The sequence below is a fragment of the Actinomadura vinacea genome, from assembly GCF_039532545.1.
Taxonomy (GTDB): domain Bacteria; phylum Actinomycetota; class Actinomycetes; order Streptosporangiales; family Streptosporangiaceae; genus Spirillospora; species Spirillospora vinacea.
Genome location: NZ_BAAARW010000011.1, coordinates 229,490 through 343,285, shown reverse-complemented (window position 1 = coordinate 343,285; position 113,796 = coordinate 229,490). Strand labels below are relative to the sequence as shown.

Here is a 113,796-nt window from a genome sequence, read left to right as displayed (position 1 = left end):
GGTGATGGGCACGTTGATGCCCGCGTTCCGTGCCTGCCGCTGGATGTCCTCCATATAGGCGGCGTCGGTGTTGGCGGCGTATTCATTCTCCGCGTTGTAGGCGATGACGGAGCCGCCTCGGGTTAGCTGATGCCGGGCGATGATGGGGTTGATGTGACCGAGCCACTCCCGGTACGCCTTCGTGTAGCCGGGGTCGCTGGAACGGGCCCGCCCCGGCACGTTCTTCAGCCAGGCGGGAAAGCCGCCTCCGGTCGTCTCTGCGTTGATGTACGGCCCCGGACGGGCCACCACGTAGAGTCCGAGCTCTTCGGTGAGGCGCAGCAGGCGGTCCACGTCCCGGACACCTTTGAAGTCGTACACGCCTGGCCTGGGCGAGTGGTAGCCCCAGCTGAAGTAGAGCGAGACGCCGTTGAAGCCGGCCGCCTTGATCTTCTCTAGGACGTCGCGCCACAGCTCTGGGCTGGGTAGCCGGAAGTAGTGGAGCTCCCCCGACCAGAGCAGTACGCGGCGTCCGTCCACGGTGAGCGAGTACTTGTCGTAGGTGATTCGGCTCGCCGCTTCAGCGGAGGCCGCCGGTGGAACCGACATCATGGTAAGGGCGAGCAGGAACGCGATGAGGATCCTCTTCATCCTGTGCCGCCCCTACCGGGTGAAGGAGAAGGAGCTCAGCCGCACGTCGCCGCCGAACACCAGGTAGACGTCCTGGCGGCCGGTCGCGCCGCTGACGGCCGCGGTGAGGTCCCGGTAGGCGTACCTGTCGCCGGTGGACGGCACGTTCACCGTGCCCGCGAGCCGCCCCGCCGGCCCGCCGAGCCGCACCTGGACGGTGGTGCCGCCCGCGCTCTCCTTCGCCGCACGCACCTTGACGCCGCGCAGGCCGGAGCGCAGATCGGCGCCCGCGAACCTGATCCATCCGCCCGCCCCGGCGGCCACCGCGTCACCGCTCGCCTTGGTCTCGTCGACCAGTTCGGCGCCCCGGTGGTCGTCGAAGTCGGCGGCGCGGGTCGGCCTGGCGAGGTCGCGCGCCGGCACCGTCTCGCCCCGCACGCTCAGCGAGCCCCGCTGCCTGATGTCGGACGACGAGGCGCCGACCATGACGTCGTGCTCGGAGTTCTCGACCGTCCACTTGTTGCGGGTCACGTCCCAGTGGGCGAGGTCGGAGACGCGGAAGTCGAGCGTGACGGCGGCGGTGCGTCCCGGGGCCACGCGCACCTTCTCGAACGCGCGGAGCTGCTTCACCGGCTGCTTCACCCTGGAGGTCTTCTGGTGCGTGTAGAGCTGCACCACCTCATCGGCCGCGACCTTGCCCGTGTTGGTGACGGGCACGGTCACCGTCACCGTGCCGCCCTTGTTCTGGACGCGCGGCTTGCCGTACTGGAACGTGCTGTAGGAGAGCCCGTGCCCGAACGGGTAGAGCGGCGCGCCCTTGAAGTACAGGTACGTCCGGTCGGACTTGATGATGTCGTAGTCGAGGATGTCGGGCAGGTCCTTGTCCGACCGGTACCACGTCTGCGGCAGGCGCCCGGACGGGCTCGCGTCGCCGAACAGCACCGACGCCAGCGCGTTCCCCGTCTCGGCGCCCGCGTGGCTGGACCACAGGATCGCCGGGACGTTCGCCTGCTCCCAGTTCAGCGTGGTCGGGTAGCTGTTCTCGACGACCACGACCGTGTTCGGGTTGGCCTTCCTCACCGCCTTGACCAGCTCGGACTGCCCCTCGGCCAGCGCCGTCGCCGTCCGGTCGTGGTTCTCGCGGCCGTTGATGAACGGCATGCTGCCGACCACGACGACCGCCGCGTCGGCGCCCGTCGCCGCCTTCACGGCCTCGTCCACGCCGCTGCGGACGACCTCGCGGGTGAAGGTGGTGGCCTCCTCCTTCGTGCCCAGCAGGAGGGTGCCGTCGGCGGCGGTCCTGGCGTAGATCTTGTCGGGCTCGGCCCAGCTCTCGGACTTCTCGTACCCGGCGTACCGGAGGAGGTAGCCGTCGCCGCTGGGCTCCAGCTTGAACATCTGCTGGACGAACCAGCCCGCCGGCTGCGCCTGGTCGTTGGCGAACATGTCGGTCCAGCTCCCGTCGGGCTTGACGTAGCGGCCGACGGTCTTGCCGTTGGCGGCGTTGCGCAGCGTCATGACGCCCTGGCCCCAATCGAACACGTCGAACTGGGCGGTCGCGTCCGCGGTGGGCGATGACAGCTTGAGGAGGTCGCCGTCGGCGTCGGCGCCGCCGGTGACGTACTTGCCGGTCCCGGGGTCCTTGAGCGCGATCCGGTCCACGCCCTCGGTGCCCGCGACCGTGCCGTGCGTGCCGAGCCGCCGCTTGATCCCGTCCAGCGGCGTGACGCGGTACGGCAGCGCGCCGGAGTACCAGTCGGTGTAGAGGGTGTCGGAGAGCGGACCGACGACCGCGACCTTGCCGGTCTTGGCGGCGTCCAGCGGAAGGGCCTCCGCCTTGCCCGGCAGCGCCTGGTTCTTCAGCAGGACCATCTGCTCGGTGGCGGCCTGCCGGGCCAGCCGCCGGTGCTCGGGGCCGTCCACCACGTCCTTGGTGATCTTCCCGTACGGGCCGCCGCCCGGGTCGAACTCGCCCAGCCGCACCCGCAGGTCCAGGATGTGCCGGACGGCGGTGTCCACGTCCCGTTCGGCCAGCAGGCCCTTGCCCAGTGCCTCCTTCACGGCGGCGATCGTGATCTCGGACTTGGTGTCGTCGGTGGTGAAGCTGTCCACGCCCGCCTTGAGGGTGGCGGCGTCGGCCTCGGCCAGCGTGCCGTAGTACTTCTGCGAGCCGACCAGGTTGTTGGGACCGCCGGCGTCGGTGACGTTGAAGAGCGTCCTGTCCGTCCAGGAGCGCACGACGTCGCGGGCGTCGGCGTGGGCGGTGGCGGGACGGCCGTTGACCAGGTTGTACGCGGTCATGATCCCGGTCGCCGCGTCCGCCGAGACCGGCAGCTTGAACGGGACCTCGTCGTACTCCTTCTTCACCCGCGGCCGCAGGCTGGAGGAGGTCTGGTCGCGCCGGATCTCGTTGTTGTTGGCCAGGTAGTGCTTCAGGACGGGCGCGGCCTTGAGGCGGCGCGGGTCGTCGCCCTGGATGCCCCTGCCGTACGCGGTGGCGAGCAGGCCGCTGAGCAGGGCGTCCTCGGAGTAGCCCTCCTCGTTGCGGCCCCAGCGCGGATCGCGCAGCAGGTTGACCACGGGCGCCCAGAGTTGCAGGCCCCAGACGTCGGAGTTCTCCTTGTTGTAGCCGCGCGCCTCGGTGCCGACGGCCGAGCCGACCTTCTTCATCAGGTCGGGGTTCCAGGTGGCGCCCAGGCCGACCGACTGCGGGAACACGGTCGCGGTGGCGGTACGGACCGCGCCCGGGTTCGGGGTGGAGTTGACGTCGGTCGACCAGGCCAGCCCGTGCAGGGCCTCGGTGCCGGTCTTGAACCGCTTGATGCCCAGACGGGGGATCGCGGGCTGGTACTGGTGCAGCAGCGAGATCTTCTCGTCCAGGGTGAGCCGCTTGAGCAGGTCGTCGACGCGGGCGCCGACCGGCAGGCGCGGGTTCTGGAACGGGTGGGTCTCGCGGGCGGCGGCCGGCGCGGCGGTCAGCGAGGCGGCCAGGGCGGCCGCGGCGAGCGCGGGGATGAGCGGCCGGCGCGCGAACCGGCGGTACCGGGCCCCGGGGTGATCTGTGCGGGGACGTCGACGTTCGTCAGGCAGCACGACTTCTCCTCCATAAACCCAGCCCCCGATGACGGCGATGATCGAAGCGCTTCGATTCACGGCGCTCCGGTTCCCCTCCTTTCCTCTCCTTTCCTCTCCTGCGGCTCAGCGGTCGCTGGCGCGCGCGGTGAGCCGGGGCGGCAGCAGGGTCGCGGCGGGCACCCGCTCCCCGCCGAGCTTGGCCATCAGCAGCTCCACCGACCGGCGGCCCACCTCGTCGGCCGGGACGGCGACCGAGGTCAGCGGCGGATCGGCGTGCTCGGCCAGGTCCTCCGGGCAGATCGCCACCACCGACAGCTCGTCCGGGACCCGCCGTCCCGCCGCGCCGAACGCCCGCACCACCGGCTCCATGACCGGCTCGTTGTGCACCACGACCCCGGTGAGGCCCGGCCGCTCCGCCAGCAGCCGGCCCACCAGCGCGCGGGCCGCCTCGGCGGTGGCCTCGCACGGGTACACCTCGCCGGTCAGCCCGTGCCGCCGCACCGCCGCGCGGAACCCCTCGGCGACCCGCTGGGCGTAGCCGGTCTGCCGGGCGTACACCTCCGGTGGCGAGCCGATCAGCGCGATCGAGCGGTGCCCGAGCCCGGCCAGCCGCTCCGCGCACGCCTCGCCCGCCGCCCGGAAGTCCAGGTCGATGCAGGTCAGATCGTCCGCGTCGGCCGGGAACCCGATCAGCACGCTGGGCCGGTCCAGCTCGCGCAGCATCGGCAGCCGCGGATCGCGCATCTGGACGTCCATCACGATCAACGCGTCCACCAGCGCGCTGTCGGCCACCCGGCGCAGCCCCTCCACGCCCTCCTCCTGGGTGAGCAGCAGCACGTCGTGATCGTGCCGGCGGGCCGCGGTCACCGCGGCCACCGCGATCTGCATCACCACCGGGACGTGGATGCCGCTGCGCAGCGGGATCACCAGCGCCAGCACGTTCGACCGGCTGCTGGCCAGCGCGCGGGCGCCCGCGTGCGGCCGGTAGCCCAGCTCGGCGATGCTGGCCAGCACCCGCTCCCGGGTCCCGGCCGAGATCGAGCGCTTGCCGCTCAGCACGTAGGAGACCGTGCTCGGCGAGACCCCGGCGTGCCGCGCCACATCAGTGATCTTGACCACCCGGCGTCTCCACTTCTTCCTTCTCGAGTCCGCGCGAGGCGGGACGGACCAGGTGCGGGCGTACGGGCCGTGCCAGGACCCGCTCGGCGCCCGCCGGCGCCGCGGCCGCCTTGGCGCGGACACCGTACACCGGCAGCAGCAGGCCGCCCGCCAAAGCGCCACCGCACCGCCCCGCCTGGTCACGCCGGGCCGCCCCGGGAGATCGCCTCCTTGTACCAGTGGGCGCTGTCCTTCCAGCGGCGTTCCCCGGTGGCGTAATCGACGTGGATCAGCCCGAAGCGGCGGTCGTAGCCGTACGCCCACTCGAAGTTGTCGAGCAGCGACCAGGCGAAGTAGCCGCGCACGTCCACGCCGGTCTCGACCGCGCGCCGCATCGCCGCCAGGTGGTCGCGCAGGTAGGCGATGCGGTCGCCGTCCCGGATCCGGCCGTCGGGGCCGACCGCGTCGGCGTACGCGGCGCCGTTCTCGGTGACCATCAGCGGCAGCGCGGGATGGTCGCGGCGCAGCCCCAGCAGCATCTCCTCCAGGCCGGCCGCGTCCACCGGCCAGCCCATCGCGGTGTGCGGGCCGGGCTGCTCGGCGAACTCGACGTCCTCGCAGCCGACGAACGGCGTCGCGGCGCCCCGCTTGTGCCCGTCGGCGCCGGCCCGGGGCGAGACGCCGTCCCAGGTGTGGACGAGCGTCGGCGCGTAGTAGTTGACCCCGAGGACGTCCAGCGGCGCGGCGATGGTCTTCTCGTCGCCGTCCTGGACGAACCCCCAGTCGGTGAGCGCCGCCGTGTCCTCCAGCAGGTCGGGCGGGTAACCGCGGCCGGTCAGCGGATCGAGGAAGATCCGGTTGGCGACGGCGTCGACGCGCCGCACGGCCTCGGGCTCGCCGCGCAGGTGGTGCGGGTTCAGCGTGATCGAGTGGCGGGCGGACGGATCCGCCGCCGCCCGCAGTTCCCGGGAGGCGAGCCCGTGCGCGAGATTGAGGTGGTGCGCGGCGGTGAGCCCGGCGACCGGGTCGGCGCGGCCGGGGGCGTGCACCCCGCTGGCGTAGCCGAGGAACGCCGAGCACCACGGCTCGTTGAGCGTCGTCCAGGTGTGGACGCGATCGCCCAGCGCGCGGGCCATCCGCGCGGCGTACTCGGCGAATCTGTGTGCGGTGGCGCGCTCGGGCCAGCCGCCCGCCTCCTCCAGTTCCTGCGGGAGGTCCCAGTGGTAGAGGGTCGCGACGGGCGCGATCCCGTTCTCCAGGAGCGCGTCGACGAGCCGCGAGTAGAAGTCGACGCCCTTCCGGTTGAGCGCGCCGCCCGGCATCACGCGCGGCCACGAGATGGAGAACCGGTAGGCCGAGATGCCCAGCTCGGCCATGGCGGCCACGTCCTCGCGCCAGCGGTGGTAGTGGTCGGTGGCCACGTCGCCGGTGTCGCCGTTCAGCGTCTTGCCGGGGGTGCGGCTGAAGGCGTCCCAGATCGAGGGGGCGCGGCGGTCCTCGTTCGCGGCGCCCTCGATCTGGTACGCGGCGGTGGCGGCCCCCCACAGGAAGCCCTCGGGCAGGCTCATCGGGAGCCTCCTTCCATGTTCACGACGACCTCGCGGCCGGTCGCGCGGATCAGCGTGCCCTGACCGTGCTCGGCAAGCGTGCCGCCCGCGACGGTGACGGCCGCCGGATCGACGTTCACCAGGAGCAGGTTCCACCGGCCGGTGCCCGCCGCGGTGATCACGGCGCCGTCCCGGGAGGTGGTGAACGACGCCGTCCCGATCCCGGTGGTGACGGTGCCGCGGTCCCGCGGCTCGTACACGCGCAGCGTCACGCCGTCCGCGTGGTCGTAGTCGGGACGGTCCTGGACCGCGCCCTCGGGGATCACCGCGCCGGGCCGCACGAGCAGCGGCAGGCTGTCGAAGGCGTGCCGTTCGCGCACCCACCGGCCGCCGTGCACCCGCTCGCCGGTGAGATAGTGCGTCCACACGCCGTCGGGGACGTAGTAGGCCACCTCGTCGCCCGCGGTGAAGACCGGCGCCACGAGCAGGTCGTCGCCCAGCATGTACTGGCGCTCCAGGTGGGTGCACGCGGGGTCGTCCGGGAAGTTCAGCACCATCGCCCGCATGATGGGCAGGCCCTCCTCGTACGCCTGCCGCGCGGCCCTCGCCAGGTACGGCATCAACCGCATTTTCAGGCGGGTGAAGTGCCGCAGGACGTGCACCGACTCCTCGTCGAACAGCCACGGCACCCGGTACGAATGGCTCCCGTGCAGGCGGCTGTGCGACGACAGCAGCCCGAACGCGATCCAGCGCTTGAACAGGCCCGGGTCGGGCGTCCCCTCGAAACCGCCGATGTCATGGCTCCAGTAGCCGAAGCCCGACATGCCCAGGGACAGGCCCCCGCGCAGGCTCTCCCCCATGGCCTCGAACGTCGACTCGCTGTCCCCGCCCCAGTGCACCGGGAACCGCTGCCCGCCCACCGTGGCGGAGCGGGCGAACACGACCGCCTCGCCCTCGCCGCGCCGCTTGCGCAGCAGCTCGAAGACCGTCTGGTTGTAGAGGTAGGCGTAGTAGTTGTGCGCCCGCTCGGGGTCGGAGCCGTCGAAGTAGACGACGTCGGTCGGGATGCGCTCGCCGAAATCGGTCTTGAAGCAGTCGACGCCCAGTTCCATGAGCGCTTCCAGTTTCGCCGCGTACCATTCGCGCGCCTCGGGGTCGGTGAAGTCGACCACCGCGAGGCCCGGCTGCCACAGGTCCCACTGCCAGACGTCGCCGTTCGGGCGCTTGAGCAGGTAGCCGCGCGCCTTCGCCTCGGCGAACAGCGGCGAGCGCTGCGCGATGTACGGGTTGATCCAGACCGAGATCCGCAGGCCGCGCTCCTTGAGGCGGCGCAGCATCCCCGGCGGGTCGGGGAAGACGCGCGGATCCCATTCGAAATCGCACCACTGGAATTCGCGCATCCAGAAGCAGTCGAAATGGAAGACGCTCAGCGGCAGGTCCCGCTCGGCCATTCCGTCGACGAACGAGGAGACGGTCTCCTCGTCGTAGGAGGTGGTGAACGAGGTCGACAGCCACAGCCCGAACGACCAGTCCGGGACGCGGGCGGGCCGTCCCGTCAGCGCCGTGTACTTGCGCAGGATCTCCTTGGGCGTCGGGCCGTAGATGAGGAAGTACCGCATCGACTGGCCCTCGACGCTGAACTGCGCCCGCGCCACCGCCTCCGAGGCCACCTCGAACGACACCCGTCCCGGATGGTCGACGAAGACGCCGTAGCCCGCGTTGGTGAGGAAGAACGGCACGTTCTTGTACGCCTGCTCGCTGGCGGTGCCGCCGTCGGCGTTCCAGACGTCCACCGACTGGCCGTTCTTCACCAGCGGGCCGAACCGCTCGCCGAGCCCGTACACGAAATGGTCCGCGCCGAGGTCGAGCTGCTCGCGGACGTAGTGCCGGCCGCCGTCGGTGTCGATGATCGCGGTCGCCTTGGGCCTGGTGCCGGTCAGCCGGCGGCCCCCGGCCAGGAAGTCCACCGCCCACGCGTCGCCGCGCCCGAACCGCACGGTGAGCGCGCCCGAGGTGAGCGCGGCCGCGTCCTCGGCCACGTGCGCCGCCGCGTCCGCGGGCGGATCGGTGGCCAGCGCGAACGCCGGGCCGCGCGGCTCCTCCCCGGCGAAGTGGGTGATCGTCACGCCGATGACGTCCGGCATCGGCGCCGTGCACTCGAACGTGACCAGCGGCCCTTTCAGCAGGTCGCCCCGGTGCCGGACGCGCTGGACGGGCGCGTGCACGACCAGCGAGGCGCCCCCCGGGGCGGTGGACGCCGTGCAGTCGAGGACCTCGACCGGGTGCACGGCGCGCACGCCGTCCCGCATCATCCAGTAGCCGTCACTGAACTTCATTACTTGATCGCTCCTGCCGTGAGGCCGCGGGACAGCGTGCGCTGGAAGACCAGGAAGAAGAGCACGGTGGGCAGCAGGCCGAGCAGCGAGGCGGCGCTGGACATGGTCGCGTCCATCAGCCGCTGCCCCTGCAGCACGCCCAGCGCCACCGACACCGTCTGGTTGTCGTTGCTGACCAGGAAGACCAGCGGGATCAGGAACTCGTTCCAGGTCCACACGAAGAAGAAGACCAGCAGCACCGCCATGGTCGGCCGGATCACCGGCACCACCACCCGCCACAGCACCTGCCACCGGCTCGCGCCGTCGATCCGCGCCGCCTCCAGCAGCGGGCGCGGGAACGCCGCCAGCACCGACGACAGCAGGTAGGTGCCGAACGCGGTCTGGATCACCGTGAACACGATGATCACCGCGAGCCGGGTGTCGTACAGGCCGACCTGCTTGGACAGGAAGTACAGCGGGTAGACCAGCGCCTCCTGCGGCAGCGTGTTGGCCAGCAGCAGGAGCACCAGGATCCAGACCCGGCCCTTGATCCGCCCGATGCCCAGCGCGTAGGCGTTCAGCACCGACAGCAGCACCGCCAGGACCGCCACCGAGCCGCTGATGAACACGCTGTTCAGCAGCACCCCGCCGAAGCCGGTCCGCTCCCAGAACCCGGTGATCCCGTCGAGGTTCAGCCCTTCGGGCAGCGCCAGCGGGCCGTTGGCGGTGTACTCCTGCGGCGTCTTCAGCGCGTTCAGCACCACCACGCCGAACGGGATCAGCATGACCCCGGCGAGCCCGAGCAGCGCCACCAGCACCAGGTACGCGGACGGGCCGCGGCGGCGCCGGCGCGGCCGGCCCGCCGGCGCCCGCTCGGACCGCGCCCTGGTGCCCGATCCGGGGAGGGTCGTGGTCATCGCTCCCCCTCCGGCTCCTGGCCCGCCCGTCCCTGCAGGCGCAGGAACACCACGGTCAGCGCCACGATGATCAGTGTGAGCACGGTGGTGATCGCCGAGCCGTAGCCGACCTCGGTCTTGTCGAAGAAGTTCTGGTACGAGTAGTAGGAAGGCACGTTGGTCGCGCCGCCCGGGCCCCCCTTGGTGAGCACATAGATCGGGGCGAACACCTTGAGCGACGCGATCGTCGTCCACAGCAGCACCACGAAGATCTCCGGACGGATCTGCGGCACGGTGACGTGCCGGAACCGCCGCCACCAGTTCGCCCCGTCGATCTCCGCCGCCTCGTACAGGGACGGCTCCACCCGCTGCAGGCCGGACATGAACACCACCAGCGGGAACCCGAGCTGCACCCACACCATGACGGCCATCACGGCCCACAGCGCGGTGCCCGGCTCGCCCAGCCAGTCGCGGGCGAGCGAGTCCAGGCCGGCCGCGCGCAGCACCTCGTTCACCGCACCGGTGTCGGGGTTGAGCAGCCAGCTCCACACCACGCCGGCGATCACGATCGGCAGCACCTGCGGCAGGTAGACGCACGCCCGCAGGAAGCCGGCGGCGCGCGGGCCGAAATGGCGGTCGATCAGGTCGGTGAGCAGTGCCGCCAGCACCAGGCCCATCGCGGTCGGCGCGATCGCCATCGCCACGACGACCAGGGCGTTGTGCCGGAACGACGCCCAGAACTCCCCGTCCCCGGCCAACTCCCTGTAGTTGGCCAGGCCGACCCAGTCGCCGCCGGGCCAGAACCCGGCGATCGAGTCGACGCCCTCCCACTCGGTGAAGCTGGTGTAGAGGTTCATCACGAACGGCACGCCGATGACGGCGGTGAACAGGATCAGGCCGGGGATCAGGTAGGGCAGGTACGCCAGGCGTTCCCGCCGCGACCTCTTGTGAGCCGCAGAGGTCACTTGGGCAGGCCGTCGTCGTACGCCTTCTGGACCTCGCCGAGCGCCTGGGCGGGTGTGGCCTGGCCGTTCATGAGCTTCTGCACCTCGGCCACCCACTTGTCGTAGAACGCGGCCACAGGCCAGTCCGGGTAGTAGGCCAGGCCATTGTTCTGGGCGAGGGTGTTGAAGTTCTCGATGAGCTTCTTGGCCTTGGGCTCGGTGATGGCCGCGGCGTCGGCCGCCACCGGGATGCCGCCCGCGTTGCCCAGCGCGTTCTGGATGTGCTTCTTCATCGTGATGTCGATGAAGTCGTAGGCGAGCTTCTTGTTCTTCGAGCCCTTGGGGACGACCCACAGGTTGCCGCCCGAGCCGGGCGTCAGCTTCGCGCCGGGCCACACGAAGGTGTCCCAGTCGAACTTGACCTCCTTGGCGACGCGCCCGAACCACCAGCTGCCCGAGAACATCATCGGGAACTTGCCGCCCATGAAGGCCACGCCCGCGTCCTCGGCCTTGAGTCCGACGGAGTTCTTGGCGACGTAGCCCTTCTTCACCCAGTCGGTGAACGTGGCCGCGCCGTAGGTCCAGGCGGGGTCGGTCAGGTTGGCCTTGGACGTGTAGCGCTGGAAGGCGTCCACCCAGGTGCGGTCGGCCTTGTCCAGGGCGAGCTGGTAGACGAACTGGTGCGCCATGTACTCGGCGCCCGCGTTCGTCAACGGGGTGACGCCCTTCTTCACGAAGGCGTCCATCGCCTCGACCAGTTCGGCGTAGGTGGCCGGCACCTTGACGCGGTGCCGCTCGAACAGGTCCTTGTTGTAGTAGACCTGCATGTACTCGGCGTAGTTGGGGACCCCGAACCATTTGCCGCCGCCCATGGTGCCCTTGGCGTCGTACTTGGAGGTGACCTGGACGCTGGGGTTGATCAGCTTGTCCCAGCCGCGCTTGGCCACCTCGTCGCTCATGTCCGTCAGGAGGCCCTGCCGGGACAGCATGCCGGCGGTCGCGTTGCCCTTGTTGTACTCCATGACGTCGGGGGCGTCCTTGGAGTTGAGCACCATCGGGGCGGTCTTCTGGATCTGCTCGAAGCCCTTCTCCTCGAACTTCACCTTGACGCCGGGATGGGTGCTCTCGAACTCCTTGATCGCCTGGCTCCAGGCGACGCCCATGGCGCTGTTGGGGGCCTCGTAGTGCCACAGGCGCAGCTCGTCGGGATTCGACTCGCCGCCTCCTCCGCACGCGGCCAGCACCAGGGAGCCCGTGGCGAGCGCGGCCAGCAGTGCCGCGCCCCGGCGTGCCTTGATCATGGGTTTCCTCCGGGGGGTGGTCTCGAGGGCCCGGTAATCGAATCGTTTCGATTTGAAGATCGTGCGGGGATCGTAAGCCGCCCGCGAACTACGACACAATAGGTCGAACCATGCCAAATTCCCCGCAAGTCGCTGACCTGCGACATTGCATGGGAGCGCTCCCATATCCGGCCTCAGGGAGCGGACGGCGGACCAGCCGCCGCCCGCTCGCCGCGGTCCGTCAGCGGGTGCCGTAGAGGTGTTCCAGAGCGAGCTGGTCGAGGCGTTCGAACGCCATGCCGCGTTTGGCCAACGCCTCGATGTCGGGCGTGAAGTCGCGCACGGCCTGCCAGCCCTCGCCCTCGGCCAGCGTCGGGACGGCCAGCTCGTCCACCCGCGCCGCGCGCAGGGCCTCCCCCACCTCGGGATCGGCGCGGAACGCCCGCACCCGCTCCCGCAGGATCAGCCAATTGCGCATGCAGCCGCGCGCCGACTCCCACACGCCCTCGTCGTCCTCGGTGCGCGGCGGCTTGAAGTCGAAGTGGATCGGGCCGTCGTAGTCGCTGTTCTCGATCAGGTCGACCACCCAGAACGCGCCGCGCGCGTTGCCGGCCCCGAACCGCAGGTCCTGGTCGTAGCGCGGCCCGTTCTGGCCGTTCAGGTCGATGTGGAACAGCTTGCCGTGCCACAGCGCCTGCGCCAGGCCGTGCGCGTAGTTGAGCCCGGCCATCTCCTCGTGCCCGACCTCGGGGTTGAGGCCGACCAGGTCGGGACGCTCCAGCGCGTCGATGAACGCCAGCGCGTGCCCCACGGTCGGCAGCAGGATGTCGCCGCGCGGCTCGTTCGGCTTGGGCTCGATCGCGAACCGCAGGTCGTAGCCCTTCTCCACGACGTAGCCGGCCAGGACGTCGAACGCCTCCTTGTAGCGATCCAGAGCGACCCGCACGTCCTTCGCCGCACCCGACTCGGCGCCCTCCCGGCCGCCCCAGCACACATAGGTGCGGGCGCCCAGCTCGGCGGCCAGGTCCAGGTTGTCCATCACCTTGCGCAGCGCGAACCGGCGCACGTCGCGGTCGTTGGCGGTGAACGCCCCGTCCTTGAAGACCGGGTGCGAGAAGAGATTGGTGGTCGCGGTCGTCACCACCAGCCCGGTCTCGTCCAGGGCCTTGCGGAAGGCGCCGATCCGCTCGTCCCGCTCGGACGGGGTGGCGTCGAAGTCGAACACGTCGTTGTCGTGGAAGTTCACGCCGTACGCGCCCAGCTCGGCCAGCTTGCGCACGGCGCGGTCGGCGGCCATCGGCGGGCGGGTCCCGGGGCCGAACACGTCCACGCCCTGCCAGCCCACCGTCCAGATGCCGAACGAGAACCGGTCCTGCGGCCGCGGGGCGAAACGGCCGTCGCGCGAGTCGTCGCTCACATCGTCCCTCAAAGGTCCTGTCCTCCAATGGTGTCGCGCAGCCGGCCGGCGTCCCGTAGCTGGGCGTACCGGCCGCGGATCTCCGCCACCGCCGTCGCGTCCGCCGCGGCGGCGGTGTGCTCGGTTGCGGGCGGCGCCGGCCACCGCGGCGGCTCCGGCGTCCCCGCCAGCGCCCAGGCCGCCTGGCGGGCGGCGCCGAGCGCCACGTACTCGGCGTGCTCGGGCACGGTCACGGGCGTACCCAGGATCGCGGGGGCCAGTGCCCGCACCGCGGCCGACCGGGCGCCGCCGCCGATCAGGAGGACGCGGCGCGGCCGGGCGCCCTGCGCGACCAGGTGGTCGGCGGCGTCGGCCAGCGAGCACAGCAGCGCCTCGACGGCGGCCCGGGCCAGGTTCTCCCGGGTGGCGTTGGAGGTGGTCAGCCCGGCCAGCGTCGCGGTGGCGTCCGGCCGGTCGGGCGTCCGCTCCCCGTCGAAGTAGGGCAGCAGGGTCAGGCCCCCGGCGCCCGGCTCGGCGGCCAGCGCCAAGCCCGCCAGGCCGTCCAGGTCGGCACCGGTCAGCGCGGCGGCCGAGGTCAGCACCCGCGCCGCGTTCAGCGTGCACACCAGCGGCAGGAACCGCCCGGTCGCGTCGGCGAACCCGGCGACCAGCCCCGAGGCGTCGGCGGCGGGGCGCGGCGCGACCGCGTAGACGGTGCCGGACGTGCCGATCGACACCACCATGTCGCCCTCCGCCAGGCCCAGGCCGAGCGCGGCGCCCATGTTGTCGCCGGTGCCCGGCGCCAGCCGTCCGCCCCAGGGCGTCTCCCCCACCGTCTCGGCGGGCTCCGCCACGCGCGGCAGCACCGGCTCGTGCCCGAGCGCGGCCCGGACGAACTCGGGCAGGTAGCGGCCCTCGCCCGGCGACCAGTAACCGGTGCCGGAGGCGTCGCCGCGGTCGGTGACCGGTTCCGGCGCGCCCAGCCGCAGGGTCAGCCAGTCGTGCGGCAGCATGACCGCGGCGGTGCGGCGGGCGTTGTCCGGCTCGTGCTCGGCCATCCAGCGCAGCTTGCTGACGGTGAACGAGGCGAGCGGGACGCTCCCGGCCCGCCCGGCCCAGGTCTCGGCGCCGCCCAGCTCCGCGACCAGGGCGCTGGCCTGCGGGGCCGAGCGGGTGTCGTTCCACAGCAGGGCGGGACGGACCACCGCGCCGTCCTCGTCCAGCGCGACCATCCCGTGCTGCTGCGCGGCCACGGCCACGGCGTCGGCCCGTTCAAGCAGGTCACGGGTCTGTTCGAGCGCCTGCCACCAGTGCCGGGGATGGCATTCGGTCCCGTCGGGATGCGGTGCGGCGGCCGAGCCGACCACCGTCCCGTCCTCGGCCCGGCACAGCACGACCTTGACCGACTGCGTCGAGGAATCGATCCCGGCGACCAGCACTGCCCCTCCTCAGGCTCGGCGACGGCGGGTCGTCGAAACGTTTCGAAGGTTTCTCGACCTTGTGCAGCCTAAACCGCTGTGAGCCGTCGCACAATGGACCCCGGGCCGCGTGGATCAGGCGGGGTCAGGGGGCGTAGTTCATGACGTGGTCGTGCAGCATCCGCGGGGCCTCGGGGTCCCGGCGGCGGAACGCCTCGATCAGCAGGGCGTGCTCGGCCGACTTGGAGTAGATCTCGGTCTTGTGCAGGCGCAGCGACAGCGTCGTCCACAGCTCGATGCCCAGCGACTCCCACACCGACATCAGCAGCCGGTTGCCGGCGGTCTCCACCACCTCGCGGTGGAACTCGATGCTCAGCCGCATCTGCGCGTGCAGGTCGCCGGTCTCGGCGGCGGCGGTCAGCAGGGCGTTGTGCCGCTCCAGGGCGTCCACCCGCTCGGCCAGGCGGGGCAGCGCCAGCTCGGCCGCGGTGCGCTCCAGGCCAGCCCGGACGGGGAAGATCTCGCCCAGGTCCTGTTCGGTGAAGGCCCGCACCCGGGCCCCGCGGTTGGGCAGGCTCTCCACCAGCCGCAGTGCCTCCAGCTGGCGCAGCGCCTCGCGGACGGGTCCCTGGCTGACGCCCAGCTCGGTGGCGATGCGGCGCTCGACGATGCGCTCCCCCGGCTCCCAGCGGCCCGAGCTGATCCCCTCGACGATGAACTCCCGGATCTGGTCGGCCAGACCGGTGCGCAGCAGCTGAGCGGAGACGTTCACGCGCCCAATGGTAGAGGTCAGGGGCGGAGCACCAGATGGCCGCCCGGTTCCGATAACGTCCGGATCAGTGCATACTGACCCGTGGAGAGATATGATCGATCATTGATCAATGATGATCGGGTGGAGTCCCGCGGTACCCCCGCGGCGCGCTCCCGAGTCCCTGAGGAGAACGCCGATGGCTGAGACCACCAAAGCGCGGCGCGCGGAGACCCGGCCCCGGAACAAGGCCGGCACCGCCCCTGGCGCCGCGGCCCGCACCCAGAACGGGACGGGGCCCGCGGCCCCCGCCGCCGAGCGGGACGAGCTGGTCGCCTACTACCGGCAGATGCTGCTGATCCGCCGGTTCGAGGAACGCGCCGCCCGCGCCTATACCGAGGCCAAGATCGGCGGCTACTGCCACCTCAACCTCGGCGAGGAGGCCACGGTCGTCGGGCTGATGGCCGCGCTGCGCCCGACCGACTACCTGTTCACCAACTACCGTGAGCACGGCTACGCCCTCGCCAAGGGCATCTCCTCCGACCGCGTCATGGCCGAGCTGTACGGGCGCTCCACCGGGGTGTCCAAGGGCTGGGGCGGGTCCATGCACCTGTTCGACGCCGAGGCCCGGCTGCTGGGCGGGTACGGCATCGTCGGCGGGCAGCTCCCGCTGGCCACCGGCGCCGCGCTCGCGGTGTCCTACAAGGGCGGCGACGAGGTCGTCATGTGCCATATGGGCGACGGTACCGCCGCCATCGGCGCCTTCCACGAGTCGCTCAACATCGCCGCGCTCTGGAACCTGCCCGCCGTCTTCGTCGTGATCAACAACGGCCTGGGCATGGGCACCACCGTCGAGGCGTCCGCCGCCGAGCCCGAGCTGTACCGGCGCGGCGCCGCGTACCGGATGGAGAGCGCCCGGGTGGACGGCTCCGACGTGCTCGCCGTCCGCGACGCCGCCCGGCTGGCCGTCGAGCGCGCCCGCGCCGAGAGCAGGCCCTACCTGCTGGAGGCCGTCAGCCCCCGGCTGCGCGGGCACTCCGTGGTCGACCCGGCCCGCTACCGCACCAAGGAGGAGCGGCAGGCGCTGCTGGAGCAGGACCCGGTCGCCGCGCTCGCCGCGCGCCTGGAGGAGGACGGCGTGCTGCCCGCCGCCGACCGCGACGCCGTCGAGGCCGAGGTCAGGGCCGAGGTCGAGGCCGCCGCCGCGTTCGCCGACCAGAGCCCGGCGCCCGAGGTGTCCACCCTGTTCGACTACACCTACGCCACCCCCGTCGCGGGCGAGCTGCGCCGCCTGCCCGCCGACCCGGTGTTCCGTTCCTGAGGAGTCCTGAACCCATGGCACTTGTCACCTACCGCCAGGCCCTCCGGGACACGCTGCGCGCCGAGATGCTGCGCGACGAGAACGTCTTCCTGATGGGCGAGGAGATCGGGCTCTTCGAGGGCTCGTACAAGATCACCGAGGGGCTGCTCAAGGAGTTCGGCCCGCGCCGCGTCCGCGACACCCCGATCGCCGAGGAGGGGTTCGTCGGCGCGGCCATCGGCGCCGCCATGCTGGGGCTGCGCCCGGTGGTCGAGATCATGACGATCAACTTCTCGCTGCTCGCGCTGGACCAGATCGTCAACCACGCCGCCAAGATCTACGGGATGTTCGGCGGCCAGTGCAGCGTCCCGATGGTCATCCGCACCCCGGGCGGCGGCGGCCAGCAGCTGGGCGCCACGCACTCGCAGAACGTCGAGCTGTTCTACTCGTTCATCCCGGGCCTGAAGGTCGTCGCGCCGAGCACCCCCGCCGAGGCGTCGGCCATGCTCAAGGCCGCGATCCGCGACGACGACCCGGTGCTGTTCCTGGAGAACCTCGCCCTCTACAACGCCAAGGGCGAGCTCCCGGCCGACGACGTCGCCGGCGTCGAGCCCGCCGAGATCGGGCGCGCCGCCGTCACCCGGCCCGGCACCGACATCACGATCATCGGCTACTCGCGGATGGCGCGGGTCGCCGCCGAGGTCGCCGAGACGCTCGCCGGGGAGGGGGTCTCCGCCGAGGTCGTCGACCTGCGCAGCCTGCGCCCGCTCGACCGGCAGACCATCGTGGAGTCGGTGCGCCGCACCGGCTGCGCCGTCGTCGCCGAGGACGACTGGCTGACCTACGGCATCGGCGCCGAGATCGCCGCGACCATCCAGGAGGGCGCCTTCGACTGGCTGGACGCCCCCGTCCGCCGGGTGGCGATGGCCGAGGTGCCCCTCCCGTACGCCAAGCCGCTGGAGCTGGCCGCGCTGCCCTCCGCCGACTCCCTCCTCACCGCCGTCCGCGACACGCTCCGCGCGACCGGCCGCGCACCTCTGGAGACCACCGCCTCATGACCGAGATCCTCATGCCCCGCCTCTCCGACACCATGGAGGAGGGCGTCATCAGCTCCTGGCAGAAGCAGCCGGGGGACGCGATCAGCACCGGCGATGTGATCGTCGACATCGAGACCGACAAGGCCGTCATGGAGTACGAGGCCTACGAGGACGGCGTGCTCGGCGAGATCCTGGTCAAGGAGGGCGAGTCGGCCAAGATCGGCGCGCCCATCGCGGTCATCGTCCCGGCCGGCACCAAGGTCGAGGCCCAGACCAGGACCGAGGCCCCGGAGCCCGCCGCCGAGGAAGCGGCCCCGGTGCCGGCCGCCGCCGCGCCCGCTCCGGCCGCGCCCGCTCCGGCCGCGCCCGCGCCGACCGCGCCCGCCGCGCCGCGCGGATCGCGTCCGCCGTCGTCGCCGCTGGCACGCAGGCTGGCCCGCGACCACGGGATCGACCTGGCCAAGCTGAACGGCAGCGGCCCCGGCGGCCGGATCGTCCGAGCGGACATCGAGGCCGCCATACGCGCCGACGCCCCCGCGGCCGCCCCCGCAGCCGCCCCCGCGGCCGCCCCGGCAGCCGCGCCGGCGCCCGCGCGCGCCGTGCAGGTCGCGGACGAGGACGTCGAGCGCGTCCCGCTCAACCGCTTCCGCAAGGTCGCGGCCCGCCGCCTCACCGAGAGCAAACGGGACGCGCCGCACTTCTACCTCACCCGCGAGGTCGACGCCGAGGCGCTGCTGGCGTTCCGGGCCACGCTCAACACCGCGCTCGCGCCCGCCAAGGTCAGCGTGAACGACCTGATCGTGAAGGCGTGCGCCACGGCGCTGCTCGAGCACCCCGCCGTGAACGTCTCCTATTCCGAGGACGAGCTGCTCGTCCACAAGAGGGTGAACGTCGGCGTCGCCGTGGCGGTCGACGACGGCCTGCTCGTCCCGGTGGTCAAGGACGCCGACCGCAAGAGCGTCTCGCGGATCGGCGCCGAGACCCGCGAACTGGCCGGGAAGGCGCGCGAGGGCAAGCTGTCCATGCAGGAGATGAGCGGCGGCACGTTCAGCGTCAGCAACCTCGGCATGTACGGCATCGCGAGCTTCGCCGCCGTGATCAACCCGCCGGAGGCGGCGATCCTGGCGGTCGGCGCGGTACGCGACGAGCCGGTCGTCCGCGACGGGCAGGTCGTCCCGGGCAAGCGCCTGTCGGTGACGCTGTCGGTCGACCACCGCGCCTGCGACGGCGCCACCGGCGCGGCCTTCCTGGCCCGCCTCGCCGAGCTGCTGGAGAACCCTCTCATCATCGTCGCCTGAGAGCGGCGCCGACCCTGGTCAGGGCTGCCGTCCGGCCCGCCGCTGGTGGCGGCGGGCCGGGGGACGGGGGTCAGCCGGGGGTTGTCGTGCGGGCCTCCTGGGGGGTCAGCGGGCGGAGGATGGTGGTGTACGAGTAGGTGCGGTCCGGGCGTACCTGGTACTCGGGACGGACGGGGTTGGGGGTGTCGCCCACGCCGGTCACGGCATGGTTCACGTGCAGGGTGTTCCAGCCCTTGTTGCGTTGCCGGGCGAAGGGGTAGAGGGCGCGGTCCAGGTCGTCGTACTGGGTGGCGCTCACTTCCAGGTCTCCGCCTACCAGGAGGCCTGCGCGGCCGTCGGTGAGCATGGCCCAGCGGACGTCGTCGTGGTTGCCGTAGTCCTGTGGGCGGTAGTAGGAGACGTACTGGTCGTCCAGGGAGGAGGACCAGACGCCCATGCGGGTGCCGTCCTTGCGGTCGTTGTAGTTCTCCACCGGGCCTCGGCCGTACCAGGCGAGGGTCTTGAAGCGGTCCGGCATCTTGACGGTGTAGCCCACGCGGGCCAGGTAGGGCAGGGAGCGTGCGCTGCCCTGGGGCACCACCTGGTGGCTGAGCTCGACCTGGCCGGACCCGTCGATGGCGTAGGTCGTGGTCTGGTCGAAGGAGGCGTTGCCGGTGCCGGTGACCTTGCTGGGGATTTGCACGGTGACCTTGGACGGATCCCCCGTGACGGTGATCTGGCCCGGGGTGGTGGTGAGACGGTCCAGGCCGGCCTTGCGCCAGTCCTCGCCTTCGGCGCGGCCCCAGGTGTAGGTCTCGTTGCTGATGGGCGGGCGCCACACGTCGAGCTCCGGGCCGGTACGGATCAGTTCGGTGCCCTTGTAGCGCATCGAGGTGATGGTGCCCTTGGCGAAGACGTACCGGAAATCGCGTCCGGTGACGATGACGTCGTCGCCGTTCCGGGCCGTCTTCACGGTTCCGGTGGGCGTCTTCTTCACGCCGGGGACGGTGGAGCCGCCTGCGGGGAACTGGCCGAAGCCGACCACGTGCCCGGACGGGGCGTACCAGGTCTTCTCCTTGAGGACGACGTCCACGCTCAGCCAGCGCTCGTTCTCGGACGGGGCGGACGGGATCGTCACCTGGGTGGAGCCGCCCGGCGGCAAGGAGAGCGGCTGGGTGCCCGAACGGACGGTGCGGCGGCCTTCGGTGTAGCGCCAGCGCAGTTCCAGGTCGGAGGTGCCGCTGAAGGAGCGCTCACTGGTGACCGCCACCTGCCCGCCCGCGCGGGTGACGCGGATGGGTGAGTGGACCCAGGCGAGTTGCGCAAGTTCGGGCTGGAGGTAGCGGTCGGTGCCGACCAGGCCGTCCACTCCGGAAAGGCTCTGGCCGTTGGAGAGGAACGTGCCCTTCTTTTGGAAGTCGTCGAAGTCGAGGGCGAGGACGGCGTCCTTGGCCGGGTCGGCTCCCGTGGCCATCTCGGAAGGTGACAGGGCACGCCCGTAGATGCGGACGTCGTCGATGGTTCCCTTGGCCATGCGGCCTTTGTAGTTGTCCTGCATGGTCCCGGAGTTGCGGCCGATGTTGACGTCCCCGGACGACCAGTCGATGTTCCCCGTGTACGGGACCCGGGCGGCTTCACGCCCGTCGACGTAGAGGCGCAGTGCGGCGCCGTCATAGGCGCCTGTGACCCGGTGCCAGGTGTCGTACCAGTTGGACGGTACGGGCGCGCGAACGGTGCGCCATGTACCGCCGCTGTAGATGTAGAACTCCAGGGTCGTTTCGTTCGACATCTTGAGGCCGTACTGGTGGTCGCCCTTCGTCATGATGGTGAAGTCGCCCGTCCAGGGGCGGGCGGGTTTCACCCATGCGTCGAGCGTGACGGCATTCCCGGTGAGGTCGAGTTTGCGGTCGCGGTAGACCTCGACGAAATCGTCCAGGCCGGAGAAGTAGAGGGCTTTGCCTTTGTGGCCGTCGACCGTCTTGGGCATGCCCTGGAGCCAGGCCATGATGTTGTTGCCCGAGGCGTCGGGTGTGGTGATGAGGGGGTGCCGGATGTTGCCCTCGGCCCAGTCCCATATGAAGCCGCCCTGTACCTGGGGGTGGCGCCGGACGACTTCCCAGAATTCGCGGAAGTTGCCCAGGCTGTTGCCCATGGCGTGGGCGTACTCGCCCATGATGATGGGTTTCCGGGTGGACGCCGCCTGCTGTTCGAGCCTGGCCGGGGTCGGGTAGCGCGGGCCCCACACGTCCGCGAAGGGGGCGTCACCGTCGGGGCTGTTGCCCTGGTGGTAGAGGGGGCGGGTCGGGTCGGTCGCCCGCGCCCATTCGGCCATCTTGGTGTGGGCTGCGCCCAGTCCCGCTTCGTTTCCGGTGTCCCAGAGGAAGACGCTGGGGTGGTTCTTGTCGCGGGCGACCATCGCCTGGAAGCGTTCGAGGAAGGCCTTCTGCCATTCGGGACGGTCCGCGAGGCAGTCCTGCGGGTCTCCCGCGGGTTTCGTGCAGTCCTCGTAGTTGTGGGTCTCGATGTCGACCTCGTCATCGATCCACAGCCCCCGTCTGTCGGCGAGTTCGTACAGGTAGGGGTCGGACGGGTAGTGCGCGGTGCGGATCGCGTTGATGTTCAGCCGCTTCATCAGCGCGACATCGGATTCCTGCCGCTGCCGCGTCTGGTGCCGTCCGGTGTCGGCGTCGGTCTCGGGACGGTTCACGCCCTTGATGAGGATGCGCTTGCCGTTCACCAGGACCTGTCTGTCCCTGATCTCGATCTCGCGGAAGCCGACCGTCTCGCTGGTGGTGTGGGTGACCTTTCCGGACGGGTCGGACAGCTCCATTCGGAGCGTGTAGAGGTCGGGCGTCTCGTCGGTCCATTTCGCGGGGTTGGAAATGGGTGCGCTGAGGCGGAGCGTCGCGGTGCCGCCGGTGACGGACGTCTTTCCGGAGAAGGTCTTCACCGGACGGTTCCGGGCGTCCAGAAGGGTCGCCTTCACCGTGTGGTCGCCCTGGGTGCCCTGCTTGCTCGCGAGGGTGAGGGTGGCGTTGAGGGTCGCGTCCCGGTAGGCGGGGTCGAGGTCGGTGGTGATCGCGGCGTCGCGCACGTACGTCTTGGGCGTGGAGTAGGCCCAGACGGAGCGGAAGATGCCGCTGTACCGCCACTGGTCGACGTCCTCCAGGTAGGAGCCCGCGCTCCACCGGTGCACCTGGACCGCGACCGTGTTGCGGCCGGGACGCGCATGGTCGCTGATGTCGAACTCGGCGGGCGTGTAGCCGCCCTGGTCGTAGCCCGCGTACTCGCCGTTCACCCACACGAAGTAGGCGCTGGTGACGCCTTCGAAGCGGAGGAACGTGCGCCTGCCGTCCCAGTCCTCGGGGATGTCGAAGGTCTTGACGTAGGCGCCGGTCGGGTTGATGTCGCGCGGCGTCCTGGGCGGGTCGTCCGGCCACACCTCGGTGGGGATGTTGCGGAACACCGGGTGGTCGAGCCGGTCGCTCTGCCAGGTGTGCGGCACCTTCACCTCGGACCAGCCGGAGGTGTCGTAGTCCTTGCCGTAGAAGCCGGCGGGGACCTCGCCGGGGCGTTCGGCCATCTTGAGCCGCCACTCGCCGTCCAGGGTGCGGGTCCAGCGGCGGGCGTCGGCGGGCCGCAGGACGGAGTGGGCGGGTTCCTGGCCCTCGGCGATCATCTGCGGATCGTCCAGGTAGGTGTAGGCGTCCGGTGGCGGGGCGAGGCGGGGGGCGGCCGTGGCGGCGCCCTGGAAGAGGGTCAGGACGAGCGCGGCGATCGCCAGGACGGCGATCGCCGGGCGGCCCCGGAAGCCTGGCGGGAGCGGGGAGCGCGGGAGCGGAAAGCGTGCGGGCATGGGACGCGGCGCCTCCTCACGGGCCGCCCCCTGACAAGGCCCGAAACAGCGGTGAACGGACGAGGTTAACCTCTATCCCTGGGACGCTAGGCGGCGCCTGGGACCCCGTCAACGCTCCTCGCCCGTCTTGATCAAAACCTGCCGAACCCCGCCCCCGCCCGGTACTCGGTCCGCTAGTCGATGCGGAAGAGGCCCTCGTCGATCCGGTCCAGGGCGAGCCGCACCGCGCCGAGCCCGACGGCCTCGTCGCCGAGCGTGGACGCCTCGATGCGGACCGGGGTGAGGCACAGCGGCCGCACCCGCCGCCGCAGCTCGTGGATGAGCCGGTCGCCGGCCCGGGTCATCGCGCCGCCGACGACGATCATCTCGGGGTCGATGGCCAGGGCCATCGCCGCGACGCCCCGGCTCATCCGGGCGGCGAGCCGCTCCAGCAGGGCGACCGCCTCGGGGTCGTCGAGCTGCGCGGCGGCGAGCACCCCCTCGACCTCGGCCTCCCCGGGCCCGAAGCGGCCGATGGGCGCGCCGGTGAGGGCGGCCATGGTGTCGCGCAGGCCCAGTTCGGGCAGCATCCCCACCTCGCCCGCCGCACCGGACCTGCCGCGGTGCAGCCGGCCGCCGATGATGGCGCCGACGCCGGTGTGCAGCCCGGCCAGCACGCAGACCACGTCGTCGGCGTCCTGGGCGATGCCGCGCCAGCGCTCGGCCATGGCGGCGAGGTTGGCGTCGTTCTCCACGTACACCGGGCAGGGGAAGGAGCGGCTCAGCTCGCGGCCGAGGTGAAGGCCCTGCCAGTCGGGGACGACGGTGCAGAACACCACCGAGCCGTCGGGGGCGACCACGCCGGGGGTGCCGGCGGCCACCGCCCACAGCGAGGCGCGCTCGATCCCGGACTCGGTGAGGCAGGTCTTGACGGCGGCACGGACGGCGCCGAGCCGTTCGGCGGCGTCCCAGCCGACGTCGAGGTCGGCGCGGTGCGAGCCGATGACCTCGCCGTTGAGGTCGGCGAGGAAGAGCTGGACCCGGTGCGCGTCGATGTCGAGCCCGAGGGCGTGGCCGGCGTCGGCGCGGAAGCGGTAGCGGCGGGCGGGCCGGCCCAGGCCGGTACCCGAGCGCGGGGCCACCTCGGTCACCAGGCCGCGGTCGGCCAGCTCGGCGACCACGCCCTCGGTCGTCGGGCGGGACAGCCCGACCTGCCGGGCCAGTTCGCTGAGGGTGGGCTCGCCGCCGGCGCGCAGCGCGCGCAGGGTGGCGGCGGAGTTGAGCCGGCGGAGCACCGAGGGATCGCCCCCGTGCAGGGAGCTCCCTGCCTTGCCGGAAGGCGCGGGGGGTCGGCCCCCCTCGAAAGGTTCGGACACGTCACCTCTTGTTTGAAATCGGCCCTTGACAGGGACGGGCGGACCGACGACATTATTGCCAAACTACTTATGAAATGTCCCTTCGTAAAGGGACGTCGCAGCTCAGAGGGCAGGTGACGGGTTGGACGCGGTCGACACCACGGGGCCCGCGGTCGCGGTCGTGGGGGCGGGACTGCGCGGCGCCACCTACGCGCGGCGCGTGCGGGCCGCCGGCCGCGGCCGGGTGGTCGCGGTGGCCGAGCCGGATCCGGTGCGGCGCGAGCGGTTCGCCGCCGAGCACCGGATCCCGCCCGAACGGGTCTTCGCGGGCTGGCGCGAGCTGGTCGCCGCCGGCGAGTCCGGCGGCCGGCCGGCCGACGGTGTGATCATCGCGACCCAGGACGCCGAGCACGCCGAACCGGCGGTGCGGCTGGCCGGGCAGGGCTACCACATCCTGCTGGAGAAGCCGATGGCCACCACGGAGGCCGACGCGGAACGAGTGGTCGCCGCCGCCGAGCGCGCGGGGACCATGCTCGCCGTCTGTCACGTGCTCCGTTATACGCCCTACACCCGCGCGATCCGGCGGCTGATCGAGGACGGCCGGATCGGGACGCCGATCAGCGTCCAGCATCTGGAACCGGTCGGCTGGTGGCACCACGCCCACTCCTACGTGCGCGGCAACTGGCGCCGGGAGGACGAGTCCGGCCCGATGCTGATGACCAAGTCGGTGCACGACATCGACTGGATCATCCACGTGATGGGCGAGCGGCCGTCCCGCGTCGGCTCGTTCGGGCGGCTGTCGCACCTGCGCCCCGCCAACCGCCCGGCCGAGGCCGCCGACCGCTGCCTGGACTGCCCCGTCGAGCAGAGCTGCGCCTACTCGGCCAAGCGGCTCTACCTGTCCTGCCTCGGCGACGCCGGGCTGGAGACCTGGCCGCTGGGCGCGATCACCCACGACCTGACCGAGGAGGGGGTGCTGAAGGCGCTGCGCGAGGGCCCGTACGGGCGCTGCGTGTACGCCTGCGACAACGACGTGGTCGACCACCAGGTGGTGAACATGGAGTTCCCGTCCGGGGCGACCGGGACCTTCACCGTGACCGCGTTCTCCCCGTACGCCCAGCGGCAGACCCGGATCTTCGGCTCGGCCGGCTGCATCGAGGGCGACGGCGTGCGGATCTCGCTGCGCGACTTCGTCACCGGCGGGCTGGAGACCTTCGACACCGGGCCGGGCGGCGAGCACGAGGCCTCCGACGGCCGGCACGACGCGGCCGACGAGGCGCTGGCCGACGCGTTCGTCGAGGCGCTGGCCACCGGCGACCCCGCCCCGCTCAGCTCCAGCGGCCGGCAGAGCCTGGACTCCCACCGGGTGGTGTGGGCGGCCGAGCGGGCGCGGCACACCGGCACGGTCGTCCACATCCCCGCCGGGCAGGGCGAACCCGCCGGCTCCCCCCACTCCCCCGCGAAAGGTACCGGGAACCGATGACCAGGAAACTCATCGCCGGAGGCGCGGCCGGCTGGTCAACGAGCAGTCGTTGACGTCCTTCCCTGTCTGAAGGCGGGGAAGTCCACGGGTCGCCCCGTGGGTTTCCTGCTTCACTGCCGACCGCCCCGTCCGAGAGGACTCCCGTTGAGGTCTTACACCGGCTCCACAGGCCGACACCGCCCGTCCGGCGGCCAGAAGGTTCTTGGCGGCGTTCACGTCCCGGTCATGGGACGCACCGCACCCGCACGTCCAGATGCGAAGGTTCAGCGGCATCGTGTCCCGCACGGTGCCGCACTCAGAGCACAGTTTGGAGGAGGGAAACCAGCGGTCGACCGCAATCACCTCACGGCCGTACCAGGCTGCCTTGTACTCCAGCAGGCCCCGGAAGTCGCTCCAAGCCGCGTCGGAGATGGCGCGGGCGAGACTGCGGTTCTTGACCATGTTACGGACGGCCAGGTCCTCGATCACGATCGTTTGGTTCTCACGAACGAGCCGAGTGGTCAGCTTGTGCAGGTGATCACGCCTGCGGTCGGTGATCCGGGCATGGATCCTGGCGACCCTCCGTCTGGCTTTGGCGCGGTTGGTCCCCTCGCCTCTGGCCTTGCGGGACAGTTCCCGCTGGAGCTTGGCGAGCCGCTCCCGGTCGCGCCGCTCGTGCCGGGGGTTGGCGATCTTCTCCCCGGTGGACAAAGTCAGCAGGTGCTCCAGCCCCGCATCCACGCCGACCGCGTTCTGGTTCGCCGCCAGCGGCAGGACAGCGGGATCTGCCACCAGAAGGGATACGAACCAGCGCCCAGCCGCGTCCTGGGACACCGTCACCGTGGACGGCTGCGCGTCCTCGGGCAGAGGGCGGGACCACACGATGTCCAAGGGCTCGGCCATCTTCGCCAGCGTCAGCCTCCCCTCCCGGAACCGGAACGCACTGGTCGTGTACTCCGCGGACCTGCGGGACTTCTTCCGGCTCTTGAAGCGCGGGTATCTGGCCCTCTTGGCGAAGAAGTGGGTAAAGGCCATCTGCAGGTGCCGCAAGGCCTGCTGGAGGGGAACCGAGGACACCTCGTTGAGGTAGGCCAGGTCCTCGGTCTTCTTCCATGCCGTCAGCATTACCGAGGTGGCGTTGTAGTTCACCCGCTCCTGACGCAGCGTCCACGCCTCGGTGCGGGCGGCCAGCGCCAGGTTATAGACCTTCCGCACGCACCCGAACGTCCGGGCAAGCTCTGCGGCCTGCTCGGGCGTCGGGTAGAAGCGGTACTTGAACGCCCGCTTCACATGCACGGTCGACATGCCCACAAGCTAGCAACATCAGCTTGCAAAACTCGGGTGTTCGGGTGTTCGGATGGTGGACGCCGCTTCGCGTTGGCGACCAAACGGTTGTCTCTGCTCTGATCCGCAGGGAACCTGATCCGTCCCAGCCTGAAGTGAAGATTGGGCTCTCCTCGAAGATTCCAAATGAAGACCGCCAACGTCATCGTCGCCCAGTTCACCGGACAGCACGGATACGACCAGCCGTTCGGCACCCAGATGGCGGCCGGGGTCGTCGTCACCGTTCCGCTGGTGCTGGTGGTGCTGGCCTTCCAGCGCCGCATCGTCGCCGGCCTCACCTCCGGCGGTCTCAAGTGATCCCACCGCTGCTCATCGCGGGTTGATCCGCAGGACGGGTCCCGTCCACCCACTGTGCCCAAGATTCCTCCAGTCACCCCCGAGCGGGGTCCTATCCCTCTGGAGTACACGCATGAGATCCCCCCTGCCCGCCCCGAGACGCCGGTCGTTCCTGGCCATGACCGGTGTCAGCGCCGCCGCGTTCGCGGTCGGCACCGGTCACGCCGCCGCCGAGGAGAACGCCGGCGGCAAGGTACCGGCCGACCCGTTCGCGCTGGGCGTCGCGTCCGGTGACCCGCTGCCCGACGGCGTCGTGCTGTGGACGCGCCTGGCGCCCGTCCCGCTGGCTCCGGACGGGCACGGCGGCATGCCGCTGCGGCCCTACACCGTCCAGTACGAGGTCGCCGAGGACGAGAAGTTCACCCGCGTGGTGAAGCGAGGGCAGGCCACGGCGACGCCCGAACTGGCGCACTCCGTCCACGCGGAGGTGCACGGGCTGCGTCCCGGCCGGGAGTACTTCTACCGTTTCCGTGCCGGTTCTGAGCTGAGCCCTGTGGGACGCACGAAAACGGCGCCCGACCCTAAGGCGATGCCGTCCGGGCTGCGATTCGCCAGCGCGTCCTGTGCCGCCTGGTACCACGGGCACTTCACGGCATACGAGCACATGGCCAAAGAGGACCTCGACCTGGTCTTCTTCCTGGGCGACTACATCTACGAGTACGGCATCACCCAGACCAACATGTGGCGCGAGGGCGTTCCCCTGCCCGGCCCAGAGCACGCCGTCGAGATCCAGACCCTCGAGCAGCACCGCTTGCGGTACGCCCTGTTCAAGGCCGACCACAACCTGCAGGCCGCGCACGCCAACGCGCCCTGGATCTTCACCACCGACGACCACGAGGTGCAGAACAACTACGCCGACGAGTGGTCGGAGACGGGCATCCCGCCCGCCGACTTCATGCGCCGCCGGGCCGTGGCGTACCGCGCCTTCTACGAGAACCTGCCGCTGCGCAGCGTGATGCGTCCCGAAGGCCCCGACCTGGCCCTCTACCGGCGCTACCGGTGGGGACGCCTCGCGCAGATCGACATGCTCGACAACCGGCAGTACCGCGACGTCTACCCGGCGGGCGCCGTCATCGACAACTCCCCCGAACGGCACGACCCGCGCCGCACCATCCTCGGCGCCCGCCAGGAGAAGTGGCTGTACGACGGCCTCGGCAAGTCCGACGCCACCTGGAACCTGCTCGGCACCGGCGTCGTCATGGCCCAGATCGACCGCGACACGGGCGCGGGCGAGCTCTACAGCAACGACATGTGGGACGGCTTCCCGGCCAACCGCGACCGGCTCTGGTCCGCCTTCGCCCGGCACAAGATCGCCAACCCGGTGGTGCTGTCCGGCGACATCCACCGCCATGTCGCCGCCGACCTGAAGGCCGACTGGAAGGACCCCGGCTCCCGGACGATCGGCACCGAGCTGGTCACCGGTTCGATCGGCTCCGACGGCGACGGCGGCGAGACCGACTCGCTGGCCCCGATCTGGCTGGGCAACCCGCACGTCAAGCTCTACAACGCCCGCCGCGGCTATGTGAGCTGCACGCTCACCCCGGACCGGCTCACCTCCGAGTACAAGACCGTCGCCTACGTCCGCCAGCCCGGCGCCCCGGTCAGCACCGCGGCGCGCTTCGTGACCGAGGCCGGCCGGCCCGGCCTGAACCGAGAGGTGTGACCCGATGACCACCCTCAGCCGCCGATCCGCCCTCGGCCTCACCGCCGGGCGCGGTCCGCGTCCAGTGGAGCGCCTGCGCGCCGCCAGCGAGATCGGCCGGATCCGTCTCACCTGGAAGGGCGAGGCATACGAACCCCTGGTCGACCACTACGCCGTCTACGGCTCGAAGTCGCCCGGCTTCGCCATCGGCCCGGACACCCTCATCGGCAAGACCGTCTACGGGTTCTTCGTACACGACCGTATGGGCGGACGCCGCCAGGACTGGCACTACCGCGTCGTCGTCGTGGACGCCGCCGGTAACCGCAGCCGCCCGTCCGCGGAGATCTCCGCCCACAGCGCCGAGTCGGTGACCGTCTCCGGCAAGGCTCTGGCCACTGTAGGGAACTTCGACCACAAGACCCTGGAGCTCGCACTGGCCCCCGCGGGCTACGCCCAGTACCGGACGCGGTTTCCCAACGGGCCCGACTACACCTACGGGAAGAGCAGCCCGGGGGCGGACTGGGCCTACATCCAGCCCGGACCGTCCGACTCCTGGGCGGGGAGCAAGGCGAGCCGGGCCACGTTCCGCTTCCCCTTGGAGAGCGTCCCGACCGGCGAGACGTGGCTGGCCATCTGGCTCGTGGACACCCACGCCTCCCTCGCCGGCACGATCAAGCTCGCGCTCAACGGCACCCCGGTGCGCGAGGTCAAGCTGGAGAACGGCGGCACGAGGGGCTCGCTGGAAGGCGACGCAACGCTTCCCGGTACACCGCTCAAGCCGTCCTATGTCGAACTGCCCCTCCCCGCGGCCGCCCTCAAGGCAGGGGAGAACGTCCTGACCATCGACAAGCAGATCGGCTCCTGGCACGTCTACGACGCCCTGGGCGTCTTCACGCGCTGAGCACATGAAAGGGGTGGCCGAGAGACCCGGCCACCCCTTTCATGTGAGTACGTCGTGAGACGCCGTCAGTACGTCCAGCTATGGCGAAGGTCGGCCTGCCACCCGTTGTTCGGGAAGTAGTTGTGGATGATGAAGGCCGGTCCCATCCCCTTGGCGAAGATGTTGTCGCGGTCGTGCCGCAACTCCAGCGGCCCGCCCACCGTGCCGCCGTTGCCGGGGTTGTTGTCCTTCCAGACCTCGTACTGCTTGATGCAGGTCTGGTTCTGGAAGTAGCGGTTGGCGCACGTGGGCGCGGACGGCGGGAACCACACCTGCTTGTGGTAGAAGTCCACCGGCGTGCCGTTCGGGACCTGGATCTGGCCCCACGCCTCCATGCAGTACGCCTGCGGCTGGATGTTCCACTTCACGTAGTGCTGCTTGCCGCCGGCCGAGGGGATCGGCTTCATGTTCTGGCAGTTCACGTCACCGATCTGCTCTTTGGTGACGCGCTGCTTGAGCATGCCCTCGTTGTTGCCGTAACCGTCCAGCAGCACCCACTGGCCGTCCGGGCTGCGCTCGAACTCCTCCCAGTTGGCGGGCGGCCACTTGTCGGGATCGCCCCACTTGATGCGGGACACGTTCTGGCTCTGCGGCTCCCAGGCCCACTGGTTGCGCCAGGAGTCCGCCCAGAACTGCCCGGCGCTGCGCTCGAACATGCGCGAGTAGTCGCCGTAGGTTCCCAGCAGGGCCCGAGTCCCGGGCGCCACGCGCGCGGACTTGAAACCGGTCGCGTTGCGCACGCCGGGCCGCGGCTTGGCCGTGGCGCCCGCCGCCTTCGCGGTGCGCGCCTCGTCCCCCGTCTGGGACGACACCGCCACGGCGGTGCCCGTCAGAGTGGTCGCGACGACGGCCGCCAGGGCCGCCTTCGTCCAAAGTTCCATGCTCCCCCTCTCAAGATCGAGGAGGCACGCTATGAGGAGCGATCACGGAATGTCAACGAAAATGACGATGGGTACGTCAACAGACGATCAACGCTCGGCGGACCAGTCGACCAGCGGCGGACGGACGGCCGCGCGGACCTCCGCCCCTTCGCCGTCGAGCATCAGCTTCGCCCGCCGGAACATGCTCGCCGAGGGGGCGTCCCCCGGATGGAGGTCCAGCAGCTCGCCGGGACGGCCGCGCCGCTGGACCCCCACATGGATACCGTCATGACCGGGGAAATCGTCGCCCGGCCCGCACGTACGGCCGGGCAGCTCAGTGGCCTCGATTCGGACCCTCATCCGTCCATCGTGCCCCAAAGCCGGATTCCCAGGGTGTGTCTCGAAGTGGCCCAGGCACGCGCGAGTGCGCTGGCTGCCCGGTGGGGCGATGCCGGAGGCGAGCCTCACCGGGCAGATCGCGAAGCGATGTCGCGCTCGCACCAAGCACGGTCAGGGCGCGAGCCGCCAGGCGAGCGCCCTGGGCCGGGATTGCAAAGAAACACGGCCTACCGGCGGTAGGTCAGGCCGTAGCCGAACGGGAACAGCGGCGCCTTGCCGTCACCGCGGTTGATCGGCTGCTGGTCGACGCTCTTCATCCAGGTCACCGGAAGCTTGCCGGTCGGCCGGGTGACGCCGAAAAGCACGTCGGCCACGCCCCGCCCCTCGGTGCCGGGCAGCCACGACGCCAGCAGCGCGTTCCACTTCGGCAGCTGCGCGGAGACGTCCAGCGGCCGGCCCGAGACCAGCACCACGATCACCGGCACGCCCGAGGCGCGCAGCCGCTCGATCGTCTGCAGATCGGCCTCGTCCAGCCCCATCGCGCCCGGCCGGTCGCCCATGAACTCGGCGTACGGCGTCTCACCGACCACCGCGACCGCCGCCTTGTACGAGCCGTCGATCCCGGTGCCGTCCTTGCTGTAGGTGACCGTGCTGGACGGGCCCGCGGTCTGCTTGATCCCCTGCAGGATGGTCGTGCCCGGCGTGATCGGCCCGGACGAGCCCTGCCAGGTGATCGTCCAGCCGCCGGTCTGGTTGCCGATGTCGTCGGCGTTCTTGCCGGCCACGAAGATCTTGTTGTCGCGGCGGTCCAGCGGGAGCACGTTCCGGTCGTTCTTCAGCAGCACCTGGGAGCGGGCCACCGCCTGCCGGGCCAGCGCGCGGTGCTCGGCACTGCCGACGGTCTTCAGGTAGCGGCGGTCGGTCAGCGGCCGCTCGAACAGCCCCAGCTCCACCTTCTTGGTGAGGATCCGCCGGTTGGCGTCGTCGATCCGCGACATCGGCACCCGGCCGGCCTCGACCTCGGCCTTGAGCGTCTCGATGAACCGCTTCCAGTCGGCGGGCACCATCACCATGTCGATGCCCGCGTTGATCGCGGTCCGGACCTCGGCCGGGGTGAAGCCGGGCTGCCCGTCGATCTGGTCGATCCCGTTGTAGTCGGAGATCACGAAGCCGGAGAAGCCCAGCTCCCGCTTCAGCACATCGTTGATCAGGTACCGGTGGCCGTGCGTCTTGACGCCGTTCCACGAGCTGTAGGTGATCATCACCGAGCCGACGCCGCGTCGCACCGCGGCCCGGAACGGCGGCAGGTGGATCTTGCGCAGCTCGGCCTCGGACAGCTGGGTGTCGCCCTGGTCGGTGCCGTTGGTCGTGCCGCCGTCCCCGACGTAGTGCTTGGCCGTGGCCAGGATCGACGTCGGCCCGCCGAGCCGCCGCCCCTGCAGCCCGGTCACGATCGTGGACATCTGGGCGGGCAGCTCGGGCACCTCGCCGAACGACTCGTACGTGCGGCCCCACCGGTCGTTGCGGGCCACGCACAGGCAGGGTGCGAAGTCCCAGTCGACGCCGGTGCCGGCGACCTCCTCGGCGGTCGCGGCGCCGATCCGGCGGACCAGCTCGGGGTCGCGGGTCGCGCCGAGCCCGATGTTGTGCGGGAAGATCGTCGCGCCGACCACGTTGTTGTGGCCGTGCACGGCGTCCACGCCGTAGATCAGCGGGACGCGCTGCGGGGTCGCCAGCGCGGCCCGCTGGAACCCGTCGTACATGTCCGCCCACGACTCGGGGGTGTTCGGCGTGGGCACCGAGCCGCCGCCCGACAGCAGCGAACCCAGCCGGTACCGGGTGATGTCGTCGAGGGTGACGTTCTGCCGCTCCGGCTGCGTCATCTGGCCGATCTTCTCGTCCAGGCTCATCCGCGCGAGCAGGCGTTCGACCCGCTCCTTCACCGGGCGCCCGGCATCGAGGTGGGCGGCGCGGGTGTCCGCCGCGGCGCCGCCCGCCGCGGCGGACACCGCGAGGGCGGTCAACAGGCCGAGTACGAGGGACCGGGGTGGGCTGCGGTGCATCGTCGCCTCCGCTCAGGGCATGGGGGTCGGCGGATTTGTGTTCCGCCCCAACAAAAAGCAACGTAAGTCGTTCACGGCGCCGCGACAATACCCGTGAGCGTCTTGCGTCCCGAGGTTGGAGCGAACCGCCCGTGTCCCCCGCGTACCGGTGCGTAACGCCGTCCACGTGGGACGCCGTGCGTCCGCCCCGGTCCCGGGCACGCGAAAGGCCCCGGCCGGATCGGGCCGGGGCCTCGCCTCACCGCGCGCCGCTACCGGCGCTCGTGGCGGCCGGCGGGACGCGTCTCGCGTCCCGCGTCGAAGTCGCTTTCGCGGCCCGTCTCGTGCCTGCCGGGCGTCCTGCCCTCGGCGCCGTCGTGGTCGATGTCGATGCGCTCCTTGCGGATCTCGTCCCGCACGGTCTGCTCGCCCGCGACGCGCTCGGCGTGCACCCGGATCCGCTCCACCGGGACGGTCTCCTTGGTGACCACCGGGCGCTCCTCGTGCAGGATGAGCACCCGCTCCTCCTGGTCGCCGATCTGGAACCGGCCGCGGCCCTCGCCCTCGGCGATCGGCTCCCGCTCGATCCGCAACTCCTCGCGGTAGACCGGGACGGTCCGCTCGACCTGCTCGATCTCGATCCGCTTGCGCAGCCTGACCCGCTCGGCCTCGTGCCGCTCGGTGCCGACCCGCAGCCGCTCCTCCGACAGGGTCAGCTCGATCATGCCGTCGTCGGCGGCGCCCCGCATCGTGCCGCGCTCGCCGGCCACCCGGCCGTGCGCGCCGTGCATCTGCTCGGTCTTCGAGCGCTGCTGCTCGGGCCGCGGCAGCCCGGCCCTCGTGTCGGCCTTGGCGTCGGCCTTGGAGTCGGCCTTGGCGTCGGCCTTGGAGTCGGCCTTGGCGTCGGCCTTGGAGTCGGCCTTGGAGTCGGCCTTGGAGTCGGCCTTGGAGTCGGCTCGGGCCGTCGACTCGCCCGCGACCCGCCGCGCGGGCTCGGCGGGCATGCGGCCGCCTGACTCCTGGTCGGGGTCGGGCGCCTCCTGCCGCTTCTGGGCGGTCTGTGCCTGGGTGCGTCCCTCGCGAGCGGTCCCCACCTGGTCGGGTACGGCCGCGCGCAGCCCGTAGTAGCGGTAGAGATCGGCGACCTGCTCGCGGGACAGATGCTGGTCGGCGTCGATGGCGGGAGCGTGCTTGACCTTGTCCTTCTCGTAGGGAACCTGGAGCGCGTCCCCGGTGCGGCGGGCGTCGGCCAGCGGGACGAAGCTCTCCCGCGTGCCGAACCACCCGGTGTGCACTCTGACCCATTCCGGTTCGCCGGAGACGTCGTTCAGATAGATCTGCTTGACCGTCCCGACCTTGTGCCCCGAGCTGTCGGTCACGTCGCAGTCCATCAGGTCCTTGATACTCGTCTGCGTCTGCACGCGAAAACACCCCCACTGACGATCCTGTGGACGGGCGGACCCCGTCCGCGCGCGGCCGGCGGAGGTGGAACCGCGGCGACGCCCCCCGCCGAGCGGGGCTTCCCCCGTACCCGTTACCCCGATTCCGGAGTTGTCTGACTACTACCTGTGTCTCCGCTTACGACCAGGGTAAACACGGCGATCAGACGAGGAGTTTTGTAACTTTTGAGGGAATTGTCCGCATTGCGACCTGGGCGTCTCCGGCAGGACTCGAACCTGCGGCCTTCGGGTCCGCAACCCGACGCGCTCTCCACTGCGCCACGGAGACATGCTTTTCTCTTACGTAGCGGGTGTGGGAATCGAACCCACCTGAAGCGGTTTATGAGGCCGCCGAACGCACCAGCGTTCCTACCCGCCCGGGCGGAGGGTGCGAGATTCGAACTCGCCCAGAGTCGCCCCTGACGACGGCTTAGCAAGCCGCTGCCTTACCTGCTCGGCCAACCCTCCGGGAAAAGAAGAACCGCCCTCACGGAATCGGGTTCCGAGGGCGGCCGGTCGCGGCGAACGCGCTGGTCACATACGTCGCAGAGGGCTCCTGGAACCGAGGGGGCGCTGACTGCGCCCGCCGCGCATTCGGCTGCGTCGCATGGTCCCGCTCCTCTCTCGGCTCGCTTGGTACGCCTTCCACACTGCCAAACCCGATCCGTCCCCGCAAACCCTTTTCACAGCGAAGACCGCCCGGCGCGGGCGGCCTTCGCGGTGTCACTCGCTGAAATCGCGCCGCGGGAGACCTTCTCCCATGCCGCGAACTCCGCGCGCCCCTTTCCGAGGCTCGCCGCGACGCCGTCGGCGGCGTCGACCCGCTCGTGCGCAGCTTCGCCGCGCCTGACCTGGGCGAGAGCTAGCGCCCGGGTTCCGGGGTATCGAGCGCCACTCTGAGAGCGCGCAGCGCATGGTAGACGCGGGTCTTCACCACATCGACCGGGATGCCCAGCGACACGGCGGCCTCGTTGACCGACCGGTCGCGGAAGACCGTCTCGTTGAGGATCTCCCGGTGCGCCGAGGGCAGCGCCCGGAAGGCCCGGACGACGCTCACCGGGCGCACTCGTTCGCCCGGCATCCCGGGGAGGTACGAATCGGTGTTCTTTCCGGATCGCAGTGCCACGTCCATGAATTTCGCACCCCGATGCCGCCGAGGACACCCACTTATGCCGTGCTTAAGGAAGCGTTGAGGCCCCGGTGCTCCGGCACGGTTCGGAGCCTCCGCCGAATCCGCTTCGTCCGGCGCCCGCCGAGCGCCCCGACAGGGCCGTCTACGCCGGAATGAAGCTCGTCGAGGACGTCAAGGCTCGAACGTCCATGACTCGATAGGATGTGGCGATGGCGACAGGCGGCGCCGCCGACGCGGCGGCGGATCGGCGGCTTCCGGCGGTGGCCCGGGGTGACGGGCTCGCCGCGATCATGCGGTCCGCCCGCGAGATCTTCGCCGAGCGCGGCTACCATGCCGCGTCGATCCGGGACATCGCCAAGGGCGCCGGATTGAGCCTGTCGGCCCTGTACTACTACTACGCCGGCAAGCAGGAGCTCCTGCACGCGCTGCTGGAGGACGCGCTCGCGGACTGCTTCCGCAGCTGCGAGCAGGCGCTGGACGCCGCCGGGGACGATCCGGTCGCGCGGCTGGGGGCTTTCGTGCAGGCCACGGTGGAGTACCGGGTACGGCGCCCGGTGGACAGCCTGCTCGGCCTGCGCGAGATACGCAATCTGGAGCCCGAGCGGCTGGAGCAGTTCGTCGAGCGGCGCGACGCACTGCCCCGGCTGCTGGGGGAGATCATCGGCGACGGCGTGGCGCGCGGCGTCTTCGGCACGCCCTACCCCGACGAGGCGCAGCGGGCGATCCTGGCGATGTGCAACGCCGTCGCCCAGTGGTACCAGCCGTCCGGCGACCTGACCGTCACCGACCTGGTGGACCGGTACGTGTACCTGTCGCTCACGCTGGTGCAGCACCTCCCGCCCGCCCGCAAGGCCCCGTCCCACGCCTGAAGCCGGTGGCGGCACAGAGCGCGGCGCGGGCTGTTTCCCGCGGTCGACAGGGGAACGATGACGGAAGGTGGCAGGCACTCGAAAGGCGTCCACGATGAGCGGTGCACGTGGGGAGGGCCCGCGGCCCGAATTGAGGACCGACCGGCCCCATTCGGCCCGCATCTGGAACTACTGGGTCGGCGGAACCGACAACTATCCCGCCGACCGGGAGGCGGGCGACGCGGTGGCCGGGCTGGTGCCGGGGATCGTGGAGGCGGCACGGGCGGCGCGGGGCTTCCTGGTGCGGGCCGTCACCTACTTCGTGACCGAGGCCGGGATCCGGCAGTTCCTGGACATCGGCACGGGGCTGCCCACCGAGAACAACACCCACGAGGTGGCGCAGCGGCTGGCGCCCGAGTCCCGCATCGTCTACGTCGACAATGATCCGCTGGTGCTGGTGCACGCGCGGTCGCTGCTCACCGGCACGCCCGAGGGGGCCACCGACTTCGTCGACGCCGACGTGCGGCGTCCGGACGCGATCCTGCAGGCCGCCGCCGGGACGCTGCGCCTCGACGAGCCGGTGGCGCTGATGCTGCTGGGGATCCTGAACCACATCCTGGACGACGACCAGGCCCGCATGGTGGTGCGGAGCCTGATGGACGCGCTGCCGCCCGGAAGCCACCTGGCGATCAGCCACCCGACCGCGGACGTGCACGGCGAGGCGATGCACGAGTCGATGCGGCAGGTCATGGAGCGCGGCGGCACGCCCATCGTGGCGCGGTCGCGGCGCCGGTTGGAGGAGCTCTTCGAGGGGCTGGAGCTGCTGGAGCCCGGCGTGGTGGCGTGCTCGCGCTGGCGTCCCGAGGGCGGCGGGGAGCCCCCGGAGGTGGCGGAGTTCTGCGGCGTCGCGCGCAAGCCCTAGGTCAGGACGCCGCCTTCCTCGTGCAGCAGCAGGAGGGTGTAGGCGGCCAGGCTCGAATCGTCGGTGATGAGGCCCTCGCGGATGCGGTGCTTGAACTCCTCGCGCGTCACGAAGCACTGCCGCATGTCCTGTTCCTCCGGTTCCCGCGCGGTCTCGCCGGGTTCCAGGTCGGTGGCCAGGAAGACGTGGAAGCCCTGGCTGCTGATGCCGTGGGCGCCGTGCAGGTAGCCGAGCCTGGTCAGGGTGCCCGCGCGGAAGCCGGTCTCCTCGGCCAGTTCGTGCCGGGCGAGGTCTTCGGGCGTGCCGGACCGGCGGTCCGGGTAAGATCCCTGCGGGAAGTTCCACGTGCGGCGCCCGATCGGATAGCGGTATTCCTCAACCATGTGGAAACCGCCGTTCTCCGCCGGGATGACCACGGTGAAGTCGCTCTTGTCGATGACGCCGTAGATCCCGCGCGAGCCGTCGAGCCGCTCGATCTCGTCCTCGCGCACCGCCATCCAGCGGTTTTCGTACACCACCCGGGAGGACACCGTCCGGATCGCCGGTTCCATCGTCGACACCCACTCCTCGCTCGCGGTCTCCGTCGGATCCAATACGATCATGCGGTGCGCGCGGATCGCGCGGCCGGCGGGACACGCGCAGCGGATTGATGATTAAATCCACCGGTATGTGGCCCTCGTCACAAAGATCACTTCCGTGGCTGCGGTGGTATCAGCCGGGGGTTCCCGCAGATCTGTCCGTTCCGGACGTCTCCGTGCCGCGGCTGCTCGACGACGCCGCCGGGCGCCATCCGCGCCGGCCCGCGCTGCACTACTACGGCCGGACGATCGACTACCGGTCGCTCCGCGAGGCCGCCGACCGGTTCGCCGCGGGTCTGCACCGGCTGGGCGTGCAGCCGGGCGACCGCGTGGCGCTGATCCTGCCGAACTGCCCGCAGCAGGTGATCGCCTTTTTCGGGGTGCTGCGGCGCGGGGCGATCGCCGTCCCGCTCAACCCCCTGTTCACCGAGGAGGAGCTGCGCCACCAGCTCGCCGACTGCGGCGCCCGCGTCGCCGTCGTCCTGGACCGCGGCTACCCGACGGTGCGGGCGGCGCGCGACGGGCTGCCGCTGGAGCACGTCATCGTCACCTCGCTGGTCGAGCAGCTGCCGTGGACGAGGCGGCTGGCGCTGCGGCTGCCGCTGGTCCAGGCGCGGCGGTGGCGCGCCCTGCTGACCGCCGTGGTCCCGGACGAGCCGGGCGTGGTGCGGTTCGCCGAGCTGCAGCGGGCCCCGCACCAGCGGCTGCGGCAGCACCGCCAGCACCGGCTCGACCCGTCCCGGCAGCTGGCCGCGATCTGCTACACCGGCGGCACCGAGGGACGGCCCAAGGGCGCGATGCTGACCCATCGCAACCTGATCGCCAACGCCGCGCAGCAGCACGCCTGGGACACCGGGGTGCGGGACGGGGCCGAGGTGACGCTCGGGGTGCTGCCGCTGTTCCACTCCTTCGGCCTGACCAGCGCCATGATCGCGCCGGTGATGAAGGCCGGCGCCGTGGTGCTGCTCCCCCGCTTCGACCGCGACCAGCTGGTCAAGGCGATCCGCCGGCACCGGCCCACGATGTTCCCGGGCGTGCCGACGCTGTACGACCAGGTGCTCGACAGTCCGCGGCTGCGCCCGTCCGACCTGCGCGACCTGCGCGTGTTCATCTCCGGCGCGACCGACCTGGGCGAGCGCACCCTGGCCCGGATCGAGGCGCTGGGCGGGCACCGGCTGATCCAGTGCTACGGGCTGACCGAGGCCGCGCCCGCCGTCACCGCCAACCCGATCGGGCCGTCCGCCCGCAACCTCACGGTCGGGGTGCCGCTGCCCGGCACCGACGTGCTGATCGTCGACCAGGAGCAGCCGACCCGGGTGCTGCCGCCCGGGGAGCCGGGGGAACTGGTCGTCCGCGGCCCGCAGGTGTTCGCGGGGTACTGGAACGCTCCGCTGGCCACCGCCCAGGTGCTGTCCAAGGGCTGGCTGCGCACCGGTGACATCGCCGTCATGGACGAGGACGGCTTCGTCAGCGTGCTGGAGCGGCACAGCGACATGATCAAGATGAACGGGTTCAGCGTGTACCCCACGGAGGTGGAGGAGGTGCTGCGCCGGCACCCCGCCGTGCACGAGTGCGCGGTGACCGGCGAGCCGGACGAGCGGTGCGGCGAGCGCGTCATCGCGCATGTGGTGGAGCACCCCGCCTACCCGTTCTCGGCCGACGAGCTGCGCCGCCACTGCGAGCGGTACCTCGCGCACTACAAGGTGCCCGCCGAGTTCCGGCCGCGTCCCGACCTCCCCCGCAACCTTCTCGGCAAGGTGCTCCGCCGTCGCCTCCGGGAGGACCCGGCCGCCCCCGCCACGGCCGCACCGGCCCCGCGCGCCCGCAGCGGCCTCTGACCGGGGGACGGTGTCGACGGCGCGTGAGACGCGGCGCGGGGGCCTCGCGTTGACGCGCTGACCGCTAGCGGTTGAGCCGCTGGCCACGTTTGGACCGATCCGTCCTAATACGACGGAAATGCTTCATCGTTCCGATCAAAGCAGCAGATCGTCTGGCTGCCGTCGGGGCACAGAAGGGTTTCGTCGTGGTCCTTGGCATTTCCTGGATATCGGGCCGCCGCGCCTTCGTCGCCGCCCTTCTCGTCCTCGCGCTCGCCGGAACGCTCGTGGCCGCCGTCGGCCTGCCGAGCACGGCCCGTGCGGCCCGTGCGGCGGCGCTGCCGGCCAACTTCCAGGAGAAGACGGTCCTCTCCGGGCTGACCATGCCGACGAACGTGGAGTTCTCCCCCGACGGCCGGGTGTTCGTCGCGGAGAAGAGCGGGATCATCAAGGTCTTCGACTCGCTCACCGACACCACCGCGACCGTGTTCGCCGACCTGCGGCCGCAGACGTTCAACGGCTGGGACCGCGGCCTGCTCGGCCTGGCCCTGCACCCGGACTTCCCCGCCGATCCGCGGGTGTACGTGATGTACACCTACAACGGCGAGCTCGGCGGCACGTACCCGCGCTGGCCCTCGTCCGACGGCAGCAACGAGCAGTGCCCCGACCCGCCCGGCCCCAACAACGAGGGCTGCGTCGTCGCCGGGCGGATCTCGGTTCTGACGCAGGCCGTGCAAGCGCGCGGGGCCCTGGCGGCCAAGCGGGCCGCGCCCACCGAGCAGATCCTGCTGGAGGACTACTGCCAGCAGTTCTCCAGCCACTCGGTCGGCACGATCGCGTTCGGCTCCGACCGCATGCTGTACGCGGGCGGCGGCGACGGCGCCAGCTTCCAGTACGCCGACTACGGCCAGAAGAACAACCCGTGCGGCGACCCGCCCCGGTCCGCCGGCACACCGCTCACCGCGCCGACCGGCGAGGGCGGGGCGCTGCGCGCGCAGGACCGGCGCACCCCGTCCGACCCGACCACGCTGGACGGCACGATCGTCCGGCTGGACCCCGACACCGGCCGGGCCGCCCCGGGCAACCCGACCACCTCCGGCGACGAGAACGCCAAGCGGATCGTGGCCTACGGGCTGCGCAACCCGTACCGGTTCACGATGCGTCCCGGGACGAACGAGGCATGGGTCGGCGACGTCGGCTACACCACCTGGGAGGAGATCAACCGGGTGTGGTCGCCGACGACCGAGGTGCGCAACTTCGGCTGGCCCTGCTACGAGGGGTACGGCCGCACGCCCGGCTACGACGCCGCCAACCTGAACATCTGCGAGAACCTGTACGCGGCGGGCGACTCGGCGACCGTCTACGCCCGCTACATCTACAAGCACAGCGACAAGATCGTGCCCGGGGAGAGCTGCGGCACCGGGAGCTCGTCCATCAGCGGGCTGTCCTTCTACGCCGGCAGCACCTACCCCGCCCAGTACCGGAACGCGCTGTTCTTCACCGACTACGCGCGCAAGTGCGTGTGGGCGATGAAGCCGGGCACCGACGGGCTGCCCGACAAGACCAAGATCGAGACGTTCGCGACCGGGTCCGGCGCCATGGTCGAGCTGCAGCAGGGCCCCGGCGGCGACCTCTTCGCCGTCGACATCGCCGGCGGGCGCGTCGTCCGCTACGTCTACAACGGCGCCAACAACCCGCCGGTGGCGGCGATCAGGTCGGACGTGACCAGCGGTTCGCTGCCGCTGACCGTCGCGTTCGACGGCAGCACCTCCAGCGACGCCGACGGCAACGTGCCGCTGGCCTACGCCTGGGACCTGGACGGCGACGGCGCCTACGACGACTCGACCGACGCCAGGCCCAGCCACACCTACACGGCCAAGGGCAAGTACACCGTCGGGCTCAAGGTGACCGACACCCGCGGCGCGACCGACACCGCGACCACCGCCATCACGGCCGGGTCCACCCCGCCGGTGGCCTCGATCACCACCCCGGGCTCGGATCTGACCTGGAAGGTCGGCGACGACATCCCCTTCAGCGGCGAGGCGGCCGACGCCGAGGACGGCGACCTGGCCGGCGCCGCGCTGAAGTGGGAGATCATCATGCACCACTGCCCGAGCACCTGCCACGTCCACACGATCACCGGGCAGGACGGGGAGAGCGGCGAGTTCACCGCGCCCGACCACGAGTATCCGTCCTGGCTGGAACTGCGGCTGACCGCGACGGACTCCGACGGCCTGACCGACACCCGCAGCGTCGAGCTGCATCCCAAGACCAGCGCTCTCACGCTGGCCAGCGACCCGCCCGGGGCGCCGCTGACGCTGCTGGAGAGGACGGAGGCGGCACCGTTCACCGGCACGGTGATCAACGGCTCCACGGTGTCGGTCTCGGCCCCGGAGACCCAGCTGACCGGGAACAAGGTGTACGAGTTCACCGGCTGGTCCGACGGCGGAGACGCCACCCACAACATCACCGCGACCGGTGATGACGTCACGCTCACCGCCCGCTACAAGCCGAAGACCAACCTGGCGCTGAACCGGCCGGTGAAGACGTCCAGCGTGGAGAAGGCCGGGTTCGAGGGACCGAAGGCGGTCGACGGGATCCCGGCCAACCCGCCGCCGGGGACCCGCTGGTCCAGCGCCAAGTCCGACCCGCAGTGGATCGAGGTCGATCTCGGCTCCGTGCGCGACGTCGGCTACGTGCTGCTGCGCTGGGAGACCGCGTACGGCACGCAGTACCGGATCGAGACCTCGACCGGGGGCGGGGTCTGGACGACCGCGCACACCCGCACGAACGGGGACGGGCAGCTCGACGAGATCCCGTTCACGCGGCGCCAGGCGCGCTATGTGCGCATGTACGGCCTCAAACGCGCGACCACTTACGGCTATTCGCTGTGGGAGATGGAGGTCTACGACCGCTGACGCGATGGTGTTCACTGTACGGATGCCTCCTGTCGCTGATCGGCCGTCCCCTGCCGACCCGCCGGACCTGTTCGACCGGCTCGCGGAGATCGGGGCGGCCGAGGCGGGACCGGGGCATGCGCCCCAGGTGCTGTACGAGCGGCACGGCGTCCTGGTGGTGCGGGTCGGGGACGTGGTCGTCAAGGCGCACCAGGCCAACCGCGACGGCGGGCCCTTGCTGGAGCGGCGGATGCGCGTGGCCGACACACTGCCCGGACTGCTCCTGCCCTCGCTGGGCCCGCCACGGGACGTCGACGGACGGGTGGTGACCCTGTGGCCCTACGGTGAGCCGGTCACCCCCGACCCGGACGCGCTGCCCTGGGAGGACGGCGCCCGGCTCCTCGCCCGGCTCCACTCGACCCCGCCGCCCGAGGACGTCCCCGGCTGGGGGCGGCCCGAGCGAGTGGCGCGCCAGGTGGCCAAGCTGGACGGGGACACGGCCGCCGAACGGGAGATCCGCCGGGCGTTCGGCACGCTCCCCGCCTGGCTCCGCGGCGGGGCCAACGGCCGTCCGCGACCGCCGCACGGCGACCGGCGGGCCCTCCTGCACGGGGACTGGCACATGGGCCAGATGGTGCGCGTCCAGGGCACATGGCGGTTGATCGACGTGGAGGACCTGGGGGCCGGGGACCCGGCCTGGGATCTCGCCCGTCCCGCGGCGCTGTACTCGGCGGGGGTGCTCGCACACTCCGACTGGTCCCGTTTCCTGGGCGCCTACCGCGCCTTCCAGGGCCCCGCCGTGCCGGCGGAGGGCGACCCCTGGGAGGTCCTCGACATTCCCGCGCGAACTCTAGTGGTCCAAATCGCCGCCACGTGCGTCCAATCCGCGCGGAAGGACGATCGACCGCTCGACGGGACCGAACAGGCGCTCGTCGACACCTGCACGAGAATCTCCAGCGTGGGGTCCCCGGCATGACCTGGCGTCTAAGCTGCCCTACATTTAGCCTCTACCTGGGGATCCATACCGGAAGGACGACAAGCGATGCACTGTCCTAAGTGCCGTGGCGTCATGCGCACCTACACCCGCAACGGCGTCCACATCGAGCAATGCGACAACTGCCGGGGCATTTTCCTCGACTACGGCGAGCTGGAGGCGCTGAGCAGGATGGAGTCCCAGTACCGGGCCGCTCCCCCGGCCGCTCCTGCCGCGCCCGCTTGGGGCGCCCCGGCGGCTCCCGCACAGGTGCATCACCACCACCACGGGGGAGCGCACCACCACCGCCCCTACGGCGGCGGCGTTTTCCACATGCTCTTCTCCACCTGATCTCAGGCGGGGGAGCCACCATTTGAGGGAGGAGCCCGCGGGATCGCACGATCCCGCGGGCGTTCCGCGCCACCGCCCAGGCCCCGTCCAGGCGGCCGGCCGCTCAGAGGCGGGGGTCGACGGGCTCGGACTCCAGGGCCAGCACCGCGAAGACCGCCTGGTGGACGCGCCACAGCGGCTCCCCGCCCGCCAGCCGGGTCAGCGCCTCCTGCCCCAGCGCGTGCTCGCGCATCGCCAGGGAGCGCTTGCGGCCCAGTGAACGGCGCCGCAGCCGCTCCAGGTTCGCGGGCTCGGTGTAGTCGGGGCCGTAGATGATCCGCAGATACTCCCGGCCCCGGCACTTGACGCCCGGCTGCACCTTGCGCTCCTCGGGGACGGGCCCCAGCGGCTTGACGACCATGCCCTCGGCGCCGTCGGCCGTCCGCTTCTCCCACCACTTGGTGACCTCGGCGACCGACCGCTCCGACGCCAGGTCCACCTCGAACCACTCGGTGGCCTGCAGCAGCCCCGACCCGTCCGCCGCGGCGAGCCGCTCCGCCACCGCCATGTGCCAGTCGTGGCCGCGCCGCATCGCCCAGGGCGTTCCCTCACCGGCCAGGACCTGGAACGGGGCGAGCCTGATGCCGTCCAGGCCGTCGATCGTCCAGCAGTAGCGCGCGTAGGCGTCCCGGAACAGGCCGGCGTTGGCGGCGCGGCGGTCGACGCGGTCGCGCAGGGCGCCGACGTCCAGGCCGCGCGCGGCCGCCGCCGCGAGCGCGTCCGAGGCCATCGGCAGCGCCGCCCCCGCCGCCGCGCCGGTCGCCGCGTACTGGGTACGGATCAGGTCCATCGCCTTGGCCGACCACGGCAGCAGCTCGCAGTCCAGGGCCAGCCACCCGGTCTCCAGCTCGTCCCAGAGCCCGGCGGCGCCGATCGCGGCGCGCAGGCGGTCGAGGACCCCGCGGGTGAGGGCCGGGTCGCGGAAGAACGACCGCCCGGTACGGGTGTAGACCGCGCCGGTCGTGCCGTCGTCCACGCCGAAGCGCTCGGCGGCGACGCCCTCGTCGCGGCAGACCACGACGACGGCGCGCGAGCCCATGTGCTTCTCCTCGCACGCCACCCGCTCCACGCCCGCGTCGCGGTAGGCGGCCAGCGCCTCGGCCGGATGCTCCAGCACCCCCGGCACCTTCGACGTGTCGGTGTCATTCTGGGGGGACGACCCCCCAGACCCCCCGGCAACGGCTGCGCCGCCGGTCCTCGCTTCGCTGCGGCCGCCGGCGGGCGCCATCGTCGGCGGCAGGTACAGCAGCCACCGCGGGTCGACCGCGAACCGGCTCATCACCTCCAGCGCGGCCACCGCGTTCTCGTGCCGGACGGCGACCCGCCCGAGCAGCCCGGTCTGCACGCCCTCCGTTTCCAGCACGTCCTCGATCTTCAGGACGTCGCTCTCCCGGTGCCCCCCGGCGGGCGCCGCGGCGGGCACCTCGAGCGGACGGGTCGGCTCGTACCAGACCTGCCGGGCGGCGACGGAGACCAGCTCGCGCTCCGGATAGCGCAGCGCGGTCAGCCTGCCGCCGAACACCGCACCCGTGTCGAGGCAGATCGTGTTGTTGATCCACTCGGGCACGGGAATGGGCGTGTGCCCGTACACGACCATCGCCCGGCCGCGGTAGTCGCGGGCCCACGGGTAGCGCACCGGCAGGCCGTACTCGTCGGTCTCCCCGGTCGTGTCGCCGTAGAGCGCGAACGAGCGGACGCGCCCCGAGGCGCGCCCCTGGTAGTCCTCCTTCAGCCCGGCGTGCGCGACCACCAGCCGACCGTCGTCGAGGACGTAGTGGCTGATCAGGCCGTCCATGAAGGCCAGCGCGCCGGCGCGGAAGTCGTCCGGCTCGGCCGCCAGCTGCTCCAGCGACTCCGCCAGCCCGTGCGCCACCCGCACCTTCCTGCCGCGCAGCGCCTTGACCAGCTTGGCCTCGTGGTTGCCGGACACGCACAGCGCCTGCCCGGCCGCCACCATGCCCATGACCAGCCGCAGCACGCCCGGGCTGTCGGGGCCGCGGTCGACCAGGTCGCCGACGAAGACCGCGGTGCGGCCGCCCGGGTGGTTCGCCCCGGCGGCGCGGCCCAGCGCGTCCCGCTCGATCTCGTACCCGAGGTCGCCGAGCAGCTCCTCCAGCTCGGCGCGGCAGCCGTGCACGTCGCCGATGACGTCGAACGGGCCGGTCAGCTCCCGCTTGTCGTTCCACGCCTTCTCGTGGACGATCGTCGCGGCGTCGATCGCCTCGGTGCCCTCCAGGACGTAGGACCGCTTGAACTCGCGGCTCTGCAGCGCCCGCAGGCCCCGCCGCAGCTCGCGACGCTGCCGGGGGACCACATGGTCGGGCAGGTGGGACCGCTCCGGCCGGGCCGCGTTGCGGTCGGCGGCGACCCGCTCGGGCACGTCCAGCACGATCGCGACCGACAGCACGTCGTGGTCCTTGGCGATCCGCAGCAGCGACTCGCGCGCCTTCGGCTGCACGTTGGTCGCGTCCACGACCGTCAGCAGGCCGCGCCGCAGCCGCTTGCGGACGATGTAGTGCAGCAGGTCGAACGCGTCCCCGGTGGCCGACTGGTCGTTCTCGTCGTCGGACACCACGCCGCGGCAGTAGTCCGAGGACACCACCTGGGTCGGCTTGAAGTGCCTGCGGGCGAAGTGCGACTTGCCCGAGCCGGACACGCCCACCAGGACGACCAGCCCCATCTCAGGCACCCTGATCGTCGTCGCGTTCCCCTGGCTCATGCCGCCTCCCTCGTGAAAACGCCCATCTGGGTGGGGGCGCCCACCTCGGCGTCGTCGTCTCCCACGCCCGCATACCTGACCTGGTAGCCGAACGCGGCGGCGACCCGTCCGGCCCACTCCTCGAACTCGGCCCGCGTCCACTCGAAACGGTGGTCGGGGTGGCGCATCGCGCCGGGTGCCAGGCCCTCGTAGCGGACGTTGTACTCGCGGTTCGGCGTGGTCACGACCACCACCCGCGGCCTGGCGTCGCCGAACACCACCCGCTCCACGGCACCGAGCCGGGGCGGGTCGACGTGCTCGATCACCTCCATCAGCACGGCCGCGTCGTAGCCGCGGAACCGCTCGTCGGTGTAGGTGAGCGCGCCCTGCAGGATCTCCACCCGGGCCTCCCGGTCGGCGTCGTGCGCGTCGGGCAGCTTGCGGCGGTGCGCGATCTGGATCGCCCGGTACGACACGTCCACTCCGGTGATCTTGGTGAACCTCGGTTCCTGCCGGAGCCGGGTGACCAGCTTGCCGGTGCCGCAGCCCAGGTCGATGACGCGGCCGGCGTGCTCGGCGTGCAGCGTCTCCAGCACCGCCCGGATCCGCCGCTCGGCCAGCGGCATCGGCGGCGGGGCCGCCCCGCCCTCCGCGTCCGGCTCGGGCGCGCCGGGCTCGGCGGCGGACGGATCGACGGGAGCCGGCTCCTCTTCCAGCGGATCGCGGTCGAGCTCGTCCTCGGGCGCGCCGTCGGCGTCGGCCAGCCGGCCCAGCGCGGCGCGCACCAGGACGCGCCGGTTGGCCAGGTAGCGGCGGGTGATCGCGGCCCGGTCCGGATGCCCGGCCAGCCAGCCCTCGCCCGCCCGGATCAGCTTGTCGACCTCGTCGGAGGCGACCCAGTAGTGCTTGGCGTCGTCCAGGACGGGCAGCAGCACGTACAGCTGGTTGAGCGCGTCGGCCAGCCGGACCTCGCCGGTGAGCCGGAGCGTGACGTACCGGGAGTCGCCCCACTCGGGGAAGCCGGGGTCCAGCGGCACCGGGGCGGCGTCCACCTCCCAGCCCAGCGGCGCGAAGAACCGCTCGGCCTGCTTCGGCCCGCCCCGGCACGGCAGCGCGGGCAGCGCGATCTCCAGCGGGATCGGGCGCGCGGCCAGTTCGGGACGGAGGTCGCAGCGGCCGCGCATCGCGGTGCGGAACGTCCCGGCCATCGCCGAGGCGAGCAGGGACGACGCCGCGTAGGGGCGGTCGTTGACGTACTGGCCGAGGGAGAAGTCCGGTGTCCCCTTCCCGCGGGTGCGCACCAGCGCGACCGGGTCGACCTCCAGGAGCAGCGCCGCCGTGCAGCGGTCCTCCCCCGCCTCCGGATAGAACACGTGCGCGGTGCCGAAGGACTGCCCGAACTCCTGGACCCGGTCGGGATGCTTGTGCAGCAGGAAACCGAGGTCGGACGCCGGGGAGGCCGTGGTGGTGATCGTCAAAAGCACGTTCTCAGTCTGACCGAAACTCGGGAGCCACTTCGAACCATTTCTGCCAGAATGCTCGGCGTTATGAGCAGACATCCGCGGCGAGCGATCGCACAGGAGACCGTGGCCATCCTCGACCGCGGGGAGTACCGGGCCCCGTCGGGCCGGACCGTCCAGATCGCCGATGACCTCGAACGATCGGTGTCCGGCAGCGTCCTGTACACCCCAGGGCGGCTGGACTTGCTCCTCGCCGGCACGGGTTCGGGTTCCGCGGCGGAGCCGGGCGTCGAGACCCGGTTCGAGGTCACCGAGGAGACGACGCTGGCGGCTGCGCTGCGGCTGCGCGCTTCCGGTGAAGTGCCGTTCGCGCTCAATTTCGCGTCCGCCAAGAATCCGGGCGGCGGCTTTCTCAATGGCGCGCACGCGCAGGAGGAGGGCCTGGCGCGTTCGTCCGGCCTGTACGCCTCGCTGCGCGCCAAGCGCGAGTACTACGACTTCCACCGGCAGCAGGGCGATCTGCTCTACAGCGACCACATGATCTACTCGCCCGCCGTCCCCGTCTTCCGCGATGACGCCGGACGGCTGCTGGAGGAGCCGTACCCGGTCGCCTTCCTCACCTCGCCCGCGCCCAACCGCGGGGCCGTCCGGGACCCCGAGAAGGCCGCTCGGATCCCGGCGGTGCTGCGCGAACGGGCCCGCAAGGTGCTGGCGGTGGCCGCCGAGCACGGCCACTCGCGGCTGGTTCTGGGCGCATGGGGCTGCGGCGTCTTCCAGAACGACCCGCACGAGGTCGCCATCGTCTTCGCCGAGGCGCTCCGTCCCGGCGGGGAGTGGGCCGGGGCGTTCGAGCAGGTCGTGTTCGCGGTGTGGGACACCGCCAAGGGCGCGCCCAGGCACACCGCGTTCCAGGAGGTCTTCGCCGGCCTCACCGGCTGAGGACCTGATCAGCCCGCCGGCGGGCGGCCTTCGGCGTACGAGGCGATGCCGCGGACCATGATGTCCAGGCCGAACTCGAAGCGGTCATCGTCATCGCCCCCGGTCAACTCCCCGGCCATCGCGACGATGTTGGGGAAGCGTTCGGCCGGCAGCGCCTCGAAGTAGGCCCGGACCTGCGGGACGAAGGCCGCGTAGAACTCGTGCGGGTCCTGGCCTTCGGGGCTCTTGCCCGCGAGGACCGTGCCCTCGATGCAGTCGGCGTCGATCATCTGCGCGAACCGGTCCACCGCCAGCCCGGCGATCTTCGGCGGTACCCCGCCCGCCCGCATCAGGGCCAGCTCGCACTCGGCGATCCGCAGCACGTTGGGGCTGGTGGGGATCTTGCCGAGGGACGCCCGCGCGATGTCGCCGTGCCGCCGGTACATGGCGCGGATCTCGCGCGCGACCTCCTTGAGCTGCTCCTGCCAGCGGGCGGGATCGGGCTCGGGCAGCGCGACCTCTGCGGCGATCCGGTCGAGCACGTCCTCCAGCAGCTCGTCCTTGTTGGCGACATGGGCGTACAGGGACGCCGGCCCGGTGCCGAGCTCCTGCGCGATCCGCCGCATGGTGATCGCGTCCATGCCCTCGGCGTCCAGCACGCCGATGGCGGTGTCGACGATGAGCTCCCTGCTCAGGGGACGACGGGAGGCGTCCCTCCGGCGGCCCGCGCGCTGCTTGCGCCAGGGCGGGGCCGGGATCTCCGGGCCGTCCGCGACCACGCGGTCACCTTCCTCTCTCGGCGATGGGCGAGGAGCCTCGGCGAACATCGTACTTGACACGAACACTGTTCTTATTTAAAACAGTGTTCGTAATAAACGAACGCTGTTCTTCAACGCTGGACTGGAGCCCCCATGAACGACCGCACCGACCCCCTCCGGCACGCCCCGGCGTCCTACCGATGGCGCTGGATCGCGCTTCTGGTGATCCTGGCGGGCGAGATCATGGACATGCTGGACACCCTGATCACCAACATCGCCGCCCCCTCCATCCGCGCCGACATCGGCGGGTCGGCCGGCACCCTGCAGTGGCTCGCCGCCGGCTACACCCTGGCCATGGCGGTCGGCCTGATCACCGGCGGCCGGCTCGGCGACCTGTACGGCCGGAACCGGATGTTCCTGGTCGGCGCCGGCGGTTTCACGGCCGCCTCACTGCTCTGCGGCCTCGCGACCGGCCCCGGGATGCTCGTCGGCGCCCGCGTCCTGCAAGGCCTGTTCGGCGCGCTGATGCTGCCGCAGGGCATCGGCATGATCAAGCAGATGTTCCCGCCCAAGGAGATGGGCGCCGCCTTCGGCCTGTTCGGCCCGGTCATGGGCCTGTCCTCGGTCGGCGGCCCGGTACTGGCCGGCTGGCTGATCGACGCCGACCTGTTCGGCACCGGCTGGCGGATGATCTTTCTGATCAACGTGCCGGTGGGCATCGCCGCGCTGCTGGCCGGGCTGCGGTTCCTGCCCGCGGGACGGGCCGAGCGCGCCCAGCGGCTCGACCTCACCGGCGCCGCGCTCGCCTCCGCCGGCGCCGCGCTGCTGGTGTACCCGCTCGTCCAGGGCCGCGAGCTGGACTGGCCCGCCTGGACGTTCGCGATGATGGCCGCCGCCGTCGCCGTCTTCGCCCTCTTCGCCTGGTACGAGACCCGCGTCCGGCGCGCGGGCCGCGACCCGCTCGTCGTGCCCGGCCTCTTCCGCAAGCGCGCCTTCACCGGCGGGCTGATCAGCGGCCTGGTCTTCTTCTGCGCGCTGGCGGGCTTCGGCCTGGTCTTCGCCCTCTACACGCAGCTGGGCCTGGGCTACTCGCCGCTCAAAGCCGGGCTGGCGCAGATCCCCTGGTCGGTGGGCATCGTCCTTGGATTCGGGCTGGCCCAGGCGCTGAGCCGGCTCGGCCGCACCGTGCTCCACATCGGCACGCTGGTCATGGCCGCCGGCATCGCCGCGGTCGCGTTCACCCTGGAGGCCGCCGGGATCGGCGTTAGCCCCTGGCAGCTCACGCCGGCGCTGGTCGTCACCGGGCTCGGCATGGGAATGCTCATGGCGCCGTTCTTCGACATCGTGCTGAGCGGCGTGGAACCGGAGGAGACCGGTTCGGCGGGTGGCACGCTCACCGCCGTCCAGCAGCTCGGCGGCGCGCTCGGCGCCGCGGTGCTCGGCACGATCTTCTTCGGCGTGCTCGGCACCGAAGGCGGCCCCGGCACCTCGGCGGCCGACTTCGCCACCGCCATGCGGATCACGCTGTGGGTCGAGGTGGGGCTGCTCGTCCTGACCTTCGCCCTGGCCTTCCTGCTCCCCCGGCAGGCCCGCCCGCAGGAACCGGCGGACGAAGCGGCCCCGGCCGCCCCCGCCAAGGCGTGACCCGCGACGCGGATACGGGCCGTGCTCCTCGTGGACGAGGGGCACGGCCCGCGCCCGTGCCTACAGCTTGGACAGCACCTCCGCCGACAGCAGCTCCAGATGGTCCAGATCGTGCGGGTCCAGGACCTGGAGGTAGACGTGCTCGGCGCCCAACTCGGCAAAGGCGCCGAGCTTCTCGACGATCTCAGCGGGCGTGCCCGCCAGCCCGTTCTCCTTCAGCTCCGGCACCTCGCGGCCGATCGCCTCGGCCCGCCGCGCCACCTCGGCGTCGTCCCGCCCGCAGCAGACCACCTGCGCGGCCGAGTACACCATCGGCTTGGTCCGTCCCGCCTCCTGGCAGGCCGCACGCACCCGGTCGAAGGCCGCCCCGGTCTTATTCGGCTGGTGGAACGGCACGTTGTACTCGTCGGCGTGCGCCACGGCCAGCCGCGGAGTGCGCTTGGTGCCCAACCCGCCGATCACCACCGGCGGCCCGCCGTCCTGCGCCGGCTTGGGCAGCGCCGGGGAGTCGGCGACCCGGTAGTAGCTGCCCTCGAAGTCGAAGGTGGCCCCGGGCGGCGTCCGCCACAGCCCGGTGATGATCTCCAGCTGCTCCTCCAGCCGCTCGAACCGCTCCCTCAGCGCGGGGAAGGGGATCCCGTAGGCGGTGTGCTCGGTGTCGAACCAGCCGGTGCCGATGCCGAAGTCGACCCGGCCGCCGCTCATCTGGTCCACCTGCGCGACCGCGACGGCCAGCGGGCCGGGCAGCCGGAACGTGGCGGCCGTGACCAGCGTGCCCAGCCGGATCCGGCTCGTCTCGCGGGCCAGCGCGCCCAGCGTGACCCAGGAGTCGGTCGGGCCCGGCTCTCCGGACACCTCGCCCATCTTGAGGTAGTGGTCCGAGCGGAAGAAGGCGTCGAACCCGAGGTCCTCGGTGGCCTTGGCGACCGCGAGCAATGTCTCGTACGTGGCCCCCTGCTGGGGCTCGGTGAAGATCCTAAGACGCATGATCCCATCCTCGTACGAGAGGCGGGTCCCGCGCGCCTCCAGAGGCCGGAAACCTAAGGCCGCCGGACGGTCCGCGCCGCGGCGTCCGCGGCCACCGTCGTCCGGGCCCGCGCCTGGTTGTTCGCCGGATTCAGCTCGTAAGTCGAGGTGGTCACGCTCGCCGACGGCTCCAGGACGGTTCCGGGGCGGACGCCGTTCGGCGGCCGGAGCCTGATCAGCAGCGTCCGCTCCTCCTGCGCGTCCAGCGTGCCGAGCGCGCAGGCCAGGACCGATTCGGTGCGCGTGCACGAGGTGATGCCGCCGACGTGCTCCGCGCGGGACCTGCCCTCCGGGAGGACCGACCTGACCAGCACGTCCCGGGCCTTGGCCGGGCCGTCGTTGCGCACCGTCACGACGTACAGGATCTCCCGCCTCGGGCGGGCCTGCGCCGGGCCGATGATCCGCACCGACAGGTCGGCGGTCCGCTCCCCCCGCCCAGGCATGCGCTTGCCCCAGGTCACCGACGAGCTGCTGCGGACCGGCTCGCCCTGCTCGTCCGCCGGCCTCCGGCCGGGGGAGCTCTCGAACTGGCAGATCATGCTGGCCCCGCTGAACTCGCAGCCGTGCGCGGCCGTGCCCTCGGCCGCCGCGCCCGCCGTGCCGAGCAGCGGAACCGCCGCGAGTACGGCGATCGCCCCCGCCTTCGCCCTGTGTTTCATGTGGCCCCCCGTTGACATGGCCGGATGATGACCGGATTGGATGACGAGGAACGTTGTAGCCGGTGCGCGCGGGAAGACCTAGCGTGCGGGCGGCGTGTCCCGGCGGCCCGCACCGTCAACCTTTGGTCAAGCCCGCCGCTACCCGGCCGCGAGCAGGACGATGGCGGCCGCGACCGCCGCCAGCCCGGCGGCCTGCGCCCGGCAGAGCCGCTCCCGCAGCACGGTGACGCCGAGCAGGACCGGTACCGCCGGATACAGCGAGGACAGGACGACCGCCACCGCGACCAGTTGCAGCCGTGCGGCCAGCATGTAGCAGACCAGCGCGAGCGCGGCCAGGCCCCCGGTCAGCGCCGCCCACGGCACCAGCCGGACGGGCAGCGGCTCGGGCGGCCGCTCGTTCGAAACCCTCAGCAGGGGCAGGATCGCGAGCGCCGCCGTGCACCGCCCCGCGACGACCGGCCACAGCCCGGACTCCGCCCCGGCCTGGGCGAGGGCCAGGTACTGCACCCCGATCCCCACTCCGGCGATCATGGCGTCCGCCGTCGCCGCCCGGCTCGCCGGTCCATCGCCGCGCTCGCCGCCGTGCTCGCCGCTGTGTTCGCCGCTGTGTTCGCCGTTCAGGGACACCAGCCAGAGCGCCGGCACCGCCGCGGCCACGCCGAGCCACGCCAGGGCCGAGGGCCGGTCGCCCATCAGCACCACCCCGGCCAGGACGGGCAGGGCGAGCCCGTTCACGGCACTGACCGGGACGACCACGCTCATGGCCCCCCGGCTCAGTCCCCGGTAGAGGAAGACCATGCCGAGGCCCGTCCCCACGCCCGACAGCGCGCCCCAGGCGAGGTCCGGGACGGTCGGTGCCGAGCCGGACACCAGCGGCACGGCGGCCAGCGTGAGCAGCAGGCCGCCGAGCTGGCCGGCCAGGGCGACGGCCGCGAAGTTCGCCCGCCGCGACAGCAGCCCGCCCGCCACGTCGGCGATGCCGTAGAGCAACGCCGAGGCCAGGGCGAGCAGCGGCCCCATCAGCCCGGGTTCCTCCGCCGCTCGGCCGCGCCGACGGGGCAGACGGCGCCGGTCGTGCACGCCTCGCGGTCGCACAGCCGGCACATCCGCTCGGCGTCGCCGACCTCGTCGTACAGGCGGGTCAGCAGCCGGGACAGCAGTTCGGCCAGGGTCGCCCGCTCGTCCTCGCCGAGGGCGGCGAGCGCCCCGGCGAGCGGGGCGCCGCGGGCGTCCAGCAGCCGCGCGGCCGTGCTCCGGCCCTCCTCGGTGAGCCGTACGGCCACCGCCCGGCCCGGGCCCCGGTCGCGTTCCACCAGGCCCGCGGCCGACAGCCCGTCCACCATGCGGACCGCCGCGGACTGCGTGAGGCCCACCCGCCGTCCCAGTTCCGTGACGGTGACCCCGGGCGAGGCGGCCAGCACCACCAGCGCCGCCGCCCCGCTGGCGCCGACCCCCGCGGCGCCCGCGGCGCCGGCCAGCACCAGGTCCGTCACGGCGAGCGCGGTGGCGCCCAGCAGGTTCGCGGTCCGAGCATTATGCATGACTCATGCATTATACCCCCGGCAGCCGGATCGCGTCACGGGGTGCGGGCGCCGCCCCCGGCCTCACTCGCGATCAGCGGGGCGTGGACGGGGTGCGCCGAGGAAGCGGTCCGGTCGCGGGCGGGCAGGCGGACGGTCACCACCAGGCCGCCGCCCGCCCTGGGCTCGGCGGCCACCGTGCCGTGGTGCGCGGTCGCCACCGCGCGGACGATCGACAGCCCCAGCCCCGACCCGCGATCGGAGCGCACCCGGTCCTGCCGCAGCCGCCGGAACGGCTCGAAGATCGTCTCCACCTCGTAGCCGGGCACCACCGGGCCGCTGTTGGAGACCACCAGCTCGGCCCAGCCGTCCCGGCGGCCGGTGGTGACCCGCAACTCGCCGGCGTCGTGATTGTGGCGGATCGCGTTCTCCACCAGGTTCTGCACGAGCCGCTCGACCAGCACCGGATCCCCGGCGGCCGGGGCCGGGCCGGTCCGGCGCTCGACGGTGAGCCCGCGGCCGGCCGCCTCTCCGGCCGCCTGGTCCAGCACGTGCCCGGCCACGTCCGCCAGATCGAGCGGGGACGGGTCGGTCACCGCGTTCTCGCCGCCCGCCAGCGTGAGCAGCCCGTCGATGAGCCGCTCGTGCCGGCCGTTGACCACCAGCAGCGACTCCCCCAGCCGCCGCACGTCGTCGGTGGCGTCCGGGCGGCGCAGCGCCACGTCCACCAGCGTCCGGTTGATCGCCAGCGGTGTGCGCAGCTCGTGCGAGGCGTTGGCGACGAACCGCCGCTGCCCGTCGAACGAGCGGGCCAGCCGCTCCAGCATCGTGTCGAAGGTGTCGGCCAACTCCCGCACGTCGTCGCGCGGCCCCCGGTAGCCGATCCGCTCGGTCAGGTTGCGGCTGTGCGCGACCCGCCGGGCCGTCTCGGTGATCGTGTGCACCGGCCGCAGCGCCCGGTCGGCCAGCAGCCAGCCCAGCCCCAGCGCCGCCATGCCCACCACGCCCAGCGCGATGCCGCCCTGCGTCAGCAGGGACGTCATCGTCTCCTTCCGGTAGTCCTTACGCGCGTCGACCAGCACCGCCTGCGCCTGCACCATGGTGATCGTGTCGCTCGGCGCCGGGGCCGTGCGCCCCTTTTCGGCCGCCGGCGGCGGGGCCGTGCGTCGCAGTTCGGCCGCCGGCGCCCGGGCGGAACCGACCTTGAAATCGGCCGACTCGCCCTGCTGCCGCAGGTTGTTCTGGACGAGGAAGTAGGTCAGCGCGAGCAGCACGACGCCCGCGGCGATGAACAGGCCCCCGTACAGCAGCGTGAGCCGCACCCTGATCGTGGGCCGGAACCTGTCAGCGGTGAACGTCATGGAATGCGGTACCCCACTCCCGGAACGGTCTCGATGACGGGCGGATCACCGAGCTTGCGGCGCAGCTTCATCAGCGTCACCCGCACGGTGTTGGTGAACGGGTCGGCGTGCTCGTCCCACACCTTCTCCAGCAGGCGTTCGGACGAGACGACCGCCCCGTCCGCGCGCAGCAGCTCGGCCAGCAGCCCGAACTCCTTGCGCGCCAGGTGCAGGTACCGGCCGTCCCGGTAGACCTCGCGGCGGGCCGGGTCGAGCCGGATGCCGACCCGTTCGAGCAGCGGAGGGGCGGCCGGACGGGCCCGGCGACCCAGCGCGTGCACCCGCGCCACCAGCTCGTCGAACGCGAACGGCTTGGTCAGGTAATCGTCGGCGCCCAGCCGCAGCCCGTCCACCCGGGCCGGAACCGCGGCGGCGGCGGTGAGCATCAGCACCCGCACAGGCGCGCCGGACTCCACCACGGCGCGGCACACGTCGTCGCCGTGCACGACCGGCAGGTCCCGGTCCAGGACGAGGACGTCGTAGTCGTTGACGCCCAGCCGCTCCAGGGCGGCGTCGCCGTCGTTCACCACGTCCACGGCCAGGGCCTCGGCCCGCAGCCCTTCGGCGATCGAATCGGCGAGCATCCGCTCGTCCTCGGCGATCAGTATCCGCATCCGCGCTCCCCCTGCTCCGGCCAGGTCCGCGCACAGCATCCGGGAAAGGGCGTAACGCGGGCATAACGCGATCCGGTTACGCGGGGGTTATCGCCCGGCGGCTGGACTGCTCCCCACCCCGCCGGGACCGGCCCGGCGGGCTCACGAGGAGATCGATCCATGCGACGACAAGCGCTCGCGGCGCTGGTCATGGTGCCGGTGCTCGCCTTCGGGACGTCCGCCTGCGGGGGCGCGGACGCCCAGGGGAAGAGCGGGACGCCGAACGCCAAGGCCGCCAGTGACCAGGAGAAGTTGCGCGAGTTCGCCAAGTGCATGCGCGCCAACGGCGTGGACATGCCCGACCCGTCCGGCGACGGCCGCGTCACGGTGAAGATGTCGGGCAAGCCCGGCTCCCAGGGCATGGCCAAGATGGACGAAGCCCAGCGCAAGTGCCGCAAGCTCATGCCCAACGGCGGCAAGCCGCCCAAGCCCAAGCCCGAGGACCTGGCGAAGATGCGGGAGGAGGCCAAGTGCATGCGCGCCAACGGCGTGCCGGATTTCCCCGACCCGGAACCCGACGGCGGCTTCAAGATCAACAGTAGGAAGGGCGGCTCGCTGGACTCCGAAAGCCAGACGTTCCAGAAGGCTCAGAAGAAGTGCGGCGGGTCGGGTCCACGACGCACCGTCCCCCTGGACGGCGGTAAGTGAACCGGACGCGCGCCGCGGCCCTCAGCGCCGCCGGGGTGGTGGTGGTCGCCGGCGGCGGGCTGGCGACCGCCGGCCTCGGCGGCGGGGACCGTCCCGCGGCCGCGCGCACCGCGCTGCCGCCCGACACCGCGGCGGTCGAGCGGACCACGCTGGTGGAGACCAAGGAGGTCGACGGCACGCTCGGATACGGCTCGCCGCGCCCGGTGCCCGGCGCGGGGAAGGGCACGGTGACCTGGCTGCCCAAACCCGGCGACCGGATCGCGCGCGGACGGCCCGCCTACAAGGTCGACAACCGCCCGGTGCCGCTGCTGTACGGGTCGCTCCCCCTCTACCGCGCCCTGTCCGAGGGGAAGGAGGGGCCCGACGTCGAGCAGCTCGAACGCAACCTGCGCGCCCTCGGCTACACCGGCTTCACGGTGGACGACTCCTTCGACTCCGGCACCACCGCGGCGGTCGAGCGCTGGCAGGACGACCTCGGGGTCCCCGAGACCGGCGCCGTGTCCCCGGGTTCGGTGCTGGTCGCCGCCGGGGAGATCCGGGTCGCCGAGCGGAAGGCGACCGTCGGCGACCGGCTCGGCGGCGCCGTGCTCACCTACACCGGCACCGACCGCAGGGTGAGCGTCGACCTGGACGTCCAGCACCAGCGGCTGGCGAAGAAGGGCGCCCAGGTGGAGATCGAGCTGCCCGAGGGCGACACCGTCAAGGGCACCATCACCGGCGTGGGGAGGGTCGCCACCGAGGCCCAGGGCGATGACAAGCCCGCCACGGTCGCGGTCACCGTCGCGGTCCGCGGCCAGAGCTCCCTCGGGTCGTACGACAAGGCGCCGGTGACGGTGCGCCTCACCGCCGACCGGGTCCCCGACGTGCTGGCCGTGCCGGTCTCCGCGCTGCTCGCCCGTCCAGGCGGCGGCTACGCCGTGCAGGTCGTCGAGGGCGGCCGGGTCCGCGAGGTCGCGGTCGAGACCGGCGTGTTCAGCGGCGGCCGGGTGGAGGTCTCCGGAGCGGGGCTGGCCGAGGGCATGAAGGTGGGGATCCCCAAGTGACCGAGCCGGTCGTGGAGCTCCGCGACGTCACGAAGACCTACCCGGGGGACGTCACCGCGCTGGACGCGGTGTCGGTGACGGTCGACGCGGGCGAGCTGGTCGCGATCGTGGGACCGTCCGGCTCCGGCAAGTCCACCATGCTGCACATGATCGGCACGCTGGACCGGCCGGGGTCGGGCACCGTGCTGATCCAGGGCGAGGACGTGTCGCGGCTGCCGGACCGGCGGCTGTCGGCGCTGCGCGCCCGCCGGATCGGGTTCGTATTCCAGCAGTTCCACCTGGCGCCCGGCGTCACCGCGCTGGACAACGTCGCCGACGGTCTGCTGTACGGGGGCGTTCCGGTCGTCCAGCGGCGCCGCCGGGCCCGCGAGGCGCTGGAACGGGTCGGGCTGGGGCACCGCCTCGGCCACCGGCCGCACCAGCTGTCGGGCGGCGAGAAGCAGCGGGTGGCGATCGCCCGCGCGGTGGCGGGCGACCCGGCGCTGCTGCTGGCCGACGAGCCGACCGGTGCGCTGGATTCGGCGTCCGGCGCGGGCGTGCTCGGCCTGCTGCGCGAGCTGGCGGCGGGCGGCACCACGGTCGTGCTCATCACCCACGACCGGGACATCGCCGCGACACTGCCCCGCCAGGTCCGGATGCACGACGGCCGGATCGTCGAGGACGCCCGGTGACCGCCCGCCTGGGCTTCGGCGACGTCCTCCGGGTCGGCGGGTCGGGGCTGCGCGCCAGGCCGCTGCGGGTGTTCCTGTCCGCGCTCGGCATCGCGATCGGCATCGCCGCGATGATCGGCGTGGTCGGCATCTCCACCTCGAGCCGCGCGCAGCTGCAGGCCACCCTGGACCGGCTCGGCACCAATCTGCTGACCGCGGCGCCCGGCCAGGACTTCATGGGCGAGGACGCCAGCATGCCCGAGGACGCCGTCGGCATGATCGGCCGGATCCCCGGGGTGCGGACGGCCTCGGCCACCGGCAAGGTGGACGCGAGCGTCTACCGCAACGACCGCATCCCCGAAGGCGAGACCGGCGGGATCAGCGTGCTGGCGGCCCGCGTCGATCTGACCCGGACGGTCGGCCTCACCACGTCCACAGGCACCTGGCTGAACGCCGGGACCAGCCGGTATCCGGCCGTCGTCCTCGGCTCGTCCGCCGCGGAACGGCTCGGCGTGATCGGCGCGGGCACGCAGGTCTGGCTCGGCTCGCAGTGGTTCACGGTCGTGGGCGTGCTGGAGGCCAACGGCCTGGCCCCCGAGCTGGACGCGGCGGCCCTGGTCGGCTGGGACGTGGCACAGGCCCGGCTGGGCTTCGACGGCCACCCCACGACGGTCTACACCCGGACTGACAAGCACGCGGTCGAGGACGTCCGGGAACTGATGGCGGCCACCGCCAGCCCAGAGGCGCCCAACGAGATCCAGGTGAGCCGCCCGTCGGACGCACTGGCCGCCCAGAACGCCACCGACCGCGCGTTCACCGGACTGCTGCTCGGCCTGGGCGGAGTCGCCCTCCTGGTGGGCGGCGTCGGCGTGGCCAACACGATGGTGATCTCGGTCCTGGAACGCCGGGCCGAGATCGGCCTGCGCCGTTCGCTGGGCGCCACCCGGGGCCAGATCCGCCTGCAGTTCCTCACCGAGTCCCAACTGCTGGCCGCCCTGGGCGGGGTCGGGGGCGTGGGGCTGGGCATCGCGGTGACGGCGGTCTACGCGATCAGCCAGGGCTGGCCGACGGTCGTCCCGCCGTGGGCGATGGCCGGGGGCGTCCTGGCGACCCTGGCGATCGGCGCGGTCGCCGGCCTGTACCCCGCCATCCGCGCCGCCCGCCTCTCCCCCACCGAGGCCCTAGCAGCCCCCTGATACGGCCCGCGGCCCCGGGCGCGCATTCAGCCCGGGGCCGCGGAGTCGCAGGCAGAGCGTCAGCCGTGCCGCCTCCTCAACCCCGGGTCCAGCAGGATCGCCACCCGTCGGCCCTCGATGGTCATACTCATCCTCGCGTCACTTGCTTCGGGCGGCCCGGCGGGCCAGGAACTCCTGGGCCACCTGGTTCCCCGCACTGCCACCGCCGTCCGAAAGGACATTGGGGCCCGCGAGAGGAAATGTCTGGGCCCTAGGACCCTAGGAGCCCAGACACCATTCTCCATATCTTTCTTTCCAGTGACTCGGGTGACATAAACAGGACACCCGGCAACGAAAGAAATGAGTGGAGAAATGCACAAGGAAAACTCTGTGGCGCGCAAGCCGTCGCGGCGCCGTGTCACGATCGCGACCGCTGTGGGCGTCACCGCTCTGGGCGGCGCCATCGCCGCCGGCGTGATCGTAACCGATGGCGGCTCGCAGTCCGCGTTGGCCGGCAAGGTCTCCGTGACCTCCAAGCAGAAGGCGCCGGTCGCGGTCGGTGGAGGCGTCGCCGCGGCGGACACCAAGGCCGCCAAGAAGGAAAAGTGCAACACCGTCGACCGCTACATCAACTCCCAAACCATCCCGACGAAGTACCAGTGGCATTCCAGCGTCAAGTACTGCTGGAACGGCAAGAAGGTGCGAATCGTTCGGGCGAGCAGCTACCTCAAGAACGCAGGTTCCAACGTCAAGGTAGAGGAGAAGCCCAACCGCATCATTTTCAACAAGAAGCACTCCGCCGTAACGGTGATGATCAGTGCGAACGTGATCCGGCCGAATGCGTGGGGCGAGGTCATCCGGCACCCCAAGGTCCAGTACCGCATGTGGGCGATCAACGGGGCCCACACCTACAAGATCATCGACAACGAGGCGTAGGAGGCTGACGGCCCCTGACCGCAGGCACAATGGTGCTGCTGATCAAGCGGACGTACGCCGCCCAGGATGGGAATCGCGTGGAGACCGCGGACATCATCCTGCCGGTCGACGGCTTCCGCCCGGGACATGCCGCGGGCCTCCATCTCGGCGGCGGGCGGTCAACCCGCCGCCGTCGGCGTCGTCCCAGACGACATCCGGCACGAACAGGTGCCGGGGAGTGGCCAAGAACGCCTCACGCCAACGTTCGGGCAGTCCTATATCAGCCGCGGCCCCGGGCGCGCCTTCAACCCGGGGCCGCGGGGTCTACACCTTGTGCCGCACGAGGACGCCGAGCTCGCGCTCGATGTAAGCGACAGCGCCCGGCAGGTCGGAGCACGGCGCCATCGGCTCGCCGGTCGACGAGCGGAACCGCGGGCCGGACCGGTGTGACATCACGCTCACGGTCTCCCCGAGGGCCGGTACGTACGGGTGCGCGACGCGCAGCCGCACAGGCCCGTCGTTACGGATGAGAGTGGCTCCCCAACCAGCAGCGTTCAGCGCCTCGGCGAGCGCTTCCAGCAGCTCGACGTCGCCGCTCACAGGGTGCCCCGGTTCGCGCCTCACGATCCGGCGGATCTCCTGGCCGGCGTTCACCATGCTCTTGACGGCCGTGACCACGTCGGGGAAGTTGTCGGCCTCGGCGAGCGGGAGGCCGTCGGCGGTCAGGAACCACATCCGGTCACAGTCGTCCTCACGCCGACGGGTGACGATCGTGGTGCTGGGACGTTCCGGGCAACAGCCCTCCGCCATGGGGTTGGTGACGTGCAGCCCGTCCAGCGTCATTTCCGCCGCGAGCTTGTGGGCCCGCAGCACGGTGCCCAACGCCTCCAGCAGCGGTCTGCGATCGGGGGTCATGGGTGGCGCCTCCTTGGTGGGCGTGACTCGACGTAGCTCATAGCGGCTGGGTCACCTCCGCCCACGTGCATCGACCGTCGGCGTCCTTGTCCTCGCCCCACGAGGAGGAGAGTGCATCAACGATGGTCAGGCCCCGCCCGAAGCTCGCGGCCTCGTCGGCGGTCCAGTCGGCGGCCGGCGCGGATCGGGGTCCGTCGTCGCTCACGGCGATGCGCACGACTTCGCCCTGGTCTGCGAGTTCGACGCGGACGCTGCCGCCGTCTTCGCCGCTGGCCGAGTGCCGCATCGCGTTTGTGACCAGCTCATCCATGACGAGTTCGGCGGCGTGCGCGAGAGGAGACATATCGAGGAACGCCCGCACCCAACTGCGCGCGAAGGGCACCATGGAGGGGAGGCCAGGGATGTCCAGGATCCGGGGTTCCATCGATAACCCTCTCATGATAGTGCGCCACAGTTTGATTACTCAGCGCTAAAAGCTGAAATCCAGCTTCCCTCCTGGAATCCAGCTTGTCAAGTGATCCCCTAGTCTTGAGGGCGACGCACCACCCCGTCGCCGAGAGGACTACGCGAGTGCCGCCTACGCCGCTGCACCTGGCTGTCGCCGATGACCTGCGACAGCGCATCATCACCGGCGATCTGGAACCCGGTGCGCGCCTCCCCTCACGCGCCGCACTGGCCGAGCAGCATCATGTCTCCGAACAAGTCGTCCGCCGGGCCGTCGACATGCTCGTCGCCGAGGGGCTGCTGTTCACCCAGGTCGGCGCCCGGCCCGTCGTCAAGGCGCGCCCGTCGGTGACCCGCCTCGCCCGCGGCTGGTACCAGGACCGGCCTGGCGAGTCCCCGTTCCGCGCGACGATGGCCGCCCAGGGGCGCACCGGCGACTGGATCGTCCGCTCTGAGCGCACCACCGCGAGCGAGCGCGTGGCCGAGCGGCTCGGCATCGCGGCCGACGCCCCCGTCATGCGCAGCGATTACACATTCATGGCCGACGGTCGGCCCGTGATGCTGTCCACCAGCTGGGAGCCGCTGGCCATCACCGCCGGGACGCCCATCATGCTGCCGGAACAGGGCCCGTACGCGGGCAAGGGAGTTGTCGAGCGCATGGCCGCGATCGAGCAGCGCATCACGCACGTCGAAGAGGTCAACACGGCCAGACCGGTCACGGCGGCCGAGGGTGAGAGGCTCCAGGTAACCGCGGGCACGCTGGTCATGGTGATTGAGCGAACCTATGCCACTGACGCCGGGGCGCGGGTGGAGACCGCCGACATCATCTTGCCGGTCGACCGGTACGAAGTGGCCTACGTCATTCCGGTCAAGTAGAAGAAACGCGGCCGCCCATGGAGGATGTGCTCAACCGCGGCGGCCACAAGGACGCCACGTTTCCGGTGAATGGACGCTGGCCTGGGTCGGTCACGCCACCTCTCGCCGCACGTTGCGGGACGTGATCCGGTCCGGTCAGCCGGTGATCACCGCGATGATGCGGGTGCCCTTGTCGAACTCTCCGCGCTCGGCGAGTGTGAAGATCCCGTACATCATTTTGGCCACGTACACCCGGTCGAGGGTGATGCCGTGCCCGTCGGTGAACTCAGAGATGAACTCGTCCAGGACAGCAGTGCGGCGGGCGAAGCCCCCGAAGTGGAAGTCGTAGGCGATCGCCCAGTCGCCCTTGGTGGTGCCATAGGTTTCGGACTGAAGCCGTTCGACCTCGTGCCGAAGGAACTGGCCGCCCTTCAGCGCGGAAAAGCCCAGCGCCCGCTGCCTCGGACGGAGCCCGGCGGCGATGCCGGCCAGGGTGCCCCCGGTACCGCAGGCGCAGCAGATCACGTCGAAGGCCTGGTCGATCTCGGTGGGGAGTTCGGCGCATCCGCGTACCGCCGCAGCGTTGCTTCCTCCTTCGGGAAGCAGATAGAAGTCTCCGAATCGCCGGTGGAGTTCGATGATCACGTCGGGTTCGGACTTTCGGCGATACGTCGAACGGTCCAGATAGACAAGCCGCATGCCCTGCGCCGCGGCGAAGGCCAGCGAATCATTGAGCGGAAGATGTCGCTCACCCCGGATCACACCGATGGTGGCGAATCCGAACAGGCGGCCCGCTGCTGCGGTGGCGCGGATGTGGTTGGAGTAAGCGCCCCCGAACGTCAGCAGCGTGCTGTGTCCCTCTTCGCGCGCCGCTCGCAGGTTGTACTTGAGCTTGCGCCACTTGTTGCCGGGCAGGTCGGGATGGATCAGGTCGTCTCGCTTGAGGTAGAGCCGCAGATGCTGCCGGGCAATCCGATCACTGGCCAGCTCGACCAAGGGCGAGGGCACGTTGAGGCGCATGGGTGCGGTCCGCTGCGAAGACGTGTCCATGGTATTGAGGCTAGGCCCGATCATTCGTCATGGCAGAACCGCCAGGCGCGCGTCGCGGTCGTTCTCGGTGGAGCGGCACCACGGCATCGGCCCCGCACCTTCCTGAGCGGACGCACTCTCAGGTTGGGGTGCAGGGCCGAAGCGCGTCAGGCGACCTCGGCGCGGGCCTGTTCCTGTAGGAGCTCGTCGGTCATCGCGACGATCTTCGGGGTGAAGTCCCCCTTGGCGCACACCGTGCCCTTGGCCTTCTCACCAGGTGCCAGGCTCGTGGTCGGCACCTGCCCCTCATAGTCCCCCATCGCGTCGGTGACGTCGTGCTTCTCGCCCTTGGTGTCGACCAGGGAGAAATACAACGGGTTCACCGCGAGCTGGCCCTTGCGCTGGTTGGTGATGGTGACCTTCACGCACGACAGGTCACCGCTGGCGAGGACGGTCCGCTTGGCCGTGCCCGGCGTCGCGACGATCTTCACGGTGACCTTCTCGGCGGGCTTGGCGCTCTTGCCGCCGCCCTTCTCGTCGGCGGGCTGGACGGCGACGGGCTCGGCACCCTCGCAGCCGGTCGCGGCGGGGATGGCGAGCAGGCCGAGGATGAGCGCGGTGATGCGAACGCGCATGGTGGGTGGGTCCCCCTGTCTTCGGGATGGCTGTGTGAAAGGTGAGACGTGATGATCACGCTGCGCGTTGACGTGATCAGCACACTGTCACCATCCGGCCATTCAGCCCTTGATCAGAACCGCCAGGCACTCCGTGTGCTGGGTCATGGGGAAGGCGTCGAAGGCTCGGAAGGACTCCAGGGTCCAGCCTCGTTCGCTGAAATAGGCCAGGTCGCGGGCCAGGGTGGCGGGGTCGCAGGAGACGTAGGCGATCGTGCGGCGGGCCAGCCGGGCGACCTGGTCGACGACCGCGCGGCCGGCGCCGGCGCGGGGCGGGTCGAGGACGACGACGTCGGCGCCGCGGACCCGGGCGCCGCGGTGGTGCCCGCCGCCGCGCTTGGTCTGGGTGCGGTCGGAGCCGTCCGCCCGGCCGAACTCCAGGTCGGGGACGACCTCCTCGACCTGCCCCCGCTCGATCGCCACCTGGGGCAGGTCGCGGGCGTTGAACTTGGCGTCCCGGACGGCCTGGCCGTCGGACTCCACGCCGACGACGAGGCCTTCGGCGCCGACGCGCTCGCCCAGGAGGGCGGCGAACAGGCCCACGCCGCAGTAGAGGTCGAGGGCGATATCGCCCGGCCTGGGGTCGAGGGCGTCCAGGACGGCGTCCGCCAGCAGTTGCGCCGCGCCGGGGTGGACCTGCCAGAAGCCGCTTCCGCTGACTTGGAAGAGGCGGCCGGACACCTCCTCGCGCACGTACGGGGTCTGCTTGTCCCGGGACGGGCCCTTGCGGACGAGGCGGACCGGGACGTCCAGGCGCGGCACCCGGGCGTTGCGGCGGCCCTTGAGGGAGACCAGCCGGTCGCCCGTGCTCGCCGAGACGATGCCCTCCACGGACGTCGCGCCCGGCCAGCGCTTGCGCTCGATGCCCATCATCTCCACGCCGGGGTGGGCGATCAGGCACTCGTCGACCGGCTCGATGTCGTGGGAGCGGTGGCGGCGCAGGCCGATCGTGCCGTCCACCGCGGTGAACTGCACCCGGGTGCGCCAGCCCAGGCCGGGGCCCCGGTCGACCTCGGCGGGCGGGGAGGGGACCTCCTCGACGGTGACCGTGCGGGTGATGCCCGCGACCCGCTGGAGCTGCTCCTCCACCACGGCCGCCTTCAGGCGGCGCTGCGCGGGCAGCGTGGCGTGCTGCCAGTCGCAGCCGCCGCAGCGGCCCGGCCCGGCGAACGGGCAGGGCGGCTGGACGCGGTCCGGCGACGCCTCCAGGATCTCCACCGCGTCCGCGCGCAGGAAGTTCTTGGTTTGGTCGGTGACCCGGGCGCGGACCCGTTCGCCGGGCAGGGCGTGCCGGACGAACACCACCCGGCCCTCGTGCCGGGCCACGCAGAATCCGCCGTTGGCGACGTTGCCGACCTCGAGGTCGAGGAGGTCGGAGTCGGGTCCGAAATCAGTCACGGTCCGAAACGATACCGCCGCCCGAGCGTGCTCCCTCCTGTTCGGCGGGCGCGCGCGGGGGCCGCCGCGACGCGCCCGGCGCGACCGGCTCGGGCCGGCCCTTGAGCCGGTCGGACGAGCGCAGCTGCCAGGGGACGCTGGTGACCATGACCCCGGGCACGAACAGCAGCCTGCCCTTGAGCCGCAGCGCGCTCTGGTTGTGCAGCAGATGCTCCCACCAGTGGCCCACCACGTACTCGGGGATGAACACCGTGATCACGTCGCGGGGGCTCTTGCGGCGGACGTTCTTGACGTAGTTGAGCACCGGCCGGGTGATCTCCCGGAACGGCGAGTCGAGGATCTTGAGCGGGACGGGGACGTCCAGCCCGTCCCACTCCTCCTGGAGGCGCCGCGACTCCTGGGCGTCGACCGCGACCGAGACGGCCTCCAGCGTGGACGGACGGGTCGCCCGCGCGTACGCCAGGGCGCGCAGCGTCGGCTTGTGGATCTTCGAGACGAGCACGATCGCGTGGTTGCGGGCGGGCAGCGCCACGTCCTCGCCGCTGGGCACCAGTTCGGCGGCGACCCGGTCGTAGTGCCTCCGGATCGCCTTCATGAGGAGGTACAGGACCGGCATCGCGATGCACACGATGTAGGCGCCGTGGGTGAACTTGGTGACCAGCACGACGACCAGCACCGTCCCGGTCATCGCCAGGCCGAAGGCGTTGATCGCGCGGGAGCGCTTCATCTGGCGGCGGGCGGCCGGCTCGGTCTCGGTGCTCAGCAGCTTGTTCCAGTGCCGCACCATGCCGGTCTGGCTGACGGTGAACGACACGAACACGCCCACGATGTAGAGCTGGATCAGCTTGGAGACGTCGGCGCCGTAGGCGTAGATCAGCAGCCCGGCCATGGTGGCCAGGATGATGATGCCGTTGCTGAAGGCCAGCCGGTCGCCGCGGGTGTGCAGCTGGCGCGGCAGGTACCGGTTCTGCGCCAGCACCGAGCCCAGCACCGGGAAGCCGTTGTAGGCGGTGTTGGCGGCCAGCACCAGGATCAGCGCGGTCATCAGTGTGACGAAGCCGAACATCAGCGGGAAGTTGCTGAAGACGGTGTGCGCGACCTGGGCGATGACCGGGTCCTGCTCGGAGACGTTCCGGCCGGTGGCGGGGTCGATCAGGCTGCTGCCGTGGTTGGGGTCGGCGAACTTGGCGTCGGTGATGTAGGCCAGCGCGGTCACGCCGCAGAACATCGTCATCGCGATCACGCCGAGCATCAGCAGCGTGGCCGCGGCGTTCGGGCCCTTGGGCTTGCGGAAGGCGGGCACCCCGTTGCTGATCGCCTCGACGCCGGTCAGCGCGGCGCAGCCGGACGCGAAGGCCCGCATCAGCAGGAAGATCAGCGCGAAGCCGCCGACCCCCATCTCCTCGCCGCGGACCTCGAGGCCGGCTGTCTCGGCCCGGAGGTCGGCGCCCAGCAGGAGCCGCCCGAAACCCCAGACCAGCATCGTGAAGATGCCGAACATGAACAGGTAGGTCGGGATCGAGAAGGCCACCCCGGACTCCCTGAGCCCGCGCAGGTTGAGCACGGTCAGGATCACCACCAGGATGATCGCCGACGCGACCTTGTGCTCGTCGACCACGTGCCAGAACGCGCCCAGGTTGTCGACCGCCGAGGAGATCGACACCGCGACGGTGAGCACGTAGTCGACCAGCAGCGCGCTGGCCACCACCACGCCCCAGTTGCCGCCGAGGTTCTCGGTGGCGACCTCGAAGTCGCCGCCGCCGCTGGTGTAGGCCCGCACGTTCTGCCGGTACGAGGCCACCACGGTGAGCAGGATGACCACCACGGCCGCCGCCACCCACGGGGTGAACTGGTAGGCCGCGAGCCCCGCTATCCCCAGGGTGATGAGGATCTCCTGCGGGGCGTAGGCTACCGACGACAGCGCGTCGCTGGCGAACACCGGCAGGGCGATCCGCTTGGGGAGCAGCTGCTCGTGCTGCTGGGCGCTGCGCAGGGCGCGGCCCAGCAGGGCGCGTTTGACAAGGTCTGGAACCTTCGACACGAAACGAGACTCTAGCCCTCGTCCGCGACGATCTTGCCAGCCGCCCGCCCCCTTTACGGTGATTTCAGACGCACCCCTGGCGGACTGGCGCGGGCGGGGGTGGGCTGGGTAGTACTTGGCTGGGCGGATGTGTAGTTTTGCAGCCCGGCAGGATCATCGGGCCGAAGCGATCCCGCGGGTTTTGGGGGAAGGAACGGGCGTGCATATCGTGATCATGGGGTGCGGCCGCGTCGGGTCGACGCTCGCCCATATCCTGGAGGACAAGGGCCACTCGGTGGCCATCATCGACCAGACCCCGGAGGCCTTCCGCCGGTTGCGCAGCGGGTTCAAGGGCCGCCGGGTCACCGGCTTCGGCTTCGACCGGGACGTGATCGCCGAGGCGGGCATCGAGCACGCCTCCGCGTTCGTGGCGGTCAGCAGCGGCGACAACTCCAACATCATCTCCGCCCGGGTGGCCCGCGAGACCTTCGGCGTCGACAACGTGGTGGCGCGCATCTACGACCCCCGCCGCGCCGAGGTCTACCAGCGGCTGGGCATTCCCACCGTGGCGACGGTGCGGTGGACCGCCGACCAGATCCTGCGGCGGCTGCTGCCGGAGGGCGCCGAGCCGCTGTGGCGCGATCCCACCGGCGACGTGGTGCTGGCCGAGCTGGACGCCGGGACGATCTGGGTGGGCGACAAGGTCGCCACGCTGGAGGAGGCCGCGGGCACCCGGGTGGCGTTCCTGACCCGGATGGGCGAGGCGCTGGTCCCGCACGCCGACACCGTGGTCCAGGACGGCGACATCGTGCACATCATCGCCCGCTCCGGCGATCTGGAGCGGATCAACGCCGCGGTCGCGGTGCGCACCGAGGAGGACGCGTGATGCGGGTGGCGATCGCCGGGGCGGGGGCGGTCGGCCGTTCCATCGCCCAGGAACTGCTGGAGAACGGCCACGAGGTGCTGCTGATCGACAAGAGCCCCAAGGCCATCAAGGTGGAGATGGTGCCGCGGGCCGAGTGGCTGCTGGCCGACGCGTGCGAGATCGCCTCGCTGGACGACGCGGCGCTGGAGCGCTGCCAGGTGGTGGTGGCCTCCTCCGGCGACGACAAGGTCAACCTGGTGGTGTCGCTGCTGGCCAAGACCGAGTACGGGGTGCCGCGGGTGGTGGCCCGGATCAACCATCCCAAGAACGAGTGGCTGTTCAACGAGTCGTGGGGCGTGGACGTGGCCGTGTCCACGCCGCGGCTGCTGTCGGCCCTGGTCGAGGAGGCGGTCAGCGTCGGCGACCTGGTCCGGCTGATGACCTTCCGGCAGGGCGAGGCCAACCTGGTGGAGCTGACGCTGCCCGAGGACGCCCCGCTGGGCGGCGAGCGGGTCGGCTCGGTGAGTTGGCCGCGCGACACCGCCCTGGTGGCGATCCTGCGCGAGGGCCGGGTGCTGGTGCCGGCCGCCGACGACACGCTGGAGGCGGGCGACGAGCTGATGTTCGTGGCCAGCCAGGACGTCGAGGACGAGCTGGCCGAGCTCCTCGGCGCCCGCTGACAGGTCTTCAGCGGACGCCTCGCGGGCGGCGGCCCGAGCCGCCGCCCGCGGGACCGCCGCGGTCAGTGCGGGTTCGCGGATCGCAGCGGGGTGCGGCCGCGGGCGAGGATCCAGACCATCGCGGCCAGCGCCGCCACCTGCAGCGGCCAGCCCATGGCGATCTTGGCGGGGCCCAGCAGCGCGCTCTGGTCGCCGTCGGCGAGGTAGATCGGGTACTGCACCACCACCCGCAGCACGTTGGGGATCAGCAGGATCCAGGTCAGCCGGGAGCACAGCCGCAGGATCCCCGGATCGTCGCGCCAGCCGGTGGGGTCGCCGGTGACCGATCCGATGATGAAGCCGACCACCGGCCAGCGGGTCACGATCGACAGCAGCATCACCGCGCCGTACCCGGCGTTGATCAGGATGCCGGGCATGAACGCGTCCTCGGCCCTGCCGGAGCGCAGCGCGAAGAACGCCGCGATCGCGATGCCGACCAGGCTGTTCAGGACGAACTGCGGGTTGGAGCGCTGCGCGATCCGGACCACCAGCAGCACCACGGCCGCGCCGACGCCGACGATGACCGCCGTCCGGACCTCTTTGGTCGCCACGTAGGTGGTGGTGAACGCGATGGTGGGGACGGCCGCCTCGATCATGCCGCGGACGCCGCCGAGCGCCTTGGACAGCTGGGCCCGCACCGCCGCCTCGACGGTGTCGTGGGCGCTGTCCCCCGCCCCGTCCTTCGCACCGTCGGCGGAATCGGCCGGGCCGGTGTCGGGCTCGGTCTCGGTCTCGGGCTCGGTCTCGGTTCCGGCGGCCTTGCCGGTGGCAGCCGGTCCCTTGCTCATCGGTCGCAACGCGTCTCCCGCTCGGTTCTGTCCGTCCCCCGCCCCCGTCACGAACCGCGCAGTTCGTAGCGGGGGTTGAACATGACCTTGCGCCCGTCCTGGAGGCTCACCAGGCCCTCGGCGTGCAGCCGGCGGCCGGGGTCGATTCCGGCGATCTTGCGGCGGCCGAGCCAGACCAGGTTGATCACGTCGGTTCCGTCGTAGAGCTCGGCCTCCAGGGCCGGAGCGCCACCTCTGGGCCGCAGGGTCACGGTGCGTAGCGTACCCGCCACGCGGGCGCGCTTGCGGGTGGCGCATGCCGTGATGGGCGTGGCCCCTTCCTCGTCGGAGGTCTTCTGCAGTTCCTCGGCCTCGAGCTCGGCCTTGCTGGAGGCCATGCGGCGCAGGAAGCGCCGCAGCCCGCCGCGGCCGCGCGCATCGCCGGCGGCGGTGCTCTCGGCCTTCTCCGGCGCCTTGTCGGCCGGTACCTCGTCCATGTTCGAACCTTAAGGCATCAGACCGGCCGACGAACCGTCCGTGGCCGGATAAAGCGCCAGATGAGCGGCCGAATCCCGATTCGGCCCGCCAACTCCGGCCTTCACCGAACCGAGACCCGGCCGGCGCGCCGACAAGCCCACCTCCGGCCTGCCGACGGACTAGGTTGGCCTGCGACTATCACTCTCAGTAAATATATCCCTACGTAAGGGATGAAACGCGGCACAGCGACGGGGGCGGCAATGCTGCGAGGCGTGTACCGGCTGGTACCGGCCATGGTCCTGGTGGTTTCGGGGGCCGCGGCATGCGGCGGGGGCGACGGGGACCGGGGCGGCGCGCGCGGCGGGCGAGGCGTGCAGGCACCCCCGCCCCCGCCCGCGCCGATCCGCTTCCTGCCGGGGGACGGCGCCCGCGACGTGCGCCCCGACCGGCCCGTCGTCGTCACGGCCGTGCGCGGCACGCTGGGACGGGTCGACCTGCGGGGCGGCGGCGGCCGCGCGGCCGGCCGGCTGTCGAAGGACCGGCGCAGCTGGCGCACCCGCTGGACGCTGCGGCCCGCCACCACCTACACCGTGACCGCCACCGGCACCGGCGCCGCGGGCGAGCCCACCGCGCTGACCGGACGGTTCACCACGCTCCGGCCCGCGGCGACGTTCTCGGTCGCGGACGTGACGCCGCGCACCGGCGAGCTGGTCGGGACGGGCATGCCGATGATCGTCACCTTCGACCGCCCGATCGCCCGCCGCGCCGCCGTGGAGCGGGCGCTGGAGATCCGCATGAAGCGCGCGGTGCCGGGCGCCTGGCACTGGACGGGTCCGCGGCAGGCCGTCTTCCGGCCGCGCCGCTACTGGCCGGCCGGCCAGCGGGTCAGGCTGCTGGCCCACACGGCCGGGGTGAGCTCCGCGCCCGGCGTGTACGGGGCGTCCGACCGCACCGCGGGGTTCCGCGTCGGGCCGCGCCGGATCAGCACCGTGGACGTGCGGCGGCACCGCATGACGGTGCAGGAGAACGGCGTCACGGTGCGGTCGGCCGCCATCAGCGCGGGCAAGGGCGGCGCGCGGGCCTACACCACCACCAGCGGCGTCCACCTCGCCATGGGCAAGAGCGACCCGGTCATCATGACGTCGGCGTGGATGGGCGTGACCGACCGCGAGGACCCCCGCTACTACAAGAAGAAGGTGCGGCACGCCGTGCAGATCTCCAGCAGCGGGGAGTACGTGCACGCGGCGCCCTGGTCGGTCAGGGCGCAGGGACGCGCGAACGTCAGCCACGGGTGTGTCAACGCCTCCCCGGCGTTCGCCGAATGGTTCTTCGCGCGCTCGCTGCGCGGCGACATCGTGAACGTGACGGGCACCGACCGTCCGCTGGAGCCGTACAACGGCTGGGGCTACTGGCAGATCCCGTGGAAGCGGTGGGTGGCGGGCAGCGCGCTCAAGAAGCCGGTCACGCCCAAGAGGCCGGCCGTGCACAAGCGCCGCCGCTGAAGGCGCCTCAGCCGGACGGGATGGGCACGGCGGCGCCGGAGACCCTGACCCGGGTGTCGTTCTCGCGCAGTTCCACGTTCAGCACGCCCGGACGGCCCATGTCCTCGCCCTGGTGGAGGGTGAGCCGGGCGATGGGGGCCACCCGGACCGCGCCGAGCCGCCGCAGGTAGGCGCCGAACGCGGCGGCCGCGGCCCCGGTCGCCGGGTCTTCGACGACGCCGCCCACCGGGAACGGGTCGCGCACGTGGAAGGTGTCCGCAGACTCCCGCCACACCAGCTGCACGGTGGTGAGGTCGCGGGCGGTCATGTAGGCGGCGAGCAGGTCGAAGTCGTAGTCGAGGTCGGCCAGCCGCCGCCGGGTGGCCGCCGCCAGCACCAGGTGCCGCGCCCCGGCGTAGGCGACGCGGGGCGGCAGCGCCGGGTCGAGGTCGGACTCGTCCCAGCGCAGCGCGGCCAGCGCCTCGGCGAGGTAGCTGCGGCTGATCTCCTGGACGTACGGCTCCACGCTGGTGAGCGTCGCCCGCAGGACGCCGTCGGGCCCGGCCTCGACCTCGACGGGCACCACCCCCACCTGGGTCGCGAACAGCAGCGGGCCCGGGCCGGAACGTTCCGCCAGCGCGACGGCGGTCGCGATGGTGGCGTGCCCGCAGAACGACACCTCGTCCTTGGGGCTGAAGTAGCGGACGGCGAAGGCGCGCCCCGGCGGGCCGAGGTCGTCGGGCGCCCGGGTGAGGAAGGCGCTCTCGGAGTAGCCGACGTCCGCGGCGATGGCCAGCATCGCCGCGTCGTCCAGGCCGGAGGCGTCCAGCACGACCCCGGCCGGGTTGCCGCCGCGCGGGTCGATGGTGAATGCCGCGTACCGCAGCACGTCCCGCCCGGTGGTGGGCGGCGGGGTCATCATGGTCAAGCGAACGCTCCGTGGGTGAGGGTGACTGCTTCAGCGGCGCCGGCGAAGGGGGAGGCGGGCGCGCGCCACGTCCAGGAAGTACCCCACCTCGGCCACCTTCAATAGCCGGGCGGCGGCGAGGTACAGCAGGCCGCCCCCGACCCCGCCCACGGCCATCGCCAGCAGTCCGGGCACCCGGTCGCCGGGAAGCAGCCCGAACGCCCACACGCACCCCGCCGCGAACAGCCCGCCCGGGAGGGCGGCCAGGTAGAGCAGCGCGAGCGTGCTGAAGATGCGCCGCCCGTCCATGCCGCCGAGCCTCCGGCGCAGCACCAGCGTCGACCCGGCCGTGCCGACGAGGTAGAACAGCCCGTACGCCACCGGCAGCCAGAACACCACGTGCCGGGCCGGGAGCAGCGCCAGGAGCGCCACCGCCGTGCCCGCCTGCGCCAGCCCCGCCGGGATCGCCAGCAGTCCCGGCGTACGGGTGTCGCCCAGCGCGTAGAACACCCGCATCTGCAGCTGGAACAGCGTGAACGGGATGACCATCACGGCGAACACCATGAGCACCAGGCCGATCCGCCGGGCGTCGGCGGGCGCGGTGCTCCCGTACGCGAACAGCAGGATCGCGCCCGGGATCGCGAAGACCAGCATCGCCACCGACAGCGGCACCAGCAGCGCCGAGGCCAGCCGCAGCCCGCGCGAGAAGTCGGCGCGCAGCAGATCGCGCCGCCCGTCGGCGACGTGCGCGCTCATCCGCGGCAGCAGCGCCGTGATCACCGACACCGCGATGATCGCGTACGGCAGCTGGAACACCACCTCGGCGAACTTGTAGGCCGCCAGGCCCGCCCCCGGCCCGCCCTGCTCGGCCGCGGCCCGGGCGCCCGCGCGGGTCGCGACGTTCGCGGAGACCAGCAGCCCGGCCTGCGCCACCACGATGTAGACCATCATCCACAGCGCCGCCCGCGCCGCCTCCCCGAAGCCCGAGCCGCGCAGATCCAGCCGGGGCCGCCAGCGGAACCCGGCCCGCCACAGCGACCAGGCCAGCAGGAGGCTCTGCACCGCCGTGCCCAGCGCCGACCCGAGCGCCAGCATCGTCAGATGGGCGTCGCTGACCGTGTCCAGGCTCCGGCGGGATCCGGCGACCACCAGGAACACCAGCCCGGCCCCGATGGTGATGAGGTTGTTGACGATCGGCGCCCACATCGGCGCGCCGAACCGCTCCCGGACGTTCAGCAGCGTCCCCGCGACCCCGCTGATCCCGATGAACAGGATCTGCACCAGCAGCAGCCGGGTCAGCAGCACCGCGATCTCGCGCTGCCGCCCCTCGTACCCCGAGTACGCCGAGACCAGCAGGTCGGCCGCGAAGACCGCGACCACGGTGAGCACCAGCAGGCCCGCCACCGCGGCCGTGAACAGCCGGTGCTCGGTCGCCGCGCCGCCGTCGGCGTCCCGCTTGCGCCGCCTGACCAGGAACGGAACGAACACGCTCGACAGCAGGCCGCCCAGCAGCAGCGCGTACACCGTGAACGGGATCATGTCGGCGGTCTGGTACGCGTCGCCCAGCAGCCCCACGCCCAGCGCCGCGCTCAGCACGGTGGTGCGCAGGAAGCCGGTCGCGCGCGAGAACACCGTGCCGACCGCCATCACCGCGCTGGAATGCGCCACCCCGGGCCGGGTGGAGCGCGCCGCGACGCGGACCTCGTCCCGCTCGGCGCCCGGCCGGTCGGCGATCCCCGGATCGCCGACGTTCCCCGGGTCGTGCAGCGGGACGAGCCCGGTCTCCGGCTCGGTGGGCGGCTCGTACCGCTCGGCGGCGTCGAAGACCGCGGGCATCACGGCCGCGCCCCGCTCCTCCTCCCGCGCCGCGTCCCGCCACGGCTCCCGCTCGCCGTCAGGTTGCCAGTTCACACGCTCGTCCACAGAAGGGACCCTACGCACCTGGACGCCGCTCGCCACGGACGAGACTTATGAAACACCCCCTCGGGCCGCCCCGCGCGCACACCGATGCGGGGCGGCCGCCCGCAGGCGACCGCCCCGCTGCCGGGTGCGCGATCTCGGTCCGCGCGATCCGGGGATCAGATGCTCACCGCCTCCACCGCCGGCACCCGCACCGCCCGCCGCGCCGCCCCGAGCGCCGACGCCATCGTCAGCACCACGGCGATCAACGCGACCGCCACGTAGGTCAGCGGCTCCAGATCCGGCAGCGCCGTGTCGGCCCGGGCGATGCCGAAGGGCAGGACGGTGAACAGCGCGGCGAACGTCCCGCAGGCCAGCCCGATCCCGGTCAGCAGCACGCCCTCCAGGGTCACCGCGCCGAGCACCTGCCCGGGCGTGGCGCCGGCCAGCCGCTGCTGGCCGAACTCCGCGCGCCGGTACGCGGTCGCCGCGATCAGCGTGTTCACCAGCATCAGCGCGGTGAAGAACAGCAGCATCCCGATGACCACGAAGTTGAGCGTGGCGATGTTCTTCTGCTCCACCGTGGACACCAGCCCGGCCGCGGCCATGGCATCGTTCTCGATCTCCTGCAGGTAGAGCGTGCCGACCGCGATCCCGGTGAACAGGATGATCGGCATGACCACGGAGGCCATCTGCCCGGTCCGCCGGCGCAGCGTGCTGACCGCCAGGTCACCGGCCACGCCGAACGCCCCCAGCGGACGGGCCAGCGCGCCCGCGGTCCGCCGGATCAGCCACGGCCCCAGCAGCGCCAGCCCCAGCGCGGCGAGGATGTCGGCCTGGCCGGCGGTGGCCATCGCGTCGGTGCCCTCGTTGCGCATCACGGTGGAGGTGACCACGGCCAGGTTCAGGCCGAGCAGCAGGAACACGATCCCGCCCGCGACCCGGGCCTTGCCCATCCGGGACCGGCCGACCCCGGCGTCGGCCAGCGACTCGGCCACCCGGCCGCGCACCGTCCGGCGCACCGTGACGACCGCGGCGCCGACCGCGGACAGCAGCGTGATCGCCAGGCCCATCGCGAGGGCGACCGGGCCGAACGCGTACGAGACGCTCTCCGGCACCTGGTCGGTGGAGTGCAGCAGCTCCAGCAGCCCGGCGCCCGCCAGGAAGCCCGGCAGGACCGCCAGCGCCCAGGCGGCGACGGCCAGCCCGGCCGCCTCGCCCACCACCATCCGGCCGATCTGCGCCGGGGTCGCCCCGACGCTCTTCAGCAGCGCCATCTCCTCGGCCCGCTGCCGGACCGACAGGGTCAGCGTGGAGGTGACCGCGAGGATCACCAGCAGCAGGCCCCAGAAGCCCACCACGATCGCCATGGTCACCAGGGTCTCCCGGGCCGCGCCGGTGGCCTTCCCGGCCCGCGCGGTGTCCAGCATCGAGGCGAACGCCATCAGGATCGCCGCTCCCAGGAACATCGCGAGGAAGCTGGCGGCGAACCCGCCGGCCCGCATCCGCAGCGAGCGCAGAGCCAACCCGAACATCGTCACACCCCCGCCGCGACGCGCTGGTGCTCGACCTCGTCGGCCAGGTGCGTCATCCGCTCGGCCACCGCCTCGGCGGTGGGCGAGATCAGGTGGCCGACCAGCCGGCCGTCGGCCAGGAACAGCACCGAGTCGGCGTACGACGCGGCGACCGGGTCGTGGGTGACCATGACGACCGTCCGGCCGTACAGCCGCACCGACTCCTGCAGCAGCCCCAGCACCTCGCGGGCGCTGCGGGTGTCGAGCGCGCCGGTGGGCTCGTCCCCGAACACCACCTTGGGCTCGGTGACCAGCGCCCGGGCGATCGCGACCCGCTGCTGCTGGCCGCCCGACAGCTCCGAGGGCAGGTGGTTCAGCCGGTCGCCCAGCCCGACCCGGGTGAGCACCTCGCGGGCCTTGGCCCGGTCGACCTTCCGGCCGGCCAGCTTCAGCGGGAGCGTCACGTTCTGCGTCACCGTCAGCGTCGGCAGCAGGTTGAAGCGCTGGAACACGAACCCGATCCGCTGCCGCCGGAACCTGGTCAGCGCGGCCTCGCCGCCCTCGGCCACGAGCTCGGCGCCGTCCACGAACACCCGGCCCTCGGTCGGACGGTCCAACCCGGCCGCGCACTGCAGCAGCGTGCTCTTGCCCGAGCCCGAGGGTCCCATCACCGCGGTGAAGGTGCCGGACGGCAGCGACAGCGAGACCCCGTCCAGTGCCGCGACCCGGTTCCCCTCGGCGCCGTAGATCTTCCGCACGCCTTCCAGCCTGAGCGCCTCGCCGGTGCTCACGGGACCGGCCTGCCTTCGTCCGAACATCGTCCTGCCTCCTTCATCCGCGCCCTTCCGGCGTCTGATCCAGACGTTAGGGAAGGCCGGAGTGGCGAACGATGGGTGCAGACCACCAACCGGGGTAGACAAAACCCCACCTTCGCCCGGCGCGCGACAGGGACGCGGAGCGCGCCGGGCCCGTGATCGGCCAGAATCGGGGCATGGAACCGGTACCTGAGGACTGGACGCGTGCGCTGGCGATCGTGGCGCACCCCGACGACCTGGAGTACGGCGGCTCCACCGCGGTCGCCAAGTGGACCGCCCAGGGCAAGACCGTCGTGCAACTGCTGGCCACCCGGGGCGAGGCGGGCATCGACGGGATGGAGCCGGAGGAGACGGCCCTGGTCCGCAGCGCCGAGCAGGTGGAGGCGGCCCGCGCGGTCGGCGTGCGCGCCGTGGAGTTCCTCGACCTGGCCGACGGCGTCCTGGAGTACGGGCTGCCGCTGCGCCGGCTCCTGGCCGAGGCCGTCCGCCGGCACCGCCCCGAGGTGGTGATCTCGCTGAACTTCCGCGACACCTTCCCCGGCGGCTCCTTCAACATGGCCGACCACCGGGTGCTGGGCCTGGCCGTCGTGGACGCGATCAGGGACGCCGCCAACCGCTGGGTGTTCCGCGACCTGGGCCTGGAGCCATGGCAGGGCGTGCGGTTCGCGCTGTTCGGCGGGTCCCCCGAGTGCACGCACTACGTGGACGTCACCGGCCACCTGGAGGCGGGCATCGCCTCATTGAAGGCCCACCGGGTCTATTTCGCGGGCCTGGGCGAGGACTTCGACCCCCGCGAGTTCCTGACGAGCATGGTCGACCCCGCCGGCGAGCAGGTCGGCGTCCCCCACGCGATGCCGTTCGAGCTGATCGAGCCCTGACCGGCGGGGCCCGCCCGAGCGCACGCTCCGGCGGGCCTCGCCGCTGGTCAGGCCGGGGTCAGCGGACCTCGGTGATCTCGGGGCCGCGTTCGAAGGGGTTGAAGGTCTCGACCTTCTCCTCCTCCTCGTCCTCCCCGTCGGCCTCGTTGAACTCCTTGGGGATCTTCAGCTCCAGCAGCTCGCGCGGCGGCATCGGCGACTCGCCGCGCACCACCACGATGTTGCGGAACACGTCCTCCAGGACCTGCCACTGCTCCTCGTCCTCGACCGCGGCGCCCTGCACGACCGCCTGGAGGAACCAGCGCGGGCCGTCCACCCCGATGAAGCGGTACACCTGCGGCGCCCAGCCCTGCTCGATGAACTCGGCCGGGATCTGCTCGCGGATCTCCTGCGGCATCTCGGCGAGGACCTCGTCGGTCAGCGCCGCCGGGACCATGGCCAGCAGCTCGGGGCCGAACGGGCCCTCCTGATCCTGGGTCTGGCCCTCGGCCTCCTCCTGGATGTCCTTGGCGGTCTCCCGCCGCACGTCGACCCAGATGCCGCTGCGCTTGGGCGCGGCGAACGCCTGCAACTGCATGGCGCTCTGCTCGTACTGGACCAGCACCGCGACCGGGCGTCCGTCGAGCGGGTTGCCCTCCTCGTCCACCTGGGTGGGCTCGATGTTGACCTGGAAACCCAGCCCGGGCGCAACCGGCACCTGAAGCGAACCGAAGTCGAACCGCTGCATCTCCGGGTAGGAGTCCTCGGAGTCCCAGGGACCGCCCTCGGCGGCTGACTGCTTCGGAGCCTCGTCGTCCGCGTCGGCCTCGGCCGAGGCGGCGACCTCGGTCTCCTCGTCGGCCGACTCGGGCCCCTTGGCGGGCTCATCGGCCTGACGTCGACGTCCAAAAGCCACGACTCACGCTCCTTCTTCGCTGTGCCCATTATCCGCGAACCCGCCCGTGGAGCCGAATCCGCCGTCCCCGCGTGCCGTTCCCGGAAGCTCGGTGACCTCGTGGAAGACCGCGCGTTCCACCCGCTGCACGACCATCTGGGCGATGCGGTCGCCGCGCCGCAGCCGGACGGTGGCGCGGGGGTCGGTGTTCAGCAGTGTCACCTTGATCTCGCCCCGATAGCCGGCATCGACGGTACCGGGCGCGTTCACGATGGTCACCCCCAACCTAGCGCCCAATCCCGAACGGGGGTGAATGAACGCCGCGTAGCCGTCCGGCAGGGCGATGGCCAGGCCGGTGGGCACGACCGCGCGCTCGCCGGGCGGCAGCTCGACGTCGACGGCGGCGGCCAGGTCCGCGCCCGCGTCGCCGGCGTGGGCGTAGGACGGCAGTGGCAGCTCGGGATCCAGCCGGTGGACGAGGACGTCGACCTTGTTCGTCACGGGTGTCACCTCACGGTCGCGATGCTGGGACGGCACGGCTAGCCGCACGGCCACAGAACCGTTCGGACCGGCCAGACCGACCTTACCGAGCGTCCCGCACCGCGCAGGCCAGGCGGCGTAATGGGCGAGTCCGCACACGAACGGGTCTTGACTGACCACCTTCGGCACGTTTACCCCACGAGTGGCGTTGGACGCGTAGCGTCAGAGGAGTCGCCGATCGTACCTTTCGTGCGGAGGGTCCCAGACGATGAGAGACGTCACCCACCGGTCCCTGGACGGCACGCGGGTACGGCTTCGGGGCCCGCACGAGCTGGGCCGCCCCGTCACCTCCGTCGCCCGGATCGCCGACGGCGGCCGGCTCCACGAGATCTCCGCCGGCACCCGCTCGGACGCCCGCGCCTGGGCCGAGGACATCGGCGTCGAACGGTTCGACCAGGAGTTCCGCGTGCAGGGCGGGCGGCTGCGGGTGGGGCGCGCCACGGCCGGCGACCCCGAGACCCGGGTGAGCGACCCGGTGCTCGCCGCCGTCTGGGAGGGCCGCCGGCACGCGGTCTTCACGCACCTCTACCACGGGCGCCCGTCCGACGCGGTGGCCTTCTTCAGCACCCTCCGGCTCACCGAGCACGACGACGGGATGACCGTCCGGCCGCACGGGCGGGCCACCCGCCCGGACCCGGCGGAGCTGGTCAAGGAGGTCCCGGAGCTGGGCCTGCTGGAGATCACCGCGCTGAACGGCCGCACCCGGCGGCGGCTGCCGCCCTGGCGCGGCGCGCGGGTGGCCGGTGGCGAGCTCTTCCAGGACACCGTCGAGGGCCAGGGCCCCTACTTCCTGCTGGCGACCCGCTCCCTGCTGGTGACGGTGCTGCCGGAGGAGGACCGGGTGCGGGAGGTGCCGGGGCGGCTGGCCACGCTGGCGGTGGAGACGGTCCGCACATGAACGCTCCGGTGGCAGGGGTCGCCGCGGTGACGATCCCCCTGATCATGCTCGCCGCGTTCGCCGGGCACGCCCGCCGCCCGCGGCTGCTCTCGACCGCGCTGCGAATGCAGCGGGTGCTGCCGCGCCGCCTGACCGGGCCGGTCGCCGCGCTCGCCGTCACCGCCGAGGGCGGGACGGGCGTGACGGCGGCCGGCGGCCTGCTCCTCGGCCGCGACGCCCTGCTGCGCGCCGCGCTCGGCGCCGCCGCCGTTCTGCTCGTCGCGTACGCGGCGTACGGGGCGAGCGTGACCCGCACCCGGCCGTCGGCGCCCTGCGGCTGCACCGGCTCCCTCGCCTCGCCCATGACGAGCTGGGTGGCGGCGCGCGCCGCCGTGCTCTCGGCGCTGGCCGCCGCCGGGGCCGTCTGGGGACCGCCCGCCGCCCAGCCGGGCGCCGAGACGGCGATCATCGGCCTGGCCGGGCTGTCGTTCGCGGTCATCCTGTGGACGCTTCCCGAGGCGCTGGAGGAGCGGGCGCCCGGAACATCCCCCGCAGTCGGCTTTAGCAGTCAGTAGTCATCAGTAGCGAGGAGAACGGCCGCATGAGCTTCCAGACCAGCGCGATCCTGCTCTCCTGGGCCGCGATCCTGCTGCTCTCGCTGGTGGTCGCCGGGCTCGTCCGGCAGGTGCACGCGCTGAGCGGGGGCGCCGGTCCGGCCCGCCGCGAGATGCTCGGCCCGCGGCCGGGCTCGTCCGCGCCCGAGTTCGACCGCCTCGGCCCGGGGCTGCTGCTCTTCCTCGACCGCGAGTGCGGGGTGTGCGCGGAGGTTCTGGATTCCGTCGTGCCGGACGCGGCCGGCCGGGTCTCGGCGATCTTCTCCGGCCCGGCGCCCGATGGCGTCGGCGGGACCAGTTGGACGGGCGGGACCGTGCTCACGGATGAGCGGGACGGCCTGTTCGTGTCCTACGGGGTGCCCGCCACCCCGTTCGCCGTGGTCGTGGACGCCTCCGGACGGGTCCGCGCCGCCGAACCGGTCGGCTCCCCCGAGGCCCTGCGCGAGTTGATGGAACCGGAGGCAACGCGATGATCAAGCTCGAGGACGTCCCGCCGCTGCACGGCCCCCGTCCCACCGGGGCCGAACGCGTCCGCCGCCGCGGTCGCGGTGCGGGGCCGAGGCCGCGTCCCGCGCGGCGCAACGTCCTGGCGGGGCTGGCCGCCGCGGGGGCCACGGCCGGGCTCAACGCGCTCGGCGTCTTCCCGCCCGCCCGGCAGGCCATCGCCGCAGGGTTCAGCATGCGCGGCTACTACGACATCTACGCGCGCTGCCCGTCGTACGCGAGCAACCACAACTGCTCACCCGGCTGCGGGCCGAGCCTGGTGTGCTCGGTCTGCTGCCGTACGAGCGGCAAGTACAAGGGCTTCCATAAGTCGGGCGTCTCCGACCCTGGCCGCTACAAGCTCCGTCCGGGACAGTGCTACGGCAGCGGATGGGACGGGTGGCTCTGGTCGTACTCGGCCCGCTGCGGCAGTTGCAAGAAAGGCGTCACGTGGCGTTGCCACGACGGCTGGAAGAAGTCCAAGCGCGGCAACTGGTACAAGACCATCTGCCGTAAGGCGACGTCATGCCGCAACTGACGGCGACGCGCCTCCGCCGGGGTCTCACCGAACCGCTGCTGCCCGTCGCGGCTCTGTCCCTCCTGACGGTCGCAGCGGCCGCCCTGGACGCGCCCCAGCTGTGCTGGGCCGCGGTAGCCGCACTGGCCGGCTACTCGCTCTCCGGCTCGGTTTGAACGCGTAACAGCGAATCGGTGCTGTTCTCGCCAGGTTGGCGGGCTCCGGTACGGCAGGGCGAGGTCCTGGCCGTTTTCACCCTCGGACTGTTGCTCGGGGGCTCTCTCAGCGCCACGGCGATATGGCTCCTGTCCGGCCTGGCCGCGCCGCTGTCTTCGTCCGTGCGCATCGCTGCCATCCTCGCGATCGCGCTGCTGGGTGCCGCACGCGAATTCGGCGTCGTCCACCTGCCGCTCCCACAGAACGCCCGGCAGATCCCGCAGGAAGTCCTGCAATTCCGCCTGAGGCGTGGCTCCCTGCAATTCGGTTTCGAACTGGGCATGGGCGTACGGACCTACGTGTCGGCCAGCGCCCCCTATGTGCTCGCTCTAGGACTCCTGCTCAGCCACCAAGCACTCCTCCCCACGCTCCTAGCGGGAACCGCATTCGGAGCGGGCCGGGCCTTGAGCGCGGCCCTCACCTACGCGTCCCAAGACCCCGAACGTCCCGCCGTCATCGGCCAGCGGATCCCCTGGATCACCAAGACCACGGCCCTGACCCTCCCAACGACCCTGGCCATCCTCTTCCTCCTGTCCGGAAGTCTTTGAACCCGGCAGGGAACTCTGGGGGCATATCAGGCGTCGATGGGGGTGTAACTGGCCCGCTGTGCACCGGCCCCACTCTGTGCACCGGCCCCACTTAGGAAGGCTCAGCCGTGTTGTTGCCGCCACTGCTGCTCGTCGTGGCGGATTTCTTCTTCGGGCAGAGCCCGGCTATGAGCGCCGCGGCCCTCGCCGTGGTGGGGTTGCTCCTGCTGGCCACTCGCTTCGTGGTGCACGGCGCCCCTCACGAGTCCCCGGCCGGAGTCCGCACGACCCTCCGGGAACGCACCCTCCGCACGGCCTTCCTCCCGCAGCGCGATCCGGACGCCGCGGGCCGGCCCCGTCCCAGAGCCCCCGGGCTGGAGACCACGACCATCTAGTCGTTCTCCCTCTCCCCCGGAAGGCTCGCCATGTTCCTGCTCGACGTCCCCGTGTCCATCACGCACGACCTGATCGGCTCGCTGGCCGACGCGCTCACCCCCGTAACAGGCGGCCTGGCCGCCACCGCTGCGATCGTCCTCTTCACCGCCGCCGTGCGGCTGCTGCTGGTCCCGCTGGCCGTCGTCCAGGCCCGCGGCGAACGGGCCCGGCTGCGGCTCGCGCCGAAGCTGCGGGCCGTCCAGGAGAAGCACGCCCGCGATCCGGAACGGCTGCGCAAGGAACTGGCAGCCCTCTACGCGGCCGAGGGGACGTCGCCTTTCACCGGGTGCCTGCCCGCCCTGGCCCAGTGGCCGTTCTTCGCCGTCATGTACCAGCTCTTCATCTCCGCGACCGTCGCCGGGCACCAGAACCTTCTCCTGGCGCACAACCTGCTTGGCGTGCCGCTCGGCCAGAACCTGCTGAGCGTCGGGCTGCTGTCGTCCGGCTCGCTGGTGTTCCTCGTCCTGCTCGTCCTGCTGGCCCTGGTGGCGTGGTGGTCGTCGCGGCGGGTGACGGCCGAGGGGCCGCTGGGGAACGTGGCGCGGCTGCTGCCGTTCGGCACGGTCGCGTTCGCGGCCTTCGTCCCGCTGGCGGCGGGCGTCTACCTGCTGACCTCGACGGCGTGGGCGGCCGCGGAACGGGCGATCCTGCACCGCCGCGTCGTCGCGGCCGCCTGACACCGCCTCAGCCCAGCAGGCCCAGCCTTTCCGCCAGGGTGGCGCGGTGGTGCCGCGGGGATCCCAGCAGCAATTGCGCCGTCTTCGCGCGCTTGTAGTAGAGGTGCGCGTCGTGCTCCCAGGTGAAGCCGATTCCGCCGTGCAGGAGCAGATGGTCCTTGGCCACCTGGAAATAGGCGCGGCCCAGGTACGACTGGGCCGTCGCCGCAGCCAGGGGCAACTCGTCCGGGCTTTCATCGGCGGCCCATGCCGCGTACCGGACGATCGACTCGGCCTGTTCGAGAACGCACCGCATGTCCGCCAGCTTGTGCTTGACGGCCTGGAACGAGCCCACGAAACGGCCGAACTGCACGCGCAGCTTCGCGTACTCGACGATCGTGTCGAGGCACCGGCGGAGCCCGCCGAGCTGCTCGGCGGCCAGCGCCACTGCGGCCAGGTCCAGCGTCCGGCGGATCGCCTCCCCCGCGTCGGCGGGGCCGATCCGCCGGGCCTGGACGCCGTCGAACTCCAGCCGTGCCTGCGGACGGGTCAGGTCGAGCGTGGTCAGCGGCTTGCGGGTGAGGCCCTGCGACCGACCACCCGCGCCCGCCTCGACCGCGAAGAGCCCCAGCGCGTACAGTCCCCGCTCCCCCTCACCGCCGGCCACGGCCGCCGGGACCACGATCAGATCGGCTTCCGCGCCGTTCAGGACGTGCGGCAGGACGCCGTGCAGCTCATGGCCGCCGCCCGCCGCCGGACGCGCCCCCGCGGTCTCCTCACCGAGCACCGGGACGGCGAAGGTCGCCACCGTGCCGCCGGACGCGATCCCGGGCAGATAGGCCTTGACCGCCTCCCGGTCGCCCGACTGGAGCAGGACGTTCGCGGCCAGCACCGCCGAGGCGAGGTACGGAGAAGGCGTCAGCGCCGCCCCCAGCTCCTCCATCACCACGGCGACCTCGCCGTGGCCCGCGCCGGCGCCGCCGAACTCCTCGGGCACCGCCAGCCCGGCCAGCCCCAGCTCGCCGGTCATCCGCTCCCACACCCGCCGGTCGTACGGCTCCGGCGACTCGGCGGTCTCGCGCACCCGCGCGATCGGCGCGGTGTCCGCCAGGAAGGCCCGTACGGACTCGGCCAGTTCCCGCTGCTCGTCGCCGCGGATCAGTCTCACCTGCCCGCCTCCTTCGCCTGGGTGCCGACCTTGAGATCGCGGAACGGCACCGTGCGGTCCACCTGCGGCTCGCGGGGCAGCCCCAGCACCCGGTCGCCGATGATGTTGCGCATGATCTCGTTGGTGCCGCCGCCCAGCGCCATGCCCGGGGCGAACGACAGCGCGGCGGCGATCCTGCCGCCGTCCGCGTCTCCGGCCTCGCCTCCGGCCTCTCGCTCGGCGTCGTAGGCGACCGCCTCCGTGCCGAGCACCTCGCTCGCGACGTCGGGCCCGGCCAGGGTCAGCTCGGCCAGCAGCAGCTTGGCGATCGAGCCGCGCGCGCCCGGCTCGACGCCCGCCTTCACCTCCTGCGAGAGCCGTGCGCTGAACAGGTCGAACGCCCGTTCCCGCAGGTAGAGGTCCACCAGCTGGTCGCGTACCGCCGGATCGTCCAGGAGGCCCCGCGCCCGCGCGGCCCGGGCCAGGACGGCGAACGAGGCGGGCCGCTCGGTCCGGGCGGCGCCCATCCCGATCGACACGCGCTCGTGCAGCAGCGTGGTCACCGCCGCCGCCCAGCCGCCGTTCACCTCCCCCACCACGTGGTCGGCGGCGATCCGCACGTCGTCGAGGAAGATCTCGTTGAAGTGCGCCCCGCCGGTCATGTCGCGCAGCGGCCGCACCGTCACGCCCGGGTCGTGCATGTCGACCACGAACATCGTGATGCCCTGGTGCTTGGGCACGTCCGGGTCGGTGCGCGCGATCAGCAGCCCGAAGTCGGCCTGCCTGGCCCCCGTGGTCCACACCTTCTGGCCGTTGACCACCCAGACGTCCCCGTCGCGGACTGCGCGGGTCTGCAGCGAGGCCACGTCCGAGCCCGCGCCCGGCTCGGAGAACATCTGGCACCAGATCTCCTCGCCGCGCAGCAGCGGCCTGACGTACCGGCGTTTCTGCTCCTCGGTGCCGATCGACAGCAGCGTCGGCCCGCACATCCCCAGGCCGATGCCGAACACCCCGACCGGCAGTGTCACCTCCCGCGCCGCCTCCTGGAAGGCGCGCTCCTCGGCCGCGCTCAGCCCCTGCCCGCCGTACTCCGCGGGCCAGGTGATGCCGGAGTACCCGGCGTCGTACAGCGCGGCCATGAAGGCCTTGGCGGCCGCGAGACCGGGCTCGCGGGGCAGGTCCCCGGCATGCTCCTCCAGCCAGGCCCGGGCCGTGCGCCCGTACTCGTCCAGATCCGTCACGTGACGCTCCTCCGAACACGACGATCAGCGTTCGCTTACGCTAACCCCGGGTCGGCCGAATGTCATTCGGTACACACCGACGGATGCCAGGAGCCGCCCGCTCAGGCCAGGGCGACGTCCACGGCCAGGTCGTCCTGGGACTCCTCCACCGACAGGTCGGCGATGCGCCCCGCCGAGATCAGGTCGCCGCGGGCGATACGGCCCGTCGCGGCCCCGCGGACGACTGCGCGCGTCACGTCCGCCCGCATCGACGCCTTGGCCTCCGACTTGGCCTTGCGGACCTGGCGCAGCACCCCCGCGGTCACCGCCAGCACCTCCGGATCACCGCCGGACGGCAACCCGGCCGCATCCGGCCACGCGGCGCGATGCACCGAGCCGTCCCGCCACCACGACCAGACCTCCTCGGTGACGAACGGCAGGACCGGTGCGAACAGGCGCAGCAGGACCGACAGCGCGGTGCGGAGCGCGGCACGGGCCGACTGCGCCTCGGGGCCGTCCCCGTACGCGCGGGCCTTCACCAACTCCAGATAGTCGTCGCAGAACTCCCAGAAGAAACGCTCGGCGCGTTCCAGCGCGCGCGTGTAGTCGTAGCCCTCGTACGCCTCCGTCGCCTCGTCGACGACACCGGCGAGGACGGCCAGCATCGACAGGTCGAGCGGCTCGGTGACGGCCGCGTCCGGCGCGGCCTCGCCCAGCCCCAGGACGAACTTCGAGGCGTTCAGGATCTTGATCGCCAGCCGCCGGCCGACCTTGATCTGCCCGATGTCGAACGCGGTGTCGGTGCCCGGCCGGCCGTTGGCCGACCAGTAGCGGACGGCGTCGGAGCCGTACTCCTCCAGCAGCGCGATCGGCGTGACGACGTTGCCCTTGGACTTGGACATCTTCTTGCGGTCGGGGTCCAGGATCCAGCCCGACAGCGCGGTGCCGGTCCAGGGCAGCGTGCCGTGCTCCAGATGCGCGCGGACGACCGTGGCGAACAGCCAGGTGCGGATGATGTCGTGCGCCTGCGGGCGCAGGTCGTAGGGGAAGACACGGGAGAACAGGTCGGGGTCCCGCTCCCAGCCGCCCGCGATCTGCGGCGTCAGCGACGAGGTCGCCCAGGTGTCCATCACGTCGGGATCGCCGGCGAAACCGCTGGGCTTGCCGCGCTGGTCCTCGGTGAAGCCGGGCGGGGCGTCGGAGGACGGATCGACCGGAAGCGCGCCCTCGGCCGGGACGATCGGGTCGTCGTAGAGCGGGTCGCCGGCCTCGTCCAGCCGGTACCAGACCGGGATCGGAACGCCGAAGAACCGCTGCCGGGAGATCAGCCAGTCGGAGTTGAGGCCCTCGACCCAGTTCTCGTACCGGGCCCGCATGTACGGCGGGTGCCAGGCCAGCTCGCCGCCCCGGGCCAGCAGCCGCCCGCGCAGGTCGCGGTCGCGCCCGCCGTTGCGGATGTACCACTGCCGAGTGGTGACGATCTCCAGCGGCTTGCTGCCCTTCTCGTAGAACTTCACCGGCCGGACGACCTTGCGCGGCTCGCCCTCCAGGTCGCCCGAGCCGCGCAGCAGCTCGACGACGCGTTCCTTGGCCGAGAAGACGGTCTTGCCGGCCAGCTCGTCGTAGGGGTGCGCGGGGACGCCCGCGGGCGGCGCGGCGGCCAGCCGGCCGTCCCAGCCGATGACCGCGCGGGTGGGCAGGTCGAGCTCGCGCCACCAGGTCACGTCGGTGACGTCGCCGAAGGTGCAGATCATCGCGATGCCGGTGCCCTTGCCGGGCTCGGCCAGCCGGTGCGCGACGACCGGGACCTCGACGCCGAACAGCGGCGTGCGGACGGTCGTGCCGAACAGGTCGCGGTAGCGCTCGTCGTCGGGGTGGGCGACCAGCGCGACGCACGCGGGCAGCAGCTCGGGGCGGGTCGTCTCGATGTGCACCGGCCGGTCCCCCGGCCCGTGGAAACGGATCTTGTAGAACGCGCCCGGGTGGTCGCGGTCCTCCAGCTCGGCCTGGGCGACGGCGGTGCGGAAGGTGACGTCCCACAGCGTCGGCGCCTCCGAGCCGTACGCCTCGCCCCGCGCCAGGTTGCGCAGGAAGGCGCGCTGCGACGCGGCCCGCGCGTCGGCGCCGATCGTGGTGTAGAGGTGGTCCCAGTCGACCGACAGGCCGACCCGGCGCCACATCTCCTCGAACGCCTTCTCGTCGACCTCGGTGAGCCGCTCGCACAGTTCGATGAAGTTGCGGCGGCTGACCGGGATCTGCCGCTTGGGGTCGGGTTTCTCCGGCGGCTGGAAACCGGCGTCGTACGGCAGGGACGGGTCGCAGCGGACGCCGAAGTGGTTCTGCACGCGGCGCTCGGTGGGCAGGCCGTTGTCGTCCCAGCCCATCGGGTAGAAGACCGCGCGTCCCCGCATCCGCTGGAAGCGCGCGACGGCGTCGGTGTGGGTGTAGGAGAAGACGTGCCCGACGTGCAGCGATCCGCTGACCGTGGGCGGCGGCGTGTCGATGGAGTAGACGTCGGCTCGCGGCCTGGTGCGGTCGAAGCGGTAGGTGCCGTCGTCGTCCCAGCGGCGTACCCACTTCTCCTCCAGGCCGTCCAGGGAGGGCTTGGCGGGAACGTTCGGTGTACGCGGCTGGGCTGTCATGCGCCAATGGTATTGACACGCGGACGTTCCGCACTCCGATTAACCCCGCGGCCCGGGGGCATGGCAAAGGCCATCCGCGGGACGCCGTTCCGGTAGCGTCGGTCGGACGTGGACGACGGAAGGACGATCATGGCGGACAGAGGCGATCTCGGCTGGCGGGTCATGGCGGGTGCCGCGGCCTTCGCGGGCGGTTTCGTCGCCAAGAAGGCGATCGCGCTCGCCTGGAAGAAGGGCACCGGCAAGGAGCCGCCGACCAATCCCGAGTCCCCCGAGGTCGCGCTGCGCGAGGCGGTCGCGTGGGTCGTGGTGATGGGCATCGGCATGGAGGTGGGCAGGCTGCTGGCCACCCGGGCGGCGGCCAAGCAGTGGGCCAGGGGGACCGGCGAGCTGCCCTCGCAGCTGAAGGCCGAGGTCTGATCCGTCCCACCGGGACGGATCGCGCATCGTGGTCGGTCCCGGTCTCTCTGAAGGGACCGACCAACGATGCTCGCCACCGCGATCTTCCGCGAGGGGCCGCGGCTCGGCCTGTGGCCGGCCGGCCGCGACTCGGTCGCGGGCGAGCTCGAGTTCGCCTGACGGCACCGTTCGGGGGACGGACGGAAGCGGGCCGGGAGCGGGCCGGACGGCCAGGCGGGGCACTCAGGACGGACGGGACGGGCGGGGCGTGCGAGCGTGACGGGGGTGTCAGGGTTTGCGGCGGCGCCTGCGCTGCTTGCCGCGGCCCAGAGCCGGGGCGGGGTACGGGCCTGGCAGCGGCGCCGGGGTCGCCAGGTCGCCCGCCAGATCCTTGCGGACCGCCGCGGCGAGGCCCTTGGTGGCGGCGCGGTTCAGCGCAGCGCCGGCGGCCGCGCCGGTCAGGAACGGCCCGAGCGTGGTCATGCTGCGGCCGAGCGCGCGCAGCAGCCGCTTGCGCAGGGCCGACTTCGCGGCCGACCCCAGCGCGCTGGTGAACGAGCCGGCCTCCAGCGGGTTGATGCCGCGCTGCTTGGCCCAGGAGGTGAGGAACGCGGCCCCGCGGGTGGCGCCCGAGCCGTCCACGCGCACCCCGTAGACCTCGTGCAGCTCGGCGATCATCTTGACCTCGATGGCCGCGACCACCAGGGTCTCGGCGGCCAGCTGCGCGGGCGCGGTGAGCAGCAGCGGCGGCGCGGCGAACTCGGCGGCCGCGAGCGTGCCGGCGGCCGCGCCGACCGCCGTGGTGGCGTTGGTGGCCACCCGGACCACGTTGTCGGCCAGCTCCTCGCCGGTCAGGCCGTGATGGTGCTCGCTGAGCGTCTCCAGGTCGCGGACGGGGATGTGCGGTGCGGCGGCGACCAGCAGTTCGGTCAGCCAGCGGCCGCGCGCCACCCCCGCGGCGCCCGCCTTGCGCGCGTGCTGGCCCAGCAAGCGGGCCAGCCGCCCCAGCAGGCGGCCGCGGGTCTCACGGTCCAGGTCCTCCCCGCCGGAGAGGCGCCCGATCAGCTCGCCGATCTCGGCGGAACCGTCGGCGCTCTCCGGAACGAGGTCGGGTTCGCGTTCCGCGCCGTGGTCGTCCCCGTGGCGTTCGAGCTCTCCCACGTGTGCCGCCCGATCAGGCGGCGCACTCGCGGCAGACCGGCTGGCCGTTCTTCTCGGTGGCCAGCTGGCTGCGGTGGTGCACCAGGAAGCAGCGGGTGCAGGTGAACTCGTCGGCCTGGCGGGGGACGACCCGGAAGGTCAGCTCCTCGTTCGACAGGTCGGCGCCCGGCAGCTCGGCGACCTCCCCGGCGTCCAGGTCCTCGTCGATGATGCTCGCGGCCTTGTCGGCCCGGCGCGCCTGGAGCTCCTGGAGGCTGTCCTCGCTCAGGTCGTCGTCAGTCTTACGCGGGCTGTCGTAGTCGGTCGCCATCTTCTATCTCCATCCCCCTCAGTGCTTTATGCGCCCCGTCGCGCGGATCTAACGCACGGGGGGCCGTTCTTGTGCCCGATCCGGGCGGGAAATTCTGTCACGGGCGGTGGCGTACGACACACGAGGCGCGACGGTTCCCAGTGGTGACACCGATCACCGGGGCCCGCCCGCAACGATGTGTCGCACGTCACAGGATCGGGCGGCCGTCACGACGTTGATCTGGGCCGAGACGCCCACCCGGGCATCCCGCGGCGGCGGGGATCATACCGGTCCCGAGGGGTCGGCGCGCGCCGACCCGGCCGCGGTCGGCCAACGGACGGAAGGAATCTGCACGGCGGCGAACCGGATGCTGCGGTGAAACGTCAGAAGTAACGCGATATCGTGCCCGCCTGAGGTAGGAGGACGCGGGCCCCCTCGGCAACCACCTTTACCTCACCCATCACGGACCCATACGAAAGCTTACGAACCGACACGCGGGACATCGCCGCGGGTCACTGGAGGATCACAATGCCGGATGCCGCTCCGCTGGAGCCAGGCGATCCCCGGGCACTTGGTCAGTACGAGGTCGTCGGGCGGCTCGGCGCGGGCGGGCAGGGCGCGGTCTTCCTCGGCAAGGCGCCGGACGGCGGGTACGTCGCCGTCAAGCTGCTGCACGCCCAGATGGCGAGCGACCCGGCCGCGCGTGCCCGGTTCACCCGGGAGGTGAACGCCGCGCAGAAGGTCGAGCCGTTCTGCACCGCCCGGGTGCTCGAAGCCGACCTGCACGGCGACCAGCCCTACGTCGTCAGCGAGTTCATCGACGGTCCGTCGCTGCACGACGTGGTCGCCCACAACGGCCCGCTCGGGGCCGCCGAGCTGGAGCGGCTGGCGATCGGCACGGTGACCGCGCTGGCCGCGATCCACGAGGCCGGGATCGTCCACCGCGACTTCAAGCCCAACAACGTCATGCTGGCCTCGGACGGCCCGCGGGTGGTCGACTTCGGCATCGCCCGCACGGTCAACTCGCAGGAGAGCGCGGTCACCGCGACCGGCATGGTCGTGGGCACCCCCGGCTACCTGGCGCCCGAGCAGCTGACCGGCGCGCCGCTGACGCCTGCGGTCGACATCTTCGCCTGGGGCGCGACGATGGTGTTCGCGGGCACCGGGCAGTCGCCGTTCGAGGCCGACACGCTGCCGGTGATCATCAACCGGATCCTGAACGAGGACCCGGACCTGTCGGCGCTGCCCGCCGGGCCGCTGCGCGACCTGATCGGGCGCTGCCTGTCCAAGGACGCGGGCCTGCGCCCGCCTGCCGCGCAGCTGCTGCTGAACCTGCTGGGCCATGTCGGCGCGGCCCCGGCCAACCCGGGGGCGGGCCAGGAGGACCTGCTGAACCAGGGCACCCGGATCGCCGCGCAGATGCCGGCGCCGCCGCGGGTGCCGCAGGCGCCGCAGCACACGCCGCCGCCGCAGCCCATCACGCCGCCGCCGATGCCGATGCACCAGGGCGCCCCCGGCCCGCACACTCCCCCGCCGCAGCCGATCACCCCGCCGCCGATGCCGATGTACCAGGGGCAGGGGTCGACGCCGCCGCCGATGCCGATGCAGCAGGGCGGGATGCCGGGACCGGGGCCGCGGCCGCCCTACCCGCCGGGGCCGGCGCCGCGGCAGTCGTCCTCGAACACCCCGGTGATCCTGGGGATCGGCTGCGCCGTGCTGGCGGTCCTGGTGATCGTGGTGATCGTGATCGTCGTGATCGCCAGCAGCGGCGGCGACGACGACGAGCCGTACAGCCTGCCGACGCCGACCTACTCGTACACCCCGCCGACCAGCGGTTCGGGCAGCGGCGTGCTCGGCACCTACCGGGGCACCGGGTTCCAGCCCGGCGCCGGGACGGGCCGCTCCTCGTTCCAGATCCGGTTCTCGATGCTCGGCAGCAGCGGCCTGGTGACCTACACCTACACCACCGGGCCGACCTGCATGACCCGGCTCTCGCTGCTGTCGGGCAGCGAGGCCTCCGGACGGGCCGAGTACCGCGAGACGCCGCTGGCCGGGCAGGACCAGAGCACGTGCGCGCCCGGGTACATGACGATGCGCAGCTTCACCGGCTCCACCTTCCGGTGGGAGTGGAAGCAGCGCCAGACCGAGTCCTCGCCCGCGGCGTTCGGGACGGTGACCAAGAGCTGACCGGCCGTCCGAGCTGATCGGACCGACCGGACTGATCGACCGATACTGATCGATATCGGCGGTGACCCGGCGCCCGCGGCGCCGGGTCACCGCTAATCTTCCTCTGACCGATCTTCCTCTCGACGCCCTTCCCGCGACGCCTCGCACGCGTCCCCGCCCGGCCCCCCCGAGGAGAGCGATGCCCGAGATCGCCCCGCTGCGCCCGGGTGATCCCGACCGGCTGGGGCCGTACCGGCTGGTGGGCCTGCTCGGTGAGGGCGGCCAGGGCTCGGTCTTCCTCGGCGAGGAGTCACCCCAGGACGATCCGCCGGAGAGCGAGGACCGGCCGGACGCCGATGACGCCCCCGCGGAGGACGTGCGGCGCGTCGCGGTCAAGCTGCTGCACGCCCGGCTCAGCGGGGACGCGCGGGCACGCGCGCGGTTCGCCGCGGAACTGCGGGTGGCGCAGCGCGTGGCGGCCTTCTGCACCGCCCGCATCCTGGACTCCGACGTGGAGGGCGACCGGCCCTACATCGTCAGCGAGTACATCGAAGGGCCGTCGCTGTCGGAGGTGCTCACCGCCGAGGGGCCCCGTTCCGGCGCCGACCTGGACCGGCTGGCGATCGGCACGATGACCGCACTGGCCGCGATCCACCAGGCGGGCGTGGTGCACCGCGACTTCAAGCCCGCCAACGTGCTGCTGGCCCCGGACGGCCCGCGGGTGATCGACTTCGGCATCGCCCGCGCGCTGGACGCCACCGGCACGCTGTCCAGCGCCGCCGTGGGCACGCCCGCCTACATGGCCCCCGAGCAGATCTCCGGCGGGCCGATCGGGCCGCAGGCCGACATCTTCGCCTGGGGCGCCACGATGATCTACGCGGCGACGGGGCGGCCCGCGTTCGGCCAGGACTCCATCGCGGCGGTCATGCACCGCATCCTGAACTTCCCGCCCGATCTGGGGTCGCTGGCCGAGCCGCTCCGGGGGCTGGTGCAGTCGTGCCTCAGCAAGCAGGCGGCGCACCGGCCGTCGTCCCAGCAGGTCCTCATCCACCTGCTGAACCTGGCCGGCAGCCTTCCGCAGGCCGCCGCCGCGGGACAGGGCGGCGCCGACGCCGAGCCCGACGCGATCATCAATCACGGGGCCGAGGTCGTCTCGACCCACACCGGGATCAGGCTCGCCTCCGTCTCGGGAGCGGTCCCCACCGCACCGCCGCCGCCCGCGGTCCCTTCCCCGTCCCCGTCCCCGTCGCCCTTCCCGCAGCCGAACGCCTGGCCGCCCCCGCCCCCTTTCCAGCAACAGCAGCCGCAGCAGTGGGGCGGTCCTCCCGGCACGTGGCCGGGCGGCGCGCCGCGAACGGGGAACGGGCCCGGCACCCGCAAGAAGCCCGGCATCGGGGTCCTGGCCGGTGCCGGGAGCGCCGCGCTCGTCGCGCTCGTCCTGATCGGCACAACGATCGTCTTCCAGCTCCAGCGGGACGGCGACCGATCCGGCGGCCGGACGGGCGGGACGGGCCGGACGGGCGGCGAGGTCAGAATGGCGCTCAACACCGTCTCGGCCACCGACACGGGCCTGTCGCCGTCCAACGCCGGGTACGGCACCGAACGCCTCGTGGCCAAGCAGCTGTTCACCGGGCTGGTCGAGCCGTCCGCGAACGGCACCTTCCAGAACCGGCTCGCCGCCGGCATCACGCCGGACGCCACCTGTACGAGCTGGAAGATCCAGCTTCGCCCCAACACCACGTTCAGCAACGGGGAACCGGTCACACCCGAGTCGTTCATCCGGGGCTGGACACGCGCCGCCCAGGCCCAGGCCGGGCTCGCCTCGCTGCTGATCGGCGACATCCGCGGCTTCCAGGAGGCGTCGACCCGCAAGACCGGCACGATCTCCGGGCTGCGCTCGTACGGCCCGGGCTTCCAGGTCGACCTGAAGTCGCCCGACTGCGAGTTCCCGCAGAAGCTCGGCGACCCGATGCTGTTCCCCGTCCCCGGAAACGCCGGCGTGCCCGACAACGACTCCTACAACGACAAGCCCATCGGCAACGGGCCGTTCAAGGTCGACTCCTACGTCAAGGACCGGACCCTCACGCTGGTCCGCAACGACTCCTGGGCGTTCGGCAAGGCCAAGCTCGACCGGATCGTCATCGACCTCACCACGGAGTCGACGCAAAAGGCGCGGACCGGTTTCAGCGCCCGGCTGTACCAATGGGCGGCGCTCGACAGCACGAACATGGCGGGCGCGCGCGGCGACCAGGGCTTCGTGTCCCGGACGCTGTCCGGCCTGAACTATCTGGCCCCGATCACCACGCGCGGCCCGATGGCCTCCGACAAGGCCAGGCTCGCGGTGTCCTACGCGATCGACCGCAAGGCGCTGAGCACCACCCTGTACGGCGGCGCGTACCCGGCGGCGACCGGTATCGTCCCGCCGGCGATCCCCGGGTTCGGAGGGCGAGCCGGAACGTGCCCGTCGTGCGACAGGTACGACCCGGCGCGGGCCAGGACGCTCGCCCAGGAGGCGTCGCTGGGCCCCGGGACGAAGGTGCGGCTGTACACGCGGGAAGTCCCCAGCCAGCGACGCTGGGGCGACCTGATCCAGAGCCAGCTCACCAAGAACCTCGGCTGGCAGATCGAGCTGAAGACCACCACCGAACCCAGCTTCGGCAAGTTCGCCGGCATGGTCACCGCCAAGGACGCCTCGGGGCTGGCCGCGTTCGCGTGGCGGCCGGACTATCCGTCCGCCCACAACCTCATGCGCCCGCTGCTGGCGGGCGATCAACTCGCCACCGCCGACAACGGCCTCGTGAACTTCTCGGGATGGCGGAACGCCCAGTTCGACCAGCTGATCTCGGATGCCTCGAAGGCGCCCGACGCCAACACGCGCCTGACCAAGCTGCGGGACGCCGAGCGGGTCGCACTCGACCAGATGGCCCTGATCCCGCTGCTGTTCACCGGCTCCGCGGCGCTGCGCAGCGACAAGCTGGTGCGGCTCGAGATGGACTACGAGGGCGATCCCACGCTGGCCACCGCCGCCTTCAAGTGACAACCGCCGCGCCGGGGCCCTGAACCCCGTCCCCGAACGCCCCTCAGAGGCCGCCGGACGGCCGCGGAACGGCGTCAGGAGGCGGTGCCAGGGGGCGGGCCCAGTGGGAGCCGTACGGTCACCACAAGGCCGCCTCCGGCGCGTGGGGCCGCGTGCACGGATCCGCGGTGCGCCAGCACCACCGAGCGGACGATCGACAGCCCCAGCCCGGCGCCCTTGGCCGACTCGACCCGGTCGGAGTTCAGCCGCCGGAAGGGCTCGAACAGCCGGTCCACCTCGTAGGCGGGCACCACCGGCCCGGTGTTCTCGACCTGGACCGCGGGCAGCCCCTCCAGGATCCCGGTGCGGACCCACACCTCGCCGCCGTCGGCGTTGTGCTTGATCGCGTTGTCGACCAGGTTGGACACCAGGTGCTCCAGCAGCACCGGGTCGCCCAGCGTGGCGCCCCCGGTCAGCTCCTGGTGCACGGACACCTCGTGCTCGCGCTCGCCCGCGCGGCGGGCGGAGTTCTCCAGCACGGCGGCGGCGACGTCGGCCAGGTCGACCGGGTTGCGCGCGGTCAGCTCCCGCTCGCTGCGCGCCAGCAGCAGCAGGCCCTCGATCAGCCGCTCGTGCCGGGCGTTGGTGGCCAGCAGCGTGCGGCCGACCGTGCGCAGGTCGTCGGAGGCCTCCGGATCGCCCAGCGCCACCTCCAGCAGCGTCCGGTTGATCGCCAGCGGGGTGCGCAGCTCGTGCGAGGCGTTGGCGACGAAGCGGCGCTGGGAGTCGAAGGCCTGGCCGAGCCGTTCCAGCATCGCGTCGAAGGTGTCGGCCAGCTCCTTGATCTCGTCGTCCGGGCCCTCCAGCGCGATCCGCTCGTGCAGCGTGCTCTCCGACAGCCGGCGGGCCGTGGTGGTCACCCGCTGCAGCGGGCCGAGCGCGCGGTCGGCCACGAAGTAGCCGGCCACCAGCGCGATGATCCCGACCCCGGCCAGCGCCACCAGCGAGCGCCCGACCAGCTCGCGCATGGTGAGCTCCTTGAGGGCCTCGGGGTCGAGCGGGCCCTGGGGCGTGTAGATGATGTAGCCGTTCGGGAAGACCTTGTCGAGGATCTGCCCCACCAGCAGGTAGGTCACGAACAGCAGCAGCGCCCCGGCCATGAAGAACACCAGGCCGTACAGGACGGTGAGCCGCAGCCGCACGCTGACCCTGCTGGGCATCGCGGTGCGCAGGTCCGCGCGGAACGGCTGGCCGCCGAACAGGCCGCCCGCTCCGCCGCCCGCGTGGGGCCTCGTCACCGCCCCCGCAAGGGGCGCGGTCCCGGCAGGCGGCGCGGCCCCGGCGGGCGGCAGGGTGGCGCCTTCACCTTGCCCCGCGGCGGGGATCCCGCCGGCCGGCGCCGCGCCGGCCGGGACGGAACGGTCCGCCACCCCGGCGGCACCGGCGACGGGCTTGTCCGGCGCGGGATCGGAACTCACAGGCGGTACCCCACTCCCGGCACCGTCTCGATCACCGGCGGCTCGCCCAGCTTCTTGCGCAGCGTCATCATCGTGACCCGGACCACGTTCGTGAACGGGTCGATGTGCTCGTCCCATGCCTTCTCCAGCAGTTGCTCGGAGCTGACCACGGCGCCGTCGGCGCTCAGCAGCACCTCCAGCACCGCGAACTCCTTGCGGGTCAGCTCGATCGCGCGATCGTCGCGGGCCACCTCGCGGCGCGCCGGATCGAGGGTGATCCCCGAACGCTCCAGCACCGGCGGCAGCGGCGCGGAGGCGCGCCGGCCCAGCGCGCGCACCCGGGCGATCAGCTCGGCGAACGCGAACGGCTTGGCCAGGTAGTCGTCGGCGCCGATGGACAGGCCCTCCACCCGGTCGTCCAGCTCGCCCGCGGCTGTGAGCATGATGATCCGCGCCGGGTAGCGGTGCGCGACCAGCTGCTTGCAGACGTCGTCGCCGTGCACCCGGGGCAGGTCCCGGTCGAGCACGATCACGTCGTACTCGTTGACGCCCGCCCGCTCCAGCGCCCCGGCACCGTCGTAGGCCACGTCCACGGCCAGCGCCTCCCGGCGCAGGCCGGTGGCGATCGCGTCGGCGAGCACCCGCTCGTCCTCGACGACTAGAACACGCACCGTGTGCCCCTCATCGCATAACCCCTCACTCTCCAGGATCAGATATGCCATGGCGGCCGTAAGACGCTCGTAAGCCGTCCCCGTCCGCGTCGGCCGGACGCGTCGCGGTCGGCCGCCGTTCACTTTCCCGTCAGGTACCCAGTTCAGGACGGTCTCTCGGCGCACCGTGAATCCACCGCAAAATCACCGTCACGACACTTCCAGGAAACAGGTTTATCTTCAGCGTAGGTCTGGGTAGGGGGGTCTGACCCGGAAGGAGGCCCATGGGCGAGTTGTCACGCACGATCCAGCAGCGACTCGATGATGCTTACGAGTCGTTGCGCCACGCCCACGCCGACGGCGACATCCACCTGGCCGACATCCGCCAGGAGGAGATCAAGGAATTGCGCCGGATCGCAGCGAATCACGACATCGGCGTCGAAGCACCACGCTGCGACTAGAAACGCCAGATCAACGGGGCGGCCGCGACGGTCGCAGCGCCCGCCACGGTCGCCCCGCATGATCTTCCGGAGATCCCGAAGGCCCCGCCCCTGCCGTCAGCCCCGCGTGGGCTCCAGTGGCTTCAGGAGGGCGTGCAGGGCCTCGAACGTGCCCGGCCCGGCCGCGATGGTCAGTTCGGGCCCGGCGGGCGCACCGTCCAAGCCCTCGACCCGGCCGCCCGACTCCTGCACCACCAGCGCCCCGGCCGCGATGTCCCACGCCTGAACGCCGCGCTCGTAGTAGGCGTCGACCCGGCCGGCGGCCAGCGAGCACAGGTCCACGCAGCACGAACCGCCGCGCCGGATGTCCCGGACGTTCGGCAGCACCCCCGTCAGCACCCGGGCCTGGTGGGCGCGGCGCTCGGCCGCGTACCCGAACCCGGTGGCGACCAGCGCGCCGTTCAGCGGCACCTCGCCGTTGCAGCGCAGCTCGCGGGTTCCGGTAGAGGTGTGCAGCAGGGCGCCGCCGCCCCGTACGGCGGTGTAGGTCTCGCCGCGGCGCGGCATGTCGACGGCCCCGGCCACGGTGACGCCGTCGACCTCGGCGGCGATGCTGACCGCCCAGTCGGGCAGGTCGTAGAGGTAGTTGACGGTGCCGTCGATGGGGTCGATCACCCAGCGGACCTCGCTGGCGCCCGCGCGCGTGCCGCCCTCCTCGCCGAGGAAGCCGTCGTCGGGACGGGCGGCGCGGATCCGCTCGATGATCAGGCGTTCGGCGGCCTGGTCCATCTGGGTCACCACGTCGGTGGGGCTGGACTTGGTCTGCACCACGTCCGGCCCGTCGGCGGGACGCTTGTCGACCAGCATCCGCCCGGCCTCCCTGGCGGTGGCCACCGCCAGCTCCAGCAGGTCTTCCGGCAGGCTCATGTAAGGGTCCCCCAAAGTCGGACTGGTCGGGTCGAGCGGCGGTTCAGCGGTCGAGCAGCAGCTCGCGGGGCAGCGCCACGAAGCGCGGGTCGGTGTGGGGCGTCCCGACGCGGGCATAGGCCAGCCCCAGTTCCCGGGCACGCCGCGCGGCCTCCACGTCGAGGTCGTACTTGACCTCCATGTGGTCGGAGACGAAGCCGATCGGCACCACCGCGACGGCCGCCGCGCCCTCGGCGCGCACCTTCTCCAGGTGGTCGACGATGTCGGGCTCCAGCCAGGGCTGGGACGGGGGCCCGCTGCGGCTCTGGTACACCAGCGACCAGGGCACGCCGGGCGCGGCGCGTTCGGCGACCAGTTCGGCGACGCGCTCCAGCTCGGCGACGTAGTCGGGGCGGCCGGGCTGGAACAGCGGGACGCTGTGCGCGGTGAAGGCCAGCCGGCGGTCCCCGGTTTCCGGGAGGGCGTCCAGGGCCTTGCGCGCCGCGTCCACGAACGGGTCGACGAAACCGGGGCGCAGGCAGTACACCGGCAGCTTGTCGATCTCCGGGGCGTCCGGGACCTCCGCGCGCGCCCGCCGGATGTCCTCGACGTACTGGTCGCTGCACGAGTAGCCGCTGTAGGCGGAGGTCACGAACGCCGCCGCGCGCCGGACGCCGTCGGCCTTCATCCGCCGTACGGTATCGGCCAGGTACGGGTCCCAGTTGCGGTTGCCCCAGTACACCGGCAGGTCCAGGCCGTGCCGGGCGAAGTCGGCCTCGATGGCGGCCTTGAGCTCGCGGCACTGCCGGTTGATGGGGCTGACGCCGCCGAAGAGGTGGTAGTGCTCCCCCACCTTCTCGAGGCGTTCGCGCGGGACGTTGCGCCCCCGGGTCACGTTCTCCAGGAACGGGATGACGTCATCAGGCCCCTCGGGGCCGCCGAAGGACACCAGGAGCAACGCATCGTACGTGCTCGCTTGACTCATGCCTCCATCCAACCAGCAGCGCCGCGATGCCCCGGCCGCGGGTGGATCTACTGGTAGCGGTCGTCGTAGGCCTTGGCCAGGGCGAGGACCTTCTGCACGTACCAGTCGGCGTGGTTGTACTGGAAGACGGCGCGGTAGAGCTGCCGGCCCCCCTTGCCGGCCCCGTTCGCGCACAGGTAGCGGGCCGCCCCTGGGATCGCGTCGTAGGGGTTCATGATGTCGGCCTTGCCGTCGCCGTCACCGTCCACGCCGTAGGCCTTCCACGTCGCGGGCATGAACTGCATGGGGCCGAGGGCGCCGGCGCTGGAACGGCCCGGGTTGCGCCCGTGGTCGCTCTCCACTTGGCCGATGGCGGCCAGGACCGTCCATGAAAGGCCCGAGCACGTCCTGGCGGCCCTCTTGTAGAGGTCGAGGTAGCTGCCGTTGGCGGGCGACTGGTAACGCTGCTCCTGCAGGTTCACGACGTTGGCGCCCGGCCCGAGGATCTTCCGGACGGCCCCCACCGTGGTGGTGGGCGAGACCCCCGGCGCGTTGACCAGGACGGCGATGTTGGGCACCAGCCCCATCGACCGGCCCGTCTTCTGGTGGACGAGCATGTCGATGCCCGGCAGGCCCAGCGCGCCCGAGCCGCCCATCATCAGGTTGGGCATCGTGCGTCCCACCACCGGATACGGGAAGCCCTTGCTGAGCCGCAACTGGTCGGCGGCGGCCGTGGAGACGACGAACTGGTCGGAGGCCAGCGCGGCCCACAGGTCGTTGGCCTTGGCGGTGCCGGGCGGCGTCCAGGACCGGAACGTGGACGGGTCGACCGCGAAGGCGTTCACCGAGCGGCCCTGCAACTGGACGGCCCCGCCCGCGACGGCGATCACGTCCCGCACCCGGCCGAGCTTGGCGATGCGCTGGACCTGGGCCTGGCCGATCGGGCGGGCGCCGACCGCGAGCACGTCGGGCGGCACGACCCGCCGGAGGGGGGCGACCTGGGCGCCGTCGGCGACGTTGGTGACCGGGCCGCCGGGGAATCCGCTGGGACGGGGGACGCCGCGGGGGGCGGCGGCGCGCCGGTCGGCGTCGTCCCGGGCGGTGATGGCGGCGTACGCGCCCCCGCCGAGGTTGCCGGCGATCAGTACCGCGATCGTGAGCGCGGCGCGACGCGGGCCGGCCGGTGAAGGAGGAGCCACATCCATTCCCAACGAGTGTCGCTATGGAGGGTTACACGTCTTCGTGATTGTTTCGCCCCGGTAACGTGATCTTGGACGGAGGAGGGGGCGGATGGTCGGTCCGTACCGGGAGCTGCTGGCGGTGCCCGGCGCCCGGCTCTTCGTGACGGCCGGCTTCGTCGGCCGCATGTCGATGTCCATGGTCGGGCTCGGCGTCGTGCTGCTGGTGTCCGCGGTTACCGGATCGTACGGTATCGCCGGCGCGATAGCGGCGACCGTGTCCGTTTCGTACGCGGTGGGGTCACCGCTGAGCGCGCGCTTCGCCGACCGGTACGGGCAGCACCGGGTACTGGTGCCGCTGGTGGTGGCCAACGCGGCGGGCACGGCGGCGCTGATCCTGTGCGTCCAGCTGGACCTGCCGGTCTGGACGCTCTTCCCGGCGGCCGCGCTGGCCGGGCTGACCCAGGTGTCGCTGGGCGCCTGGGTGCGGGCCCGGTGGTCGTACGCCCTGCGGGAGCGGCCGGCGCGGCTGCACACCGCGTTCTCGTTCGAGACGGTGGTGGACGAGTCGATCTTCGTGCTGGGGCCGCTGATCGTGACGGCGCTGGCCATCGGGGTGCATCCGGCGGCCGGGCTCGGCGCCGCGGCCGCGTTCACGCTGACCGGCTGCCTGGCGCTGGCGGCGCAGCGCGGCACCGAGCCCCCGCCGCGGCCGCGCACGCCGGAGGGCGGCCGGGGCGGCGTGCTGGCCAACCCGGCGGTGCGGGTGATCACGCCCGTGTTCCTGCTGATGGGGATGGTCTTCGGCGGCATCGACGTCAGCGGGGTCGCGTTCGCCGAGGAGCAGGGGCGCAAGGGACTGGCCGGGGTGCTGCTGGGCTGCTACGCGCTGGGCAGCGGCACGGCCGCGCTCTGGTACGGGGCGCGGCACTGGCGCGGCTCCCTGGAGCGGCGGTTCGGTATCGGGCTGGCGCTGCTGGCGGTCGCGATGGCGCCGCCCGTCCTGGTCGGGGATCTGTACCTGATGATGGCCGTGGTCTTCTTCTCCGGGCTGGCGATCTCGCCCACGATCATCCCGGGGTTCGGGCTGGTCGAGCGGTTCGTGCCGGGGCACCAGCTCACCGAGGGGCTGGCGCTGGTGTCCACGTCGGTCGGGATCGGGGTGGCGGCCGGGGCGTCGACGGCGGGACGGGTCGTCGACGTGCACGGAGCGGAGACCGCGTTCCTGGTGCCGCTGCTGGCGGCGCTGGCCGCGGCGGCCCTTGGCCTGCCGGGGACACGGGCACTCGCGAAAAACATGAACTTTCCTCGCAATAGCCGCTCCGAGTAGAGTCCTCCCATGTCCCCCCGGAGTACACATTCATGGAACAACTGGGCGGGTAACCAGCGGGCCACGCCGCGGCGTGCGGCGACCCCGAGGACCACCGCGGAGGTGGCCGCCGCGATCCGCGCCGCCGCCACCGCCGGGCAGACCGTCCGGATGGTCGGCACCGGCCACTCCTTCACCGGCGCGGCCGTGGCCGACGGCGTGCTGCTGCGTCCCGGCGGGCTCACCGCGGTCCGCTCCGTCGACACCGGCAGCGGCCTGGTGACGGTCGAGGCAGGCCTCCCGCTGCACGCGCTCAACCGCACCCTGGACGAGCACGGGCTCGCCCTGGCCAACATGGGCGACATCCAGGAGCAGACCGTCGCGGGCGCCTTGCAGACCGCCACGCACGGCACCGGCCGCGACGCCGCCGGCCTGGTCTCACAGGTCACCGCGTTGGAGATGGTGCTCGCCGACGGCTCGGTGGTGACGTGCTCGCGGGAGGAGCGCCCCGACCTGTTCGACGCGGCGCGGGCGGGGCTGGGAGCGCTGGGCATCGTCACCGCCGTCACCTGGAAGGCGGTCCCCTCGTTCGTACTGCGGGCGCGCGAGGAGCCGATGCGCTGGGACGAAGTGCTCACGCGCCTGGACGAGTTCGACGACGCCAACGAGCACTTCGAGTTCTACTGGTTCCCCCACACCGAGGGCTGCCTGACCAAGCGCAACAACCGCGTCGAAGGCCCGCCGGAACCTCTCTCCAAGGTCAAATACTGGGTGGACGACCAACTGCTGTCCAACAAGGTGTTCGGCCTAGTCAACAGGGTCACGCACAGGGCGCCCACCACAACACCGTTCATCAACGGCATCTCGGCCAAGGCGCTAGGCGCGCGGACGTACAGCGACACCTCCTACAAGGTGTTCACGAGCCCGCGCACGGTGCGCTTCAAGGAGCAGGAGTACGCGATCCCGCGCGAACGACTCGTTCCCACGCTGCGGGACCTGCGCGCGCTCTTCGACAAGCGGGGCTGGCGCATCAGCTTCCCCATCGAGATCCGCCTACTGCCGGAAGAGGACGCCTGGCTGTCCATGGCACACGGGCGGCGCACCGCCTTCATCGCCGTCCACGTCTACCACCGCGACCCGCACAAGGAGTACTTCGAGGGCGTGGAGGAACTCATGACCGCGGCCGGAGGGCGTCCGCACTGGGGCAAACTCCACACCCGCGACGCCGCCTACCTGGAGACGGCCTACCCCCGCTTCGGCGACTTCCAGGCACTCCGGGACGAACTCGACCCCGACCGCCGCTTCGCCAACGCCTACACCCGCCAGGTCTTCGGCGACTGACCGAGCCGTTTCGATCACCGTCCCGGGCGTGTCCCGGGCCCGTGGGAGATGATGGCGGCGCCAAAGGACTGGACCGCGGGGCACAGTGTGGAAAAGGATCCACAAGAAACGCGTCGGTCGGCCCCGGCCGCTCCCCGTCCACGGCAAGCTTGGTCAGTGCCCTCTTCGACCTCGTGAGGAGGGCTTCTAGAGCAGCGATGTTCGGACATGCCGGGTACGGTGCTGGCAGCAGGTGTGTCCGAAAGAGAGACTCGGGAATCCGGGGGAAGGGCACGCATGCGCCCTCGGTGGGTACCGGACGACCTGTCGGCCCGCGTCCGCACACGGGCACGCGGCCGCGCGGGCGGTCCGGCACCCTCCGGTGCCGTCAGGAAGGGCAGGAAGGACACGCATGCAGGAGCTGCGCCTCGTCGCGGTCAGCGAGGACGGAACGTACCTCGTCCTGGCCACCGCGGGCCGAGGCACCCGGTTCACCCTGCCCGTCGACGATCGGCTGCGCGCAGCGGTCCGTGGGCACTTCTCCCGCCTCGGCCAGTTCGAGATCGAAGTGGAGAGTCCCTTGCGCCCCAAGGAGATCCAGGCTCGCATCCGGTCCGGTGAGACCGCGGAGGAGATCGCCGAATCGGCCGGCATCCCGGTCGAACGCATCCGCTGGTTCGAGGGTCCGGTCCTGCAGGAACGCGAGTACATGGCGCAGCAGGCGCAACGGGTCGCCGTGCGCCGCCCGGGCGAGTCCACGCCCGGGCCGCCGCTGGGCGAGACCGTGGAAGAACGCCTCGGCCGCGGCGGCGTCGACCTCGAAGAGGTCGAGTGGGACTCCTGGAAGTGCGAGGACAGCACCTGGCGGATCCGGCTGTCGTTCTTCGACAACGGCCGCCCGCACGCCGCCGAGTGGGTCTTCGACCCGCGCCGCCGGCACGTCTCCCCGCTGGACGAGGTCGCCGCCCGGCTGACCGCCGTCGAGTGGGAGGACGACGCGCTCGGCGACACCGTCACCCCGCTGGTCCCGCGGCGCCCGGCCATGAAGGTCGTCTCCGACCCCCGCGACTACGCCGCGCCGCCGCCGCCCGCCCGCGGCATCGGCTTCGAGCCCGAGCCCGCCCGCGTCGAGCGCCCCCGCATCGCCGAGCCGCCCGAGCGCCCGCGCCCGGCACCCGTCGAGCAGGACGAACCGCCCATGGTGTCCCGTCCCGCCGCCCGCCGCCTCCAGGAGGCCCCTCAGGAACCGGAGGCCCCGGAACCCCCGGCCGCCGCCGAGCCCGAACCAGAGCCCGTCCAGGAGGAGACGCCCGAGCCGGAACCCGTCCTGGAGGAGACGCCCCGACCGGAGGAGGAGCCGGCCGCCGCAGAGGCCCCGGCACCCGAGCCGGAAGCCGAACCCGAGGCCGTCCAGGAAGACCCGGAGCCCGAGCCCGTGGAGGAGCCGTCCGCCGAGGAGGAGGAGCCCACCGAAGCGGAGCCGCCTGCCGCTGCGGAGGAGGAGACCCCCGAACCGGCGGAGAGCGAGCCCGCTCAGCCCGCCGCCGCGGAGGAGGAGGCCGAGGAGGAGCCGCCCGCTCCGGAGAAGCCCGCGGCACAGGAGAAGCCGCAGCCGCCTCCCAAGCCGCAACGGCCCGCACACCGGGAGTCCACCCGTCCCCCGGCCAAGAAGAAGTCCACGGGACGCCCGTCCATGCCCACCGCACCGGTGGACAAGCCCGCCGCCCCGCCCGCCGCCGCGGCGGCCGCCGCCGGCGACGCCTCGGCGCCCCCGCAACGTCCCGCCCGCAACCGCCGCAAGGCCAAAGGCAAGCGCGCCTCCGTCCCGTCCTGGGACGAAATCATGTTCGGCGCCCGCCGCCCGGACTAACCACGAAGGGCAGCCCCACCCGCCAGGCTGTGACCCGCCGGGCGTGTGGGGTGGAACCCGACCGGGGCGCGGGGTTGTCGAACATGCCACGAAGAGGTCGCCCTCGTAGGGGGCAAGGGGCGAAGCCCCAACGGGGGTGTGGGGGCGGAGCCCCTGCCGGGGGGCGTGGGGGGCTGGTCCCCACCGGGGTGGGGGGACCTGTAGCGAGCCGCTAGGCGAGTGGAAGGGCACGCCCGCCCCGCCTGGGGGGCTGGGGGGTGGCCCCCAGATCAACGCTGAAAGGGCTGTACCCAGGCGGGGGTGATCTCTGCGGCCAGGTCGACCGCGTCTTCTTCGGCGATGTCGATGGCCGGGTAGCCGCCCTCGCCCGCGCCTACGGCGACGTACAGGGTGGCCAGGCCGAGGCGGCGTTGGAAGAGGGTGCGGCGGAGTCGCCAGCCGATGATCGCGTCGTGGTCGACGACGACCTGGCGGCGGCGGAGTGATCCGGAGCGGAGTGTCAGGTGTGCCGTGTCGGTGGCGTGTCCGAGTTGCCGGTAGCGGTCGAGACCGAGGGGTACCGCCAGCACGGCGGCGGCGAGGCATGCGTAGGTCACCCAGGCGTGTCCGGTGGCCAGTGCCAGTGCGGCGATGCCGAGCGGGGGTGTGACGGCCCGTAGGATGCGGCGTCCGCGAGCCGCTCGGGGGTGCGGGGCCAAGGGCGCGGGCATGGGGCCGAGGACCTGGGCCACCAGTTGTTCGGCGACCGGGCGGGGCGCGGCGGGGAACAGCCTGCCTCGTTGTACGGCGTCGCCGAGGCCGGTGACGAGGGCGTCCAGCCGGACGACCTTGGCGAGCCGCTCGAACGGGTTGTCGGACAGTTCCACGCCTCGGATGCGGCGGCGTTCCAGCGAGACGCTGCGGCGGGTGACGAGTCCGCGTTCGGCCACCACCGAGCCGTCGCGGGCGTACACCCGGAAGTCCCAGTTGAACGCGGCGAAGGCGAGCATCGACATCACCGGCATCGCCAGCAGCAGGAGCACGGCGAGCGCGATGACGACCGAGGTGGGCAGGCCGACCAGTTCGTGGCCGAGGTCGGACAGCCGGTCCTGGGTGATCAGCCCGAGGTCGTCGCCGAGGTTGTAGAGGGTGCCCAGGAGGCTGCCGGCCAGTGCGAACGGGGTGAGCAGGTAGGCGCCGCTAAGCGGGGCGAACACGAACCAGCGGGGCGGGGTGCGGGCCAGTTCGCGGCGCGGCTCGTCATCGGCTCCGGCCCGGCCGAGCAGGAGGTTGCGCAGGTGCTCGGCCTCCTGCCGGGACACCGCGTTGAGTTCGCCCTCGCCGCCGTCGGAGCCGGCGTCGATGTGGACGATCGCCAGGCGCAGCGCCCGGTGCGGGAGTCCGGCGCTGATGTCGACGCCGCGGATCCGTTCGAGCGGGATCGTCTTGACCGACCGGCCGATCAGGGACCGGCGCAGCTCGATCCGGTCGTCGTGCAGCGAGTAGGTGAAGGTCGCCCAGTTGACCAGGTGCAGGACGAACCCGAAGGCGAGCCCGATGAGCGTGAAGTAGAACGCCGTGGACAGGCCGCCCACCGCGAGCCCGGTCGCACCCGCGGCCAGCAGCGCCAGCAGTTCCCGGGTGGCGCCGACGACGAAGGTCAGCGGGTGCAGGCGGGAGGTCCGGGTCGCGGCGGCGGGCGCGCTCACGTGGCGTCGTCGCGGAGGTCGTGCGCCCGGTGGGCCAGGTCCTCGGCCAGCCGGACGGCGGTGGCCGCCGGCAGCCCGGAGACCTCGGACGATCCGGTGTGGGAGGCGGTGTTGACCTCGATCGTGGCCAGGCCGAGCAGGCGTTCGATCCATCCTTGCCGGGTGTCGACGGTCTGGATGCGGCTCACCGGCACCAGCAGCCACTCGCGGCTGAACCAGCCGGTGCGGGTGTAGACGACATCGGCGCTGACCTCCCAGCGATGCACCCGGAACCGCCAGACCGGGGCGACGAACACCATGATCAGCCCCGCCGCGCCGGTCAGCACGGGCAGCCACCAGATGCCGTCCAGCAGCCAGCGCGGGACGCCGGTCCAGTCGGCGTCGTCGGTCCAGGCGGCCACGCCCCAGGCCAGCCCGAACGCCACGCCCCACAGGAGGAGCGCCTCGATCGCCCAGTGTGCGATGGCGCGCGGCGAGACCTGGTGGGCGGGCGGCCGCAACCGCGGCGGGTGCGGTCCTCCGCCGTCGGGTTGGTGGGTGGGCCGCACCGCCGTCACGGTGATGAGTTTAGAACCCCCAGGCCACCGTCCCGGCCTCTCGCGGCGGTGCGGGTCCCGCCGCGGAGGGTGGAATGCCGCCTGCCCGCCTCCGGTTCCAGCTGGTATCTGGGCAGATCAGGGTGGTTTCTCAGGGTTTTGTCAGACCCGGGTGCGAGTCTGGGGTCCGCACCGTTTCGTTGTCAGCGATCTGTCAGCGGCAGCGAAAAAACTAGATGCGCAGCGTTTCCCGACAACTCATAGTTCTGCAGTCCGGCCGTCCTGTACTAGGAGATCACATGACCTATGCCATCCAGGCCGAGGGCCTGGTGAAGCGCTTCGGTGAGACCCAGGCGCTGGCCGGGGTCTCGCTCACCGCCGGCGCCGGAACCGTGCTGGGCGTGCTGGGCCCCAACGGCGCCGGCAAGACCACCATGACCCGCATCCTGGCCACGCTGATCGAGCCGACCGAGGGCACCGCCCGGGTCGGCGGCCACGACGTGGTCAAGGAGGCGCACCAGGTGCGCCAGCTGATCGGCCTCACCGGTCAGTACGCCGGGGTCGACGAGATGCTCACCGGCACCGAGAACCTCATCCTGATCGGCCGGCTGCTGGGCCTGTCGCGGCGGGCGTCCAAGGCCCGCGCGGCCGAGCTGCTCGACCGCTTCCAGCTCACCGAGGCGGCCGAACGCGCCGCCAAGACCTACTCCGGCGGCATGCGCCGGAGGCTCGACCTGGCCGCCAGCCTGGTGGGGCGGCCGCAGATCCTGTTCCTGGACGAGCCCACCACCGGTCTCGACCCGCGCAGCCGCAACGGCCTGTGGGACATCGTCCGCAACCTGACCGCCGACGGCGTCACCGTGCTGCTGACCACGCAGTACCTGGAGGAGGCCGACCAGCTGGCCGACGACATCATCGTGATCGACCGCGGCCAGGTCATCGCGCACGGCACCTCCGACGAGCTCAAGGCCCAGGTGGGCGGGCAGGTGCTTGAGCTGCGCCCGGTGCAGGAGGCCGACCAGGTGACCGTGACCCGGGTCGCCGGCGAGCTGGCCGGGGCGGCCCCCGAGGTCCGGGACGGCCTGGTGTCGGTCCCGATCAGCGATCCGGCGATCATGCCCGCGATGGTCCGCCGGCTCGACGACGCCGGCGTCGTGCTGGGCGAGCTGTCCATGCGCAAGTCCAGCCTGGACGAGGTGTTCTTCGCCCTCACCGGCCATCACACAGACGACATCGACGCCGAGGCCGACGAGCTCGCCAAGGCCGAGCAGAAGGAGGAGGCCCCCGCATGAGTGCTACGGGAATCGCCGCGCCCGCGGTGCCGAGCCTGTCCAGGCGGGTCTCGCCGGCCACCGCGGCCCGCAACATCGCGACCCTGGCCTGGCGCAACCTGGTCCAGATCAAGCACAACCCGATGGAGCTGCTGGACCTCAGCATCCAGCCGATCATGTTCGTGCTGCTGTTCGCCTACGTGTTCGGCCCTTCGATGGCCGGCAGCGTCGAGGCGTACCTGCCGGTCGTGATCCCCGGCATCATCGCCCAGAACGCGCTGTTCGCGGGGATGACCACGGGCTTCGGGCTGAACACCGACATCACCAAGGGGGTGTTCGACCGGTTCCGCAGCCTGCCGATCGCGCGCACCGCCCCGCTGGTCGGCCGGATCATCGCCGACACCACCAAGCAGGCCTGGTCGATGCTGATCCTGCTCACGGTGGGGTTCGCCATCGGGTTCCGGATCGAGACCGGCCCGCTGGCCCTGGTGACCTCGTTCCTGCTGCTGCTCGCCTTCGCGGTGCTGTTCTCCTGGACGTCGGTGTACATCGCGATGAAGGTGAACGAGCCGGAGAAGGTGCAGATCTTCGGTTTCGTGGTGATCTTCCCGCTGAGCTTCCTCAGCACGGCGTTCATCCCGAGCACCGACCGCATCCCCGGCCCGGTCGCGTGGCTGATGGACAACAGCCCGGTGACGCAGCTGGTCGAGGCGATGCGCGGCCTGCTGGTGGGCGGCCCGGTCCTCGAGCACGCGCTGATCGCCCTGGCCTGGGGCGTGGCCATCTCCCTGGTGTTCGCCCCCCTGTCGCTGCGCGCCTTCAAGAAGCGCGCCTGACCTGTCCGTTTCCCCCGCCCGCGCGACCAGCCTCCTATCGCAGGTCGCGCGGGCGGTCCCGTTGGGGATGATCCCGGCCGTCAGTCCGGAGGCTCCAGGCCGGCCGGCGGGGACGGGCGTTCCAGGCCGAACGCCTCGATCACCTCGTCGAAGGTCCGGGCCGAGCCGTGCTCGTAAGCCGCGGTGAAGGCGGCCTCGCCCAGGGCGGCGCGGATGGTGTTCTCCAGGGCGATGTTCTCGGGCTGCGATAGGTCCCGGGTGCCGCGCAGGCCGTCCGCACAGCCCAGCAGGAACGCCGCGCGCTCCGGGTCGCCCTCGCGCACGGCCAGGAAGGCGTGCCCCAGCAGCACATGAGCGACGATCGGATGGCCCATGGCCTGGACGGCTTGGCCCACTGCCTCCTCCAAGCGGGCCAGGGCGGCGTCCACGTCGCCGTTCTCGAGGTCCAGCCGCGCCCGGGAGGCCAGGATGAGCGCGCGGTGGTGCGGCAGCCCGCCCTCCTCTGGACACAGCTCCTCGGCCAGGTCCAACCACCGGATCGCCTCGGCGCGGTCGCCCTCACGCCAGGCGCACTCGCCGAACTGCTGGTACATGCACGCCAGCACTTCCGAGTCGGCCATTCGCTCGGCCTCTCGCAGCGCCTTGTCCAGGAGCGCCTTCGCCCGTTCCCGCTCCCCCAGCAGGTACAGATCGTTCGCCATCCTCGAGTGGAGCTGGAGGAACATGCTCATGCCGGCGCCGAGCGGCTCGTTCAGCAGCAGCGCCTCGTCGTACAGCGCGGTGGCGGCACGGCGGTCTCCGCGCCAGCGCAGGATCTCGGCCTGCCCGACGAGGGCGAACGACAGGCCCCAGCGGTCGCCCGACTCCCGGAAGGCCCGTTCCGCCTCGTCGAAGTCGTCTTCGACGTCGTCGAGCCGGCCGAAGTGGATGGCGATCTGGGCGCGCATGAAGCGGCCGATGCCCCGCACCCACGGGTCGGGGTCGTCGAACAGCGACGGGGCGGTCTCCAGGGCGCCCTCGTCCCAGCCCGACAGGTACAGGTCCTTCGTCACGCTCATCACCCGCACGACGGGATGCCGCGGCCGCTCGCCGAGCCGGTCGCAGATCCGCTCGACGGACCGCAGCCAGTCCACCGCCCGGCCGCTCTTCCAGGGCCCGTCGAAGGTGAGCATCACCCCGTGCGCCAGGGCGACCATCGTGGTCTCGTCCTCCGGGAGGCCCGGCATGCCCAGCACCTCGACGTAGTACTCTCCCGCGTCCCGGGCCGTCCCTTGGAGGAACCAGTACCAGCCGAGGCCGGCGCAGAGCCGGACGGCGAGGGCCGCGTCCCGGACGCTGATCACCCAGCGCAGCGCGGTGTGCAGATCGTCGTGCTCGGCGTTGAGCCGCGCCATCCAGTAGAGCTGGTCGTGCCGGTAGAGGCGCGGCTCGGCCATCTGGGCCAGCTGGGCGAGGTATTCGGCGTGCGCCCGGCGGGTCCGGTCCGCCTCCCCCGCCTCGGCGAGGCGTTCGGCCCCGTACGCGCGGATGGTCTCCAGCATGCGGTACCGCGGCAGGGCGTCGCCGTCGGCGTCGGTGACGAACAGGAGGGACTTGTCGACCAGGGCGGTGAGGACGTTCAGGACGTCGGCCGGGGGCAGCTCGGGTCCGGAGCAGACGCGCTCGGCGCTCTCCACGGTGGCGCCGCCGCTGAAGACCGACAGCCGCCGCAGCAGCGCGCGTTCGGCCTCGTCCAGCAGGTCCCAGCTCCATTCGACCACGGCGCGCAGGGTCTGGTGGCGGGGCAGCGCGGTGCGGCTGCCGGTGGCCAGCAGCCGGAACCGGTCACCGATGCGGTCGGCGAGCTGGGCCGGGGTCATGGCGCGCAGGCGGACGGCGGCGAGTTCGATGGCCAGGGGCATGCCGTCCAGGGCCCGGCAGATCCGCACGATGGACGCGACGTTCGCGGGCGTCACCGCGAAGCGGGGGGACGCGGCGGCGGCGCGGTCGGCGAGGAGGCGGACGGCGGGGTTGGCCATGGCCCCGGTGACGCCGGCCCCGTCCGGCGGCGGCTCCAGCGGTTCGACCGGCCACAGCGTCTCGCCGGTGATGCCGAGCGGCTCCCGGCTGGTCGCCAGGACGCGCACCCCCGGGCAGGACGCCAGGACGCGGTCGGCGATCCGGGCGGCGGCGTCCAGGAGGTGCTCGCAGTTGTCCAGGACGAGCAGCAGCCGCTTGGCCGCGAGCGCGGCGGCCAGCCGGTCGAGGGGGTCGCCGCCCTCGGCGACCGCGACCCGGCCGTGCCCGGCGGGGAGGAGCACCGACTCCCGCAGGCCCAGCGCGGTGAGCGCGGCCGGCGCGGCCTCGGCGGGGTCGCGGACGGGCGCCAGCTCGACGAGCCAGGCGCCGTCGGGCATGCGGCCGAGCTGCCGTTCGGCGGCTTCCAGGGAGAGCCGGGTCTTGCCCGCGCCGCCCGGCCCGGTCAGCGTCACCAGCCGTTTTGCGGCGAGCAGCCCGCCGACCCGGGCCAGGTCCTCGTCGCGGCCGACGAAGCTGGTCAGGCGGGCGCGCAGGTTGTTCGGGACGGGCGGCCGCGGCGCGTCCGCCGCGGGTTCGGGGGCCGTGCCGCCGTTCTCCGGCCAGGCTGGCGGCGGCGATCCGGAGCCGTTGCCGGGCTGGAGGGCGGGGTCCTGCCGGAGCA

The 113,796-nt window shown here is 72.1% G+C and carries 99 protein-coding genes and 3 tRNA genes (2 of these 102 only partly in view); 42 read left to right on the top strand and 60 right to left on the bottom strand.

Annotated elements, in window-relative coordinates; all coding sequences use genetic code 11:
* From ABD340_RS13270 to ABD340_RS13215, 12 genes are all read right to left on the bottom strand, one after another.
* A protein-coding gene (locus ABD340_RS13270; RefSeq protein WP_344589176.1) for a beta-galactosidase crosses the window boundary here: on the bottom strand, positions 1-630 show its 5' portion. Its footprint begins 2,145 nt before the window's first position; the window shows 630 of its 2,775 coding nt (coding positions 1-630); it begins with the start codon at positions 628-630; the stop codon falls past the left edge of the window.
* 12 nt (positions 631-642) lie between these two features.
* Positions 643-3,702, bottom strand: a complete 3,060-nt coding sequence (locus ABD340_RS13265) for a glycoside hydrolase family 3 protein (protein ID WP_344589175.1) — start codon at positions 3,700-3,702, stop codon at positions 643-645.
* 105 nt (positions 3,703-3,807) lie between these two features.
* Complete coding sequence (locus ABD340_RS13260) at positions 3,808-4,803, bottom strand: LacI family DNA-binding transcriptional regulator (protein WP_344589174.1); 996 nt, start codon at positions 4,801-4,803, stop codon at positions 3,808-3,810.
* Entirely contained in the window at positions 4,787-4,957 is a 171-nt protein-coding gene (locus ABD340_RS13255; protein WP_344589173.1) for a hypothetical protein, read from the bottom strand. Before ABD340_RS13255 ends, ABD340_RS13260 begins: the two co-directional genes overlap by 17 nt.
* A gap of 25 nt (positions 4,958-4,982) precedes the next feature.
* On the bottom strand, positions 4,983-6,350 hold the full coding sequence (locus tag ABD340_RS13250) for a GH1 family beta-glucosidase (RefSeq protein ID WP_344589172.1): 1,368 nt from the start codon (positions 6,348-6,350) through the stop codon (positions 4,983-4,985).
* Entirely contained in the window at positions 6,347-8,665 is a 2,319-nt protein-coding gene (yicI, locus tag ABD340_RS13245) for an alpha-xylosidase (protein ID WP_344589171.1), read from the bottom strand. Before yicI ends, ABD340_RS13250 begins: the two co-directional genes overlap by 4 nt.
* Positions 8,665-9,561 carry a carbohydrate ABC transporter permease gene (locus tag ABD340_RS13240; protein WP_344589170.1) on the bottom strand — a complete coding sequence of 299 codons (897 nt, stop codon included), beginning with the start codon at positions 9,559-9,561 and terminating at the stop codon, positions 8,665-8,667. Before ABD340_RS13240 ends, yicI begins: the two co-directional genes overlap by 1 nt.
* Positions 9,558-10,505, bottom strand: a complete 948-nt coding sequence (locus tag ABD340_RS13235) for a carbohydrate ABC transporter permease (protein WP_344589168.1) — start codon at positions 10,503-10,505, stop codon at positions 9,558-9,560. Before ABD340_RS13235 ends, ABD340_RS13240 begins: the two co-directional genes overlap by 4 nt.
* The gene (locus ABD340_RS13230; RefSeq protein WP_344589166.1) at positions 10,502-11,785 is read right to left on the bottom strand and encodes an ABC transporter substrate-binding protein; all 1,284 of its coding nucleotides are present in this window, start codon (positions 11,783-11,785) and stop codon (positions 10,502-10,504) included. The genes ABD340_RS13235 and ABD340_RS13230 overlap by 4 nt, the downstream gene beginning before the upstream one ends.
* Positions 11,786-12,005: 220 nt before the next feature.
* Positions 12,006-13,193, bottom strand: coding sequence for a xylose isomerase (xylA, locus tag ABD340_RS13225; RefSeq protein WP_344589165.1), 1,188 nt, complete (start codon positions 13,191-13,193; stop codon positions 12,006-12,008).
* Positions 13,190-14,599 (bottom strand): xylulokinase, encoded by a 1,410-nt coding sequence (gene xylB, locus ABD340_RS13220; protein ID WP_344589163.1) that lies wholly within the window; start codon positions 14,597-14,599, stop codon positions 13,190-13,192. Before xylB ends, xylA begins: the two co-directional genes overlap by 4 nt.
* Before the next feature lie 124 nt (positions 14,600-14,723).
* On the bottom strand, positions 14,724-15,350 hold the full coding sequence (locus ABD340_RS13215; protein ID WP_344589161.1) for a GntR family transcriptional regulator: 627 nt from the start codon (positions 15,348-15,350) through the stop codon (positions 14,724-14,726).
* Between the two features lie 175 nt (positions 15,351-15,525).
* Here ABD340_RS13215 and pdhA point away from each other — a divergent pair, with 175 nt between their 5' ends.
* From pdhA to ABD340_RS13200, 3 genes are read left to right on the top strand one after another with little or no spacing between them, the layout of a single operon-like run.
* Positions 15,526-16,647, top strand: a complete 1,122-nt coding sequence (gene pdhA / locus ABD340_RS13210; protein ID WP_344589160.1) for a pyruvate dehydrogenase (acetyl-transferring) E1 component subunit alpha — start codon at positions 15,526-15,528, stop codon at positions 16,645-16,647.
* A 14-nt stretch (positions 16,648-16,661) separates the two neighbouring features.
* Complete coding sequence (locus ABD340_RS13205) at positions 16,662-17,684, top strand: alpha-ketoacid dehydrogenase subunit beta (protein ID WP_344589159.1); 1,023 nt, start codon at positions 16,662-16,664, stop codon at positions 17,682-17,684.
* Positions 17,681-18,961, top strand: a complete 1,281-nt coding sequence (locus ABD340_RS13200; protein WP_344589158.1) for a dihydrolipoamide acetyltransferase family protein — start codon at positions 17,681-17,683, stop codon at positions 18,959-18,961. The genes ABD340_RS13205 and ABD340_RS13200 overlap by 4 nt, the downstream gene beginning before the upstream one ends.
* A gap of 70 nt (positions 18,962-19,031) precedes the next feature.
* Here ABD340_RS13200 and ABD340_RS13195 read toward each other — a convergent pair whose 3' ends face one another.
* Both ABD340_RS13195 and ABD340_RS13190 read right to left on the bottom strand, forming a co-directional pair.
* Positions 19,032-22,796 carry a glycoside hydrolase family 2 TIM barrel-domain containing protein gene (locus tag ABD340_RS13195; protein WP_344589157.1) on the bottom strand — a complete coding sequence of 1,255 codons (3,765 nt, stop codon included), beginning with the start codon at positions 22,794-22,796 and terminating at the stop codon, positions 19,032-19,034.
* 173 nt (positions 22,797-22,969) lie between these two features.
* The gene (locus ABD340_RS13190) at positions 22,970-24,070 is read right to left on the bottom strand and encodes an ROK family transcriptional regulator (RefSeq protein ID WP_344589156.1); all 1,101 of its coding nucleotides are present in this window, start codon (positions 24,068-24,070) and stop codon (positions 22,970-22,972) included.
* A 202-nt stretch (positions 24,071-24,272) separates the two neighbouring features.
* Here ABD340_RS13190 and ABD340_RS13185 point away from each other — a divergent pair, with 202 nt between their 5' ends.
* Entirely contained in the window at positions 24,273-25,613 is a 1,341-nt protein-coding gene (locus ABD340_RS13185; protein ID WP_344589155.1) for a Gfo/Idh/MocA family protein, read from the top strand.
* 9 nt (positions 25,614-25,622) lie between these two features.
* Here the strand turns inward: ABD340_RS13185 and ABD340_RS13180 are convergent, their stop codons facing one another.
* Positions 25,623-26,897: an RNA-guided endonuclease InsQ/TnpB family protein gene (locus ABD340_RS13180; RefSeq protein WP_344589153.1), complete on the bottom strand. Its 1,275-nt coding sequence runs from the start codon at positions 26,895-26,897 to the stop codon at positions 25,623-25,625.
* 165 nt (positions 26,898-27,062) lie between these two features.
* On the opposite strand from ABD340_RS13180, the gene ABD340_RS13175 reads away from it, so the two are divergent.
* The 3 genes from ABD340_RS13175 to ABD340_RS13165 all read left to right on the top strand — a co-directional run bounded on the left by ABD340_RS13175 (position 27,063) and on the right by ABD340_RS13165 (position 29,815).
* Positions 27,063-27,233 (top strand): hypothetical protein, encoded by a 171-nt coding sequence (locus ABD340_RS13175; protein ID WP_344589152.1) that lies wholly within the window; start codon positions 27,063-27,065, stop codon positions 27,231-27,233.
* A gap of 112 nt (positions 27,234-27,345) precedes the next feature.
* Positions 27,346-28,935 (top strand): alkaline phosphatase D family protein, encoded by a 1,590-nt coding sequence (locus tag ABD340_RS13170; RefSeq protein ID WP_344589151.1) that lies wholly within the window; start codon positions 27,346-27,348, stop codon positions 28,933-28,935.
* A 4-nt stretch (positions 28,936-28,939) separates the two neighbouring features.
* Positions 28,940-29,815, top strand: a complete 876-nt coding sequence (locus ABD340_RS13165) for a polysaccharide lyase family protein (protein ID WP_344589150.1) — start codon at positions 28,940-28,942, stop codon at positions 29,813-29,815.
* A 65-nt stretch (positions 29,816-29,880) separates the two neighbouring features.
* On the opposite strand, the gene ABD340_RS13160 is transcribed toward ABD340_RS13165, so the two are convergent.
* The 8 genes from ABD340_RS13160 to ABD340_RS13125 all read right to left on the bottom strand — a co-directional run bounded on the left by ABD340_RS13160 (position 29,881) and on the right by ABD340_RS13125 (position 35,666).
* On the bottom strand, positions 29,881-30,735 hold the full coding sequence (locus tag ABD340_RS13160; RefSeq protein ID WP_344589148.1) for a hypothetical protein: 855 nt from the start codon (positions 30,733-30,735) through the stop codon (positions 29,881-29,883).
* An 87-nt stretch (positions 30,736-30,822) separates the two neighbouring features.
* Entirely contained in the window at positions 30,823-31,074 is a 252-nt protein-coding gene (locus tag ABD340_RS13155) for a DUF5990 family protein (protein ID WP_344589146.1), read from the bottom strand.
* Positions 31,075-31,280: 206 nt separating this feature from the next.
* Entirely contained in the window at positions 31,281-33,116 is a 1,836-nt protein-coding gene (locus tag ABD340_RS13150; protein WP_344589145.1) for a glycoside hydrolase family 3 protein, read from the bottom strand.
* A 251-nt stretch (positions 33,117-33,367) separates the two neighbouring features.
* A complete protein-coding gene (locus tag ABD340_RS13145; RefSeq protein ID WP_344589143.1) occupies positions 33,368-34,516 on the bottom strand; it encodes a PRC and DUF2382 domain-containing protein in 1,149 nt (382 codons plus the stop codon).
* A gap of 234 nt (positions 34,517-34,750) precedes the next feature.
* Positions 34,751-34,823 (bottom strand) — tRNA-Arg (locus ABD340_RS13140).
* 16 nt (positions 34,824-34,839) lie between these two features.
* A tRNA-Met gene (locus ABD340_RS13135) sits at positions 34,840-34,912 on the bottom strand.
* Positions 34,913-34,916: 4 nt separating this feature from the next.
* Positions 34,917-35,002 (bottom strand) — tRNA-Ser (locus ABD340_RS13130).
* Positions 35,003-35,396: 394 nt separating this feature from the next.
* Positions 35,397-35,666, bottom strand: coding sequence for a sigma factor-like helix-turn-helix DNA-binding protein (locus ABD340_RS13125; RefSeq protein WP_344589142.1), 270 nt, complete (start codon positions 35,664-35,666; stop codon positions 35,397-35,399).
* A gap of 209 nt (positions 35,667-35,875) precedes the next feature.
* Between ABD340_RS13125 and ABD340_RS13120 the strand changes: the two genes are divergently transcribed.
* Complete coding sequence (locus ABD340_RS13120) at positions 35,876-36,535, top strand: TetR/AcrR family transcriptional regulator (protein WP_344589141.1); 660 nt, start codon at positions 35,876-35,878, stop codon at positions 36,533-36,535.
* A gap of 94 nt (positions 36,536-36,629) precedes the next feature.
* On the top strand, positions 36,630-37,436 hold the full coding sequence (locus ABD340_RS13115; protein ID WP_344589140.1) for an SAM-dependent methyltransferase: 807 nt from the start codon (positions 36,630-36,632) through the stop codon (positions 37,434-37,436).
* On the opposite strand, the gene ABD340_RS13110 is transcribed toward ABD340_RS13115, so the two are convergent.
* Positions 37,433-37,987 carry an NUDIX domain-containing protein gene (locus tag ABD340_RS13110; RefSeq protein WP_344589139.1) on the bottom strand — a complete coding sequence of 185 codons (555 nt, stop codon included), beginning with the start codon at positions 37,985-37,987 and terminating at the stop codon, positions 37,433-37,435. The two genes, ABD340_RS13115 and ABD340_RS13110, sit on opposite strands and share 4 nt — an antisense overlap.
* Before the next feature lie 203 nt (positions 37,988-38,190).
* On the opposite strand from ABD340_RS13110, the gene ABD340_RS13105 reads away from it, so the two are divergent.
* From ABD340_RS13105 to ABD340_RS13090, 4 genes are all read left to right on the top strand, one after another.
* Positions 38,191-39,852, top strand: coding sequence for an AMP-binding protein (locus ABD340_RS13105; RefSeq protein WP_344589138.1), 1,662 nt, complete (start codon positions 38,191-38,193; stop codon positions 39,850-39,852).
* A 185-nt stretch (positions 39,853-40,037) separates the two neighbouring features.
* Complete coding sequence (locus tag ABD340_RS13100) at positions 40,038-42,749, top strand: PQQ-dependent sugar dehydrogenase (protein WP_344589136.1); 2,712 nt, start codon at positions 40,038-40,040, stop codon at positions 42,747-42,749.
* A 22-nt stretch (positions 42,750-42,771) separates the two neighbouring features.
* Positions 42,772-43,704 (top strand): phosphotransferase family protein, encoded by a 933-nt coding sequence (locus ABD340_RS13095; protein ID WP_344589135.1) that lies wholly within the window; start codon positions 42,772-42,774, stop codon positions 43,702-43,704.
* 66 nt (positions 43,705-43,770) lie between these two features.
* Positions 43,771-44,052: a TFIIB-type zinc ribbon-containing protein gene (locus tag ABD340_RS13090; protein WP_344589134.1), complete on the top strand. Its 282-nt coding sequence runs from the start codon at positions 43,771-43,773 to the stop codon at positions 44,050-44,052.
* A gap of 103 nt (positions 44,053-44,155) precedes the next feature.
* Here ABD340_RS13090 and ABD340_RS13085 read toward each other — a convergent pair whose 3' ends face one another.
* Positions 44,156-46,810, bottom strand: a complete 2,655-nt coding sequence (locus ABD340_RS13085) for a polynucleotide kinase-phosphatase (protein ID WP_344589133.1) — start codon at positions 46,808-46,810, stop codon at positions 44,156-44,158.
* Entirely contained in the window at positions 46,807-48,273 is a 1,467-nt protein-coding gene (locus ABD340_RS13080; protein ID WP_344589131.1) for a 3' terminal RNA ribose 2'-O-methyltransferase Hen1, read from the bottom strand. Before ABD340_RS13080 ends, ABD340_RS13085 begins: the two co-directional genes overlap by 4 nt.
* A gap of 63 nt (positions 48,274-48,336) precedes the next feature.
* Between ABD340_RS13080 and ABD340_RS13075 the strand changes: the two genes are divergently transcribed.
* Positions 48,337-49,188 (top strand): TIGR02452 family protein, encoded by an 852-nt coding sequence (locus tag ABD340_RS13075; RefSeq protein ID WP_344589130.1) that lies wholly within the window; start codon positions 48,337-48,339, stop codon positions 49,186-49,188.
* An 8-nt stretch (positions 49,189-49,196) separates the two neighbouring features.
* Here ABD340_RS13075 and ABD340_RS13070 read toward each other — a convergent pair whose 3' ends face one another.
* A complete protein-coding gene (locus tag ABD340_RS13070) occupies positions 49,197-49,946 on the bottom strand; it encodes a TetR/AcrR family transcriptional regulator (RefSeq protein ID WP_344589129.1) in 750 nt (249 codons plus the stop codon).
* 132 nt (positions 49,947-50,078) lie between these two features.
* Here ABD340_RS13070 and ABD340_RS13065 point away from each other — a divergent pair, with 132 nt between their 5' ends.
* Positions 50,079-51,569, top strand: coding sequence for an MFS transporter (locus ABD340_RS13065; protein ID WP_344589126.1), 1,491 nt, complete (start codon positions 50,079-50,081; stop codon positions 51,567-51,569).
* A gap of 60 nt (positions 51,570-51,629) precedes the next feature.
* On the opposite strand, the gene ABD340_RS13060 is transcribed toward ABD340_RS13065, so the two are convergent.
* The 6 genes from ABD340_RS13060 to ABD340_RS13035 all read right to left on the bottom strand — a co-directional run bounded on the left by ABD340_RS13060 (position 51,630) and on the right by ABD340_RS13035 (position 56,788).
* On the bottom strand, positions 51,630-52,556 hold the full coding sequence (locus tag ABD340_RS13060; RefSeq protein WP_344589125.1) for an LLM class F420-dependent oxidoreductase: 927 nt from the start codon (positions 52,554-52,556) through the stop codon (positions 51,630-51,632).
* A 53-nt stretch (positions 52,557-52,609) separates the two neighbouring features.
* Positions 52,610-53,254, bottom strand: coding sequence for a DUF11 domain-containing protein (locus tag ABD340_RS13055; RefSeq protein WP_344589124.1), 645 nt, complete (start codon positions 53,252-53,254; stop codon positions 52,610-52,612).
* Positions 53,255-53,392: 138 nt separating this feature from the next.
* Positions 53,393-54,274, bottom strand: a complete 882-nt coding sequence (locus ABD340_RS13050; RefSeq protein WP_344589123.1) for an EamA family transporter — start codon at positions 54,272-54,274, stop codon at positions 53,393-53,395.
* Positions 54,274-54,795: a MarR family winged helix-turn-helix transcriptional regulator gene (locus ABD340_RS13045; RefSeq protein ID WP_344589122.1), complete on the bottom strand. Its 522-nt coding sequence runs from the start codon at positions 54,793-54,795 to the stop codon at positions 54,274-54,276. The genes ABD340_RS13050 and ABD340_RS13045 overlap by 1 nt, the downstream gene beginning before the upstream one ends.
* A 35-nt stretch (positions 54,796-54,830) precedes the next feature.
* Entirely contained in the window at positions 54,831-56,135 is a 1,305-nt protein-coding gene (locus tag ABD340_RS13040) for a sensor histidine kinase (protein ID WP_344589121.1), read from the bottom strand.
* Positions 56,132-56,788: a response regulator transcription factor gene (locus ABD340_RS13035; protein ID WP_344589120.1), complete on the bottom strand. Its 657-nt coding sequence runs from the start codon at positions 56,786-56,788 to the stop codon at positions 56,132-56,134. The genes ABD340_RS13040 and ABD340_RS13035 overlap by 4 nt, the downstream gene beginning before the upstream one ends.
* Before the next feature lie 159 nt (positions 56,789-56,947).
* On the opposite strand from ABD340_RS13035, the gene ABD340_RS13030 reads away from it, so the two are divergent.
* The 5 genes from ABD340_RS13030 to ABD340_RS13010 all read left to right on the top strand — a co-directional run bounded on the left by ABD340_RS13030 (position 56,948) and on the right by ABD340_RS13010 (position 61,279).
* Complete coding sequence (locus ABD340_RS13030) at positions 56,948-57,475, top strand: hypothetical protein (RefSeq protein ID WP_344589119.1); 528 nt, start codon at positions 56,948-56,950, stop codon at positions 57,473-57,475.
* Positions 57,472-58,518 carry a peptidoglycan-binding protein gene (locus ABD340_RS13025; protein ID WP_344589118.1) on the top strand — a complete coding sequence of 349 codons (1,047 nt, stop codon included), beginning with the start codon at positions 57,472-57,474 and terminating at the stop codon, positions 58,516-58,518. The genes ABD340_RS13030 and ABD340_RS13025 overlap by 4 nt, the downstream gene beginning before the upstream one ends.
* Complete coding sequence (locus tag ABD340_RS13020; RefSeq protein ID WP_344589117.1) at positions 58,515-59,189, top strand: ABC transporter ATP-binding protein; 675 nt, start codon at positions 58,515-58,517, stop codon at positions 59,187-59,189. The genes ABD340_RS13025 and ABD340_RS13020 overlap by 4 nt, the downstream gene beginning before the upstream one ends.
* Positions 59,186-60,364: an ABC transporter permease gene (locus ABD340_RS13015; protein WP_344589116.1), complete on the top strand. Its 1,179-nt coding sequence runs from the start codon at positions 59,186-59,188 to the stop codon at positions 60,362-60,364. The genes ABD340_RS13020 and ABD340_RS13015 overlap by 4 nt, the downstream gene beginning before the upstream one ends.
* Before the next feature lie 369 nt (positions 60,365-60,733).
* Positions 60,734-61,279, top strand: coding sequence for a hypothetical protein (locus ABD340_RS13010; protein WP_344589115.1), 546 nt, complete (start codon positions 60,734-60,736; stop codon positions 61,277-61,279).
* A 303-nt stretch (positions 61,280-61,582) separates the two neighbouring features.
* Here ABD340_RS13010 and ABD340_RS13005 read toward each other — a convergent pair whose 3' ends face one another.
* A complete protein-coding gene (locus tag ABD340_RS13005) occupies positions 61,583-62,173 on the bottom strand; it encodes a hypothetical protein (RefSeq protein ID WP_344589114.1) in 591 nt (196 codons plus the stop codon).
* 37 nt (positions 62,174-62,210) lie between these two features.
* A complete protein-coding gene (locus ABD340_RS13000; RefSeq protein WP_344589113.1) occupies positions 62,211-62,597 on the bottom strand; it encodes an ATP-binding protein in 387 nt (128 codons plus the stop codon).
* 146 nt (positions 62,598-62,743) lie between these two features.
* Here ABD340_RS13000 and ABD340_RS12995 point away from each other — a divergent pair, with 146 nt between their 5' ends.
* A complete protein-coding gene (locus ABD340_RS12995) occupies positions 62,744-63,493 on the top strand; it encodes a GntR family transcriptional regulator (RefSeq protein WP_344589112.1) in 750 nt (249 codons plus the stop codon).
* 135 nt (positions 63,494-63,628) lie between these two features.
* On the opposite strand, the gene ABD340_RS12990 is transcribed toward ABD340_RS12995, so the two are convergent.
* From ABD340_RS12990 to ABD340_RS12975, 4 genes are all read right to left on the bottom strand, one after another.
* On the bottom strand, positions 63,629-64,522 hold the full coding sequence (locus tag ABD340_RS12990) for a 1-aminocyclopropane-1-carboxylate deaminase/D-cysteine desulfhydrase (protein WP_344589111.1): 894 nt from the start codon (positions 64,520-64,522) through the stop codon (positions 63,629-63,631).
* 146 nt (positions 64,523-64,668) lie between these two features.
* A complete protein-coding gene (locus tag ABD340_RS12985; protein ID WP_344589110.1) occupies positions 64,669-65,136 on the bottom strand; it encodes a DUF4352 domain-containing protein in 468 nt (155 codons plus the stop codon).
* Positions 65,137-65,238: 102 nt separating this feature from the next.
* Positions 65,239-66,573, bottom strand: coding sequence for a class I SAM-dependent RNA methyltransferase (locus tag ABD340_RS12980; RefSeq protein WP_344589108.1), 1,335 nt, complete (start codon positions 66,571-66,573; stop codon positions 65,239-65,241).
* The gene (locus ABD340_RS12975; protein WP_344589106.1) at positions 66,566-68,614 is read right to left on the bottom strand and encodes an APC family permease; all 2,049 of its coding nucleotides are present in this window, start codon (positions 68,612-68,614) and stop codon (positions 66,566-66,568) included. Before ABD340_RS12975 ends, ABD340_RS12980 begins: the two co-directional genes overlap by 8 nt.
* A gap of 199 nt (positions 68,615-68,813) precedes the next feature.
* Between ABD340_RS12975 and ABD340_RS12970 the strand changes: the two genes are divergently transcribed.
* Together ABD340_RS12970 and ABD340_RS12965 are read left to right on the top strand one after the other, a co-directional pair.
* Positions 68,814-69,479, top strand: coding sequence for a potassium channel family protein (locus tag ABD340_RS12970; RefSeq protein ID WP_344589105.1), 666 nt, complete (start codon positions 68,814-68,816; stop codon positions 69,477-69,479).
* A complete protein-coding gene (locus tag ABD340_RS12965) occupies positions 69,479-70,138 on the top strand; it encodes a potassium channel family protein (protein ID WP_344589104.1) in 660 nt (219 codons plus the stop codon). Before ABD340_RS12970 ends, ABD340_RS12965 begins: the two co-directional genes overlap by 1 nt.
* Before the next feature lie 62 nt (positions 70,139-70,200).
* On the opposite strand, the gene ABD340_RS12960 is transcribed toward ABD340_RS12965, so the two are convergent.
* Positions 70,201-70,965 carry a DUF3159 domain-containing protein gene (locus ABD340_RS12960; RefSeq protein ID WP_344589103.1) on the bottom strand — a complete coding sequence of 255 codons (765 nt, stop codon included), beginning with the start codon at positions 70,963-70,965 and terminating at the stop codon, positions 70,201-70,203.
* 47 nt (positions 70,966-71,012) lie between these two features.
* Positions 71,013-71,441, bottom strand: a complete 429-nt coding sequence (locus ABD340_RS12955; protein WP_425547341.1) for an OB-fold nucleic acid binding domain-containing protein — start codon at positions 71,439-71,441, stop codon at positions 71,013-71,015.
* Between the two features lie 240 nt (positions 71,442-71,681).
* Between ABD340_RS12955 and ABD340_RS12950 the strand changes: the two genes are divergently transcribed.
* Positions 71,682-72,923, top strand: a complete 1,242-nt coding sequence (locus tag ABD340_RS12950) for a L,D-transpeptidase (protein WP_344589102.1) — start codon at positions 71,682-71,684, stop codon at positions 72,921-72,923.
* A gap of 7 nt (positions 72,924-72,930) precedes the next feature.
* On the opposite strand, the gene ABD340_RS12945 is transcribed toward ABD340_RS12950, so the two are convergent.
* The 4 genes from ABD340_RS12945 to ABD340_RS12930 all read right to left on the bottom strand — a co-directional run bounded on the left by ABD340_RS12945 (position 72,931) and on the right by ABD340_RS12930 (position 78,040).
* Positions 72,931-73,824 (bottom strand): PhzF family phenazine biosynthesis protein, encoded by an 894-nt coding sequence (locus tag ABD340_RS12945; protein WP_344589608.1) that lies wholly within the window; start codon positions 73,822-73,824, stop codon positions 72,931-72,933.
* Between the two features lie 36 nt (positions 73,825-73,860).
* Positions 73,861-75,645, bottom strand: coding sequence for a murein biosynthesis integral membrane protein MurJ (gene murJ, locus ABD340_RS12940; protein ID WP_425547363.1), 1,785 nt, complete (start codon positions 75,643-75,645; stop codon positions 73,861-73,863).
* A 242-nt stretch (positions 75,646-75,887) separates the two neighbouring features.
* A complete protein-coding gene (locus ABD340_RS12935) occupies positions 75,888-77,243 on the bottom strand; it encodes an FtsX-like permease family protein (protein WP_344589099.1) in 1,356 nt (451 codons plus the stop codon).
* 2 nt (positions 77,244-77,245) lie between these two features.
* Entirely contained in the window at positions 77,246-78,040 is a 795-nt protein-coding gene (locus tag ABD340_RS12930; protein ID WP_344589098.1) for an ABC transporter ATP-binding protein, read from the bottom strand.
* 173 nt (positions 78,041-78,213) lie between these two features.
* Here ABD340_RS12930 and ABD340_RS12925 point away from each other — a divergent pair, with 173 nt between their 5' ends.
* Positions 78,214-78,915: a PIG-L deacetylase family protein gene (locus tag ABD340_RS12925; protein ID WP_344589097.1), complete on the top strand. Its 702-nt coding sequence runs from the start codon at positions 78,214-78,216 to the stop codon at positions 78,913-78,915.
* Positions 78,916-78,973: 58 nt separating this feature from the next.
* Here ABD340_RS12925 and ABD340_RS12920 read toward each other — a convergent pair whose 3' ends face one another.
* Both ABD340_RS12920 and dut read right to left on the bottom strand, forming a co-directional pair.
* Complete coding sequence (locus ABD340_RS12920) at positions 78,974-79,810, bottom strand: DUF3710 domain-containing protein (RefSeq protein ID WP_344589096.1); 837 nt, start codon at positions 79,808-79,810, stop codon at positions 78,974-78,976.
* Between the two features lie 3 nt (positions 79,811-79,813).
* Positions 79,814-80,290, bottom strand: a complete 477-nt coding sequence (gene dut / locus ABD340_RS12915) for a dUTP diphosphatase (protein ID WP_344589095.1) — start codon at positions 80,288-80,290, stop codon at positions 79,814-79,816.
* Positions 80,291-80,537: 247 nt separating this feature from the next.
* On the opposite strand from dut, the gene ABD340_RS12910 reads away from it, so the two are divergent.
* The 8 genes from ABD340_RS12910 (at position 80,538) to ABD340_RS12875 (ending at position 84,675) form a co-directional block, all read left to right on the top strand.
* Positions 80,538-81,227, top strand: a complete 690-nt coding sequence (locus ABD340_RS12910) for a hypothetical protein (RefSeq protein WP_344589094.1) — start codon at positions 80,538-80,540, stop codon at positions 81,225-81,227.
* Positions 81,224-81,781 (top strand): MauE/DoxX family redox-associated membrane protein, encoded by a 558-nt coding sequence (locus ABD340_RS12905; RefSeq protein ID WP_344589093.1) that lies wholly within the window; start codon positions 81,224-81,226, stop codon positions 81,779-81,781. The genes ABD340_RS12910 and ABD340_RS12905 overlap by 4 nt, the downstream gene beginning before the upstream one ends.
* 26 nt (positions 81,782-81,807) lie before the next feature.
* On the top strand, positions 81,808-82,293 hold the full coding sequence (locus tag ABD340_RS12900) for a hypothetical protein (protein WP_344589092.1): 486 nt from the start codon (positions 81,808-81,810) through the stop codon (positions 82,291-82,293).
* Entirely contained in the window at positions 82,290-82,841 is a 552-nt protein-coding gene (locus ABD340_RS12895) for a hypothetical protein (protein WP_344589091.1), read from the top strand. Before ABD340_RS12900 ends, ABD340_RS12895 begins: the two co-directional genes overlap by 4 nt.
* Positions 82,829-82,996 carry a hypothetical protein gene (locus tag ABD340_RS12890; protein WP_344589090.1) on the top strand — a complete coding sequence of 56 codons (168 nt, stop codon included), beginning with the start codon at positions 82,829-82,831 and terminating at the stop codon, positions 82,994-82,996. The genes ABD340_RS12895 and ABD340_RS12890 overlap by 13 nt, the downstream gene beginning before the upstream one ends.
* Before the next feature lie 18 nt (positions 82,997-83,014).
* Entirely contained in the window at positions 83,015-83,584 is a 570-nt protein-coding gene (locus tag ABD340_RS12885; RefSeq protein ID WP_344589089.1) for a hypothetical protein, read from the top strand.
* A 107-nt stretch (positions 83,585-83,691) separates the two neighbouring features.
* Positions 83,692-83,958 (top strand): DUF6412 domain-containing protein, encoded by a 267-nt coding sequence (locus ABD340_RS12880; protein WP_344589088.1) that lies wholly within the window; start codon positions 83,692-83,694, stop codon positions 83,956-83,958.
* A gap of 30 nt (positions 83,959-83,988) precedes the next feature.
* Positions 83,989-84,675 carry a YidC/Oxa1 family membrane protein insertase gene (locus ABD340_RS12875; protein WP_344589087.1) on the top strand — a complete coding sequence of 229 codons (687 nt, stop codon included), beginning with the start codon at positions 83,989-83,991 and terminating at the stop codon, positions 84,673-84,675.
* A 7-nt stretch (positions 84,676-84,682) separates the two neighbouring features.
* On the opposite strand, the gene ABD340_RS12870 is transcribed toward ABD340_RS12875, so the two are convergent.
* From ABD340_RS12870 to valS, 3 genes are all read right to left on the bottom strand, one after another.
* The gene (locus ABD340_RS12870; RefSeq protein ID WP_344589086.1) at positions 84,683-85,822 is read right to left on the bottom strand and encodes an acyl-CoA dehydrogenase family protein; all 1,140 of its coding nucleotides are present in this window, start codon (positions 85,820-85,822) and stop codon (positions 84,683-84,685) included.
* Positions 85,819-87,042, bottom strand: a complete 1,224-nt coding sequence (locus ABD340_RS12865) for an acyl-CoA dehydrogenase family protein (RefSeq protein WP_344589085.1) — start codon at positions 87,040-87,042, stop codon at positions 85,819-85,821. The genes ABD340_RS12870 and ABD340_RS12865 overlap by 4 nt, the downstream gene beginning before the upstream one ends.
* Positions 87,043-87,143: 101 nt before the next feature.
* Entirely contained in the window at positions 87,144-89,663 is a 2,520-nt protein-coding gene (gene valS / locus ABD340_RS12860) for a valine--tRNA ligase (RefSeq protein ID WP_344589084.1), read from the bottom strand.
* A gap of 129 nt (positions 89,664-89,792) precedes the next feature.
* On the opposite strand from valS, the gene ABD340_RS12855 reads away from it, so the two are divergent.
* On the top strand, positions 89,793-90,080 hold the full coding sequence (locus ABD340_RS12855) for a DUF4235 domain-containing protein (protein WP_344589083.1): 288 nt from the start codon (positions 89,793-89,795) through the stop codon (positions 90,078-90,080).
* A gap of 267 nt (positions 90,081-90,347) precedes the next feature.
* Here the strand turns inward: ABD340_RS12855 and ABD340_RS12850 are convergent, their stop codons facing one another.
* The gene (locus ABD340_RS12850; RefSeq protein ID WP_425547340.1) at positions 90,348-91,220 is read right to left on the bottom strand and encodes a hypothetical protein; all 873 of its coding nucleotides are present in this window, start codon (positions 91,218-91,220) and stop codon (positions 90,348-90,350) included.
* Positions 91,221-91,233: 13 nt separating this feature from the next.
* Positions 91,234-91,530 carry a DUF4193 domain-containing protein gene (locus tag ABD340_RS12845; RefSeq protein WP_117404125.1) on the bottom strand — a complete coding sequence of 99 codons (297 nt, stop codon included), beginning with the start codon at positions 91,528-91,530 and terminating at the stop codon, positions 91,234-91,236.
* 507 nt (positions 91,531-92,037) lie between these two features.
* Here ABD340_RS12845 and ABD340_RS12840 point away from each other — a divergent pair.
* Both ABD340_RS12840 and ABD340_RS12835 read left to right on the top strand, forming a co-directional pair.
* The gene (locus ABD340_RS12840) at positions 92,038-93,696 is read left to right on the top strand and encodes a serine/threonine-protein kinase (RefSeq protein WP_344589082.1); all 1,659 of its coding nucleotides are present in this window, start codon (positions 92,038-92,040) and stop codon (positions 93,694-93,696) included.
* 178 nt (positions 93,697-93,874) lie between these two features.
* The gene (locus ABD340_RS12835; RefSeq protein ID WP_344589081.1) at positions 93,875-96,712 is read left to right on the top strand and encodes an ABC transporter substrate-binding protein; all 2,838 of its coding nucleotides are present in this window, start codon (positions 93,875-93,877) and stop codon (positions 96,710-96,712) included.
* 74 nt (positions 96,713-96,786) lie between these two features.
* Here the strand turns inward: ABD340_RS12835 and ABD340_RS12830 are convergent, their stop codons facing one another.
* Complete coding sequence (locus ABD340_RS12830) at positions 96,787-98,169, bottom strand: sensor histidine kinase (protein ID WP_344589080.1); 1,383 nt, start codon at positions 98,167-98,169, stop codon at positions 96,787-96,789.
* Positions 98,166-98,819, bottom strand: a complete 654-nt coding sequence (locus ABD340_RS12825; protein WP_344589079.1) for a response regulator transcription factor — start codon at positions 98,817-98,819, stop codon at positions 98,166-98,168. The genes ABD340_RS12830 and ABD340_RS12825 overlap by 4 nt, the downstream gene beginning before the upstream one ends.
* Before the next feature lie 263 nt (positions 98,820-99,082).
* Here ABD340_RS12825 and ABD340_RS12820 point away from each other — a divergent pair, with 263 nt between their 5' ends.
* On the top strand, positions 99,083-99,259 hold the full coding sequence (locus tag ABD340_RS12820) for a hypothetical protein (protein ID WP_344589078.1): 177 nt from the start codon (positions 99,083-99,085) through the stop codon (positions 99,257-99,259).
* A 96-nt stretch (positions 99,260-99,355) separates the two neighbouring features.
* Here the strand turns inward: ABD340_RS12820 and ABD340_RS12815 are convergent, their stop codons facing one another.
* Genes ABD340_RS12815 through ABD340_RS12805 form a run of 3 tightly spaced genes read right to left on the bottom strand, consistent with a single transcriptional unit; the run spans position 99,356 to position 102,313 of the window.
* Positions 99,356-100,165 (bottom strand): inositol monophosphatase family protein, encoded by an 810-nt coding sequence (locus ABD340_RS12815; RefSeq protein WP_344589077.1) that lies wholly within the window; start codon positions 100,163-100,165, stop codon positions 99,356-99,358.
* Positions 100,166-100,208: 43 nt separating this feature from the next.
* Positions 100,209-101,129, bottom strand: coding sequence for a ferrochelatase (locus ABD340_RS12810; RefSeq protein WP_344589076.1), 921 nt, complete (start codon positions 101,127-101,129; stop codon positions 100,209-100,211).
* Positions 101,130-101,176: 47 nt separating this feature from the next.
* Positions 101,177-102,313 carry a lytic transglycosylase domain-containing protein gene (locus ABD340_RS12805; protein WP_344589075.1) on the bottom strand — a complete coding sequence of 379 codons (1,137 nt, stop codon included), beginning with the start codon at positions 102,311-102,313 and terminating at the stop codon, positions 101,177-101,179.
* A gap of 85 nt (positions 102,314-102,398) precedes the next feature.
* Between ABD340_RS12805 and ABD340_RS12800 the strand changes: the two genes are divergently transcribed.
* The 3 genes from ABD340_RS12800 (at position 102,399) to sepH (ending at position 106,785) form a co-directional block, all read left to right on the top strand.
* Entirely contained in the window at positions 102,399-103,616 is a 1,218-nt protein-coding gene (locus ABD340_RS12800) for an MFS transporter (protein WP_344589074.1), read from the top strand.
* A 9-nt stretch (positions 103,617-103,625) separates the two neighbouring features.
* Positions 103,626-104,936, top strand: coding sequence for a D-arabinono-1,4-lactone oxidase (locus tag ABD340_RS12795; protein ID WP_344589072.1), 1,311 nt, complete (start codon positions 103,626-103,628; stop codon positions 104,934-104,936).
* 391 nt (positions 104,937-105,327) lie between these two features.
* Positions 105,328-106,785, top strand: a complete 1,458-nt coding sequence (gene sepH, locus ABD340_RS12790; protein ID WP_344589071.1) for a septation protein SepH — start codon at positions 105,328-105,330, stop codon at positions 106,783-106,785.
* A gap of 269 nt (positions 106,786-107,054) precedes the next feature.
* Here the strand turns inward: sepH and ABD340_RS12785 are convergent, their stop codons facing one another.
* Positions 107,055-108,473, bottom strand: a complete 1,419-nt coding sequence (locus ABD340_RS12785; RefSeq protein WP_344589070.1) for a PH domain-containing protein — start codon at positions 108,471-108,473, stop codon at positions 107,055-107,057.
* On the bottom strand, positions 108,470-109,030 hold the full coding sequence (locus ABD340_RS12780; protein WP_344589069.1) for a PH domain-containing protein: 561 nt from the start codon (positions 109,028-109,030) through the stop codon (positions 108,470-108,472). The genes ABD340_RS12785 and ABD340_RS12780 overlap by 4 nt, the downstream gene beginning before the upstream one ends.
* A 278-nt stretch (positions 109,031-109,308) precedes the next feature.
* Between ABD340_RS12780 and ABD340_RS12775 the strand changes: the two genes are divergently transcribed.
* Positions 109,309-110,301 (top strand): ATP-binding cassette domain-containing protein, encoded by a 993-nt coding sequence (locus ABD340_RS12775; RefSeq protein WP_344589068.1) that lies wholly within the window; start codon positions 109,309-109,311, stop codon positions 110,299-110,301.
* Positions 110,298-111,116: an ABC transporter permease gene (locus ABD340_RS12770; RefSeq protein ID WP_344589067.1), complete on the top strand. Its 819-nt coding sequence runs from the start codon at positions 110,298-110,300 to the stop codon at positions 111,114-111,116. The genes ABD340_RS12775 and ABD340_RS12770 overlap by 4 nt, the downstream gene beginning before the upstream one ends.
* 80 nt (positions 111,117-111,196) lie before the next feature.
* On the opposite strand, the gene ABD340_RS12765 is transcribed toward ABD340_RS12770, so the two are convergent.
* Positions 111,197-113,796, bottom strand: partial view of an AfsR/SARP family transcriptional regulator gene (locus ABD340_RS12765; protein WP_344589066.1) — the 3' portion only. It continues 703 nt past the right edge of the window; only the last 2,600 of its 3,303 coding nucleotides appear in the window; its start codon lies off the right edge, out of view; it ends in the stop codon at positions 111,197-111,199.

What these genes read in the sequence shown, in the direction of transcription:
- ABD340_RS13250 (WP_344589172.1), bottom strand. Translation starts at nt 6,350, where the DNA reads ATGAGCCTGCCCGAGGGCTTCCTGTGGGGGGCCGCCACCGCCGCGTAC.
- yicI (WP_344589171.1), bottom strand. Translation starts at nt 8,665, where the DNA reads ATGAAGTTCAGTGACGGCTACTGGATGATGCGGGACGGCGTGCGCGCC.
- ABD340_RS13240 (WP_344589170.1), bottom strand. Translation starts at nt 9,561, where the DNA reads ATGACCACGACCCTCCCCGGATCGGGCACCAGGGCGCGGTCCGAGCGG.
- ABD340_RS13230 (WP_344589166.1), bottom strand. Translation starts at nt 11,785, where the DNA reads ATGATCAAGGCACGCCGGGGCGCGGCACTGCTGGCCGCGCTCGCCACG.
- pdhA (WP_344589160.1), top strand. Translation starts at nt 15,526, where the DNA reads ATGGCTGAGACCACCAAAGCGCGGCGCGCGGAGACCCGGCCCCGGAAC.
- ABD340_RS13205 (WP_344589159.1), top strand. Translation starts at nt 16,662, where the DNA reads ATGGCACTTGTCACCTACCGCCAGGCCCTCCGGGACACGCTGCGCGCC.
- ABD340_RS13200 (WP_344589158.1), top strand. Translation starts at nt 17,681, where the DNA reads ATGACCGAGATCCTCATGCCCCGCCTCTCCGACACCATGGAGGAGGGC.
- ABD340_RS13195 (WP_344589157.1), bottom strand. Translation starts at nt 22,796, where the DNA reads ATGCCCGCACGCTTTCCGCTCCCGCGCTCCCCGCTCCCGCCAGGCTTC.
- ABD340_RS13180 (WP_344589153.1), bottom strand. Translation starts at nt 26,897, where the DNA reads ATGTCGACCGTGCATGTGAAGCGGGCGTTCAAGTACCGCTTCTACCCG.
- ABD340_RS13175 (WP_344589152.1), top strand. Translation starts at nt 27,063, where the DNA reads ATGAAGACCGCCAACGTCATCGTCGCCCAGTTCACCGGACAGCACGGA.
- ABD340_RS13170 (WP_344589151.1), top strand. Translation starts at nt 27,346, where the DNA reads ATGAGATCCCCCCTGCCCGCCCCGAGACGCCGGTCGTTCCTGGCCATG.
- ABD340_RS13165 (WP_344589150.1), top strand. Translation starts at nt 28,940, where the DNA reads ATGACCACCCTCAGCCGCCGATCCGCCCTCGGCCTCACCGCCGGGCGC.
- ABD340_RS13160 (WP_344589148.1), bottom strand. Translation starts at nt 30,735, where the DNA reads ATGGAACTTTGGACGAAGGCGGCCCTGGCGGCCGTCGTCGCGACCACT.
- ABD340_RS13155 (WP_344589146.1), bottom strand. Translation starts at nt 31,074, where the DNA reads ATGAGGGTCCGAATCGAGGCCACTGAGCTGCCCGGCCGTACGTGCGGG.
- ABD340_RS13150 (WP_344589145.1), bottom strand. Translation starts at nt 33,116, where the DNA reads ATGCACCGCAGCCCACCCCGGTCCCTCGTACTCGGCCTGTTGACCGCC.
- ABD340_RS13125 (WP_344589142.1), bottom strand. Translation starts at nt 35,666, where the DNA reads ATGGACGTGGCACTGCGATCCGGAAAGAACACCGATTCGTACCTCCCC.
- ABD340_RS13120 (WP_344589141.1), top strand. Translation starts at nt 35,876, where the DNA reads ATGGCGACAGGCGGCGCCGCCGACGCGGCGGCGGATCGGCGGCTTCCG.
- ABD340_RS13115 (WP_344589140.1), top strand. Translation starts at nt 36,630, where the DNA reads ATGAGCGGTGCACGTGGGGAGGGCCCGCGGCCCGAATTGAGGACCGAC.
- ABD340_RS13110 (WP_344589139.1), bottom strand. Translation starts at nt 37,987, where the DNA reads ATGGAACCGGCGATCCGGACGGTGTCCTCCCGGGTGGTGTACGAAAAC.
- ABD340_RS13095 (WP_344589135.1), top strand. Translation starts at nt 42,772, where the DNA reads ATGCCTCCTGTCGCTGATCGGCCGTCCCCTGCCGACCCGCCGGACCTG.
- ABD340_RS13090 (WP_344589134.1), top strand. Translation starts at nt 43,771, where the DNA reads ATGCACTGTCCTAAGTGCCGTGGCGTCATGCGCACCTACACCCGCAAC.
- ABD340_RS13085 (WP_344589133.1), bottom strand. Translation starts at nt 46,810, where the DNA reads ATGAGCCAGGGGAACGCGACGACGATCAGGGTGCCTGAGATGGGGCTG.
- ABD340_RS13075 (WP_344589130.1), top strand. Translation starts at nt 48,337, where the DNA reads ATGAGCAGACATCCGCGGCGAGCGATCGCACAGGAGACCGTGGCCATC.
- ABD340_RS13065 (WP_344589126.1), top strand. Translation starts at nt 50,079, where the DNA reads ATGAACGACCGCACCGACCCCCTCCGGCACGCCCCGGCGTCCTACCGA.
- ABD340_RS13060 (WP_344589125.1), bottom strand. Translation starts at nt 52,556, where the DNA reads ATGCGTCTTAGGATCTTCACCGAGCCCCAGCAGGGGGCCACGTACGAG.
- ABD340_RS13055 (WP_344589124.1), bottom strand. Translation starts at nt 53,254, where the DNA reads ATGAAACACAGGGCGAAGGCGGGGGCGATCGCCGTACTCGCGGCGGTT.
- ABD340_RS13050 (WP_344589123.1), bottom strand. Translation starts at nt 54,274, where the DNA reads ATGGGGCCGCTGCTCGCCCTGGCCTCGGCGTTGCTCTACGGCATCGCC.
- ABD340_RS13045 (WP_344589122.1), bottom strand. Translation starts at nt 54,795, where the DNA reads ATGCATAATGCTCGGACCGCGAACCTGCTGGGCGCCACCGCGCTCGCC.
- ABD340_RS13040 (WP_344589121.1), bottom strand. Translation starts at nt 56,135, where the DNA reads ATGACGTTCACCGCTGACAGGTTCCGGCCCACGATCAGGGTGCGGCTC.
- ABD340_RS13035 (WP_344589120.1), bottom strand. Translation starts at nt 56,788, where the DNA reads ATGCGGATACTGATCGCCGAGGACGAGCGGATGCTCGCCGATTCGATC.
- ABD340_RS13030 (WP_344589119.1), top strand. Translation starts at nt 56,948, where the DNA reads ATGCGACGACAAGCGCTCGCGGCGCTGGTCATGGTGCCGGTGCTCGCC.
- ABD340_RS13005 (WP_344589114.1), bottom strand. Translation starts at nt 62,173, where the DNA reads ATGACCCCCGATCGCAGACCGCTGCTGGAGGCGTTGGGCACCGTGCTG.
- ABD340_RS13000 (WP_344589113.1), bottom strand. Translation starts at nt 62,597, where the DNA reads ATGGAACCCCGGATCCTGGACATCCCTGGCCTCCCCTCCATGGTGCCC.
- ABD340_RS12990 (WP_344589111.1), bottom strand. Translation starts at nt 64,522, where the DNA reads ATGGACACGTCTTCGCAGCGGACCGCACCCATGCGCCTCAACGTGCCC.
- ABD340_RS12985 (WP_344589110.1), bottom strand. Translation starts at nt 65,136, where the DNA reads ATGCGCGTTCGCATCACCGCGCTCATCCTCGGCCTGCTCGCCATCCCC.
- ABD340_RS12965 (WP_344589104.1), top strand. Translation starts at nt 69,479, where the DNA reads ATGCGGGTGGCGATCGCCGGGGCGGGGGCGGTCGGCCGTTCCATCGCC.
- ABD340_RS12960 (WP_344589103.1), bottom strand. Translation starts at nt 70,965, where the DNA reads ATGAGCAAGGGACCGGCTGCCACCGGCAAGGCCGCCGGAACCGAGACC.
- ABD340_RS12955 (WP_425547341.1), bottom strand. Translation starts at nt 71,441, where the DNA reads ATGGACGAGGTACCGGCCGACAAGGCGCCGGAGAAGGCCGAGAGCACC.
- ABD340_RS12950 (WP_344589102.1), top strand. Translation starts at nt 71,682, where the DNA reads ATGCTGCGAGGCGTGTACCGGCTGGTACCGGCCATGGTCCTGGTGGTT.
- ABD340_RS12945 (WP_344589608.1), bottom strand. Translation starts at nt 73,824, where the DNA reads ATGATGACCCCGCCGCCCACCACCGGGCGGGACGTGCTGCGGTACGCG.
- murJ (WP_425547363.1), bottom strand. Translation starts at nt 75,645, where the DNA reads ATGCCCGCGGTCTTCGACGCCGCCGAGCGGTACGAGCCGCCCACCGAG.
- ABD340_RS12935 (WP_344589099.1), bottom strand. Translation starts at nt 77,243, where the DNA reads ATGTTCGGGTTGGCTCTGCGCTCGCTGCGGATGCGGGCCGGCGGGTTC.
- ABD340_RS12930 (WP_344589098.1), bottom strand. Translation starts at nt 78,040, where the DNA reads ATGTTCGGACGAAGGCAGGCCGGTCCCGTGAGCACCGGCGAGGCGCTC.
- ABD340_RS12925 (WP_344589097.1), top strand. Translation starts at nt 78,214, where the DNA reads ATGGAACCGGTACCTGAGGACTGGACGCGTGCGCTGGCGATCGTGGCG.
- ABD340_RS12910 (WP_344589094.1), top strand. Translation starts at nt 80,538, where the DNA reads ATGAGAGACGTCACCCACCGGTCCCTGGACGGCACGCGGGTACGGCTT.
- ABD340_RS12905 (WP_344589093.1), top strand. Translation starts at nt 81,224, where the DNA reads ATGAACGCTCCGGTGGCAGGGGTCGCCGCGGTGACGATCCCCCTGATC.
- ABD340_RS12900 (WP_344589092.1), top strand. Translation starts at nt 81,808, where the DNA reads ATGAGCTTCCAGACCAGCGCGATCCTGCTCTCCTGGGCCGCGATCCTG.
- ABD340_RS12895 (WP_344589091.1), top strand. Translation starts at nt 82,290, where the DNA reads ATGATCAAGCTCGAGGACGTCCCGCCGCTGCACGGCCCCCGTCCCACC.
- ABD340_RS12890 (WP_344589090.1), top strand. Translation starts at nt 82,829, where the DNA reads ATGCCGCAACTGACGGCGACGCGCCTCCGCCGGGGTCTCACCGAACCG.
- ABD340_RS12875 (WP_344589087.1), top strand. Translation starts at nt 83,989, where the DNA reads ATGTTCCTGCTCGACGTCCCCGTGTCCATCACGCACGACCTGATCGGC.
- valS (WP_344589084.1), bottom strand. Translation starts at nt 89,663, where the DNA reads ATGACAGCCCAGCCGCGTACACCGAACGTTCCCGCCAAGCCCTCCCTG.
- ABD340_RS12855 (WP_344589083.1), top strand. Translation starts at nt 89,793, where the DNA reads ATGGCGGACAGAGGCGATCTCGGCTGGCGGGTCATGGCGGGTGCCGCG.
- ABD340_RS12845 (WP_117404125.1), bottom strand. Translation starts at nt 91,530, where the DNA reads ATGGCGACCGACTACGACAGCCCGCGTAAGACTGACGACGACCTGAGC.
- ABD340_RS12840 (WP_344589082.1), top strand. Translation starts at nt 92,038, where the DNA reads ATGCCGGATGCCGCTCCGCTGGAGCCAGGCGATCCCCGGGCACTTGGT.
- ABD340_RS12835 (WP_344589081.1), top strand. Translation starts at nt 93,875, where the DNA reads ATGCCCGAGATCGCCCCGCTGCGCCCGGGTGATCCCGACCGGCTGGGG.
- ABD340_RS12820 (WP_344589078.1), top strand. Translation starts at nt 99,083, where the DNA reads ATGGGCGAGTTGTCACGCACGATCCAGCAGCGACTCGATGATGCTTAC.
- ABD340_RS12815 (WP_344589077.1), bottom strand. Translation starts at nt 100,165, where the DNA reads ATGAGCCTGCCGGAAGACCTGCTGGAGCTGGCGGTGGCCACCGCCAGG.
- ABD340_RS12810 (WP_344589076.1), bottom strand. Translation starts at nt 101,129, where the DNA reads ATGAGTCAAGCGAGCACGTACGATGCGTTGCTCCTGGTGTCCTTCGGC.
- ABD340_RS12805 (WP_344589075.1), bottom strand. Translation starts at nt 102,313, where the DNA reads ATGGATGTGGCTCCTCCTTCACCGGCCGGCCCGCGTCGCGCCGCGCTC.
- ABD340_RS12800 (WP_344589074.1), top strand. Translation starts at nt 102,399, where the DNA reads ATGGTCGGTCCGTACCGGGAGCTGCTGGCGGTGCCCGGCGCCCGGCTC.
- ABD340_RS12795 (WP_344589072.1), top strand. Translation starts at nt 103,626, where the DNA reads ATGTCCCCCCGGAGTACACATTCATGGAACAACTGGGCGGGTAACCAG.
- sepH (WP_344589071.1), top strand. Translation starts at nt 105,328, where the DNA reads ATGCAGGAGCTGCGCCTCGTCGCGGTCAGCGAGGACGGAACGTACCTC.
- ABD340_RS12775 (WP_344589068.1), top strand. Translation starts at nt 109,309, where the DNA reads ATGACCTATGCCATCCAGGCCGAGGGCCTGGTGAAGCGCTTCGGTGAG.
- ABD340_RS12770 (WP_344589067.1), top strand. Translation starts at nt 110,298, where the DNA reads ATGAGTGCTACGGGAATCGCCGCGCCCGCGGTGCCGAGCCTGTCCAGG.